Raw genomic sequence first — 85,655 nt, 5'->3', positions numbered from 1 at the left:
CGCCCCGCCCCCGCCCCCCCCCCGCCCCCCCCCCGCGCCCCCCCCCCCCCGGGGCCCGGGGGGGGGGGGGGGGGGGCCCCCCGGGGGGGGGGGGGGCCCCCCCCCCGGGCCCCCCCCCCCCCCGCGTCCGGGCCCGGCCGCTCCCGTAAGCTGGCCGGATGTTCAGCCCCGAAGGCCCGAGCCTCAGCGAGCTCGCCGTCCAGGCACTGACCTCGGTCGAGCGCGGCTACGACCTGCTGGCCCCGAAGTTCGACCACACCCCCTTCCGGACGCCCGGCTCGATCCTGGAAGCGGTCACGAAGGCGCTCACCCCGCTCGGCCCCTTCGAGGACGGACTCGACCTGTGCTGCGGGACGGGAGCCGGTCTGGACGTGCTGGCCCAGGTGTGCCGGACCAGCGTCACCGGCGTCGACTTCAGCGCCGGCATGCTCGATGTCGCCCGGCGCCTGCCGCCGCCCGACGGGCCGGACGTCCACTGGGTGCACGCCGACGCCCGGGCCCTGCCCTTCGGACCCGCCTTCGACCTGGTCGTCAGCTTCGGGGCGTTCGGCCACTTCCTGGCCCGGGAGCTGCCCGGCCTGTTCGGCCAGGTCCACTCGGTGCTGCGGCCGGGCGGCAGCTTCGCCTTCCCGGTGCTTGCCCCACCGCGCCCCACCGGCCTCGGATACTGGATGCTGCTCGGCTTCGACGCCGTGATGCGGGTGCGCAACGCCCTGTGGCGGCCGCCGTTCGTCATGTACTACCGGGCCTTCCGACTCGGCGAGGTGCTGGGGGAGTTGGCGCGGACGGGGTTCACCACGGACCTGTACGCGCTGCCCGATTTCGGCGAGCGCGCGGACGGCAGCCCGCGCGCCCGGCTGGTCGTGGCCCGGAAGGTCAGCCCGCGGCAGGGACCGTGAACTCGTAGATCAGCGCGTCCAGTTGGGCGTCCACCACCAGGTCGGTGATCTCCAGCGGACGGGCGTACTGGTCGTGCACCCGACGGGTCACCCGGACCGAGGACGCGTCCGCGACCTGGGTGATGGAGTCCCGGTGGTGCAGGGTCAGACCGGCCTTGCGCATCCAGTCGTAGGCCCGGCGCAGCTGCGCGGCGGCCGAGCCGTCGGCCCGGTCCCGGTAGCGGCCCAGCTCCTCGACCTCGGTCAGCGCCACCGCCGAGAAGGACGTCACGGCGGTCCGCAGGGCACGGCCGTCGGGAGAGGCGCATTCGTAGCGGTGCATCAGGGTCGGCCGGTGCGGAGCCAGGCCCAGCGCCGCCGCGTGCTCCGGCGGCGGCTCCTCCCAGGTCACCGTGGCCCGGTCGACCGCGCCGTGCTCGGCGGTGCCGACGCCCACCGGGAACGCCAGGGAGACCGGGTTCTCCACCGGGCGGCCGTGCAGCGTCGCATGGCTGCCCCGCCGGTCGGTGGCGACCAGGCCGCTGTGCCGCAGCACCTCCAGCGACTGCCGGACGGTCTCCCGGCTGACCCCGAAGTGCTGCGCCAACTGCCGTTCCCCCGGAAGCCGTTCGCCCGGCGGGATGGTGCCGTCGCGCAGTTCGCCGAGCAGTTGAGTCGCGATCCGCCAGTACAGGGGCTGCCCTTCGCTCTCGGAGTGGTCGTGCGGGGTGGTGCGGGCCATGCCGCGCCTCCTGTGGGTGACAAGGCTTGGTCACCGGGCCCGCCGGCGAGCATGCTGACGCTCACCGACGGGCCTCGATGACAAGACGTAGCCGTGCGGGTTCGTTCCGCGACCACATCTAGCATTGGTCTAAACCATCAGGGAAGAGCGGCCCATGGCATTCGGCCGAAACCGAACGGCCCTCACAGACTCGTGTAAAGGGCGCTGACCAGCGCCGTCTTCCGGGGATCGTCCGCGATCCGCGGCCCCATCCGGTTCATGACGTAGCCGAGCGAGACCCCCGCCTCCGGGTCGGCCAGCCCGCAGGAGCCGCCGAACCCGTCGTGCCCGAACGCGCGCGGGTTTGGACCGTACGAGCCGTTCGGCCCGCTCAGCCACAGCCCGAGCCCGATCTCGGTCTCGTGCTCGAAACCCGCCCCCAGGACCAGGTCGCGGCAGCTGCCCTGTCCCTCGCGCACCCGCTCCGCCGCCTCGGGCGACAGCAGCCGCAGGCCGCCGTAGTCGCCCCGGCCCGCGAACACGCCGTACAGCGCGGCGACCGCCCGGGCCGTGCCGTGCCCGTTGGCCGCCGGGATCTCGGCCGCCCGCCACCGCGGGGTGTTCGCCTCGGTCGCGCCCGCCGCCGGGTTGGCCAGGGCGGCGATCGCCACGGGCGCCAACTGGCTGAAGATCGCGGCCTGTTCGCTGTCCGACAGGACCCGTGGATGCTCCAGCTCCGCCGCTCGCCCGGACTCCTTCTCCGGCAGCCCCACGGTGAAGTCGATGCCCAGCGGCCCGGTCACCTCCCGCTCCAGGAACGCGCCCGGCAGCAGCCCCGACACCCGCCGTACCACCTCGCCGACCAGGAAGCCGTAGGTCAGCGCGTGATACCCGGACCGGGTCCCCGGATCCCACCAGGGCTCCGTCGCCGCCAGCCGGGAGGTGGTCAGCTCCCAGTCGTACAGATCCTCGATCGAGTGCGGCTCGCGCAGCCCGGACAGCCCGGCGCGATGCGACAGCAGATGCCGTACGAGGACGCCCGCCTTGCCGGCCGCCGCGAACTCCGGCCAGTAGTCGGCGACCGGCGCGTCGAGGTCGAGCAGCCCCCGGTCGGCCAGGATGTGCGCGCACAGGGCCACCGGGCCCTTGGTCGTCGACCAGACGTTGACCACGGTGTCCCGCTCCCACGGCCGGGTGCGCGCCGGGTCCGCCCAGCCGCCCCACAGATCCACCACCGTCTCGCCGCCGACCGTCACCGCGACGGCGGCGCCCAGCTCCCCGCGGTCCCGGAAGTTCTCCTCGAAGGCCTCCCGCACCGCCGCGAAACGCGGTGCGCAGTGACCCTGGACCTGTGGCTCGTGCTCGGACATGCGCCCTCCGTCGTACGCCGGAAACCCAGGCCGCGACGCTGCGACCCGGGCACCTCGAACGTACCGACTGGTCGGACTGGAGGGAAGGTCAGTGGAAGAAGAGGTTCCCGGACGGCTCCTGGTGGCCCTCGACGGTGTGCCAGTAGTCCCGGGTCTCCACCGCCAGTCCCCGCGCGTCGAAGCGCGCGAACACGCACCCCGCCAGCGTGACCGTGGTGCCGTCCTCCTCCGAGAACACCCGGAACTCCGCCACCGCGACCCCGCCGGGACCGACCAGCGGCGCCGAGAACCGGACGTCCGCCACCCGCTCCCCCTCGAAGGACCAGCGCAGATATGCGGCGAGTTCGTCCCGTCCGCGGTGCGGTGGGCGGAACGGCATCGAGCGGTGCACGCAGTCCTCGGCGTACAGGGCGAGCAGCGCGTCCACGTCGTGGGCGGCCCAGCCCCGCTCCCACACCCGGACGAACCGCTCGGCGGCCGCCTGCGGTTCCATGTCCCCGGTCACCTCAGGCGTACGACCCGAGCCAGCGCACCTTCGCCGCCTCGTGGTACGGACCGCCGCCCTCGTGGTCGTTGAAGTCGTACACCTCGATCGCCTTGTCCTCGTGCGCCCAGGAGTTGAAGGCCGCGAAGACCGTGGACGGCGGGCAGGTCTGGTCCTCCAGAGCCGCCGAGAACAGCGCCGGGGCCCGGCCGCGCGCCGCGAAGTGCACCCCGTCGAAGTACGAGAGCGTGCGCTGCACGTCCGCCGAACGGCCGCGGTGCGTCTTGAGGAACAGGCCGATCTCCCGGTACGGGTGACGGTCCGTCAGGGTGGTGGCGCGCGGGAAGTCGCAGAGGAACGGTACGTCCGGGGCGACCGCGACCAGGTCCGGGACCAGACCGCCGACCGCGATGGTGATCCCGCCGCCCTGGCTGGCGCCGAGCGCCACGGTCCGTGTCGCGTCGGTCAGCGGGTGCGAGCGCGCCGCCTCGACCGCGCGGACCGCGTCCGTGTACACCCGGCGGTAGTAGTAGTTCTCCGGCGCGTCGACGCCCCGCGTCATGAACCCGGGGTACGCCGGAGCGCCGCCCACCGGGTCCGCGGTGCCGCCGCCACCGCCCCACGCGCTGCCCTGGCCCCGGGTGTCCATCACGAAGTGCGCCCGGCCCGTCGACGCCCACAGCAGGTTCTCGTGCGGGAGCCCGCGCCCGCCGCCGTAACCGATGAACTCCACGACCAGCGGCAGCGGTTCGGCGGCACCGGCCGGCAGCCGCAGCCAGCCCTTGACCGGGTGCCCGCCGAACCCGGCGAACGTCACGTCGTACACCTCGACCGTGGACAGCCCGGTGTCGACCGGCTCGAAGCGGGCGTCGAGATCGTGCTCGCGGGCCTCCTGGAGCGTCTTGGACCAGAAGGCGTCGAAGTCCTCGGGCGCCACCGACGCGCTGCGGTGTTCGCGGAGCTCGTCGAGGGGAAGGTCGAACAGGGCCATCAACAGCCGCCTTTGTGAAGGGTAGGTGCGGATGATCACACCGTACGTCGGTGGTCCGACGACTCGCCAGGCCTGTGCGCCGCCCGCCCCCTACGATGAGCCCATGCCGACAGCTGTCGATCTGCTGGTCAAGGACGCCGGACTGCTCGTCGTCGACGCCGGGCGGGAGATCCCGGGCGGCTGGGTGGCCATAGCTGGTGGTCGGGTCACATCGGTCGGGGTGGCGGGCGAGGAGCCCGAGGCCGCCACGGTCCTCTCCGCGTCCGGACGGCTGGTCACCCCCGGGCTGATCAACACCCACCACCACATCTACCAGAACCTCACCCGCTCCTACGCGCCCGCCGTGAACGGCACCCTCTTCGACTGGCTGACCACCCTCTACCCGCTGTGGGCCCGCCTCGACGAGGAGGCCGCCCACATCTCCGCGTACGTCGGTATGGCGGAACTCCTCATGGGCGGCTGCACCACGTCCTCCGACCACCTCTATGTGCATCCGCGTCCCGGCCTGGTCGACGCGGAGATCCGCGCCGCCCGGGACATCGGCTTCCGCTTCCACGCCACCCGCGGTTCGATGACCCGCTCGGTCGAGGACGGCGGACTGCCGCCCCGGAGCGTCACCCAGACCACGGACGAGGTCCTCGCCGACAGCGAACGGCTGATCAGGACCCACCACAACCCCGACCCCGGCGCCCTGATCCGGGTCGCCCTCGCGCCCTGCTCACCCTTCTCGGTGACCAAGGAGGTGATGACGGCGAGCGCCGAACTCGCCGAGCGCTACGACGTCCGCCTGCACACCCACCTCGCCGAGGACCGCGACGAGGACGCCTACTGCCTGGAGACCTACGGCTGCCGGCCCGTCGAGTACTTCGAGGACTGCGGCTGGATGAGCGACCGCACCTGGGTCGCCCACTGCATCTACCCGGACGACGCCGAACTGCGGCGCCTCGCGGCCGCCGGTGTCGGCGTGGCGCACTGCCCCAGCTCCAACATGCTCATCGGCGGCGGCACCGCCCGGGTGCGGGAGATGCGCGAACTCGGCCTGCCCGTCGGCCTCGGCTGCGACGGCTCCGCCTCCACCGACCACGCCTCCCTCTGGATGGAGACGCGCAACGCCCTGCTGCTCGGCCGTTACCGGGGCGGACCCGGCGCGATGACCGCACGGGACGCCCTCGACATCGCCACCCGCGGCTCGGCCCGCTGCCTGGGCCGCGCCGACGAACTCGGCCACCTGCGCCCCGGCGCCTGCGCCGACCTGGTCGTCTGGGACCTCCACGAGGTGGCCCTGGCGGGTGCCCTCACCGACCCCGTGGAGGCCTGGCTGCGCTGCGGACCCGCCCGTGCCTGGACGACGGTGGTGGCGGGCCGGGTGCTGGTCGACCGGGGCGAGCCCGTCCTGCCCGGGCTGGCCGATGCCCTGCGCACCCACGCGCGCGTGGCCCGCGAACTGCAGTCAGCCGTCTGAGAGCACGTCAGGAAGCCGAGGAGTCTCAGGCGCGCCCGCGGGTCCAGTCCGGCCCGGTGCGCGCCCATTCCTGTTCCCACTCGGCCAGCCGGTGGCGCAGCGCGACCCGGCGGACGACACCGTGGCCGAGCAGCACCACGGCCGCCGCGCCGCCCGCCCCGCACACGCCCACGGTGACCGTGTGCTGCCAGACGGCGATCTCGTTGGGCGGCGGGGCGACGCCGTGCCCCTTCCGGTCGAACCACACGTCCACCGCGTCACCGGTCCGGGTCCCCGCCGGCACCCGGGCCAGGGCGGTCTTCGGGCCCTTGCCGGGTTCGGTCCAGCGGACGTTCGCCTGGTAGGCGTGCTCCCGGTCGCCGCCCTGCACGTACGGCAGCTGCTGCGGCGTGTTGCCGACCACCACGGCCCGGACCATGTGCCGCTGGGCCCGCTCCGCCGCGGCCACGGACCGCGCCTGGTCATGGGCCCACAGCCCCACCACCGCCCCCACGAGGGGCGCACCTATGCACAGCAGCACCGCGACGCCCAGGGCGATCCAGGCCTCCACCATGTCCGACCTGCGGCGCAGCGGGTTCTGCCGCCAGCGCCAGCCACACACCCGGGTACGCATGTCGACCTCCTCGCCGCCACAGAAGCCGAAGGGCCGGACAGTCGGTCCGCAGCTCCCAGCGTGCCCCCGCTGCACGCGAGCGTCCACACGGGTCTGGTACCCCGTACGGAGTACCCCGCTCACCCTGCGCAGCCACCCGGTGCGACAGTGGCCGAAGCACGCCGTCCGGCGCGCGCCGCACGCCCGCACCCCTGCGCCGTCATGTCGGCACTGGCTGGGTACCTGCGCTCAGCCGAACCGCTCGATACGGATCCGGTCCACCGGTTGCCCGGCCGCCACCAGCAGCCGCGAGGCATGCTCCGCGAACCCGTTGGAGCCGCACACATAGGCCTCCCACCCACCAGCGGGCGGCTCGGCCAGGAGCGGGGCCACATGTGCGGCGGCCATACGTCCCACCGGCACACCCGGGGGCGCGGAGCGGGTGAACACGGTCGTGGTCTCCGCGCCCAGCTCCCGCGCGTAGATCAGTTCCTCGGGGGAGCGGGCCGACACCACCATGCGCAGCGGCACGTCCAGCGCCCGGGCCCGGTGGTGCCGGATCATCGACATCAGCGGTACGACCCCGGAACCGGCGCCGACCAGCAGCGCGGGCCGGTCGCCGGGCCAGGCGAAGAAGCCGCTCAGCGGGCCGCGCACCTCCAGGGTGTCGCCGGGCCGGGCCACCGTGTGGAACCAGCCGGAGACCTCCCCGCCGTCGACATGGTCCAGCGTCAGCTCGATGTGGCCGGAGCCGTCGGGCGCGGAGGCGAGCGAGTAGTGGCGCTGGGCCGCGTAGCCGTCCCCGGCGGTCAGCCGCAGCATCAGGTGCTGCCCCGGCAGGTGCCCCGTCCAGCCCGGCACCGCCAGCCGGAACGTCGCCGTATGCGGGGTCTCCCGCCGTATCGCGGCGATCGTGGCTGTCTGCCACACCGACGCGGCCCGGTTGCTGACCGCGATGCGGCCGGGCACCGCGAAGCGGGTCGCGGGAGTGAACGTCCCGGCTGCCGTCGTTCCCGTCGCCTCAGTCACCGGAGTACCTCTGCTCCTCCCAGGGGTTGCCCCGCGCGTGGTACCCGTTCTGCTCCCAGAACCCGGGCTCGTCGTGGTCGAGCAGGGTGATGCCCGCGATCCACTTGGCGCTCTTCCAGAAGTACAGGTGCGGCACCAGCAGCCGGGCCGGCCCGCCGTGCTCGGCGGCCAGCGGCTCGCCCTCGTAGGCGAACGCGATCCAGGCCCGCCCGCCGGTGAGGTCCGCGAGCGGCAGGTTTGTGGTGTAACCGGTGTGGGAGTAGGCGAGGGCATGGGTGGCGGCCCCATGGGGGCGCACCACATCGAAGAACGCGTCCAGCGAGACGCCCTGGAACCGCACCCCGAACTTGGACCAGCTGGTCACACAGTGGATGTCACCCTCGTACGCCGACGACGGCAGTGCGTGCGCCGCGTCCCAGTCCCAGGTGCGCGGCTCGGCCACCAGCCCGTCGATCCGGAACGACCAGTCGGCCGGGGCCAGCTCCGGTGTCACCTCGGCGGACAGCACGGGCCAGTCGTCGCCCGCGTCGTACTGGCCGGGAGGCAGTCCGGCGTTGGCTGTGCGGGGGCGGCCGGTGAAGCCCCGGGTGATGTTCATGCTTCAACCGTACGACGTCCGATCGGGTGCTCCGACCCAGGTCAGGGCCCCGATCATTGCGGCCTTGTGAACGATCCGAGGGCGCGGGAATAGCGGTCGCGCGCCCGTCCTTGGCGCTGAGTGCGGCTGTCGGGACACCGGTGACAGCATCAGAGAGCGAGGAAGAACGATGCCCAAGGCGTACGTCTACACCAGGCACGGCGGGCCCGAGACCGAGGCCTTCGCCGAGGTGGACCGCCCGACTCCCGGCCCCGGTGAGCTGCTGATCGCGGTGCGCGCGGCGGGGGTGAACCCCGTGGACTGGAAACTGCGCAACGGCTTCCGCCGGCCCGGCGAGGGCGAGGCGCGCTTCCCCGTCGTCCTCGGCAGCGAGGCCGCGGGTGTCGTCGAGGCGACCGGAGAGGGCGTGACCGGGTTCACGGCCGGCGACGAGGTCTTCGGGAGCACGGCCGGCGGCGCGTTCGCCGAGTACGTCCTGCTGAAGGCGTCCGTGACCGCGCACAAGCCCGCCGCCCTGTCGTTCACCGATGCCGCCACCCTGCCGGTCGCCGCGGCAACCGCCTACGACGGCGTGCGCCAGCTCGACCTGCCCGAGGGCGCGACCCTGCTGGTCACCGGTGCCGGCGGCGGGGTCGGTGCGGCGACCGTGCAGATCGCCCGCGCCTGGGGCCTGCGGGTCCTGGGCGTCGCGAGCGAGGCCAAGAAGGACTTCGTCGAGTCCCTGGGCGCCGTGCACGTGGCCTCCGGCCCCGACCTGGCCGCACGGGTGCGGGCCGCCGCGCCCCAGGGCGTGGACGGGGTCTACGACCTGGTCGGCGGCGAGGTCCTCGCCGAGGCGGCCGGACTGCTCGCCGACCGCACCAAACTGATCACCGCGGGCGCCGCACCCGAGGAGGTCGCCGCGCTGGGCGGGGCCCGCGTCGAACGCGCCCGGACCGCCGCGGTCCTGGACGAGGTCGCCGAACTCGTCGTCGGCGGCGAACTCGACCCGCACATCTCGCAGACCTTCCCGCTGGACCGGGCCGACCAGGCGCTGCGCGCCGTCGAGGACGGACACGCCCGCGGCAAGATCGTGATCGAGGTCGCCGTATGAGCGTCCCGAGCCCCAGCCCGAGCCCCAGCTCCATCCCCGACGCCGCCGAGGCCCCGCACATCCTGGACAACCCCGCCCTCGCCTCGCTGACCGGCCCGCACGCCCACTTCGCCGAACGGCGCGGCCGCATCCTGCGCTACCCGGTCGACGTCTCCCCGTGGCTGGCCCTGCCCGACGAGCCGGACGCCCAGGACTGGGCCGACCTCGCCGCCCTGGCCGGACCCGGCGCGGAGATCGGGCTGCCCGGCTTCCGCGGGGAGCTCCCGGACGGCTGGGACCTCACGTTCAACGTCGAGGGCGTGCAACTGGTGGACGAGGGCATGGAGACCGCCCCGGAGCCGGCGGCGGTCCGCCTCGGCCCCTCCGACGTGCCCGAGATCCTCGACCTGGTCGAACGCACCCGGCCAGGCCCGTTCCTGCCCCGCACCGTCGAACTCGGCACCTACCTGGGCATCCGCCGTGACGGCAGGCTGATCGCGTTGGCGGGGGAGCGGCTGCACCCCCCGGGCTGGACCGAGATCAGCGCGGTCTGCACCGACCCGGCGTACCGCGGCGAGGGCCTCGCGACCCGGCTGATCCGCGCCATCGGGCACGGCATCCGGGAACGCGGCGAGACCCCGTTCCTGCACACCGGCGCCGGGAACACCAACGCGATCCGGCTGTACGAGTCCCTGGGCTTCCGCCTCCGCCGTCGTACCGCCTTCATCGCGGTCAGGGTGCCCGAGGCGCGCGGTCAGGCCTCGCCGGTGCCCGCCGACGTCCCGGCGTTGTAGCGCTCCAGATAGCCGGCGAACCTGACCAGGTCCTCCTCGGGCCAGTCCGCCAGCCGCTCCCGGAAGGCGGCCCGGCGGCTCCGGGTGACCTGGGCCAGGATCTCCTCCCCGGCCTCCGTCAGATGCAGCACCTGGACCCGGTGGTCCTCCGGGTCCAGGCGCCGCTCGATCAGCCCCGTCCGCTCCAGTGCCGCCACCTGCCGGCTGACCGTCGACTTGTCCAGCGCGTAGTGCGCGGCCAGGTCGGTCGCCCGGCAGCCGCCGCGCTCCTCCAGATGCCCGAGGAGCGTGTACGACACCAGCGACAGCTCGGGGTGCATACGCCCGGCCGACGCCCTGGCCCGGCGCGCGAAGACCGTCATCTCGCGCTGGATCGTCTCGACGGCCGTCTCCGCCGCTGTCACGGCAGGACCTTCGACTGCGGCACCGCTACCGGCAACACCCTCACGGGAATACCTCCTCCGACGTTCTAGTTGTATAGTACAACTTGAGTGTGAGTTGTATAAGCCAACCAATTGCTCTGAAGAGCTGAGAAGACTCGGAAGAGCTGAGAAGATCCGGAGGTCGTCCGCGATGAGGTCACCGGCACTGCGCCATGTGCTCACGCACCTGATCACCCCCCTGCTGATGTGCCTGGGCATGGGGCTGGCCTACATGGGGGCGTTCGTCCACCCGGAGCCGAACCACATGCCCGTGGCCGTGGTCGGCGCCGGACCGGAGGCGAAGGTGTTGGCGCAGACCGTCAAGGACACCGCGGGGGACCGGCTCGACGTCCGTACCGTCCCCACCCGTGCCGAGGCCGTCGACCTGCTGAAGTCCCGGACCGTGACCGGCGCCTACGTACCGAGCGCCAAGGCCCCGGAGCTGATCGTCGCCAGTGCCGCCTCCGACATGGGCGCCACCGCCGTGGAGAAGGTCTTCACCCCGGTCGCCGACCAGGAGGGCGTCCCGCTGAAGGTCACCGACGTGGCCAGGCCGGTCGCCGACGACCCCACGGGACAGGGCCTGTTCTTCCTGCTCATCGCCGTCAGTATCGGCTCCTACGCCTCGGTCGCCGCCCTCGGCGCGGCCGGCGCCGCACTCCCGATGCGGATCCGCGCGCTGCTCGCGCTCGGCGTCTCCGCCGTCGTCAGCGGCATCGGCGCACTGCTCGCCGGACCGGTGTTCCACCTCGCCCACCACGACCTCGCCGGCGTCTGGGGCCTGGCCTGGCTCTACTCGGCCGGCATCCTCCTCATCGGCGTCGGCCTGCACACCTTCCTCAAGCGGTGGACCACGCTGACCATGATGGTGCTGTTCGTGATGCTCAACTTCACCAGCTCCGGCGGGCTGTTCCGGCCCGAACTGCAGAACGGCTTCTTCGGCGCCCTGCACGCCTTCTGGAACGGCGCCGGCTTCGTCGAGGGCACCCGCAGCCTGCTGTACTTCGGCAGCGACGGCCTGGGCGGGAACGTCGCCACCCTGGCGGTCTGGCTGCTGGCCGGCCTCGCGGTCACCGCGATCGCCGCCCTGTACGAGCGGGCCAAGGCGACCCCGGCCGCAACCGTGGTCGTAGCGGCATCGCATGCGCAACCGGCGGCCCATGCCGCCGTGGCCGACGAGGAGGCCGAGCAGGAGGCCGAGGAGACGGTCGGCGTCTGAACCGCCGATCCGCAGCCCCGAAAACCCCCTGACCGCGGCCCCGCCGCCCGGATAGGCTCCCCGCGATGCTCTCACTTTCCGACACCACCGCCGTCGTCTCCGCGCTGCGCACCGCCGGATGCGTCTTCGCCGAGGACGAGGCGGAGCTGATCCTCGCCACCGCCCGCACCCCGGAGGAACTGGCCACGATGGTGGACCGGCGCGCCTCCGGACAGCCACTCGAACACGTTCTCGGCTGGGCGGAGTTCCACGGGCTGCGCGTGCTCGTGGAACCGGGCGTGTTCGTGCCCCGCCGCCGTACCGAGTTCCTGGTCGACCAGGCCCTCGCCCAGGTTCCCGGCGCGTCCGTCGTCGTGGACCTGTGCTGCGGCTCCGGCGCGGTCGGCGCGGCCCTCGCCGCCGCCCTCGGAGACATCGAGCTGCACGCCGCCGACATCGACCCGGCCGCCGTCGGCTGCGCCCGCCGCAACATCGCCCCCTACGGCGGCCACGCCCACGGCGGCGACCTCTTCGAGGCCCTGCCCGCCGCCCTGCGCGGCCGTGTCGGCATCCTCGCGGCCAACGTGCCCTACGTCCCCAGCGGCGAGGTGGGGCTGCTGCCCGCCGAGGCCCGCGAACACGAGCCACTGGTCGCCCTCGACGGCGGCGGCGACGGACTCGACGTGCTGCGCCGCGTCGCCGCCGAAGCACCCCGGTGGCTGGCCCCCGGCGGCTGCGTCCTCGTCGAGACCAGCGAACGCCAGGCCGAGGCGGCCGTCGAGACCTTCGCCCACGCCGGACTCAGGACGCGGCTCACGGTGTCGGAGGAGCTGTACGCGAACGTCGTGATCGGCCTACGCGACCAGGTCGTCTAGGTCGTCGCCCCGCTGCCCGAGGGACTCGGCGACGGGGAACGGTCACCGGGGCGCGTCCAGGGGCCGCCGCGGTCGTGCATGCCGCCCCGGCCCATGCCCGTGAAGTCGCCGGAGAGCGCGGCGGAGGCGGAGAGCTTGCCGTCGTCCCCACGGGTACCGACCAGGAAGACCTTGGCGTCCTTCTTCAGCGAGTCCGCGTCGCCGCGCACCTTGACGTCCGAGCCCACGGTCCACGTCCACGACGTACCGTCGTCGCTCTTCACGGTGACCTGGTCGCCGCCCGTCTTCGTGACCGTGCCCCGCTGCCAGACCTTGACCACGTACTTGCCGGTGTCCGGGTCCTTGACGGTCGCCTCGCCGTGCACACCCATGCCGCCCATGCCGAACCAGCCGCCGTGTCCGGGGCCGTGCCCGTCGGGGGAGGGAGCCGCCGAGGGCGCGCCGGAGGCGGCCGGCGGGCTGGCGGTGCCGCCCGTGCCGGAACCGGCGGCGAACGCCACCGTCCCGCCGAGAGCCAGCGCTCCGGCCACGAAGGCCACGGTCACCGCACGAGTACGGGTGGACTGCCGGCGCCAGCGGTCGCGCAGCGGCGCGCCCGGCTCGCGGTCCTTGCCCGGTCCCGCCAGCACCTCCCACTCCGGGGCGGCCTGCGGGGGATGGTCCGGCATCGGCGGAACGGACGGGCCTGCTCCGTCGCCGTCACGGCGGTTTTCCTGCTCCGGTTCGTGCGTCACGGCTCGCTCCCATCGGCGAACGGCACGCGGCATCGCGGTGCATGCCTCTCTGTGAAGTGTGGGTGTTCGCCGATAAGAACCTGATAACGAGTGCCTGTGAATTCCATGAACCCGGGACCGGGGTCCTGGACCCGCGGACCCGCGGACCCGCGGTCGCCGGGCGTTCGGCTACGGCAGTTCCTGCGCCCGCGCGATGAGCAGCGCCACGTCGTCGTGGTTGTCGGGGTGGTGCAGCTCCCGCAGCAGCATGTCGCAGACCTCCTCCAGCGGACGGGCGGGGTCGTCGAGGAGGGCCAGCAGCGCGTCCAGGCGTTCGTCCAGGGAGTGGCTGCGGGTCTCGACCAGGCCGTCGGTGTAGAACACCAGCTCGTCGCCCGGCTCGAAGTCCACGGTCGTCGTGGAGAAGGGGATCCCGCCCACGCCCAGCGGCACCCCGGTGGGCAGGTCGAGCAGTTCCGGCGGGCGGCCGGGGCGGAGCCGGACCGGCGGCAGATGGCCGGCGTTGGCGATCCGGCACTGGCGCAGATGCGGATCGTGCACGGCGTACACGCAGGTCGCGATGGAGTGGTCGAGGCCCGAGGTGGTCTTGTCCAGATGCTCCAGCAGGACCGCCGGATCCAGCCCCAGGGAGGTCAGGGTGGTGGTCGCGGTCCGCAGCCGGCCCATGGTCGCGGCCGCGTTGATACCACTGCCCATCACATCGCCCACCACGAGCGCCGTACGGCCGCCCTCCAGCGGGATCACGTCGAACCAGTCGCCGCCCACCTCGACGGTCTCGCCCGCCGGCTGATAGCGGGAGGCGACCTCCAGGCCGGTGGTGACCCGGGGATGGGTGGGCAGCAGGCTGCGCTGCAGGGTCAGCGCGGTGGTGCGGGCGTTCTGGTACCAGCGGGCGTTGTCGATCTGCACGGCCGCCCGCGCCGCCAGCTCCCGGGCCAGCAGCAGATCGTCGTCGTCGAAGGGCGCCGGATTGCGGGTGCGCTTGAGTTCGAGGGCGCCCAGCACCTCGCCGCGCGCGATCAGCGGCACCGCCAGATACGAGTGCACCCCGGCCCGGCCCAGCAGCACGGCGGCCTCGGGGGAGGCGGCGATCCTCGGCAGGTCCTCGTCCTTGACCCGCCGGACGACGACGGCCTCCCCGGTCCGTACGCACTCGGTGATCAGCCGGTCCGGCGCGTACCGCGCGACCGTGCCCGGCGCCTGGACCGCCTCCGCCTCCTGCTCCGCACGGACCGCGAGGGCGCGGAGCAGGGCCGGCTCGGCCGGGCCGAGCGTACTGCGGCGGCCCTCGACCACCGTGTCCAGCAGATCCACGGCGGCCACGTCGGCCAGCTCCGGGACGGCGACCTCGGTCAGCTCACGGGCGGTGCGGTCCAGGTCCAGGGTGGTGCCGATCCGGGCGGAGGCGTCGGCGATCAGCGCCAGGCGCCGGCGGGCGTTCTCGGCCTCGACACCGGCCTGGTACGGCTCGGTGATGTCCACCACCGAGGTGGCCACGCCCAGCACGTTGTCCAGCGCGTCGTCCAGCCGGTAGACCGACATCGACCAGATGTGCTCCTCGTCCGGATTGGCCGGCGTACGGCCCACCGCCGACTGGTCGATGATCGGCTCACCGGTCCGCAGCACCCGCAGATACGCCGACTCCAGTTCGTCGGCGTCCAGGAAGGGCAGTACCTCGCGGATCGTCCGCCCCACGTGCTCCTCGGCCGGGACGCCGTTGATCCGCTCCAGCGCCGGGTTGACCGACACGAACCGCAGCTCCGTGTCGAGGACGGCCAGCCCGATCGGCGACTGCTTCACGATCCGCTCGGACAGCGCCACGTCCTGCTCCAGCCGGCGCACCGTCGACTGGTCGGCGGCGAGACCCAGCGCGAACACGTCGCCGTTGTCGTCCATGAGCCGCATGTTGCGGAACTCGACCACCAGGCTGGTGCCGTCCTTGTGCCGGATCGGGAAACCGCCCGCCCAGCTCTGTCCGGTGATCATCACGTCCGCGAAGAGCTTGCCGACCAGTTCGATATGGCGCTCTTCCACCATCAGCCGGGCCGCGTACTGCCCCAGCGCCTCCTGCGCCGAATAGCCGAACAGCTCCTCCGCCTGCGGGCTCCACAGCACGATCCGCCCCTTGGCGTCCAGCACCACCGAGGCCACGCCCAGGACGTCCAGCAGCCCGCCCGGGCGCACGGGCCCGCGCACGGGATCCTCGCCCGCGGGCACCGAAGCCTCCGCTGGTCTCATCGCACGCACCGCCTTCGTACTTCTGCACGGCACGTCGTCCCCCGTGCCGACTCCCCTTGTTCTATCGCGCTCACACCCGACTCTCCGACGTCGCCGCCGACGTTTCCACCATCTCTCAACACGGCGGGATCTGTACGGCGAAGAGGCCAGAGAGACGGAAGAGGCGTGAGTTCACTTTCCCGTTCCGTCATTGGTCTGTACATGCCTGTCAGGTGCACGCCAGACTGGCCCGCGCACGCGCGTCCCACCCCCCCGATACCGAGGAGTAGGCTTCCATGCCCGCGTCCCCCCGGCAACGTTGTCGCGCAGGCCTGACCGCCCTGGTCGCCCTCGCCGCGACCTTCGTCCTTTCGGCCGGCCCGGCCTCCGCCGCCGACACCTGGACCGACACCGGCTCCGACCGCGCCGACCCGCTCACCGAGAGCCAGGGCCTGACCTCGGTCGAGGTCCCGGCCAACAGCGCCAACCGGTACACCGGCATCGGCACCATCCCCGTCAGCGTCTCCAGCCGCGGCTGGAACCACGTCGGCGACCCCGACGAGTCCTACGACGGCTACTACGTCGAGCCCTACCAGGCGGACTCCGGCACCGCCAAGATGTACCGGGTGCAGGCCCCCGACGGCACCTGGTCGGAGTACACCCACACGCTCGCCTCCGGCGAGGCCCTCAACAACTCCTGGGACGCGATCTCGCCCGACAGCCAGTACATGCTCTCCGGCGAGTACGGCACGATGACCCGCTTCCTGGTCTTCCCGACCCCGGGCGCCAACAAGAGCACCTCGCCGTCCGCGAACCTCCCGCTGGCCTCCGTCGTCAACCTGGACCACGCCATGCGCGACGTCCAGGGCTGCGACTTCTCCGGCGCCACCACGCTGCTGTGCTCCTCGGACGACCCGGACGGCAGCCTCTTCGGCTACACCAAGCCGCTGCTCCAGATCGACCTCTCCGCCCAGCCCGGCACCGGCAACGTCACCGGCCATGTCACCGCGCTGCGCCAGCTCCCGCTGCGCAGCTCCTGCTCCGGCACCTTCGAGGCCGAGGGCATCGACTACGACCGGCGCACCGGCACCCTGCGCGTCATCGTGATGTCGCCCGGGTTCTGCATCCTCGCCGACAGCAAGACGTACAAGTTCAGCCGGAGCTGAGCCGAGTCCGCTCCGTCCGCCCGGACGGGTGGTGCACCGCCCGGTAATCGGTGCTTATCTGTTGGCATGGCGCGGTGCGCGGGGGTACCCGGGCCACCGCGCCATCGCCATGAGAGGAGCGATCACCATGGACCGTGTGCGTATGCACGAGGAACCCGTCTCCCTCGAGATCAGCGGATGCAGCAAGGAAGACGCCCGGATCGTGTTCGACGCGCTGTGCCAGTGCTTCGAGTCCGACCGGGCCGTCGAGGACGTGCCGCAACAGCTCCACGAGACCCGCCCGATGGTGTGGCTCGGCACGTTCGAGGTCACCGACGCCCACGAGTGCACCCCGCCACCCCGGCTCTCGGCCACGGTCGAGGCCGACGCCCAGGGCGGCTACTGGGCGATCGACCGGCTCCGTGCGACCCTCGACTCCCTGTTCACGGTCCGCAACCTGTCCTCCGCCTCGGGGGACCAGGAGCGGGAGCTGCATGTGCTGCTCGAAGGGCGGTGAGCGAGTCGGCGGGAGGGCCGGTGATATGTCACACACCGCCACCCGAGCCCTTGTGCAACTAGTTGCATAAACCGTGCGCGGTCCTCTACAACTACGGTGACGACACCGCGCACGGAGGGCCCGATGAGCCGTTACCCGCACCTGCTGAAACCCCTCGACCTGGGCTTCACCACCCTGCCCAACCGCGTGCTCATGGGCTCCATGCACGTGGGCCTGGAGGAGGCCGAGCGCGGCTTCGAGCGGATGGCGGAGTTCTACGCCGCCCGGGCGCGCGGCGGCGTGGGCCTCATCGTCACCGGCGGCATCGCGCCCAACGACGAGGGCCGGCCCTACGAGGGCGGCGCCAAGCTCACCACCGAGGCGGAGGCCGACCGGCACCGCACGGTCACCGACGCCGTCCACCGCGAGGGCGGCCGGATCGCGATGCAGATCCTCCACTTCGGCCGCTACGCCTACCACCGGGACCTGGTCGCCCCCAGCCCGCTCCAGGCGCCCATCAGCCCCTTCCCGCCCCGCGAACTGACCGACGACGACGTCGAGCGCACCGTCGACGACTACGTCCGCGCCGCCCGCCTCGCCCGGCAGGCCGGCTACGACGGCGTCGAGATCATGGGCTCCGAGGGCTACCTCGTCAACGAGTTCGTCGCCGCCCCGACCAACCACCGCACCGACCGCTGGGGCGGCTCGTACGAGAACCGGATGCGGTTCCCCGTCGAGATCGTCCGCCGGGTGCGTGAGGCCGTCGGCGCGGACTTCGTCATCATCTACCGCCTCTCCATGCTCGACCTGGTCCCCGGCGGCTCGACCTTCGACGAGGTCGTCACGCTCGCCAAGGCCGTCGAGGCGGCCGGCGCGACCATCATCAACACCGGCATCGGCTGGCACGAGGCCCGCATCCCCACCATCGCCACCTCCGTGCCGCGCGGCGCCTACACCTGGGTCACCCGCAAGCTGATGGGCGAGGTGTCCGTCCCGCTGGTGACCACCAACCGCATCAACACCCCCGAAGTCGCCGAGGAGTTGCTCGCCGAGGGCTACGCGGACATGGTGTCGATGGCCCGCCCGATGCTCGCCGACCCCGACTTCGTCGCCAAGGCCGAGGCCGGCACGCCCGAGGCCATCAACACCTGCATCGGCTGCAACCAGGCCTGCCTCGACCACACCTTCAGCGGGAAGATCACCTCCTGCCTGGTCAACCCGCGCGCCTGCCACGAGACCGAGCTGATCCTCGCCCCGACCCGGCTGCGCAAGCGCGTCGCGGTCGTCGGCGCCGGTCCGGCCGGGCTCGCCTGCGCGGTCTCCGCCGCCGAACGCGGCCACGCCGTCACCCTGTTCGACGCGGCGGGCGAGATCGGCGGCCAGCTGAACGTGGCCCGCAAGGTCCCCGGCAAGCAGGAGTTCGACGAGACCCTGCGTTACTTCCGCCACCAGCTCGACGCCCACGGCGTGGACGTACGCCTGAACACGACCGTCGAGCCCGAGGACGTCACCGGCTTCGACGAGGTCGTCGTCGCCACCGGCGTCACCCCGCGCGTCCCCGACATCGCCGGCGTCGACCACCCCCGCGTCCTCGGCTACCTCGACGTGCTGCGCGACGGTGCCCCCGTCGGCGACCGCGTCGCGATCCTCGGCGCCGGCGGCATCGGCTTCGACGTCGCCGAGTACCTCACGGACGGCGGTGACAAGGCGAGCGAGGACCCGTCGACGTACTTCAGGCAGTGGGGCGTCGACATGGACTACCAGGGCCCCGGCGGCCTGGCCGCCCCCGAGCGCCCGGCGCCCCCGCGCACCGTGCACCTGCTCCAGCGCAAGGCGAGCAAGGTCGGCGCGGGCCTCGGCAAGACCACCGGCTGGATCCACCGCACCGAACTCAAGCACCGCGGCGTCACCATGGTCCCGGGCGTGCGCTACGACCTGATCGACGACGCCGGACTGCATGTCACCGTCGACGGCGAGAGCACCGTCCTGGAGGTCGACACCGTCGTCCTGTGCACCGGGCAGGACCCGCGCCGGGACCTGTACGACGAGCTGGTGGCCGCCGGGTGCAGCGCGCACCTCATCGGCGGCGCCGACATCGCCGCCGAACTGGACGCCAAGCGGGCCATCAAGCAGGGCACCGAGCTGGCCGCCGCCCTGTAGGGGGCGTCCCTAGGATGAGCCCATGTCACTCCCGCACGCGATCCTCACCGCCCTGCTCGAAAAGCCGTCGTCGGGGCTGGAGCTGACCCGCCGGTTCGACAAGTCGATCGCGTACTTCTGGTCGGCGACGCACCAGCAGATCTATCGCGAGCTGGGCAGGCTGGAGGCCGAGGGCTACATCCGCACCCTGCCGGCCGAACAGCCGGCCCGCGGGCAGAAGAAGAACTACGAGGTCCTGCCCGCGGGCCGCGCCGAGCTGGCCCGCTGGACCGCCGCCGCTCAGGACCCCAAGCCGCAGCGGGATGTGCTCCTGCTGCGGCTGCGGGCCGCCGCGGTCGTCGGCACCGCCGGACTGGAGGCCGATCTGCGCCGCCATCTGGAGCTGCATCAGCGGCAGTTGGCCGAGTACGAGGAGATCCAGCAGCGCGACTTCCCGCCGGGCAAGGACGCCCCCGAGGACCGGCTGCGGCACCTGGTGCTGCGGGCCGGCCTCGACCTGGAGACCTTCTGGACGCAGTGGCTCACCCACGCCCTGGAGGAACTCGGCGAACTCCCCGGCACGCCGTAGCCGCGGTCGCCCGCTCGCCTGCCCGCCGGCTCAGAGCCGGTACGGCTTAGAGCGCTTGCGCAGGTACCAGCCCGTGGCGATGACGCCCGAGCCGACCAGGGCCGCGCCGATGCCCAGGGTGAGCGGGCCGTAGTCCCGGGCGGCGCCGCCCAGACCGCCCATCACGCCCCGGGAGGGCGCGGCCGACCTGGTGGTGGAGGAGGTCGTCGGGGCGGCTGGGGCGGAGGAGACGATCACCGACTGGGTGCCCGCCGTGCCGCCGTTGGAGCAGACGACGACCACCGTGTAGGTGCCCGGCGACACGCCCGACCAGGCGGCGGACTGGCTCACTGTAGTGCCCGCAAGGGCCACCTGCCGCCCTTGGGCGAAGGCCGTCTGGCCGCTGTTGAGCAGCGAGGCGTTGCCCCAGCTGCCGCCGGCCTGGGTGCAGGCGCTGGTGACCACCGAGACCGTGGTGCCGATGGTGCTCACCGAGATGCCCGAGATCGCGCCGGACGGGCCGGCGAGCCAGGTCGGGAGCGCGGCGGCGGCCGCCAGGGTCAGGCCGGAGCGGAGGAGAAGTCGTGTAGTACGCATGGGCTGCCCTCCGGCGGCACGGTTGGCGGAACGTCCCTTGCGCCGCCGAGGGTCGGGAAACGCCCGTGCTGCCTCAGCTTCAGCGAAGACGGCCGCGGCCCGTGCCGCACGCGGAGGGCGACCGGCCAGGTGAACTATTCCTCCGTCCGGCCCAGGACCGGGTGCGCATCAGGCCCCGGTCGTCACCGTCCGCCGCGCCGACCATCCGCCCCAGGTCCCGTCCGGCAGCCGTGCCCGCAGCCGCACAGGGTGCGCGACCCCATGGTCCCGCCCCACATAGAAGCTATAGGTCGCACGGCCCTTCGGTGGTGTGCCGCCCCACACCAGCGAGGTGGTCGTACCGCCGTCGAGCTGGATCTGGTACTCGGTGATCACGCCGTCCGCGTGCGGCGGGTCCCAGGCCAGATCGAGGTAGTACGCCCCGTCCTTCTCATGGCTCCCCGCGGTGAACCCGGTGGGCGCGGTGTCCCGGCCGTCGTCGGTGCCCGGCGTGCTGAGGCGCACCGCCGCGCTCGCCGGCGAGAGGTTGTCGGCCGCGTCCCGGGCCCGGACGGTGAAGACATAGCGGGTCCCCGGCCGCAGCCCCGTCACCACGGTCGCGGTCTGGTTCCCGCCCACACTGTGGATCTGGGCACCGCCCTGGTAGATGTCGTACGACGCCACCGCGCGGTCGTCCGTCGAGGCGCTCCAGGACAGCTGCACCGCACGGCTGCCCGCGGCCCGGCCGGCCGGACGCGCCGGGCGGGTCGGTGCCGAGCGGTCCGCCGCTACCGCCTCCGGTGTCGTCGCCCGCACCTCGCGGCTGCGCGGCCCGAGGCTGCCGTCCCCGCCCCGGGCCCGCACGGTGAACGCGTACACCGTGGACGGCTTCAGCCTGGTGACATCCACCATGTGCTGCGACCCCGGTACTTCACCGACCTTCGTGGTGCCGCGATACACCTCGTAGGCGCGGATGCCGGCACCGTCCGGCAGCGCGTTCCACATGACGTGCACGGTGGTCGCGCTCCCCGCCGCCGCGGTGACCCCCGTAGGGGCGCCGGGTAGCCGGCCGCTGTCGCCGTCGGCGGCGCCGCCCCAGCCGCAGGACGTCACCAACAGCAGGGCACAGACCACGACGGCAACTCGGCGCACGGTTCCGCCTCCCCGGGGACGGCAGCACGGCAATGGTCCGGACCAATATGGCCTGCCCGGGATGCGGACATCAAGAGGGCCGTATTGGTGACGGCGGGCCGGAGTTACGTATGCTGAGGGTCCTGCGGCCGAACTTCCGGAGAGAACACGGGAGTTCGTGCCTGTGGCGCGGAACGCTGTCGTCGCTGATCCCGCGCCGACGCGGGCGGCCGGGGTGGCCTGGGCCGACATCGGCTCAGGGCTCCGGCCCCCCGGCGGATTCTCACAGGGTGTCAGATCGTTGCTCCGTACGGCCCTGTACGGCCCTTCGTTGCTTGGTCGGGCCGCCCCGACCCCACCAAATTGAGCCGGGTGACTTCTTGTCCCCCATCGAGAGGGTCCTTCATCGTGCGTGTCCAGTCGCTGACGCTGGCCGCGGCCGGCGCCGCCCTGCTCGCCCCGACCACCCTGCCCGTCCCCACCCCCGCGCTCGCGGCTTCCGGTGAACGGCACCGCATCACCGCCTCCGAACTGCTGGACCGGGTGGCGGACTGCGCTCAGGTCTCCAAGGGCCGCTACCGCACCGACGCCTACACCGCCGCCACCGTCCCCGTGTGCGGCACTGGGCAGGCCGTCTTCTGGAAGGCCGACCTCGACATCGACTGCGACGGCCGGGTCACCGCCCACTGCAACCTTGCCGCCGACCCCGCGTTCAGCGCCGCCACCGCCTACCAGCAGTCCAACGGCCGTCACCTCAACGCGGAGACGCTGCCCTACATCGTCGTACCGGCCCCCAGTGGCCGCTGGGACCACCGCGTGTCCGGCGTCCGGGGCGGTTCGGTCGCCGCGGTGATCTACAAGGACCGCGTGCAGTACGCCGTCGTCGGCGACACGGGCCCGCGCGACATCATCGGCGAGGCCTCCTACGCCACCGCCCGCGGCCTCGGCGTCAACCCCGACCCCCGCGTCGGCGGCGTGCCCTCCGGCGTCACGTACATCGTCTTCAAGGACTCGACGGTCAAGCCCATCGAGGACCGCGCGGCGGCGGAGGAGGAGGGGCAACGGCTGGCGGCCCAGTTCATCGGTGTCGGGGACGACGTCGGGGATGGGGGCGGGGATGAGGCCGGCGGCGGGGACGGGGACGGCTGATCACCGGTCGACTGCCCTGGACCGGGGCACCGGGTATTGGGCGGCTTCCTCGGCCGGAGTCGTCTGTGGGCGGGCGGCTTTCGGCTGGGGCCGCCCGCCCGGATGGCGTGTCGGTGACGGTCAGACGGCTGCCCAGCCGTTGTCGACGGGGAGGATCGCGCCGTTGATGTTGGCGGCGGCGTCGGAGGCCAGGAAGAGGATGGCGGCGGCCTGTTCCTCGGGCTGGGCCACGCGGCCGACGTTGCCGAAGTAGGGGCCGAGCGCCTTCGGGCCGTGCGCCTCGCCGTCGATGTCGGGGATCATGCCCGTCGCCGTACCGCCGGGGGCGATCGCGTTGGCCCGGATGCCCTGGTCGCGGTACATCACCGCGAGGTTCTTGGTCAGGCCGACGACGCCGTGCTTCGAGGCCGTGTAGGCCGCGCCCGCCGCGCTGCCGCGCAGGCCGGCCTCGGAGGCGGTGTTGACGATCGCACCCCGGCCGGCCGCCAGCATGTGCGGCAGCACCGCGCGGGTGAGCAGGAACGGCGCGGTGAGGTTGACCCGTATGACGCGCTCCCACTCGGCGTCGCTCACCTCGCCCAGCGCCGACATACGGTCCATGATCCCGGCGTTGTTCACCAGCACGTCCACCCCGCCGAACCGCTCCACGGCGGTCGCGACCACCTGGTCCACCACGGACTGCTCGCTGAGGTCGCCGGTGACGGCCACGGCCGTAGCGCCCGCCGCCTCGATCTCCTTGACCACCGCGCCCGCGCCCTCGGCATTCAGGTCGGCGATCAGGACCCGGGCGCCCTCCCTGGCGAAGGCCAGAGCGGTGGCCCGCCCGATCCCCGATCCCGCGCCGGTGACGATGACGCCGCGCCCGTCGAGTCCGCTGGCCATGTGGTGCTCCCATCCGGTGGTTCGTGGGCGCGCCGCGCCCGGTGACGGGCACACCATACGACTTAATGTCTGTGAGTGACATAAACTGGAGGGCGGAATTTTCGAGTCCAGCGGCACCTTGGGCAGAATGCCGATCATCAGGCACCGGCAACGGCACCGGAGGAGCAGATGACCGCAGCAGCGGGACGCACGGGACGGCCGCCCCTGACCGAGGAGCGCAAGGCCGAGATCAGACTGGAGATCGCCCGCGCCGCGGTGGACCTGTTCGTCACCCAGGGGGTGACCGCGACCACGGGCGAGCAGATCGGTCAGGCGGTCGGGGTCTCGGCGCGCACGGTCTGGCGCTATTTCCCGAGCAAGGAGGCCTGCGTACGGCCGCTGTTCACGGCCCGCATCGACGCGGTCGCCGACTGTCTGCGCGACTGGCGGCCCGGGCAGTCCCTGGAGCAGGCCTTCGAGAGTTCCGTACCGGCCGACAGCCGTCTCGTACAGGGCCCGGACAGCGCCACCATCGGCGCCCTGGTCCGGCTGACCCGCGTCGAGCCGGGGTTGCGCGCCGAGTGGCTCCAGACGTACGACGAGGCCGAACCGGCGTTCGCCCGCGCCCTCGCCGAGCGCGCCGGGCTGCCCGCCGACGATGTGCTGCCGAAGATCCAGGCGGCCATGTTCAACGCGGCGCTGCGCGCGGCCGTGGAGCACTACGCCTGGCACGTCGCCGACGAGGCGACGGACGCGGTCACGGCGGAGGCCGAGCTCACGGCGATCGTGCGCTCGGCCCTGACCGTGGTGGCGGCCGGTCTCGCCTAGCGAGCCGGCCTTGACGGCCCGGGCTCTGCGGGATTTCTCGCAGAGCCCGCGGGTGTTGTCGCAGAGCCCGCGGGGGTTCTCTCGGACCTCGCGGGTGGGTGTGCGCTCAGACCTTGCGGTAGGTGTACGCCTCGGCGGCGGCCGCCTCCACCGCGTCCAGGTCGGCCCCGGTGGTCGCCGTCACCACCGCGGCCACCGCGCCCTCGACGAACGGGGCGTCCACCAGCCGGGTGCCGTCGGGGAGTTCGTCGCCCTCGGCGAGCAGCGCCTTCACGGTGAGCACCGCACTGCCGAGGTCGGTGAGGACGGCGACCCCGGCGCCCCGGTCCACGGCCGCGGCCGCTGCGGCGATCAGCTCGGCGCTGGTGCCGAGCCCGCCGCCCTCGGTACCGCCCGCGGGCGCTACCGGCACCGCCGTGCCGCCTCCCGCCAGGCTCCTGGCCAGCTCCGCGACGGACGCGGCGACCTCCGCGCTGTGCGAGACCAGCACGATCCCGACCAGCCTGTCGTCACTCACCGGCGGCCTCCTCCAGTGCGGCGACGAGCAGCGCCGACGAGGTGGCGCCGGGGTCCTGGTGGCCGATGCTGCGTTCGCCCAGGTAGCTGGCCCGGCCCTTGCGGGCCTGCAGCGGGGTCGTGGCCTCGGCCCCCTGTTCGGCGGCGGCCCGCGCCGCGCCGAAGCCGTCACCGAGCGCGTCGACGGCCGGCACCAGAGCGTCGATCATCGTCTTGTCGCCGGGAGCCGCCCCGCCGAGCGCCATGACCTTGTCCACGCCCGCCCGCAGTGCCTCGGCGAGCTGCGCCTCGCTGACCTCGGCCGCGTCACCGAGCGCCTTGCCGGTGCTGCGCAGCAGCGTGCCGTAGAGCGGCCCGGACGCGCCGCCGACCGTGGAGATCAGCCGGCGCCCGGCGAGTGCCAGTACGGCTCCCGGGGTGTCGGGTGCGTCCTTCTCCAGCGCGGCCACCACCGCCTTGAACCCGCGCTGGAGGTTGCTGCCGTGGTCGGCGTCCCCGATGGGGGAGTCGAGGGCGGTGAGCCGCTCCGCCTCACGGTCGACGGAGGCGGCGGTCGCCGCCATCCAGCGGCGGAAGAAGTCGGCGTCGAGCACGGGATCTCCTTGCGTTGCGGTACGGGCGCGGGTCGGTGCTGTCTCGGTCGCTCACATCCCCCAGCGCAGGCCGGGTGTCTTCACCGGCGCGTCCCACAGCCGCAGCAGGTCCTCGTCGACCTGGCAGAGGGTGACCGAGGCGCCGGCCATGTCCAGGGAGGTGACGTAGTTGCCGACCAGGGTGCGGGCCACGGTCACCCCGCGCTCGGCGAGCACCCGCTGGACCTCGGCGTTGAACCCGTACAGCTCGAGGAGCGGGGTCGCGCCCATGCCGTTGACCAGGACGAGTACCGGGTTGCGCGGGGTCATGTCGTCCAGGATGGCGTGCACCGCGAAGTCGGCGATCTCGCCGGAGGTCATCATGGCCCGCCGCTCCCGGCCCGGCTCGCCGTGGATGCCGATGCCCAACTCCAGCTCCCCGGGCGGCAGATCGAAGGTCGGGGTGCCCTTGGCCGGGGTCGTACCGGCGCTGAGGGCGACACCGAAGCTGCGGGAGTTCTCGTTCACCTGGCGTCCGATGGCCTCCACCCGCTCCAGCGGCTGCCCCTCGGCGGCCGCGGCGCCCGCGATCTTCTCCACGAACAGGGTGGCGCCGGTGCCGCGCCGACCGGCGGTGTAGAGGCTGTCGGTGACGGCCACGTCGTCGTTGACCAGCACCTTCGCGACCTGGATGCCCTCGTCCTCGGCGAGTTCGGCGGCCATGTCGAAGTTGAGCACGTCACCGGTGTAGTTCTTCACGATGAACAGCACGCCGGCCCCGCTGTCCACGGCCGCGGCGGCCCTGGCCATCTGATCCGGGACGGGGGAGGTGAACACCTCGCCCGGACAGGCGGCCGACAGCATTCCGTGGCCCACGAATCCACCGTGCAACGGCTCGTGCCCCGAGCCACCGCCGGAGACCAGCGCGACCTGCCCGGCGACGGGGGCGTCCCGTCGTACGATCACCCGGTTCTCCACGTCCACCGTGAGGTCGGGATGAGCCGCCGCCATTCCCCGCAGCGCATCCGCCACCACGGTCTCCGGAACGTTGATCAACATCCTCATGCGAACCTCCTGATGACATGAACGGAATAGTCTTTGACCTGCGTCTTTGTGGGTTGTGGCGAGGCTGGTGCCGGTCCGATGCCGACTTGGGTGACGGTTCGTCAGGTGTGGGCGGCGGTGTGACCGCGAGCGGCGTGATTCTCCTGAACGCAGTATCGACCTTGGCGGCGCGAAGGTCACGTGGGCGGGTTCGCGCGGCGGGGTTGACGGCGTGCCCACGGCAGGCCGGGGCGATGTGCGTCGTGCTAACGTTGGCCGTTTGCAGCGTCACTGTGTGGGTGCCGGGCTCACGGTCCCTGGCCGGTGGCCGCGTCCCCGCCGCGCCTTCCTCGGTACGGTCCCTTCGGAGGAAGGCTTTCTGTGAGCGAATCAGTACGTGCCGATGCCCGGCAGCAGGGTGCGGTGTCCGAGGCGTCGGACACCGTCGCGGCGTTGCCCCCGGCGGCGTCCTTCGCGGAGCTGGGGCTGCAGGCAGCGGTGCTGCGGGTGCTCGGCGAGCAGGGGGTGACGGTGCCGTTCCCCATCCAGGCGGCGGCGCTGCCGAACGCGCTCGCGGGGCGGGACGTCCTGGGCCGGGGCCGTACCGGATCCGGCAAGACGCTCGCCTTCGGCCTGGGGATGCTGGCCCGGACGGCCGGGCGGCGCGCACAGCCCAAGGAGCCGCTGGCGCTCGTCCTGGTGCCCACCAGGGAGCTGGCGCAGCAGGTCGGCGAGGCGCTCACCCCGTACGCCGAGGCGCTGCGGCTGCGGCTCACGACCGTGGTGGGCGGAATGTCCCTCGGGCGGCAGGCCGCCGAGCTGCGGGACGGCGCCGAGATCGTCGTCGCCACGCCCGGTCGGCTGCACGACCTCGTCGAGCGCAAGGCCTGCCGACTGGGACGGGTGCGCATCACGGTCCTGGACGAGGCCGACCAGATGTGTGACATGGGGTTCCTGCCGCAGGTCACCGAGATCCTGGACCAGGTGCGGCCCGACGGGCAGCGGATGTTGTTCTCCGCCACCCTCGACCGCGACGTCGACCGGCTGGTGCGGGACTACCTGCGCGACCCCGCCGTCCACTCCGTGGACCCCTCGTCCGGCGCGGTCTCCGCGATCGAGCACCACGTCTTCGTCGTGCACGGCCCGGACCGCTATGCCGTGACCACGGAGATCGCCGCCCGGGACGGCCGCGTCCTGCTGTTCCTGGACACCAAGCACGGCGTCGACCTGCTCACCCGGCATCTGCGGGCCAGCGGTGTGGCCGCCGCCGCCCTGCACAGCGGCAAGGCCCAGCCGCAGCGCACCCGGACCCTGGCCCAGTTCAAGAACGGGCAGGTCACCGCGCTGGTGGCGACGAACGTCGCCGCACGCGGCCTGCACATCGACGACCTCGACCTCGTGGTCAACGTCGACCCGGCCACCGACCCCAAGGACTATCTGCACCGCGCGGGCCGCACGGCCCGGGCCGGCCGCTCCGGCACCGTCGTCACCCTCGTCCTGTCCGCGCAGCGCCGCGAGACGAGCCAGGTCATGGCCGACGCCGACGTCACCCCCAAGGTCACCAAAGTCCGCTCCGGCGAGGCCGAGCTGAGCCGCGTCACCGGCGCCAGGGCCCCCTCCGGAACGCCGCTCGACGGCGGACCGGCCGTACCGCGCCCCAAGAACCACAACACCCCCTTCCGCGGCCTCGGCAGCACGAAGGACGCCCGGGGCGGCTCCGGCGGCCGACCCTCCCGCAAGACCAGCGAGGCCCGCAAGCTCGCGGAGGCCCGCGAGGCGGCCCGGGTGCGGCGCGGCGGTTCATCCGGCGGGCGGTAGCCGACGCGGCCGCTGTCGAGCCGGGTGGGGAACGGTCAGAGGGCGCCGTAGCGGTCTGTGGTCATGGGCCGGCCGCCGTCGTGGAGCGCACGCCGGGCGTCGGGGAGGCGGACGGTGGGGGATAGCTCGGGTGCAGCGAGGGGGAGAGCGGCGCGAGCGACTCGCAGAGGGAGGACGGGAAGGCGGGCTCCTTGCGCTGCACGTCCCGGCAGCCTCCGGCCGAGGTCCGGATGATCGGCTGCCAGCCCGACTCCTCGGCCCGGAAGAACCAGCGGTCGCCCAGGTGGGAGGAGCAGGCGGGGTCCGTCGAGTCGCCGCAGGCCGGTCCCGTGCGCCAGGAGAAGTCCAGCACCAGCCACTTCCCGTCGCACCGTTCCGAGTCCCGGTACGTGTGCTCGGGCGCGCCGACCGCCATCAGCGCCTGGTCGTAGGAGGCGGGGGTGCAGCCGGTGGCCGGCGGCGTGCAGCCCAGCTTTCCGCACAACCGCAGCGCGGGCGGCTTGGCGCCGTCGGCGGTGAAGCGCGCGTAGAGGTCGACCATCACGTCCCGGTCGCCCAGCGGCTCGGGCAGCGTGACCTTCGCGGTGGCCGTGCTCTCCTCGGTGCACCCGGACGCCCTGTCCATGGACGGCGAGGTGAAGGTGACCTGCACCCACACGAGGTCCGTCATAGAGTCGGTGAGCACTGCCTTGAGCTTGCGCACGCACGCGTGAGCGCCACTGGGCACCTGCGTGTCGAGCAGCAGCGTGCGCCGATCCCCGCTGACACGGACCCCGTTGACCGCGGACGGCTGCATCGTGGCCCACGGGATCGGCTCGCCCGCCGCCGACGAGGGCGAACCGCCGTCCCCCTGACCGGCCACCCGGGTCCCGCACGCGCCGAGCAACAGCACGGCAAGGGCGCAGAGCAGGACGGCTGCCCGACGCGTTCCAGCTGATCGTCGCAAGAGCGCTCAATCCCCCCGGCACGCGCCTACGTTTCCCAGGCCAATAGTAGAAGTGGCGCTCGGAAGGCTCTCCGGCCGGGTGAGCCCCTCACCCGTCGATGTGCCGCTGCAACAGCTTGGCCGCCAGGTCATGGCTGTAGTGAAGGGCGAGGTCCATCGGCGTTTGCCCGTCCGGGTCCGGGAGTTGCGGGTCGGCTCCGAAGGCCAGGAGCACCGCGGTGGTGTGCACAGTGAGCGGGCTGCCGCTTTGCAGGGCGACATCTCCTTCCGTGTCGATGGCGTGTGTCAGGAGTGTCATGTTGTCGCACACCTCATCGGGGTCGACTCCCGTGGCCGGCAACTGGGCCAACGTCGCCGCGTCCTCGTCCTCCACCGCTTGATGGGCTGGTGTCCAGGTGTTCTCCACAGTGACATTCAATCGGTGCCACGCCCGTCGGATCGCTCCGATCGTCTGGTTGGCGGTGGCAAGGCCGAGCTGTTGGAGGCCATCGCCGACCGGATCGGTGAGCGGCTGCATCCGACTACCGGTGGTCAGGCGCCTGACCTCGATCGGCCGCCGCAGCAGCAGACCGTGGGCCTGCTGATCGGTCCACGCGGCCTTCGCCGTGGTCGACGACATCGCGCTGACGTCGGCCGGGACGGCGGGGCGGCCCGCGCGGTCCCGGTGCCGAAGGCGGTAAGGCGGGGTATGTCACACCGGCCTTGCCTTCTGGCATTTACTCGGACGTCCTACTATCTATTAGTAGGACGTCCTAGTATCCATCTCGTCAGCGTTCCTTCGTCCCGCCCGGGAAGGCCCATGACCGAGCTGCATCGCCCCACGCACCCCGTCCGTCTGGTCACCGCATCGGCGCTGTTCGACGGCCATGACGCGTCGATCAACATCATGCGGCGGATCTTCCAGTCCCAGGGCGCCGAGGTGATCCACCTCGGGCACAACCGGTCGGTCCAGGAGGTCGTGGACGCGGTGCTGGAGGAGGACGTCCACGGCGTGGCGGTCTCGTCGTACCAGGGCGGGCATGTCGAGTACTTCGAGTACCTGGTGGAGTCGCTGCGTGCCGGCGGCGCCGACCACGTGCGGGTGGTGGGCGGGGGCGGCGGGGTCATCGTGCCCGAGGAGATCGCCCGGCTGCGGGCGAGCGGGGTGACCATCTTCTCCCCGGAGGACGGGCAGCGGATGGGGCTCGCCGGGATGGTCAACTCGGTCGTGCGGGACTGCGACTTCGACCTGTGGGGCGCGAAGCAGGCCGACGCGGACGCCGTGCTGGCGGGCGACCGGTTCGCGGTGGCGCGTGCCGTCACCGGGGCCGAACTGGGCAGGCTGTCCGACGAGTTCCGCGAGCGGCTGCGTGCGGCGGCGGAACGGCGACCGGTGCCGGTCCTCGGGATCACCGGCACCGGCGGTTCGGGCAAGTCCTCGCTCACCGACGAGCTGGTCCGCCGGTTCCGGGTCGACCAGCAGGACAAGCTGCGGATCGCGGTGATCGCGGTCGACCCGACCCGCCGCAGGGGCGGCGGCGCCCTGCTCGGCGACCGGATCCGGATGAACTCCCTGGACGGGAACCGGGTGTTCTTCCGGAGCCTGGCCACGCGGGGCAGCCGCGAGCTGCCCGAGCATCTGTCCGACGTGATCGATGTCGTCAAGGCCGCCGGGTTCGACCTGGTGATCGTGGAGACGCCGGGCATCGGGCAGGGCGACGCGGCGATCGTGCCGTACGTCGACAGCTCGCTGTACGTGATGACGCCGGAGTTCGGCGCCGCCTCGCAGCTGGAGAAGATCGACATGCTCGACTTCGCCGACGTCGTCGCGATCAACAAGTTCGAGCGGCGTGGCGCCAAGGACGCGCTGCGCGACGTGGGCCGTCAACTGGTCCGCAACCGCGAGGCGTTCGGGATGCGGCCCGAGGACATGCCGGTCTTCGGCACCTCGGCGGCCACCTTCAACGACGACGGTGTCACCGCGCTCTACCAGCACGTGAAGGCCGGCCTGGCCGAGCGGGGGCTGCCGCTGCCCGAAGGCCTGCTGGCGCCGGTGACCGTACGCCACTCGTCCGGGATCCGCCAGGTGGTGCCGGCGGATCGGGTGCGCTACCTCGCCGAGGTCGGTGACACCGTCCGCGCCTATCACGCGGCCACCGAGCGGCTGGCCGAGGCGGCCCGGCGCGAGCAGCGCCTCGCGGAGGTGGAGCGCGAGCTGCTCGCGGCGGGCTCCGACGCCGCGAACGTACGGTCCCTGCTGGACGACGCCCGCGCGGGTCTCCCGCGCGACATCACCGAACAGCTCGCCGGCTGGCCGGCCGTCGTGGCCTCCTACTCGGGCGACGAGCAGGTCGTGAAGGTCCGCGACAAGGAGATCCGTACCAAACTGACCCGGGAGTCCCTCTCGGGCAACAAGATCCCCCGGGTCGCCCTGCCCCGCTTCACCGACCACGGCGAACTGGTGCGCTTCTGGCGCCGGGAGAACCTCCCCGGCCGCTTCCCCTTCACGGCCGGCGTGTTCCCCTTCAAGCGCGACGGCGAGGACCCGGCGCGCATGTTCGCCGGCGAGGGCGACCCGTTCCGCACCAACCGCCGCTTCAAGCTGCTCTCCGAGGGGCAGCCCGCCACCCGCCTGTCCACCGCCTTCGACTCGGTCACCCTCTACGGCCGCGACCCGGACGAACGCCCCGACGTCTACGGCAAGGTCGGCACCTCCGGGGTCTCCGTGGCCACGCTGGACGACATGAAGGCGCTCTACGACGGCTTCGACCTCGTCGCGCCCACCACCTCGGTCTCCATGACCATCAACGGACCGGCGCCGACGATCCTGGCGTTCTTCCTCAACACCGCCGTCGACCAGCGGATCGACGGCTTCCGGGCCGCCGAGGGGCGCGAGCCCACCGCCGAGCAGGCGGCCGAGCTGCGCGCGCACGCCCTGGCGAACGTCCGGGGCACCGTGCAGGCGGACATCCTCAAGGAGGACCAGGGCCAGAACACCTGCCTGTTCTCCACCGAGTTCTCGCTGCGGATGATGGCCGACATCCAGGAGTGGTTCATCGCCCACCAGGTCCGCAACTTCTACTCGGTGTCGATCTCCGGTTACCACATCGCCGAAGCCGGGGCGAACCCCATCAGCCAGCTCGCCTTCACCCTCGCCAACGGCTTCACCTACGTCGAGACCTACCTCGCCCGCGGCATGCACATCGACGACTTCGCGCCCAACCTGTCGTTCTTCTTCTCCAACGGCATGGACCCCGAGTACGCGGTCCTGGGCCGGGTCGCCCGCCGCATCTGGGCGGTCGCGATGAAGGAGAAGTACGGCGCGAACGAGCGCAGCCAGAAGCTGAAGTACCACGTCCAGACCTCCGGCCGCTCCCTGCACGCCCAGGAGATGGACTTCAACGACATCCGCACCACCCTGCAGGCGCTCATCGCGATCTACGACAACTGCAACAGCCTGCACACCAACGCCTACGACGAGGCGGTCACCACCCCCACCGAGGACTCCGTCCGCCGGGCCCTGGCCATCCAGCTGATCATCAACCGGGAGTGGGGCCTGGCCATGAACGAGAACCCGCTGCAGGGGTCGTTCATCATCGACGAACTCACCGACCTGGTGGAGGAGGCCGTTCTCCAGGAGTTCGAGCGGATCAGCGAGCGCGGCGGCGTGCTCGGCGCCATGGAGACCGGCTACCAGCGCGGCCGTATCCAGGACGAGTCGATGCTCTACGAGCAGCGCAAGCACGACGGCACCCTGCCGATCATCGGCGTCAACACCTTCCGCAACCCGCACGCCGACACCGCCGAACCCGGCGCCGTCGAACTGGCCCGCGCCACCGAGGAGGAGAAGGCGGCCCAGCTGCGGCGGGTACGCGGCTACCGGGCCGGGCACCAGGACGACGCCCATGCCGCCCTCGCGGCGCTGAAGGCGGCCGCGACGAGTGACGAGAACGTGTTCGGCGTCCTCATGGACGCCGCCCGGGTCTGCACCCTCCAGCAGATCACCGACGCCTTCTTCGAGGTCGGCGGGCAATACCGGCGCAACGTCTGACCATTCCCGGGTACCGCGACCATGTCGTCGCGGTACCCGGGAATACCCGCATTACTCAGCCGCGGAACACGGCCGAAGCCGTGGAATCACTTTCCGAATTCCTGGCTGAACTCCTTCCAGTCCTTGCCCGAGATCCAGTTCGCGCCGCACACACAGATTCCGGCTTCCGCGCTCCCTTGACGGCATCTGCGGCCCTGGTTGCCGTAGCGACCATTCCAACTGGAATGAACGCTACGGCAATGAGGGAGCCGGCGGGAAGGGCGGGTGCCCGGTTTGACCCGTTCCTCGACCACCGCCGACCGAGGAACGCCATGACCACACCGACCGGCCTGCCGGTGATGCAGGAGACGACGTACGACATCGGCGGGAAGAAGATCTTCGTCGCGGAGACGGGCGACGGCCCGCCGGTGCTGCTGCTGCACGGCGGCGGCCCCGGCGCCTCCGGCGTCTCCAACTACACCCGCAACATCGCCGGCCTGGCCGAGGAGTACCGGGTCATCGTCCCCGACCTGCCCGGCCACGGCCGCAGCAGCAAGGGCGTCGACCGTGCCGACCCCTTCGGCTACCTCGCCGACCACATCCGCGGTCTGCTCGACCGGCTCGGCCTGGACAAGGCCCACCTGGTCGGCAATTCCTACGGCGGCGCCTGCGCCCTGCGGCTGGCCCTGGACACGCCCGAACGGGTCGACCGCCTGGTCCTGATGGGCCCCGGCGGTGTCGGCACCACCCGCACCGTGCCCACCGCCGGCCTGAAGAGCCTGCTCGCCTACTACAACGGCGACGGACCGTCCCGGCCGAAGCTGGAGAAGTTCATCCGCAACTACCTGGTCTTCAACGCCGCAGGCGTCCCGGACTCCGCGATCGACGAGCGCTACCGGGCCAGCATCGATCCGGAGGTCGTCGCCTCTCCGCCGCTGAGGCGGCCCTCCGGCCGGGGCGCGCTGCGCACCCTGTGGAAGAGCGACTTCACCCGTGACCCGCGCCTGAACCGACTGCCCGTGCCCACCCTCGTGCTGTGGGGTGCCAAGGACCAGGTCAACCGCCCGTCCGGGGCGCGCATGCTGGCCGACCGGCTGCCCAACTGCGATCTCTACGTGGTGGCCAACACCGGGCACTGGGTGCAGTTCGAACAGGCCGGCCTGTTCAACCGCGTCTGCTCCGACTTCCTGGCGGCCAGCCGATGACCACGTACGACAGGTACGGCGCCCCGTCCGTGGAGACCATCAGCGGCGTCAAACTCAAGATCCGCTTCCTGCGGGTCAACGAACGCCACCACTCCGTCGCGGTGGCCAACACCGTCGGCCTGCCGATCGACCCGATCCGCACCCGCGTCCAGCACCTCAACATCCAGGCCGCGAGCCTCGACGACGTCGCCCACAGCTACCAGCGCGTCCACGAACTCGGCTTCGACATGGCCCTGTCCGTGGGCCAGCACACCAACGACCGCGAACTCTCCTACTACGCCCGCACCCCCTCCGGCTTCGAATGGGAACTCGGCTGGAACCCCGTCGTCATCGACGAGTCGACCTGGGAGCCCAGCCCACCAGGGCATCAGCGTCTGGGGACACCTTCCGGTCGGCCAGACCATCGTCGACAAGCTCGCCCAGTTCCGGGCCGGCACCCGCTCCCTGGCCCGCCCGGAGAACACCGTGCCCGCCCTCAGCGGTTCCGGCATCGCCGACGACTGACCGGCTCACCTCACACGACGATGGACGTCAGGGCCGCCCACAGCAGGGGCGCGTGTTCGATGCGGCCCCCCGCCCGCCACAGGTCGAGCTGTTCGCGCTGCCAGCGGCCGAGCCGGGCCACGGGGTCGGGGTCCTCATGGGCGGCGTCGTGATGTGCCTGTGCGGACCGGTGATGCCGGGCGCGGTCCTCCTCGCCTGCGCGGACCTGACGGTCATGGGCATCGTCTTCACGGTGGTCTTCCTTCCCCTGGGCCTCGGGCTCTGGGCGCACACCGGCGTCGAGCGGGAGCACAACCGGCGGCTCGACGCCGCCGGGCTCCCGGCGACCGCGGAGGTCACCGACCTGACCCCATGGGAGGACGCCGACGACGCCGGCCTCGCGGTCGGGCTGCGGGTCAGCGGGCCGGGGTTCCGGACCTTCGAGGTGACCTGGCGGCGCTCCCACCATGACGCCCTGCGCGTGGGCCTGCGGCTCACGGCGGTCGTCGACCCGTCCGGCGGTCTGTTCCGCGTGGACCTCTGACGAACCACCCCGACCACCCGCCAGCCGCGAGGAGAGACGATGCGCAGCCGTACCGGTGTGTTCCTCGGGCAGTTCCTGTTCGCCGCGCTCTGCTGTTCGGTGCGGCCGCTCTTCCTCGCCGTGGGGTGGACCGCCTGGCGCGACGGCGAGCGCTGGGGCCTCGCGGTGGGCGCGGGCGGCGCGGCCGTCACCGCCGTGATCCCGGTCGTGGCCGCCGTCGCCACGCGGCAGATGTTCCCCCGGATCACCCGCCGGGACCGGGTGCGGAACGGCGCGTACGGCGCGTACGGGGACGACACCTTCGTGATGTGGGCGCCGAGTTCCGCGCCGGGCCCGGCGGGAGCCCACCTGGTGCGGGCGGACGTCCTGGAGGCCTCGCTCGCGCGGTACAGCCCCGAAGGGGAGGCGACGTTCACGACGCACTACGGCGAGTACGCCCCCGACGAGTTCACACCGGTGGTCAGGATGAGGCTGCGGGTGCACACGGCGCAGGACGCCCGGTCCGAGGTGACGGGCGAGTGGCGGGTGCCGTCCCTGTGCCTGTCGGCGGTCACGGCGGGCCGCCTGGCCGTCCGCGTCGACCCGGCCGGTCCCGGGACCCCCGGGCGGGTCGACGTGCTCTGGCCGCGCAGCGCCCTGCTGGCGGGCACGAGAACCTGCCGGGTGATCGACCTCGAGGGCCGGACAGCCGACGTGACCCGGCGGACCGGCCGCCAGCTGGCACAGATGCGGATCTCACGGGAGGTCGGAGGCGTCAGGATGGTGGGGGACACGATCGACCTCCGGCGCCTGGACGCGCCGACGGCGGCACGCTACGGCGCCCTGGCCGACCGCGACCGCGCCCGCCCCGAGGACCGTGCACCGGTGTCCGAGCCGGGCGAGGAGGCCCGGCTGCTGGTGGACGAACTCCCGGGCGAGCAGGGCGGGTTCGGCCATGCCGGCCGGGGGTGGTCGCGCCGCGGCGGGCATCTGGTGCGGGCCCGGTTCCTGGAGATGCGCGGCAGGACGACCTTTCAGGACCGGGGCCCGGTGCTGGACACGGTGCTGCGCATCCGGCCGGCGGACGGCACCCGCCCGTTCGACGCGGCCCGGCGGCTCACCGTGCCGCTGAACTACCTGGCGGTCCTGCACCACACCAGGGACGTGGTGCTCGGCGTCGGCCCGAACGGCCGCGCCTACGACATCGACTGGAGCCGCACCAACCTCCTCGCGGGTGTCACCACCGCCACGGTCATCACCCCCGACGGCCGTCGGATCCCCCTGCCGCGACGCTCCGCCGCCCTCTGGCCCCTGATGAACCTGCTGGCCTCCCACGCCGTTTCGAACCCCGCTCCCGTCCTCGACCTCCGCATCCGCCGGACGGCCCGGGTGGCGGGGGCCGTGATGGACGTGCTGTCGGACCCGGGTCTGACACCCGCCGATCACCGGGCAGGGCATCGCCCCGAGCAGTACTAGGACGAGAGCGGCACCAGGGCCTGGAGCGCGGACAGCGCGCCGCCGGTGACCGGGGACGGCGGCGCCGACTCGGGCGGGACCCCGCGGAAGGCGCTCGGGGACATGCCGTAGACGGCGCGGAAGCGGCGGGAGAAGTGGTAGGCGTCGGCGAAGCCGCACTGGAGGGCTATGGCGCGCAGCGAGAGGTTGCTCAGCCAGAGCAGCGGTTCGGCCCGTGCCAGGCGGAGCAGTTCGAGGCCCGCCACGGGACTCACCCCGAGGTGGCGACGGCAGAGGCGGGACAGGGTGCTCGGGGAGACTCCCGCCGCCTCCGCCAGCCGCTCCAGGGCGAGCGGGCGGGCGACGCCGTCCGACCAGCGGGCGCGGACCGCGGCCATCATGGCGACCAGTGGCTCCGGGAGCGCCTGGGAGCCGGTTCCCGGGGCGGTGCCGTGCACGAAGGTGAAGAGCAGCAGCCGCAGGGTCTCCTCGGCGTGCCGCTCCCAGGCCGGCGGGCGGGTCGCGCCGAGCCTCAGGAGGTGCCGGCAGAGCGCGGCCATCGGGTCGCCCCGGCCGGTGAGGTCCCGGACGACCGGCCAGCCGGTGTCGGCGGGGGCGGGGCGGAGCCGGAAGTGCGTGTAGGCGTGCCGGGTGGGCCGGCGGGTGTCCCAGTGGAAGGTGTCGCGCATTCCCGGGCGTACCAGCAGCAGTTCGCCGGGCGTCAGCGGCAGGCTCAGGTCACCGCAGACCCAGCGGGCGCTGCCCCGCAGCAGCCAGACGAACTCGTACGACCCCGCGTCCCTGGGACCGAAGACCGACCCCGGCGGATAGTCGGCGACCGCCGGACCGAGCCGGGCCAGGAGCGTGGGCGCGAACGGCGGGACGGGCGGGACGGGTGCGGTGCCGTCCGTCACGGCCTCACCGGTCGCAGCCCCCGGACCGGTCGCGCCGCACCCGGGGCGTACGGATGTCGGTGGTGCCCTTGTAGGCGTACGGGTCCCGGCCCGCCACCAGCACGATGTCCCGGAAGTCGGCCTGCGCCATGGGCACGTGGGCCTCGGGCGGAGCCCAGGGGAGCAGGGACGAGGCGCTCATGTAGTGCTGGACCAGTGCCCGACGGAAGCCGCGCCGACCGGAGTTGGGCAACGACTTGTGCAGCAGGTAGCCGTTGAAGAGCAGCACCGATCCGGCCGCGATCTCGACGGGCACGGCGTCGGTCTCGTCGTACGGGAAGGCGTAGGACTCGACCGTGCAGTCGTAACGGGCGTCGTCGTGCTCCCGGTTGGGGTAGATGACGCCGGGCCGGTGCGAACCCGGCAGGACCCACAGGCAGCCGTTGTCGACGGTGGCGTCGTCCAGGGCGATCCAGGCGGCGGTCAGGGACCGGTCGCGGGTGGGGATGAACATCTCGTCCTGATGCCAGGCCTGGCCCGGCCTGCCCTCGGACTTGACGAACAGCATGGACTGCATCGACTTGACGTCCGGACCGATCACCTCCGTCAGCGGTCCGACGACCGCGGGATGGCGCATGGTGTCGAGCATGAGCGCCGACAGCTTGTGCGGGTAGTGCACGCACAGGAACCGTCGTACGGCCTCGTCGTCGCTCTCGCCCGCGACCCGCGCCGGCGCGCCCTCCACGAAGCCCCGCTCGCCCCGGCAGATCCGCACGGTCTCCGCGCGCAACTCCGCCACCTCGGCCGCGGTCAGGGCGTCCGGCAGCACGGCGTAGCCGTCCCGGCCGAAGCGGGACGCGAGGTCGTCGGCGGCTGCGGTGTGCTCCGGAACGGTGCGGACGGTCATCGGGTTCCCCCATCTCGCCGGGCTGCGGTCGTGTCTCCGATGTTCCTGAACATCCCGTTCCCGTGCCATGGCTCGGGCGGGCACCCGGATGGCGAATCCGGTCACTCCCCAAGATCCGATCATCTGTCAGAAACAAGACGGACAAAGGCCGTTCACGCGCCTTGACGCGTTTCTCCGGGTCCGAGTAGCGTCATTCGGCACTGCTTAATACGTATTAGGGAGTGCTCATGGTCCCTCCCGAACGGCGTAGACGCTCCACCCAGCGGGACATCGCCCGGCGCGCCGGCGTCTCCCAGGCGACGGTGTCGCTGGTGATCAGCGGGGGCGCGGCGAGTGCCCAGATCGCGGAGTCGACCCGCCGGGCCGTGCTGGCGGCGGCCGAGGAGCTGGGCTACGCGGCCAATGTCGCCGCGCGCAGCCTCAAAGGCGGCCGGAACCGGCTGCTCGGCCTCTACACCTTCGAGTCGGTGTTCCCGACCGACCAGCGGGACTTCTACTACCCGTTCCTGCTCGGCGTGGAGGAGGAGACCGCACGGCAGGGCTACGACCTGCTGCTGTTCTGTTCCGGCGGGGCCGCGTCCGGGGCGCCGGGGGCCGAGCGGTCGATCTACGTCGGCGGCACCAACCGGCTGAAGATCGCGGACGGTTGTGTCCTGCTCGGCAGGAACGTCCGCCGCGAGGAGCTGTCGGCGCTGGTCCGGGAGGACTTCCCCATCGTGTTCGTCGGACGCCGCGAGGTGGACGACGGCGAACTCTCCTACGTGGCGGCCGACTACGTCTCGGCGACCGCGGCGCTCGTCGCGGAGCTGGCGCGGCTCGGCCACCGGCGGATCCTGTATCTGCGCGCCCGGGAGGACAGCGAGCCCACCAGGGACCGCGAGGAGGGCTACCGGCGGGGACTGGCCGAGGCCGGTATCGCCCTGGACGAGGCGCTGATCCGGAGCCTGACCGATCCGGCGGAGCTGACGGCCGCGCGGCTGGCCGGGTGGATGGGCGAACTGGGGATCACCGCGCTGCTGGTCGAGCCGACCGAGGACAACCGGCTCACCGAGGCGCTGGCGACGATGGCCGGCACCCGGCGGGTCCGGTTCCCCGAGGACTGCTCGCTGGCCCTGCTCGGCGACCCGCCGTCCTGGACACCGGAGTCGCGCAACTGGACGCGGTTCTCGCTGCCCCGCGCCCAGATGGCGGGGGAGGCCGTGCGGGTGCTGGTCGAACTGCTCGACCAGGAGACCCCCGGACCGCGCCGGCTGACGGTGCCCTGCGCCTTCGTCCCGGGTGACTCGATCGGACCGGTGCCCACCGGCGGCGGGAGGCCACGGTCATGATCCGGATGATCGCGCACCGGCTGCTCATCGGGGTCTTCGTGATGTGGGGCGCCGCCTCGCTGATCTTCCTCATCGTCCGGGCCGCGCCCGGCGACCCCGCGACGGTGCTGCTCGGCCCGGACGCCACCCGGAGCCAGATCGACCAGCTGCGCTCCTCGCTCGGCCTGGACCGGCCGCTCGGCACGCAGTACCTCAGCTACCTCGGCGACGTCTGCCGGCTCGACTTCGGCCAGTCGCACTGGCTCGGCAGGTCCGCGATGGGCGCGGTCCTCGACCGGCTGCCCGCCACGATCGACCTCACCGTGACGGCCACCGTGCTCGCGGTGGTCGTGGGACTGACGCTCGGCGTGCTGGCCGGGGCGCGGCCGGGCAGCCTGGTGGACCGGGTGGTCTCGGCCTGCACGATCGCCCTCCAGTCGTTCCCGACGTTCTGGATCGGCATCATGCTGGTGCTGGTCTTCGCCCTGACCCTGCGGCTCCTGCCCAGTTCCGGGGTCGGCACCCCCCAGCACCTGGTGCTGCCCGCCGTCACCCTCTCCTTCCCGTTCGTCGCGATCATCGCCCGGCTGACCCGGACCAGCGTCGCGGAGACGATGGGCGAGAGCTACATCCAGACCGCGCGCTCCAAGGGGCTGACCGAGCGCCAGGTGCTGTTCGGCCACGCCCTGCGCAACTCGCTGATCCCGGTGGTGACCGTGGTGGGCGTCCAGGTCGGGGCCCTGGTCGGCGGCGCCGTGATCGTCGAGAACGTGTTCGCCTGGCCCGGTCTCGGATCGCTCGTGGTGGAGGCGGTGGCCAACCGCGACTACTCGGTGGTCCAGGGCGCCACCCTGCTCATCGCGGGCATCGTCGTCGTACTGAACCTGATGGCCGATCTGCTCATCGCCCAGCTGGATCCGCGGATCCGGACGGGAGCCGTCTGATGGCCGACCTCACCGTCGCCGTCGAGAAGCCGACGACGGCCCCGCGACGGGCACCGCGCTCGCTCCTGTCCCGTCTCCCCGCCGTGGTCGTGGGCTGCTACCTGCTGGTGGCCGTCGTCGGGCCCCTGCTCATCCACTACGACCCGGTGCACACCTCCCTGGACGACCGGCTGCTCGCCCCCGGCGCCAAGATGTCCACCGGGGGCACGGCCTGGCTCGGCACCGACGGACTCGGCCGCGACCTGTTCGCCCAGATCGTCTACGGGGCCCGGACGGCGGTGCTCATCGGCGTGTCCACGGTGGCGCTGTCCTGTCTCGTCGGGGTCCTCCTCGGTGCCGTCGCCGGTTACTTCCGAGGCATCGCCGACGCCGTCCTCGCCCGGATCTTCGACGTCCTGCTGGCCTTCCCCGCCATCCTGCTGGCGATCGTGATCGCGGGCGCGTTCGAGCGCAGCGTCCTGCTGGTCGTGGTCGCGCTCTCGGCGACCGGCTGGATCGGCTTCGCCCGGGTCACCCGGGGCATCGCGCTCTCGCTCAGGGAGCGGCCCTGGGTCGACGCCGCCCGGGTGCTGGGCGTGCCCGGCCGGACCGTCCTCGTCCGGCACGTGCTCCCGTTCACGGCGGGCCCGATCGTCGCCCTCGCCACGCTCGAGTTCGCGTTGGTGGTGCTGGCGGAGGCCGGGCTCAGCTTCCTCGGAATCGGGCTGCCCCCGTCGACCGTGTCGTGGGGGCAGACCATCGCCAACGGCAAGGAGTACCTGGAGACCCAATGGTGGATCTCCACCCTTCCCGGCATCGCCCTGTCCCTCCTGATCGTCAACGTGGGCATCCTCGGCGACCAGCTCACCGCCCGCTACGGGCGTGGCCGCCCCGGCTGAACCACACCAGGTACAGCGCCTCACCCACCAGCTGACTCCGAACCCACCGGCTGACTCCGACCGACCCTCGATCGAGAGGAGCACCATCATGACCAGGACGCGTGAGCACGGGCGGAGCCGGCTGATCCGGCTCGCCACCACCGCCACGGCGGGCGCGGCGCTCCTCGCCGCCTGCTCGACGACCACCGGCGGCGACGACAACGGGGGCGGTTCCGCCTCGGGAGACGTGACGGTCGCCGGCACCTATCCGATCGAGAGCCTGGACCCGCACGGAGCCCAAGGTGCTTCCACGGGCACCCAGCTGGCCGCCCAGGAGATCTTCAGCAGACTCGTGAAACCCACCGCGGACGGCACCCTCGAAGGCGACCTCGCCGCGTCCTGGAAGCCCAACAAGGACGTCACCGCCTGGACGTTCACGCTGCGCTCCGGCGTCACCTTCTCCGACGGCTCCGCCCTCGACGCCGACGACGTGGTCGCCTCCTTCCAGCGCATGATCAGCCTGAACGGACCCAACGCGGGCAACTTCCCCGGCGACACGATGACCAAGGTCTCCGCCACCGAGGTGGTCCTGCACAGCCCGGCGCCCGACGCGTCCGTCCCCGGCAAGCTCGGCACCTTCTACGTCCTCCCGTCGGGCATCGGCAAGGACGACACCGCCTTCTTCAACCACCCCGTCGGCTCGGGGCCGTTCAGCGTCGACGCGTTCACCCCGAGCGGGTCGCTGGTCCTGGTGCCCAACAAGAAGTACCGGGGCACGAAGCCCACGCTCGGCAAGGTCACCATCCGGAACATCCCCGAACTCGCGGCCCGCATGACCGCGCTGCGCACCGGAGAGGTGGACGTCGTCTGGGGCATCCCCGACGACCAACTCGCCTCCCTGAAGGGCCAGAAGAGCCTCACCGTGCAGACCGTGCCGAGCAGCGCCGAGTTCACCATGTGGTTCAACTCCTCGATCCCCGCCCTCAAGGACGCGAAGGTCCGCCGGGCCATCTGGCAGGCCGTCGACTTCAAGACCATCATCGACAAGCTCTACCCGGACACCGGCAAGGCCGCCGACGCGCCCGTGACCAGCGTCGTCCTCGGCCACGTGGCGCAGCCCGCCGTCGCCTACGACCCGGCGGCCGCCAAGGCCGCCCTCACCGCCGCCGGGTTCGACTTCTCGAAGAAGCTCCGGCTCCAGTTCGCCAACGACGAGTTCAAGCCCTTCATCGAGGCCGTCGTCTCGGACCTGCAGAAGGTCGGCGTACAGGTGGAGCCGCTGGAGAAGGAGCAGGCGGTCTTCACGGAGGACCTGCTCGCGCTCAAGTGGGACATCAACTTCCAGCAACTGGCCACCCCCAGCTACGACGCGGCCAGCAACCTCGGCCGTCTCTACACCTGCGCGGCCAAGCGCATGGGCTACTGCAACAAGAAGCTGGACGGTCTGCTGGCGTCCGCCGGTGCCACGGCCGACAAGGCCAAGCGCACCGACCTCTACGGCCGGGCCGGCCGCATCATCTGGCAGGACGCGGTCGGCATGTACCCGATGTCCGTGAGCATCGCCTACGCCTGGAACAGCGACCTCAAGGGCTTCGTCCCGGACGCCAGCGGACTGCCGGACTTCGCCGGCGTGCGGGCCGGCGGCTCGTGACCCCCGCCGGAACCGCACGCGACCACGGGGCCGGGAAAGCGGTGGCCGCGACGGACGGGCCGGTCCTGCGGATCGAGGACCTGGTGGTGGAACTCCCCGGCCCGCGCGGCACCCGCACCCGGGTGCTGGACGGCGTCTCCTTCGACGTGCCACGCGCCACCACCGTGGGACTGATCGGTGAGTCCGGCAGCGGGAAGACCATGACCGCCCAGGCGATCCTGGGCCTGCCGCCCGAGGGCGCCACCCTGGCCGGCCGGCTGCTGTGGCACGGCGAGGACCTGCTCGCCGCCGACCCGGCACGGCGCCGCGCGGTACGCGGCCGGGAGATCGCGATGATCTTCCAGGACCCGCTCGCCGCCCTCAACCCGACCCAGCGCATCGGCCGTCAGGTCGGCGAGATACCGCGCCGCGACAGGCTGCCGCGGGCCGAGGTGAACCGCCGGGTCGTCGAACTCCTCGACCGGGTCGGCGTACCGGAGCCGGAACGGCGGACGCGGGCCTACCCGCACGAACTCTCCGGAGGCCTGCGCCAGCGCGCCGTGATCGCGATGGCGCTGGCCGGAAACCCCGCGCTGCTCCTCGCCGACGAGCCCACGACGGCGCTCGACGTCACCGTGCAGTCCCGGATCCTGCGGCTCCTTGCCGACATCCAGGCGGCGGACGGCCTGGCGATGCTGCTGGTCAGCCATGATCTGCGGGTCGTGTCGCACGTCGGCGAACAGGTGGTGGTGATGTACGCCGGACGGGTCTGCGAGCACGGGCCCGCCCGTGACGTCCTGCGGCGACCCGCCCACCCGTACACCGCGGCCCTGGTGCGCAGCGTGCCCGCCGTCCGTACCCGTACCGCCCTGGCCGACCCGCTGCCCGGGGCCCCGGCGACCCCCGCGAACCGGCCCGCCGGATGCGCCTTCCACCCGCGCTGTCCGCTGGCCCGCGCCCGGTGCCGCGCCGAGCGGCCGGAGGTACGGGAGGTGGTGCCGGGCCGCTGGAGCGCCTGCCACTTCGCCGAGGAGGTGCCGCAGCCGTGAGCACGAGCGAGCGCACCCTCCTCGACGTGCGTGACCTGCGCGTCCGTTACGGAGGACGTCGGGGCGGCCAGGTCGCCGTGGACGGCGTGAGCCTGTCGGTGGCGCCCGAGGAGACGCTCGGTCTGGTCGGCGAGTCGGGCTCCGGCAAGACGACCGTGGCCCGGTGCGTGGCCGGACTGCTGCGACCAGGCACCGGGACCGTCACCTTCGAGGGGCGCCCGCTCGGCCGCGCGGGGCGCCGGCCACCCGAACTGCAGCGGGCGGTGCAGATGGTGTTCCAGGACCCGCGGTCCTCGCTGAACCCGCGGATGACGGTCGCCGCCGTCATCGGCGAGGTCTGGCGCACCCACCCGGTCACCGTGCCCGAGGGCGACCGCACCGAGGCGCTGCACCGGCTCCTCGCCGACATGGGGCTCGACCCCGAGGTGGCGGCGCGGCGCGCAGGAGATCTGTCGGGCGGCCAGTGCCAGCGGGTCAGCATCGCCAGAGCGCTGGCGGTACGGCCCCGGCTGCTGGTCTGCGACGAGGCGGTGTCGGCGCTCGACGTGTCCGTCCAGGCCCAGATCCTGCGGCTGCTCGTCGACCTGCGCGCCCGGCACCGGCTCGCGATGCTGTTCATCTCGCACGACCTGGGCGTGGTGCACCAGATCGCCGACCGGGTGGCGGTGATGCGCCGGGGCGTGATCGTGGAGGAGGGCCGGACCGGAGAGGTGCTCACCGCCCCGCGACACGCGTACACGCAGGCGCTGCTCGACGCGGCCCTGGACCTGGACGACGCGGTGCCGGGCGACGGCGCCGCCGACGGCAAGGCGGTCGTATGAACGAGCACGGGACGGGAGAGCCGCGCACCGCCGCGACTCCGGCGCCGACCGGCTGGAACACCTGGGACGTCCGCACGCACACCGGCATGAGCCGGCTGCCGTCCGGACCACGGGTGCGGTTCGGCGTCCTCGGCCCCGACGGCCCGGTTCTCGACGGGTTCACCTGGCGCGACGGACTCGAACGGCTCGGACCGCACACCGTGGACGGCGGATACGCCGAGGTGACGGTACGCGCGGCGGGCCACCGGCTGCGGCTGGCCTTCGCCGGAGGACCCGGCGACACCCTGCACGTCCGCGCCGAGAGCACGGGCAGGGTCGTGCTCTCGGTGGAGGGCGCGGAGGGAACGGAGGACCCGGTCGGCACCGTCCTCGCGGGCGGGATCCGCTGGACGGTCACCGCCTCCTCGCCCGCCCACAGGCTGGAGAGCCCGCCGGTCCTGGCCTACGACAGGCCCGGCACCGTGTACCTGCGCATCGCACCGGCCGACACACCCGGCACGGTGGACGGGACCCCCGCCGTACTCGCGGCCCGCCGCGCCGCCACCGACCGCACCCGGCTCCGTTCCGGCGGCTGGCTCGGCGCCGCCGCCGACGCCCTGACCAGGGCCGTCACCTGGAACACCATCTACGCCCCGGACATCGGCCGGGTCCTCACCCCGACCTCCAGGGACTTCGTCTGCGCCGAGCGCAAGGGCTTCTACGGCACCTGGGCCCTGCATGCCTGGGACACCTTCTTCACCGGTCTCGCCGCCTCGGCCGTCGACCGGGACTACGCGCGCGGCATCTTCGGCCAGATCCTGCCGTACGCGGACGCGGCCGGCATGATCCCGAACCGGATCTCGGACGAGCGGGGCCGCACCGACGACCGTTCGCAGCCGCCGGTAGGCGCGCTGACGGTGTACCAGGCCTACCTGGCGGGCGGCCTGTCGTCCGAGACCCGCGACAGGGCGCTGCTCGACGACACCTTCCCGGCACTGCTGGCCTGGCACGACTGGTGGCCCCGGGCCCGCCGTGGCCCGCACGGGCTGCTCGCCTGGGGTTCCGACCCGATCGCCGACGACCCCGCGTCGGCGACCCTGGACCGCGCCAAACGGGAGTCGGGCCTGGACGACTCCCCGATGTACGACGAGGCCCGGTACGACCCGGTGACCCACACCATGGACCTCGCCGACGTCGGCCTCAACGCGCTGCACATCGCCGACGCCGAGGCCCTGGCCGAGATCGCCGCCCTCCTGGGCGAGCCCGCGACGGCCGACCGGCTGCGCGCCGAGGCCGCCACCGCGAAGGCGGTCGCCGGCCGGCTGCTCTGGGACAGCGACCGCAAGGGCTACCGCAACCTCACCTCCACGGGCACGCACGACCCGCACGTCTCACCGACGATGCTGTACGCACTGCTCGGCGGCCTGCCGGACGCCGACCGCGCGGCGGCCGTGGCCGCCGATCTGCTGCAGCCCGAAGTGCTGGGAGGCGCACGCCCCTTGCCGAGCGTGGCCCGCAACGACCCGGGCTTCGCGGCGACTTACTGGCGCGGCCGGATCTGGGCGCCGATGGCGTATCTCGCCGTACGCGGGCTGCGGCGGTACGGGCTGGCCGAGGTGAGCCGACCGGTGGTGGGCGCCCTGCTGCGGCTGTTTCTCGACGAGTGGCGTGTGCACGGCCATGTGCGGGAGAACTATCCGGCCGTCGAGGGGGAGAACGTGACGGGCTTTCAGAAACGCTCGGACGGGCTGATGGCCTGGGGCGGTCTGCTGGCGTATCTCGCCTTCGGCGAACTCGCCGACGCACGCCCCGACGGCTGGCGGTTCGCCCACCCGGGCGAACCGGCCGAGCTGTGCAACCTGCCGCTCGGCGAGGGCCGCCTCGATGTCCGGGCGGCCGCCCGGCTCACCGTCCACCTCGACGGACGGGTCCTGCTGGACACGGCGCCCGGCGTCGTCGTACGGGGCTACCGGCGCACCGGCGACCGGGTCACCGGGATCGCCGAGGGCGACGGCGACCTGCTCGTCACCCCGCCGGACGGGGGCCCGCCCGTGCCGATGGAGGTACACGGCGGGACCCGACGATTCACGGTCGGCCCGGAGGGGAGCGGCGCATGAGCGCACGGACGGCGGCGGCCACGGACGTCCTTGTCATCGGCGGAGGCCTCGGCGGTGTGGCCGCGGCGCTGGCCGCCCTCGACCGGGGGCGGTCGGTCCTGCTCACCGAGGAGACCGACTGGATCGGCGGTCAGCTCACCAGCCAGGGCGTGCCGCCCGACGAGCACGCCTGGATCGAGCAGTTCGGCGCCACCCGGACCTACCGCGCCCTGCGCGAGGCGATCCGCGCGCACTACCGGACCTGGTACCCGCTCACCGACGAGGCGCGCCGGCGCCCGTACCTCAACCCGGGCGAGGGGCGGGTGAGCGCGCTCTGCCACGAGCCGAGGGTGGGCGCCGCCGTCCTGGAGGCCATGGTCGCGCCCTATGTGGCCGCCGGCCGGCTGCGGATCCTGTGCCGGCACCGTCCGGTGGCCGCTTCCGTGGACGGCGACCGGGTACGGTCCGTGGCCGTCGAGGGCCCCGACGGGACGCGGGTCGAGGTGTCGGCACCGTACGTCCTGGACGCCACGGAACTCGGCGACCTGCTGCCCCTGACCGGCACCGAGCACGTGACGGGATTCGAGTCCCGGCGGGACACGGGCGAGCCGAGCGCGCCCGACGATGCCCAGCCCTCCAACATGCAGGCGTTCTCCTGGGTGTTCGCCGTCGACCATGTGCCCGGGGAGGACCACACCCTCGACCGGCCGGCCGGTTACGACACCTGGGCCGCCTACCACCCCCCGCAGTGGCCGAACCGGCTGCTGAGCCTGAGCGCGCCCGACCCGCGGACGCTGGAGACCGTACCGCGCGGCTTCACCCCCAACGGCGACTCCGGACCGGTCGTCGCCGACCAGAGCAGGGACGCGGGCGACAAGGAGCTGTGGGAGTTCCGCCGGGTGGTCTCCCGGAAGCTGTACCGGCCGGGTTTCGCCGCGAGCGACGTGACCATCGTCAACTGGCCCATGATCGACTATCTGCCCGGACCGCTGATCGGGGTCGACGACAATGAGCGGGACCGGCACTTGGCGGGCGCCCGCGAGCTGAGCATGAGCATGCTCTACTGGCTGCAGACCGAGGCCCCCCGTCCCGACGGCGGCACCGGCTGGCCCGGACTGCGGCTGCGCGGCGACGTGCTGGGCACAGCCGACGGGCTGGCCAAGGCGCCGTACATCCGTGAGTCGCGCCGGATCGTCGCCCGCCGCCGCGTCGTCGAACAGGACCTGTCCCTCGCCGTGCGCGGCGAGCACGGCGCGATGCCGTACCCGGACTCCGTCGGCATCGGGATGTACCGCATCGACCTCCACCCCTCCACCGGCGGCGACACCTACATCGACGTGGCCAGCAGCCCCTTCCGGATCCCCCTGGGCGCCCTGCTCCCCGTACGCATGCGGAACCTGCTGCCCGTGTGCAAGAACATCGGCACCACCCACATCACCAACGGCTGCTACCGGCTGCATCCCGTCGAGTGGAACATCGGCGAGGCGGCCGGATCACTGGCGGCGTACTGCCTGGACCACCGTCTGGAGCCCGGGCAGGTCTACGAGGACAGCGCACGGCTGAGCAGCTTCCAGGACGAACTCACCCGCGCCGGAGTCGAACTGGCCTGGCCCGAGATCAGAGGCTACTGATGGACGGTAGAGCAGCGCCCCGTAGGGGCGCGGGGCTGTGTCAATGTGCGGCTCCGCCGCGGGGCGCGACCAGCCACAACGGCGCCGCAGCCGAACCACGACACATCGACGGCCGCACCCTACTCTCCGGAATCATCGTCCCGTTGGTCACCCCCATGGCCCACCCGGGCCAGCCCTCGGCTCCGGCCGCCGCCCCCCTCCTCGCCGCGCTGGCCGCCGCAGGCGCCCGCGGTCTCATGCTCTTCGGCAGCAACGGCGAGGGCCCACTCCTCCCCACCGCACAACTGACCGACTTCGCCGCCGAGGTGGCCACCCGCTGGCGCGAACTGACCGACAAAGGGCCGGTGTTGATCAACGTCACCGCACCCGGCACCGCCGAGGCGCTGGAGCGGGCGGAGGCCGTCCGGCCCGCCGCGCCGGACGCGCTGGTGCTCAGCCCGCCGATCTACTTCCACCACCGGCACGACGAGATCGTCGCCCACTACGCCGCCCTGGCCCACCTCGGCATCCCCGTCGTCGCCTACCACGCCCCCCGCTACGGCAACCCGCTCACCCCGGCCCTGCTCGACGAACTGACCGGCCTCGCCCACCTGGTGGGCATCAAGGACAGCTCGGGCGACCTCGCCCTGTTCGGTCACGCTCTCGCGGCGGCCCGTCGGCGCAAGGACTTCGGCGTCAGCCAGGGCGCGGAGCGGCAGGCACTGGACGCGCTCCGGCTCGGCGCCGACGGCGTGGTACTCGGGGTGGCCAACCTGGCCCCCGGGGCGGCCGTCGAGCTGTTCCGCGCCCACCGCGAGGCCCGCGACGAGGACGCGCGGCGCGCACAACGGGTGCTCGACGCGGTGCTGGCGCTGCACACCGTACGACCCGGGGTGCCCGCGGTGAAGGCCGTGCTCGCCGAACGAGGGCTGTGCCCGCCCCATGTCGCGCCGCCCTTCACGCCGTGCTCCGACGGGGAGCGCAAGGCGCTGCTCGACCTGCTCGCTCCTCTCGACGCGCATCTCGTACGAGCCTGACCCCGCGCGTGCCGTCCCGCGCCGGTTCCCTCACCTCCGTACCGCCCGAAAGGGGTGGCCCACCATGTCCGACAGCGGACCGCACCGCACCGCCATGAACCGCAGATCCTTCGCTCTCGGGGTCGTCGGCGCCTCGGCGACCGCCGCGTTCGGCTCCGTGGCCCTCGGGTCGGCGGCCCACGCCGCCGACCGGCACGGCACCTTCTTCGAGGAGCAGACCCTCTGGGACTCCGGAGAGGGCCCGCTGGTCAGCTACCACGTCCACGCGCTCGCCGTACTGCCCGACGACACCGTCCTGGCCGTCACCGAAGGCCGCCACGAGGTGTGCGACGCCGGACCGCGCGACCTGCTGCTGCGCCGCAGCACCGACGGCGGCCGGAGCTGGGAGGAGAGCCGCACCCTGGTCACCTCCGTCGACGGCGAGTCCTGGGGCAACCCGGCGCTGGTCGTGGACCGCCGCACGCGGGAGGTCTTCCTCTTCTACATGCTCTCGCTCCGGCTGCCCGAGAACACCTCCTGCTCGGGCGACTCGGGCGACCTCTATGTGATCTCCAGCCGGGACAGCGGCCGGACCTGGAGCGAAGTCCGCAACCTGGCGGGCCTGTTCGACGGCTTTCCCTACAACTGGGCGCTGCACGGCCCGGGTCCGGGCCACGGCATCCAGCTGAGATCCGGCCGGCTGCTGCTCAACTGCGCGCACCGCAGGGTGATCGTCGGCAACACCGTGGCCCAGCGGTTCTACGGCGTCGCACCGATCTACAGCGACGACCACGGCGCCACCTGGCAGGCGACCGGCGCAGTGCCCGTGCAGGTCGCGTACCCCATCAACGAGGCGCGGCTGGTGCAGCGCGCCGACGGCAGCGTGTTCGTCAACGGCCGCGCCGCGGCGGGCGGTGAGGGACAGCGCATCGTCTCCGTCAGCACGGACGACGGCCTCACCTGGTCGCAGCCGGCGTTCGACGGCGCCACCGGCTCCTTCAACGCGGTCGACGCCGGCCTGCTGCGCTACACCGGCGGCCACGACACCGGGCGGGTGCTGTTCAGCCGCCCCGACTCACCCGTCCGACGCAACATGACGGTGGCGGTCAGCTACGACGACGGCTACTCGTACCGCTACCAGCGGGTCGTCAACGAGAACCGCTCCTTCTACTCGGATCTCGCCCGGCTCTCCGACGGCACCATCGTGCTGCTCTACGGCTGCGACGGCGACATGGCCAGTGTCCCGCTGCGGGTGAACGTCTGCCGCTTCTCCCTGGACTGGCTGACCGGGGGCCGTGACAGCCTGCGCCGCGGTCCCCACTACCGGGAGACCGTCGTCACCCTCGCCGAGTCGGACCCCGAGGTCACCGGGGGTGCCGTGCAGACCGTCGGCGATCCGCTGGCGCGCCGCGCCGAGCGCCTGGACTTCACCCCCGAACAGCTGGGAGACGCGGTGGAGTTCACCTTCCGGGTGCCGCACACCGGAGAGTACGAACTGCTCCTGCGCTACCACCGCACCGCGGACGGCGCCCTGGCCACCGTCACCGTGGACGGCTCCGGCCTGCCCGCCTACGCGATCGACGCCACCGCGCAGTCGGCGGACGGCTTCGACCTGGCCCGCCTCGGCACCACCCGGCTGCGCGCCGGCCGGCACACCCTGCGGTGCGCGGTGACCGGGACCGGCAGGGGCGGCGGCACCCGCCTGGGCCTCGACTCGCTCAGCCTGGTCGAGGCGCCCGGCTCCGCCGACGTACGCGCCGAGGTGGTCGTGGACAACGACCGGCTGGGCTTCGAGATCGTCGGCGGCAGCTGGCCGACGGCGACGGCGGACCCCGGCTACTGGTCGGGCAACTACCGTACGGCGCCCGCCGGTTCGGGCCAGCGGAAGGTGCGCTGGCGCCCGGTCGTGCCCCAGGACGGCGTGTACGAGATCCAGGCGTCCTACCCCCCGGCCGCGAGCCGCGCGAGCAACGCCCCGTACACCGTCGTCCAGCCGGACACCACCACGACCGTACGCATCGACCAGCGGGCCGCCGGAGCCACCGATCCGCGCGGCGGAACGTGGGTCTCGCTCGGCGAGTTCAGCCTGCCGGCCGGTCTCGGCACGTCGGTCGAGCTGACCAACGACGCCGACGGCCCGGTGGCCGCCGACGCGATCCGGCTGCTGGGCCCGCGGACCTGAGACCCGGCCGGCACGGGCTTCCCTCACTTGCCCATGCGCTCCCCGGAACCCGGCTGTTCCAGGTGGGAGGCGAGGACCGCGGCCTGCACCCGGCGCTGGACGCCCAGCTTGGCCAGCAGCCGGGAGATGTGGTTCTTGACGGTCTTCTCGGAGAGGTAGAGCTTCTTGCCGATCTCGCGGTTGGTGAGGCCGTCGCCGATCAACGCGAGGATGTCCCGTTCGCGGGGCGACAGGTTCGCCAGTTCGGCGGGCACCGAGGGTGTCTCGACGGGGTCGGCGCGCAGCGACCGCATCAGGCGGGCCGTGGTCGCGGGGTCCAGCATCGACTGGCCCGAGGCGACGGTGCGCACCGCGGAGACCAGGTCGGAGCCCTTGATCTGCTTGAGGACATAGCCGGACGCCCCGGCCATGATCGCGTCGAGCAGGGCCTCCTCGTCGTCGAAGGACGTCAGCATCAGGCAGGCCAGCTCCGGCATCTGGTCGCGCAGTTCCCGGCAGACGGTGATGCCGTCGCCGTCGGGCAGCCGGACGTCGAGGACGGCGACGTGCGGCCGCAGGGCCGGACCGCGGGCGAGCGCGTGCTGGACGGTGCCGGCGTCGCCGACGACGGAGATGTCCGGTTCCGCCTCGAGCAGGTCGGTGATGCCACGCCTGACCACCTCGTGGTCGTCCAGCAGGAAGACCCTGATCGGGTCCTGTTCCGTGAACGTGCGCGACTGCGTCATGACGGCCCCTCGTCCTCACCGGATGCGCGGGCAGACCGCGGGCTGCCCCCAAAGATCATCGCTCCGCCGGGGCGGGCCGCACTAGGGCCGTCCGGCCCCACTTGTGCGCTCCGGGCCCGCCGCCGCGGCGGGTGCCGGGCGCGGGGACAGGTCGAAGTCCACGTCCACCACGCCCTCGACGGCTCTGGCCAGCCGTGCCGCCACCGGGACCAGGGACGTGTCGCGGATCCGGCCGGCGAGCGTCACGACCCCGTCGCGGACGACCACCCGCAGCAGGGACGCGGGGGCGGGGAAGAGGTACGACACCACCTCGCGCCGGACCTCCTCCGCGATCTCCTCGTCGTCACGAAGGAAGACCTTGAGCAGGTCGGCGCGGCTCACCACGCCCTGGAGGACGCCCACCTCGTCGACCACGGGCAGGCGCTTCACCCCGGCCCGTGCCATGATCCGCGCCGCCCGGGCGAGCGTGGCGCCGGGACGGACGGTGAGCGCGGGGGCGGTCATCAGCCCGCCCGCCGTCAGGGCACCGGCCTCGGCCTCCGCGGCCCGTACCTCCTCCGCGTCCCGGACCTCCTCCGCGTCCCGGACCTCCTCCGCGTCCCGGACCTCCTCCGCGTCCCGGACCTCCTCCGCGTCGCGGAACTTCTCCTCGCGCAGCAGGTCCGCCTCGGAGACGACGCCGACGACCCGGCCCTCGCCCTCGACCACGGGCAGGGCGCTGACCCGCCAGTCCCGCATCAGCCGCACGATCTCCTTGAACGGGGCCCCGCGTCCGACGCTCACGACGGTCGTGGTCATGACGTCGCTGACGATGTGCGGCGTGCCGTGCATGGGGGTCACTCCTCGGTCACTCCCCGGTCAGACGCTCGCCCCGGCGCCGTACGGGGCGTACAGGTCGAGCAGTCGGGTGCGGGCGGCGCGCAGGCGGTGGGCCAGCACCTCGCCCACCCACTGGCCGACGGCGTTCCCCAGCCCGGGGTCCTGCCGGCACAGCGACCTGACGGTCTCGGCGTCGAACTCCCAGGCGCGTACCGGGGTCGTCGCCGCGGCGCCCATGTGCCACACGCGCGGGCCGAACAGCCAGGACCAGCCGACCAGTTCGTTGTGGCCGACGTTCTCGATGACGGCCGCCCGGCGGCCGGGCACATGCATGTCGAGCTCGATCCTGCCGGTCCGGACGATCCAGAACCGGTCGGCGCGGCCGCCTTCGTCGAAGAGCCGGGTCCCGGCGGCGAACGAGACCTCCCGCGCGGCCGGCATCAGACGGTCCCGGTACTCGGCGGGCAGCGCGCGCAGCACGCTGGGGGACGGGGGTGCGTTCATGGCGGGCCTCCCGGTGCGGGTGTACGTGGTCCTGCCGCCAGCGTGTGCCACGGGGTGCGCTCCCGCCATGGGCCGAGCGGACCCGCCACCCCGGGACCATCAGCCCACCCGCGGGCCGTACGGCCGTCCCCGCGGGCCGTGCGGGCTACTGCGGGGGCTGCTTCGCGAGCCACTCGCGGTAGGCCGCCACCGCCGTCGGCAGCGTCGGAAAGATGCGGTCCGGGCCGACCGAGCCGGCCAGGCCGTACGCCCGGAGGTCGTCCAGGAGATCCTGTTTGACGCGGGCGAGGGCGAACACGACACCGCGCGCGGTCAGTTCGCGGCGGAGGTCGTCGACCGCGTCGAGGGCGGTGATGTCGACCTCCACATTGGCCTCGGTGTTGAGGACGAACCAGCGGACGGGCTCCGTCTGGTCGGACACGGCGGCCAGGGCCCGGCGCCGGAAGTTCTCCGCGTTGGCGAAGAACAACGGCGAGTCGTAACGGTAGACGAGCAGACCGGGGACGGTCCGGGCGGCCGGGTAGTCGTCGATGTCGTGCATGCCCGCCAGTCCGGGGACCAGTCCCTCGACCGCGTCGTGCGGGCGGGCCACCCGCGTCAGCAGCTCCGCGATCGACAGGCCCACGGCCACCAGCACGCCGTACAGGATGTCCAGGGCGAGCACCCCGGCCAGGCAGCCGAGGGCCAGCAGCAGCTCGCGGCGGCGGAAGGCGGCCAGCCGGCGGAAACCGCCGAGGTCGACCATGCGGGTCGCCGCGTAGACGACGAGGGCGCCGAGCACCGCCGAGGGCGTGCGGGTCAGCAGGGGGCTGAGGAAGAGCAGCACGGCGAGGACGAGGGCTCCGGCCACCAGGGAGTACGCCTGGCTGCGGGCGCCGGCCGAGGTGGCCAGCGCGGTGCGGCTGGCGCTGCTGCTCACCGGGAAGCCGTGCACGGCGCCGGCGCCGAGGTTGGCCGCGCCCAGGGCCAGGAACTCCTGGTTGGCGTCGAGCTCCGGCTCCTCGTCCGGCCCGCGGCCGGTGAAGGCGCGCGCGGTGAGGATGAAGTCCGTGTAGGCGACGAGGAGGACGCCCAGCGCCGGCAGGACCAGCCGGGGCAGCTCGCCCAGGTCCGGGGCGCCGAGGCCGGGAAGGCCCGAGGGTACCGTGCCGATCACCTTGATGCCGAAGCGGTCGTCGAGGTCGAACACCGTGACGGCCGCCGTGCCCAGGACCACCGCCAGCAGGGGAGCGGGGACGGCGGGCACGTACCGGGCCAGGAGGAGGACCATGGCCAGCACGACCGCCGAGAGCACGAGGGTGGGTGCGTGCGCCTCTCCCAAGTGGGACAGGAACGACCACAGTTGGGGGAAGAACTCGGTGCCCGTCGTCGGTACCCCGGTGAGTTTCGGCAGCTGGTCCACCGTCATGATCAGAGCCACGCCGGTCAGGTAGCCGGTGAGGACGGGGCGGGAGAGCAGGTCGGCGAGGAAGCCGAGGCGTGCCGCCCACGCGACCAGGCAGAGCAGGCCCACCGCGGCGGCCAGGGTGGCGGCCAGCACGGCGTACCGGGCGGAGTCACCGGCGGCGAGCGGACCCACCACGGTGGCCGTCATCAGGGCCGTCGTCGACTCCGGGCCGACCGACAGCAGCCGTGAGGAGCCGAACACGGCGTACAGGGCCAGTGCGGGCAGGATCGCCCACAGCCCGGCGACCGGGGGCAGCCCGGCCACCCCGGCGTACGCCATGACCTGCGGCACCAGGTACGCGGCGACGGTCACACCGGCCAGCGTGTCGCCCTTCAGCCAGGCGCGCCGGTAGCCGAGCAGCGAGCCGAGCCCGGGCGCGACCGCGCGCCACCTCACCTGTCCGCCGCCGCCCTCGGTCATGGAACCCCTTTCGCCGGGGCCCCAGCATCCACCGGGCCCGGACCGGCCGCGAGACGGACGCGCCGTGCCGGTCCAACAGGCCTTTCGACCGGGGCCGTTCGGCCCCACCGCCACCGACCTTCGGCATCCGGCGCACCCGCCCGTCCCGGGCCAGAGTGGCCTTTGCCGAGGCCGACATCCCGCACCCGACCCGAGGGTTCCGCTCCGCAGGAGGAGGATCCCGCTCCGCAGGAGGTGGAGAGCATGCTCCGTACCGTCACCGCAGGCTCCGACCGCTCGCCGACCCGCGCCGGCTCCACCGCCCACCGGTCCGGCCGGACCCGGGGCGGCCACGCGGCCCGCCAGCCGGTCGGCGCCGATGCGGCCCGCCCGCGGGTCAGCACCGACAAGGCCCACCCGTCGGCCGCCACCGACGAGTCCGTCCACAGGGTCCCGCGCGGCCGGGCCCGTGCCCGGAGCGCGGGCGACCTCGGTACGGGGCGGTGACCGTCGTGGAGGAACTGCCCCTCGTCGTCGGTGTGGACGGCTCGGAGCCGAGCCTGCGGGCGGTGGACTGGGCGGCCGACGAGGCCGCCCTGCGTCGGACACCGCTGCGGCTGGTCCACGCCTCCCTCTGGGAGCGCTACGAGGGCATCTCGCCCGCGGACGCCCGCACCGAGCCGTCCGAGCAGGTGATGGCCGAGGACATCGTCGAGGCCGCGGCCCGGCGGGCCCGGTACCGGCAGCCCGATGTGAAGGTGTCCACCGAGGTGCTGCCGGAGGAGCCCGAGTACGCGCTGGTGCGGGAGAGCCGCGACGCCGGTCTGCTGGTGCTGGGCAACCGTGGCCGTGGCGGCCTCGCCGAGGCCCTGCTCGGCTCCGTGAGCCTCGCCGTCGCCGCCCACGCGCACTGCCCGGTGATCGTGCTCCGCGGCGACCAGGACACCCGGGGCGGCGCGGGCAGGCACGGCCGGATCCTGCTGGGCGTCGGGGACCGGCGGGAAGCGGTGCGCTTCGCCCTGCGCGAGGCCGAGCTGCGGGGCGCCGAGCTGGCGGCCCTACGGGCCTGGTGGTGCCCGGCGCACGAGACCACGGACCACCCTCTCCTGGCCGGGGCACCGGCCCGGGCGCACGAGCAGGCGGCCGCCGAGCGGCTGGAAGAGGCCCTGAACGAGGCCCCCGAGGGCCTGACACTGCGCCGGCGGACCGTGGAGGGCCACGCCCGCCAGGTGCTGTCGGCGGCCTCCCGCGACGCCGATCTGCTGGTCGTGGGCGCCCGCCGCAAGTCCGGGCACCGCGGCCTGCCGCTCGGCAGGACCGCCCACGACGCCCTGCACCACTCCGCCTGCCCGGTCGCCGTCGTACCCGAGTGGGTGTGAGCGGGGTGGCCGGCTGCCGCTGCTGCTCAGAGGCTCGCCGCGTGATCGGGGACGTAGGTCTGCAGATCCCGCGGCGGACGCTCGTAGCCGGTCGACGGCGGCCGTTCCGGCAGCTCCAGGACCTGCGGCGGCAGCTCCTGGTAGGGCACCGAGGACAGCAGGTGGGCCATCATGTTCAGCCGGGCCCGCCGCTTGTCGTCGCTCTCCACGATGTTCCAGGGCGCCTCGGTGAGGTCGGTGTGCACCAGCATCTCGTCCTTGGCCCGGGAGTACGCCTCCCAGCGGGTGATCGACTCAAGGTCCATCGGCGACAGCTTCCAGCGCCGCAGCGGGTCCTGCAGGCGCTTGCGGAACCGCTCCTGCTGTTCGACGTCGCTCACCGAGAACCAGTACTTGCGCAGCAGGATCCCGGACTCGACCAGCATCCGCTCGAAGATCGGGCAGTGCCGCAGGAAGAGCTGGTACTCCTCCTTCGAGCAGAAGCCCATCACATGCTCGACCCCGGCCCGGTTGTACCAGGACCGGTCGAACAGCACGATCTCCCCGGCGGCCGGCAGATGCGCCGCGTACCGCTGGAAGTACCACTGGGTGCGCTCGCGCTCGGTCGGCTTCGGCAGCGCCGCGATCCGCGCGAAACGCGGATTGAGGTGCTCGGTCACCCGTTTGATCGTGCCCCCTTTGCCGGCCGCGTCCCGCCCCTCGAAGATCACCACGAGGCGGGCGCCCGTCGCCCGCACCCACTCCTGCAGCTTCACCAGTTCGGTCTGGAGGCGGAGCAGTTCCTTCTCGTACGTCTTGCGCGGCAGCTCTGCCGCGTTCTTGCCGGCCATGCCGCCTCCACCACCCGACGACCCCTGCACCGACGACTTCCGGAGCGTCATCCATGTCCACGGTCGAAAACCAGGACGCCACCGTACTGTCCGACGACGAACTGCGCACTCTGGACGCGCACTGGCGGGCCGCCAACTACCTGGCCGCCGGCCAGATCTACCTGATGTCCAACCCGCTGCTCACCGAACCGCTCACCCCCGAGCACATCAAACCCCGGCTGCTCGGCCACTGGGGTACCTCGCCCGGCCTGAACCTCGTGTACACCCACCTCAACCGGGTGATCAGGGCACGCGGCCTCGATGCGCTCTGCGTCTGGGGACCGGGCCACGGCGGCCCCTCCGTGCTGGCCAACTCCTGGCTGGAGGGCAGCTACAGCCAGACCTACCCGGACGTGTCCCGGGACGTGCGGGGCATGGAGCGGCTCTTCCGCCAGTTCTCCTTCCCGGGCGGGGTGCCCAGCCATGTGGCCCCCGAGACGCCCGGCTCCATCCACGAGGGCGGCGAGCTCGGCTACTCCCTGTCGCACGCCTACGGCGCCGCCCTCGACCACCCGGACCTGCTGGTCGCGTGCGTCGTCGGCGACGGCGAGGCGGAGACCGGACCGCTGGCCACCTCCTGGCACTCGAACAAGTTCCTCGACCCGGTGCACGACGGCGCCGTCCTGCCGATCCTGCACCTCAACGGCTACAAGATCGCCAACCCGACCGTGCTGGCCCGGCTCCCCGAGGCCGAACTCGACGCCCTGCTGCGCGGCTACGGCCACGCCCCGATCCACGTCACGGGCGACGACCCGCACCAGGTGCACCGGGCCATGGCCGCGGCGATGGACGAGGCGCTGGACCGCATCGCCGCGCTGCAGCGCGCGGCCCGCGAGGACGGGGTCACCGAGCGCGCGCACTGGCCCGTCATCGTGCTGCGCACCCCGAAGGGCTGGACCGGCCCGGCCGAGGTGGACGGCGAACCGGTCGAGGGCACCTGGCGGGCCCACCAGGTGCCGCTGGCCGGCGTCCGCGAGAACCCGGAGCACCTGCGGCAGCTGGAGGCCTGGCTGCGCTCGTACCGGCCCGGGGAGCTCTTCGGCGCCGACGGCCGGCCCACCGCCGACGTACTCGCCTGCGTCCCCGACGGTGCGAAGCGGCTCGGCGCGACCCCGTACGCCAACGGCGGCCTGCTCCTGCGCGACCTGCCCATCGCCGACCTCGACGAGTTCGCGGTCCCCGTCGACAAGCCGGGCAGCACCCTGCACGAACCCACCCGCGTCCTCGGCGACCTGCTGGAACAGGTCATGCGGGACACCAGCGTCCGGCGCAACTTCCGGCTGGTCGGCCCCGACGAGACCGCCTCCAACCGGCTCCAGGCCGTCTACGGAGCCAGCGGCAAGGCCTGGCAGGCCGAGGTGCTCCCGGTCGACGAACACCTCGACCGGCACGGCCGGGTGATGGAGATCCTCTCCGAACACACCTGCCAGGGCTGGCTGGAGGGCTACCTCCTCACCGGCCGGCACGGACTGTTCTCCTGCTACGAGGCGTTCGTGCACATCGTCGACTCGATGGTCAACCAGCACATCAAGTGGCTGAAGACGGCCAGGCAGCTGCCCTGGCGGGCGCCCGTCGCCTCCCTCAACTACCTGCTCACGTCACATGTCTGGCGCCAGGACCACAACGGCTTCTCCCACCAGGACCCCGGCTTCGTCGACCACGTCCTCAACAAGAGCCCCGAGGTCGTCCGCGTCTACCTGCCCCCGGACGCCAACACCCTCCTCTCGGTCGCCGACCACGCGCTGCGCAGCCGGGACTACGTGAATGTCATCGTGGCCGGCAAGCAGCCCTGCTTCGACTGGCTCTCCATGGACCAGGCCCGCGTGCACTGCGCGCGCGGCGCCGGGATCTGGGAGTGGGCCGGCACCGAGACCGGCTCCCGCGAGCCCGACGTCGTCCTCGCCTGCGCCGGCGACGTGCCCACCCAGGAGATCCTCGCCGCCGCCCAGCTGCTCCGCCGCAACCTGCCCCAGCTGGCCGTGCGCGTGGTCAACGTCGTCGACATGACCCGGCTGCTCCCGAAGGACGAACACCCGCACGGGATGACGGACTTCGAGTACGACGGCCTGTTCACCACCGACAAGCCGGTGATCTTCGCCTACCACGGCTACCCCTGGCTGGTCCACCGCCTGGCCTACCGCCGCACCGGCCACGAGCACCTGCACGTGCGCGGCTACAAGGAGTCCGGCACCACGACCACCCCGTTCGACATGGTCGTCCGCAACGACCTGGACCGCTACCGCCTGGTCATGGACGTCATCGACCGCGTCCCCGGCCTCGCCGTCCGCGCCGCCGCCCTGCGCCAGCAGATGGCCGACACCCGCACCCGCCACCACGCCTGGATCCGCGAACACGGCACCGACCTCCCCGAGGTCGCCGACTGGACCTGGACGGACTGACGACGCCCGGCCGCTCAGCCCGTCCGGTGCCCCCACTTCGGTCCCACGAGATCCCACTCCCGCCCCCACCGGGCGATCCGCCGCCGGTCCAGCCGCCACCGGGCGACGGCTCCCGCACCGAGCACGACCCCGGCGGTGGCGCCGGCGGCAGCGGCACCGAGGACCCCGGCCTCCAGGCCCGCCTCCGCGGCGTCCGGTGGTTCGGCGACCAGGCGGCCCCGGCCGTCCTGCCAGACCACGACCCGGGTGCCGGACGGCAGGCCCGCGGCGACCGGAGTCAGGCCGGTGCGGGCCGAGCCGTCGGGCGCCGTCCACCGCACCGAGCCCATCACGTCGGGTGCGGTGCTCTTCGGCGCGTCGGTGACGAGCACGGCCGGCACGGCCCGGCGTTCGGCCCGCTGCTGTGCGAACACCTGGTCGGCGGCCTGGGCGGTCACGGTGCCGGCGACGGTGCCGCCGACCGCCATGACCGCGTACACGGCCAGGACGATCCAGGCCTCGACGATGTCGTCGTGCCGCCGCAACGGGTTGTTCCGCCACCGCCACAGCCGTTTCCGCACCCTGGTCCCGCGCATCGGACCGTACCTCCTCGTCGTCGTGGTGACGTCTGCGAAGGCGGCGGACGGGACGGTCGAGCCGTCAGCGGGCGTCGGACACCGCTCGGGGGAGCAGCGGCCCGGATAACCCGGGGGCCAGCTCGAAGGTGTCGTCCAGCCCCGTGCGGCGCAGCAGCCGCAGGAAGCCGTCGTCCGGGGCGATCAGGCGCAGCCGGCCCTGCCGCGACCGGATCCGGTTCCGGGCCCGGCACAGCACGCCGAGCCCGGAGCAGTCGATGAAGGAGACGGCACGCAGATCCACCACCAGGTCGGGTTCCGGGCCGGACGTCAGGGCGTCCAGGGCCGTGCGCAGCGCCAGCACCGCGAGGACGTCTATGTCGCCGTGCAGGGTCACCACCGTCGTCCCGTCGGCGCTCTGCGTCGTGTGGTACGCCGTGGACCTGGTGTGGTTGTCCGCCATAGGCCCAGACAAGCCGAGGCGGCGGGCCTCCGGAAGGGCCGTTCGGCCCCTTCGGTCCGGTATCGGCGGGTCCGAACGTCCTCCGCCCGCTCCGGTGGGGCCCGTCCGGCGGGCACCGGGGGCCGGACGGCCCAAGCGCGGCCCACCGGGCGGGGACACGATGGGACGCACGGGACGACCGAGGAGGGTGAGCGCGTCATGAAGGCCTTCGTCTTCCACGGCCCCGGGCAGTCCGCCTGGGAGGAAGTCTCCGATCCCGCGATCAAGGAGCCCACCGACGCCGTGGTGCGCGTGGCCGCCGTCACCATCTGCGGGACGGACCTGCACATCCTCAGGGGCGACGTCCCCGAGGTGCCGCCCGGCACGGTCCTCGGGCACGAGGCCGTCGGCGAGATCGTGGAGATCGGCAGCGATGTACGGAGCGTCCGGCCGGGCGACCGGGTGCTGGTCTCCTGCATCATCTCCTGCGGCCGCTGCCGCTTCTGCCGGGAGCAGCGGTACGGCCAGTGCCGGGGCGGCGGGGGCTGGATCCTCGGCCACCTGATCGACGGCACCCAGGCCGAGTACGTCCGGGTCCCGCACGCCGACCTGTCCGTGCACCCGCTGCCCGGCACGCTCGCGGACCGGGACGCCGTACTGCTCGCGGACATCTTCCCGACCGCCTACGAGGTGGGCGTGCTCAACGGGCGGGTGCGCCCGGGCGACACCGTGGCCGTCGTGGGCGCCGGTCCGGTCGGGCTCGCGGCCGTCGCCACGGCCCGGCTGTTCTCGCCCGAACGGATCATCGCGGTGGACCTGGTCCCGGCCCGGCTGGAGGCCGCCCGCCGGTTCGGCGCGGACGCCGTGGCCGACGTCCACGAGGCCCCCGCCCAGCTGGTGGCCGACCTGACCGACGGACTCGGCGCGGACGTGGTGATCGAGGCCGTCGGCGTACCCGAGAGCTTCGAGCTGTGCACCCGCATGGTGCGGCCCGGCGGCCGGGTCGCAGGCGTCGGCGTGCACGGCAGGCCGGTCACGCTGCACCTGGAAGACCTGTGGAGCAAGGACGTCACCCTCACGACCGGCCTGGTCGACACCCACTCGACACCGGCCCTGCTGCGGATGGCCGCCGCCGGCCGGCTCCCGACCGCGCAGCTGGTCACCCACACCTTCCCGCTGAGCCGGATGGAGGAGGCGTACGACGTCTTCGGCCGGGCCGGCGAGAGCGCCGCGCTCAAGGTCGTGCTCGGCGGGAAACAGCACGAGGTCGCCGTTGCCGCGGCCTGACGAGAGGACGTGACCGGTCATGGCCGAACAGGTACGGCCGCACACGGTGGAGAAGCCGCCGCTGGGGGACCTGGGCCGCCGGCTGGCCGCGCGCCGGACGGAACTCGGCCTCACCCGGAAGGAGACGGCCGTCCGGGCCGGCATCGCCCCCGGCTATCTGGAGTACCTGGAGGAGAACCCGCTCGCCGCACCGGGCACGGGCGCCCTGCTCCGGCTGGCCGAGGTGCTGCACACCACGCTGTCCCATCTCACCGGCGGCGACACCGAGTCCCCGCCGGGGACCGCACGGGCCAAGTTCCATCCGGAGTTCGTGGAACTGGACCCCGTCCGGTGCACGGCGCTGCTCGGCACACACGGGGTGGGCCGGCTCGGGGTGGCCACGGCCACCGGACCGGTGATCGTGCCGGTCAACTACAGCGTCGTCGACGGCGCGATCGTCTTCCGCACCGCTCCCGGCACGACCCCGGCGCGGGCCGCGGGCAGCCGGGTGGCCTTCGAGACCGACCGTATCGACGACGCGTTCAGCGAGGGATGGAGCGTCCTGGTCCGTGGCCGCGCCCACCTCGTGACCGACCCGGACGACATCCGCAGGCTCTCGGCACGGACGTACAGCACCCCCTGGGCAGGGGGCCGGCGCGAGCTGTGGATGCGCGTCGTCCCCGGCGTCGTCACCGGGCGCCGGATCAGGACCTGACCCGGGCCCCACCGCAGGACGGAACGCACCCGATACCGCTACCGCAGCAGGAGGCTGCCCCATGTACGCCAATGACGGATTCCGCGAACTCGACCGGCGGGAGTGCCTGAGCCTGCTCGCCACGGTGCCCGTCGGCCGGATCGTCTTCACCCGTCAGGCGCTGCCCGCCGTACTGCCGGTCAACTTCGGCCTGGACGGCGACGGCGCGGTACTGCTGCGGACGTCGGCGGCCTCGGAGCTGGTGCGCGCCGTCGACGGCTCGGTGGTCGCCTTCGAGGGCGACGCGGTCGACGCCGACGCGCGGTCCGGCTGGAGCGTCGTCGTCACCGGCCCCGCGACCGTGGTGAGCGACCTCGCCGAGCACCGCCGGCTGGTCCGCACCGGCCCGCGTTCCTGGGTGCCCGCGCGCCACGAGGTCTTCGTGCGCATCCGGCCCGAACTGGTCACCGGACGCGAACTGGTCGGCGGGCGCACCCTGTACGGGGTGGACCTGACGGCCCTGACCCCCGGTGGGACCCGGTCGGCGTGACCGCTCAGCCGTCGTCGGCGACGAGGGCGATCCCGGACACCAGGTCGGGGTGGATGCGGACCGCGAGTTCCATGGTCCGGTCCAGCCACGGCCGCAACAGCGTCTCGTAGCGGGCGAGTTCGCGCGGGTCGGTCACCAGACGGGCGTAACCGGTGACCACCACGCTCCAGCCCAGGTGGGTGTCCGGGTCGATGGCGTCCGCCTCATAGGCGACCACGACCCCGGCGCCGTCCGCCTGCCGGGCGCGGGAGGTCAGGGCGGCACCCTCGTGGGTGCGGATGACGATGTCGCCGTCGACCAGCACATGGTTGACCGGGCGGACGGCGGGCAGGGCCTGCCGGGTGAACACGATCCGCCCCAGGGACACCGAACCCAGCAGCCGCAGCGCCTCCGCGCCGTCGAGCTCGACGCTCCGGCGCACACCCGGCGAGGGGGCGGGCGCGCTGTCGTCGTGGGCCATGGCGGGCTTCCGTCGGTAAGTCGCGCCGGGAGGCGCGGGCGGGGTGTGTCGGGGTGCGTCGCAGTGGCGGGGATCCGGTGCCACAGGGGGTGGTACGGGCGGAGCGACACCGTGGGGGATCGGTGCCGCTCCTGGATCGACTCTCTCCCGGACGGCGCCCCGGCGCAGGTGCCGTTGGTCCCGCGTCCGGAGCCGACCGGCCCTACGCGCCGACCGGTCCGCCGCCGTCCGAACGGCCACCCCCCTGCCACCCCCCCCCGAGGTGCCCGGTTGGCCGATCCGGGTGCCTGCCCCCGCTGCCGCCCACTACCGTGTCTGGTGACCGGACCTGCCGGTACGCGCGGGTCGACAGGATCTGGAGGACAGGACCGGTGGAAAGCTCCGAGGAAGCCCGTATACGGCTGCCTCAGCTCAGGCTCGACGAACTGCTGGACGAGCTGCAGGCCCGGCTGGACGCGGCCCGCGGCACCCGCGACCGGGTGCACAGCCTGCTGGAGGCGGTCCTCTCCGTCGGCCGGGAGCTGGACCTGGAGCAGGCGCTGCACAGCATCGTGGAAGCGGCGGCGGTGCTCGTCGACGCCGAGTACGCCGCCCTGGGGGTCATCGGGCCCGACGGCAAGCGGCTGTCCGCCTTCCACACGGTCGGCGTCACCGAGGAGCAGATCGCCCGCATCGGCCCCTACCCGGAGGGCCACGGCATCCTCGGCGAACTGATCCGCCACCCCGAGCCGCTGCGCATCGCGAAGATCTCCGAGCACCGGGCCTCGTACGGCTTCCCGCCGAACCACCCGCCGATGAACACCTTCCTCGGCGTCCCCATCCGGGTCCGCGACCAGGTCTTCGGCAACCTGTACCTGACCGAGAAGCGGGGCGGGGCCCAGTTCGACGAGGAGGACGCGTCGGTGACGTCGACGCTGGCCGTGGCGGCCGGCGTGGCCATCGACAACGCCCGGCTGTACGAGGAGTCACGGCTGCGCGAGCGCTGGCTGCGGGCCAACGCGGAGATCACCCACAGCCTCATGTCCGGCAGCGACCCCGGCGAGGCCCTGGCCCTGATCGCCGAGCAGGCGCGGGGCATCACGGGCTCGGCGCTCGCCGCCGTGGCCATCCCCGTGGAGGGGGCCGATTCGCTCAGCGTGGAGATCGCCGTCGGCATGCACGCGGAGGACCACCGGGGACTGGTGCTGCCCCTGGACAAGACCCTCATGGGCCTCGCCTTCGCCGACGGCGCACCGGTCACCAGCGAGGACGTCGGCCACGACGACCGGGTCACCCCCGAGCCGCCCCGGTTCCAGGGGCTCGGCCCCGCCGTGGCCATTCCCATCGGCACCGGCGACAGCGGCGTACGAGGTGTGCTGCTGCTGGCGCGCGAGTGCGGCGGCCGGGTCTTCACCGCCGCCGAGACGGAGACGATGCGGGGCTTCGCGGCACAGGCCGCGATCGCCCTGGAGCTGGCCCAGCGCCGCCGCGACGCCGAGGAGATCGCGGTGCTCCAGGACCGCGACCGGATCGCCCGGGACCTGCACGACCTGGCCATCCAGCGGCTCTTCGCCACCGGGATGACCCTGCAGAGCGCCGGCCGCTTCATCGAGCACACCGAGGCGTCCGAGCGGGTGCTGCGGGCCGTGGACGACCTCGACGAGACCATCAAGATCATCAGGTCGACGATCTTCGGGCTGCGCACCCGCGACGACGGAGCCGGGACCGGTCTGCGGGCCCGCGCGGTCCGGGTCGCCGGGCAGGCGGCGCCGGTACTCGGCTTCGCCCCGAGCGTCCGCATGGAGGGACTGCTCGACACCGACGTGCCCAAGGCGGTCGCCGACCATGTCGTCGCCGTCCTCGCCGAGGCCCTCACCAACATCGCCCGGCACGCCCGCGCCCACCGCGCCGAGGTCGTCCTGTCGACCGACGGCTGCGACCTGCTGCTGACGGTCCGGGACGACGGTGTGGGCATCCCGCCCGACGGCCGCCGCAGCGGTCTGCGCAACATGGCGGAGCGGGCGGCGGAACTTGGTGGCAGCCTGGAATGGGACTGCCCCGACGGCGGCGGTACGACGCTGGTGTGGCGGGTGCCGGTCACGAACCCGTAGGCGTCCCCGCGGACGCGGGAACGACCGACGCGGGGACGAGCGGACCGCCCCCGGGGGCCGCTCGGCCCATGCCCCGGCACCGTCGGCCGGCCGAGTCCGAAGGCGTCACCGCACGGCACCGACCCCTGGAGGCCGCCATGACCGGCACCCCGTCCGTGGTGGGCGACGTGATGACCCGCACGGTCGTCGCCCTGCAGCGAGGAGCGGCGTTCAAGGACATCGTGAAGGCGATGCGGGGCCGCGGGGTGGGCGCCCTGCCCGTCCTGGACGACGACGGACACGTCATGGGCGTCGTCTCGGAGGCGGACCTGCTGCGCAAGGAGGAGCTCCGGGACGGCGCCTCCGGCGAGTACACCCGGCTGCTGCGGTCCGGCGACCTCACCAGGGCGGCCGCGGCGACCGCCGGGGAGCTGATGAACACCCCCGCCGTCACCGTCCGGGCCGACGCCACGCTCCCGCAGGCCGCGCGCACGATGGCGCAGCACGGGGTCAAGCGGCTGCCCGTGGTCGACGCCCAGGGCGTGCTCGTCGGCATCGTGAGCCGTTCCGACCTGCTCAAGGTGTTCCTGCGGGACGACGAGCAGATCGCCGAGGAGATCCGCCGCGACGTCCTCCCGCACCTCTTCGCCGCCGAGGCCGAACCGGTCGATGTGCGGGTCCGCGACGGCGTCGTGACCCTGACCGGCCGGGTCACGGACACCGCGCTGGTGCCGGTCGCCGCCGGCTGGGTGCGGGGCGTCGAAGGCGTCGTCGACGTGGACTGCGCACTGGCCGGACCCCGCCGCCGACCCGACCTCGACCCGGACCTCCCGGACACCGAGGGGAGTCCGAGCCCGCCGACCGAGCAGGCAGGCACCGGACCATGAGGCGCGACGACCGGCGCAGGCCGACCGTGCGGTACGTGCGGTGGTGGCGCTGGCGGCACAATCCGCTGCGACGGCACAGCGACGTCGTGGAGGGCTGGGTCGTGCTCGCGCTGTGGGTGCTCACCCTGGTCGGCGGTGCGCTCGCCGGCTGGGCCGCCGCCGCGGGCGTGGACCGGACGATCGCCGACCGGCGGGCCGGCGTCCACACCGTCTCCGCCGAGCTGACCGAGAGCGCCGCGCACGGCACGCCCGTCACGGCGGGCTACGACATCGGCAGGACCTGGGTCACGGTCCGCTGGACGGCCGCCGACGGCTCCGTGCACACCGGCCGGGCCAAGGTCCTCCCCACGGCGGCCGCGGGCAGCCATGTCCGGGTCTGGGCGAACCGGAACGAGGCGCTGATCACCGAACCACCGGGCAAGGCGGAATCGACCTTCGAGGCGGTCGTGGCCGGCACCCTCGCGGCCCAGCTCACCGTGACCACGGGCTACGGCACCGGCTGGCTGATCCGCCGCCGACTGCTCAACCGACGCCTCGCCGAATGGGACGCCGAGTGGCGCCACATCGGCCCCCAGTGGCGCAACCTCAGCGGCGGCAGAGGCTGACCGACAACGGCGGCAGAGGCTGACCCACCGGGGCCGGTCGGGACCCGGAGGGGGCCGGTCGGCCCCATGTCCGACCGACCGGCGGGCGGGAAGGTGGAGTCGACCGGGAGTGGGCGGGTGGACCAGCACGGTTCCGGTCCCTCAGGAGAAGGCGGGGACCAGGACCGTCCCGGAGCGGACGGGCCGCCGCAGGGGGGAGGCCCGACCGCACCAGGTGTGCGCGGCCGACGGACAGCGGCCGCGCACACCGCCGTGTCCGCCGGATGCCGGGGTCAGTTCGTGTCGCTGCGCACGGAGACCGGGGCGAGGTGGCAGCGGACGTCGACCACGCCCTCCACGGCGCGTGCCAGGCGTGCGGCGACCGGGGCCAGATCGGTGCTGTCGATCCAGCCGGCCAGGGTGACGACCCCCTCGTCGACGTCCACTCTGATGTGGTCGGCGGAGAGCGGGAACAGCCGGTCGACGACCTCCCGGCGTACCTCCTCGGTCAGTTCCGCGTCCTCGCGCAGGAACACCTTCAGGAGGTCCGCGCGGCTGACGATGCCCTGGAGCAGGCCCACGCCGTCCACGACGGGCAGCCGCTTGACCCGGCACCGGGCCATGATGCGCGCGGCCTCGGCCAGGGTGGCGTCCGCGTGCACGGTCACCGCGGGCGCGCTCATCAGCTCCCCGGCGGTCACCCCGCCGGCCTTGGCCAGATCGGCCAGCCGCTCCCGTTGCACGAACCGGTCCGGGTCGCTGTCGCGGAACTCCTCCTTCGGCAGCAGATCGGCCTCGGACACGACACCGATCACCCTGCCCTCACCCTCCAGCACGGGCAGGGCGCTCACCTTCCACCGGTCCAGCAGCGTGACGACGTCCTTGAACGGGGCGTCGCGGCCGACGGCGACGGGGCTGTGGGTCATCACATCGCTGACGGTGTGCGGGCTGCCGCGCATGGCCGCCTCCTCGGATCTCCCCGTCTCCCAGCGTGGGACCGCTGCGGACCGGACACCAGGGCCGCCCGGACCCCCTGAGAGGCTCTTCGGCCCGCGCACCGGCGAGGCCGCGGCGCGCGAGGGCGGGAAGGACGCCATCCACTTCTCGCGGATCCTGATTGCGCGGTGCGCGACCGCCGCCGGCCGCTTCCCCGCGTCCTGTGCGGGTCCTTCCCGTCCCCTTCAGCACACCACGGGACGGCCCGCACCACCAGTGCCGGGGCTCCCGGACGGAGCCTCCCGGTCCGGGCATCCGCCCGGTGTCCGTCATGCCGCCGGCCGTACTCCTCTGGCGGAGCGGCCGACCGTCGCGCAGCGTGGAGGTGGGGGCTGGCCGAACGCCGGAGGAGAGGTGGCAGGCATGGACAGTGAGGTCCCCGAGGCGCGTGTCGTGGTCGGCGTCGACGGATCGCCGTCCTCGTACGCGGCCCTGCGCTGGGCCCTGCGGTACGCCGGTCTGGTCGGCGGTGCCGTGGAGGCGATCGCGGTGTGGGAGCTGCCGGGCCTGTACGGCTGGTCGGGGCCCGCCGTGGACATGGACGTCGATGCGGAGGAGGCCCGCGACCGGATGCGCCAGGAACTGACCGACGTGCTCGGCCCGGACGAGGCCGCCTCGGTCCGCTCCCACCTGGTGCACGGCAACGCCTCCGACGTCCTGCTGAGGGCCGCCGAGGGCGCCGAGGCCCTGGTCGTCGGCAGCCGGGGCCGGGGCGGGTTCGCCCGCGCCCTGCTCGGTTCGGTCAGCCAGCATGTCTCCCAGCACGCCACCTGCCCGGTCGTGATCGTGCGCGCGGACCAGAAGCGATCGGACCAGAAGCGATCGGACCAGAAGTGAGACGGGGCGGCCACCGGCAGGGGGCCGCCCACCGTCGCGGTAGGCTGCGCCACCCGTACGAGGGTGGGGTGGCATGGACGTCCTGGGCATCGACGCCTGTGGCAAGCTCGGCTGGGTCGGGATCGGGCTCACGGACGGGGCGTACGCGGGCAGCCTGGTCGACGTCCGGCTCGACGCGCTGATCGCACGCGCCGCGACGGCACGGGTCGTCGCGGTGGACATGCCGCTCGGCCTCGTCGAGAACGGCTGGCGCGCCGCCGACCTCGCCGCCAAGGCCCTGCTCGGCAGGCGCCGCAACAGCGTCTTCCTCATCGCCCCCGAACCGGCGTGGCGGGAGCGGGACTTCACGGCGGCCGCCGACCGCTGCCAGGAGCTGACCGGCAACCGGCTCACCCAGCAGGCCTGGGCGCTGGCCCCCAGGCTGCTGGAGGCCCGCGCGTGCTGGGCGGCCGACGACCGCGTCCACGAGGTCCACCCCGAGGTGTCCTTCCACGCCCTGGCCGGCGGGGTGCCACTGACCCACGCCAAGAAGACCTGGCGCGGCCAGCAGCTGCGCCGCTCGCTGCTGGCCGAGGCCGGCATCGTCCTCCCGGACGCGCTCGGCGAGGCGGACCGGGTGCCCGCGGACGACGTGCTCGACGCGGCCGTCGCGGCCTGGTCGGCCCACCGGATCGCGCGGGGGACCGCACGGCGCATTCCCGAGGCGCCCCAACTCGACCGGGAAGGCCGCGCGGTCGAGATCCGGTTCTGACCGGCCCCGGGCGGCGCCGGGTGGCGGTGGCCCACCGGCGGACTCCGCACCCCAGCGGCTCGTCGCGTGGTGGAGCGGGCTACACCACGGGTCCGGGAGCGCGCTCCCTCGTGGCCGAGCAGGGACGAGGGGATCGTGGACGGCAGAGATCCCCGGGGCGGACCAGCCCCTCGTCCCTCGCCCCACGTCCTAAGGAATGCCCGATGGCCGCCAAGTCGCCGCTCGCCACCGTCACGTCGTTCTTCGCCGACCTGCTGCTCTGGTCCCTCTTCGTCGCGGGCCTGGCCGCCGCCGTGGGCGGGGCCGGTGCCGTGCTCGACGGGACGGCGAAGACCGCGGCGACCTTCGCCGGGATCGCCGTCTCGCTGCTGACCGGCACCCGCATCGCGAAGAAGCCGAAGATCAAGGCGTTCCTGTCGACCCGGCCGGTGCTGTGGTTCCTGTTCCTCTTCAACGGCGGTGTGGCCGCGGTCGCCTACTTCACCATGGACGGCGCGAAGGGCATCGCCACCGCCGCCGGGATGGGCCTGGTCGCCCTGGGCGCGGCGGGCGGCCTGGTGTCGGGCCGCCGCAGGTCGGGCGGCGACCGTGCCCAGGAGGACCCGGCCGGTACCTCCGCCACCGGCTGGTAGGCGACGACCCCGGCGTACCGGGGCAGCCCCGCTCGTCCCGCTCCCGGGCCCGGATCCGTCCCTGGATCCGGGCCCTTGCCGTACCGGTCTCGCCCCCGCGGTGGTGGAGCGGGCTGCACCACGCGTTCGGGAGAGTGCTCCCTCGTCGCCCGCGCCGCCCCGCGAAAGGGTGGAACACGGAGCGCCGGACGGCCCCCGCCCCGGTATCCGCTCCCTTCGCCCGTCCCGAATTCCCGTTGTGGAGGCTCCTCCGTCATGGCAACTGTCCTTTATCACCTGGGCCGTGCGGCCCCTGCCGAAGTGGCTGCCCCGGCTGCTGCCGGACATCGACGTCGAGGGCGAGAAGCTGAGCCGCAAGGTGCCCGCGCCGACCGCCTCGACCGCTTCGGCGTCCGAGGCGCCGCGGACGGCGGAGCCCGCCGCGACGCACTGAGACGCAGGGAGGGGCCGCCCCGGCCGGGGCGGCCCCTCCCTGCGTCCTGCGTCCCGCTCACGCCTGCGGCGCGTGCGCCAGATAGGCGAGGACTGCCAGCACCCGGCGGTGGCCGCTGTCGCGCGGCGGCAGGTTGAGCTTGAGGAACACGTTGCCGATGTGCTTGTGGACCGCGCGCTCGGTGACGACGAGGGTCCTGGCGATGGTCGCGTTGTCGTGGCCCTCGGCCATCAGCCCCAGCACCTCGCGCTCGCGGCGCGTGAGCGAGTCGAGCGGGGAGTCCTTGCGGCGGGTGAGGAGTTCGGTGACCACCTCGGGGTCCAGCGCGGTACCGCCGGCGGCCACCCGCTCCAGCGCGTCGAGGAACTCGTCGACCCGGCCGACCCGGTCCTTGAGCAGGTACCCGATCCCGCTGGTCCCGCCGCCCAGCAGCTCACTGGCGTACGACTCCTCGACGTACTGCGAGAGCACCAGCACCGGCAGCCCGGGGATCCGCTCCCGGGCCTCCAGCGCCGCCCGCAGCCCCTCGTCGCGGAAGCCCGGGGGCATCCGCACGTCGAGCACGGCCACGTCCGGGCGGTGCTCCAGGAGCGCGGGCATGATCTCGGGCCCGCTGCCCGCGACGGCCACGACGTCGTGCCCGGACGAGGTCAGCAGCAGGACCAGCCCCTCCCGCAGGAGGGCGTTGTCCTCGGCGATCACCACACGCACGGCAACTCCACTTCGATCACGGTCGGCCCCCCGACCGGGCTGGACACTTCCATCGTTCCGTCGAGCGCGGCGACCCGCCGCCGCATCCCCAGCAGCCCGGAGCCGCCGGTCTCGTCCGCACCGCCGCGGCCCTCGTCCCGGACCCGCACCCGCAGGCCGCGGCGCACCCGCACGAGCCGGACCTCGGCCCGTGACACCCCGCTGTACTTGACGACGTTGGTGAGCGACTCGGCCACCGCGAAGTAGGCGGCCGCCTCCACCGCCGCGGGCGCCCGCACCCCCTCGTCGAGACCGCCGTCGTCCACGGCGACCTCGAGGCCGCTGCCCGCCGCCAGCGCCCGGACCGCGCCGGCGAGGCCGCGGTCGCTCAGGATCGGCGGATGGATGCCGCGCACCACCTGCCGCAGCTCCGTCAGCGCCTTCTCGGCCTGTTCCTGGGCCTCGTCGAGGAGCCGGAGCCCGGTCTCGCGATCCCCGCCGTAGGCGCGCCGGGCGAGTCCGATGCGCATGGACAGCGCCACCAGCTGCGCCTGCGCCCCGTCGTGCAGGTCCCGTTCGATCCGGCGCAGTTCGGCCTCGTGCGCGGCGATCGCGTCGGCGCGGGTCGCGGCCAGTTCCTGGACCCGGGCCGCCAGCTGTGCCTGCGGGGACGGCTTGAGCAGGGCGGTGGACCAGTCGGCCTCCAGGTCCGCGAGCCGCACGATCAGCGGCAGGACGACGGCCTCGCGGCGCAGCAGCCCGCACCACACGCCGTCGACGACCAGCGCCACCGGCCACAGCGGCACGGCGAGGGCGAGCAGCGCGCCGTAGAACCAGTACGCGACCATCCACCGCGCGTCCGTCCGGGTGCCGGGGTCGCGTACGGCTGTCACCACCCGCTCGCGCACCGTCCCGGTCAGCGGCCGGTACACCTCGGGGATCTTCACCCCGGTCCAGGCGGCGGTCAGGCTCCGCTTGGCTCCCGCGATCCGCCGGATCAGCAGCACCGTCTCGGGCAGCAGCCAGACACCGACGACGGCCAGGGTGCCGATCGCGGTGATCAGCAGCACGGTGACGAAGATCCACATTCCGAATGCCATCGCGGCGGCCAGAAAGAGATGGACCGTGGCCCACCCGGCACGCCGCACCGATTTCCACATGAAAGGAAGCTAAAGGTTTTGCTTGAGTCACGCAAGTTTCGTTCGTCGCGCACCGGTGGCCGGGACATCCTGATCGTCGGACACGACCGCGCCGAGACCGACCTGCCGACCACCACACTGGAACTCGCCGGCTACCGCGTCGCGGGCACGGCGGGGACCGGCGCCGAGGGGACGCCCGGGTCGCGCGCGGCCGGTTCGGCCTGGTGACGTGGGACGCCACCCTGCCGGACCTGGGGGACGTCGCCCGAGGCCGCCGGATCTCGCCCACCATGGCCGACTGGCGCCGTGTCTTCGAGGTCGACCTCATCGGCACCGCCCTGGCGGCCGAGGCCCTGCGCCCGCCGGCCGGTGACGGCACCGCACACGTCTACTTCTCCTCGATGTCCCCGCTGCTCGCGGGCGTAGACAACCCCGACCCGGCCGTCGGCGCGATCCTGGACGACCCGCTGCACGAGGACTTCCTGACCGGATCCGCGAGGCCGTCGGACCCGGCATCGAGCGGTCCACGCTCGCCTACCCCTGGGCCAAGCGCGGCGTGGCCCGCTTCGCCCGGAAGGAGGCGGTGCGACTCGGGGCCGTCGGAGCCCGCGTGTGCTCGCTCGCGCCGGGCATCATCGACACCCCGCAGGGCCGGCAGGAGGCAGCCTGGCAGACCTCCATGAAGCAACTCGTGGACGCCACACCGCTCGGCCGGACCGGCAGGCCCGAAGAGGTCGCGGACGTCGTCGCGTTCATGCTGTCGGACGAGGCGAGTTTCCTGAACGGCGTCGACATCCTGGTCGACGGCGGCGTCTACGCGGCCGTCCGGGACCGGTGACGCGACCGGCTCCGTGCTCCCGCGCGTCCCGCGCGATGCGAGGATGGGCGCGACGGTGCGTGGGCCGCGGGGCCAGCGCGCCGCGGCAGCGGCCGGGTCGGAGGAGGGAACGCGGATGGAGCCGCCACGGGGCGACACGGTGGTCTGCGCGGCACCCGCCCGGATCGGCAGGCCGCGCGCGACCTCACGGGCCGCGCTCGAACGGCTCGGCTTCGAACTCTTCGCGCAACGCGGTTTCGACGACACGACGGTCGACGACATCGCCGCCGCGGCGGGCATCGGCCGGCGTACCTTCTTCCGCTACTTCGCCTCCAAGAACGACCTCGTGTGGGGCGACTTCGAGGAGCAACTGGCGCGGCTCGACGCCCTGCTGACGGCGGCCGACCCGGGGACCCCGATGATGGACGCGGTGCGCGAGGCGGTCGTCGAGTTCAACCGGTTCGACCCCGCGATGGTGCCCTGGCACCGGCAGCGCATGACGCTCATCCTGCGTGTGCCGACGCTCCAGGCGGACTCGGCCGTGCGGTACGCGTCGTGGCGGGCCCTGATCACCGGGTTCGCCGCCCGGCGCCTGGGCCGTCCCGCCTCCGACATGCTGCCCCGGCTGATCGGCAGCACCGTCCTGGCCGCCTGCGTCACCGCCTACGAGCAGTGGCTGGCCGACGAGAACGCCGACCTGGGCGGACTGCTGGACCTGGCCGTCCGGCAACTCGCGGACGGATACCGCGACCTGGGCCCTCGCCGCTAGCCGCGCCCGCTGCACGGCGCCGCGTCAGGCCGGACCGCGCCGCAGCTCGTCGGTGACGACCTCGCCGATGAGCACGGCCGTGGCCGCCGTACCCCGCAGCGGGGGCGTCGGCAGGATGGACGTGTCCGCGACCCGCAGTCCGCCGACCCCGTACACCCTGCCGTAGGCGTCGACGGCGGCCCGGGGATCGCCGGCGGGGCCCATCGGAACCGTGCCGCAGGTGTGGTGCGCCGTGCCGAGGTGCCCGAGGATCCACTCGTCGAGCAGCCGGTCGTCACCGAGCACGCCAGGGACCGGCCCGACGAGTCCTCGGGAGACCTCCGAGAAGTCGGCCGTGGCGGTCAACTCCGCGGTGGCGCGGACCGCTTCGCGCAGCCGCCGCCGGTCCGCCGCGGTCGCCAGACAGCCGTAGTCGAGCAGCGGGGGCGTCCCGGGATCGGCGGAACGGGTGCGCATCCGGCCGGTCGGCCGCGGGGTCTGGACCGAGACGAGAAAGGGCAGCGGCGCGCCGGGCACGGACACCGTCCCGCCCGTCAGCCCGGCCATCGGGACCAGGGACCCCAGCGCGTCCGCGACCAGCCGCAGCGACGGGCCGAAGCTGGTGCGGGCCCCGGACAGCCGCCGCTCGTCGAACGCCGCCGGTGCGACGCCGAAGCCCGTCACCCCGAACAGCAGCTCGGGGGAGGGGCGTCGGGACAGGTCGGCTGACTCGTCGATGGTCAGGCCGTCGAGGCGCCGCGCCAGGGACGTCAGCACGAGCGGCACCGCCTCGGTGATGAACCCGGGACTGCTGCCCGTGCTGTGGATCGAGCTGCCACCCCGCGCGCACGCCTCCTCGACCCGCTCGCGTACGACGGGATCCATGCTCCCCGGATGACGGAACTCGCCCCGCGTGGTCACCACGTTCGCACCCGACGCCGGCAGTCGGCACACCTCGTCGACATCGCAGGTGAGCGGCGCGTAGAGCACGCAGTCGGCATCCAGGGAGAGGACGTTGTCGACGTCGTGGGTCGCGGTGACTCCGGTCGGGCCGGTCCCGCACAACTCGCCCGCGTCGCGGCCCGCCTTGGCCGGTGTGTGGACGTACACGCCGGCCAGGGTGAGGCCGGGGTGCTCGATGATCCCGCGCAGCGAGCGGGCGCCTATGGTGCCGGTGGCCCACTGGACGACCCGGTACGGCCTCACGCCGACTTCCGGGTGAGGCGCAGCAGGGCCTCCTGGGCGTAGGACGCGACGAGGGAGCCGTCCTCGGTGAGGACGTCGCCCCGGCCGAAGCAGCGGCCGTGCGCCAGGACCGGGCTGTGCTGGCGCAGCAGTAGCCAGCCGTCCGCACCGAACGGACGGTGGAACCAGACCGTGTGCGAGGTGACGGCGGAGGTGAACGCCGTGCCGGAGTCGTGCTGGGTGACCCCGGCCAGGGGGCGCAGGGCGGTGCCGATGAGCGTCAGGTCGGTGGCGTACGCGGTGAGTGCCGGGGCCAGTTCCGCCGTCCCGGTGGCCGGGAGGTGCGTCCACACGTCGAACTCGGGCGGTGCGGCGACCGGGGTGTCCAGGTCGGTGGCGGCCCGCGTCTCCCAGGGGATCGGGTGGAGATCCGTGCGGTGTTCGGGGCCGGGCGGGGCGGGCACGGCCGGGACCGTCTGCCGGGCCGGGCCGTCCTCCGGGCTGTGCAGGGACACCGAGGCGGTGGCCACCACGCCCCGCGGCTGCCGGGCGACGATCGTCAGCGCGGCGAAGGAACCGCCGTCGTGGTGGCGCGCCACCTCGTAGCGGACGGGTTCCTCCGGCCGGCCCGCCCGCGCGAACAGGGCGTGGAGGGACTTGACTCCCTTGCCCGGGCAGCTCAGTTGAGCCGCCCGGACGAACTGGGCCAGCAACTGCCCGCCGAACAGGCGGTGGTAGCCGAGTCGTTGGTTGCCCGCCTCGTAGACGGGGCCCGTCTCCTCGTCGTGCCCCCGGAGGTCGAGGCAGTGCAGAAGATCGGCCCAGAGTTCACTCGCGGCAAGTGGCATGCCAGCGAGGGTAGTCTCACTATCCAGATATGAGAATGGCGCTCTCGCCCTACTCGCTCGACTCGGTCTACTCGCCGGTGATCCCGTTCGCGCAGTAGTCCCAGATCTCGTCGGCGGTCAGCGGGTGGGCCGTGTCCTGGCCGCTCGACTGGGCGTTGAACATGACGGTCTGCATGGTGAGCGCCGCCACCCGCTTGGGCTTGAAGTCCTCGCGGAGCAGGTGGGCGTCCTCCAGCTCCTGCATCAGCTCGGTGAACAGCGTCAGCAGGGGTGCGTTCGCCACCCGCATCTCGGCCGGGTGCGAGACCAGCAGGCGCAGCGCGAAGTCGCTGAACAGCGGACGCTGCTGGCCGGTCGGGTCGGGGCGTGAGCTCTCGAACAGCTCCTGGACGACCACCCTGAGCCGGTCCAGCGGATCGGACTGTTCGGCCGCGATCGCCCGCAACTGGTCGGCGGACTTGCTCATCGCGTCCTCGAACAGGGCGAGCAGCAACTCGTGTTTGCCGTCGAAGTGCTGGTAGAAGCTGCGCAGCGACTGCTTGGACCGGTCGACGACCTCCTGCACGGTGAAGTCGGTCGTGCCCTTCTCCGCCACGATCGCCTGGGCCGCGTCGAGGAACCGCTCCACCCTCTGCTCCGCCCGGCGTTTCGCCGCCTGGGTGGAACGCTCGACCGCGCGCCGCTTCCAGGCCGGTTCCTCGGTCGGTGTGCTCACGGGCTGCTCCGCCTTCTGTGCCATGAGGAGAACATTACTGCAGCACACCGACAAGCATCTGTATCCAGTCTGGACACCGTCGGAGATCTGGAGGAGACTTCGAATTCCATTTGAGGAGAATTACGTTCTCGTCGCCGGGGAGGCCGTTCGGATGCTGTTCGAGTTCGACGCCGAGCAACGGCTGTGGCAGGACACCGTGCACAAGGCCGTCCTCAAGGAGTGCCCGCCCGCGTTGGTGCGTGCCGTCGTGGACGACGGCGCCGACCCGGCCCCGCTGTGGCGCGCGTACCCGGACCTCGGCTGGACCGAGCTGACCGACCCGGCCGACGCGGTCGAACCGGCGATCGTCCTGGAGGAGCTGGGCCGGGCCACCGACCCCACGCCCTACCTGGCGACGCTCACCCAATTCGCCCCGCTCGCCCCCGGGTTCGGCGACCCCGGACAGTCCGGCACCGCCGTCTACGAGGGCATCACCGCACGGCCCGCCGACGGCGGCTGGATCCTCGACGGCACCGCCCGCCACGTACTGGACGGCGACCGGGCCGACCGCTTCGCCGTGGTCACCGACGCGGGCGTCTTCGTCCTACCCGCCGCCGCGGCGAGCGCCGTACGCACCCCGGTCCTCGACCCCGTCCTGCACCTCGCCGACGTCACCTTCGAGCAGGTCGGGGTGAGCGGAAGCGACCGTGGCGGGGCGGATCCGGACAGCGCCCGGGACATCGCGCTCACCGGCATGGCCCTGGTCATGGTCGGCGCCTGCCGCCGCGCCCTCGACCTGGTGCTCGACCACGTCCGCGGCCGCCGGCAGTTCGACGCCCCCATCGGATCCTTCCAGGCCGTCCAGCGCAAGGCGGCCGACATGCACGTGGCCGTCGAACGGGCCCGCGCCCTCGCCTACTTCGCCGCCCTCACCATCGCCGAGGACGACCCGCGCCGCCGCCTGGCCGCCTCGATGGCCAAGGCGTCGGCGGGGGAGTGCCAGGCCCTGGTGTTCCGCAACGCCGTGCAGCTGTTCGGGAGATCCTGTTCACCGGCCGCCCCCTGACCGCCGAGGAGGCGGAGCGGGTCGGCATGGTCAACCAGGTCGTCCCGCGCGAGGAGTTGGACACGGCCACCCGGGAACTCGCCGAGCGGATCGCCGCGATGCCCGCCTTCGGGCTGCGCCAGGCCAAACGCGCCGTCAACCAGACCCAGGACGTACAGGGCTTCTACGCCGCCATCCAGTCCGTCTTCGACATCCACCAGACCGGACACGGCAACGCGCTGAGCGTCAGCGGCTATCCGATCCTGGCGAAGCTGGACGAGATGAAGGAGAAGCTGCGGCAGACGTCGTCAGCTTCTGCGACAGTTCGATCATGTTGCCCCACGGGTCACGGAAGAACGCCAGCCGACGGCTGATGTCCTCGATCTCGAAAGGCTCACCGACAAGGTCGACACCACGACGGGCGAGCTCCGCACGTGCCGCGTCGACATCGTCGACATGGACGCAGATGTGCTGGTAGCCGCCGTGCCGCAGGCTGACTCCGAGGTCGTCGAGGACCTCGTTCGGGAAGGGCACCGGTCCGGCCAGCAGTTCCACGTGGAAGGTGTCGTCGTTCGGCGGACAGAGGTACGCGAGCTTCAGCTCGCCGTAGGGCCACTCGTGGAGCACCCGGAAGTCCAGCTTCTCCGTGTACCAGGCCTTCGCGGCGTCGTAGTCGGGAACGCGGATACCGACATGGTGGCCGCTGAAGGACGAAAAGGGGCTCGACGGGTTCTTCGGCGGGTGGGGAGGCATGGGCATCGCAATCACTCCTGTTCTGCTGAACCGTCAGGGGCCGGCCGCCAGGCTCTGCGTGCCGAGCACCGAGATCAGCGCCAGTTTCTCGGCGTCCTCGGTGCCGGGCTCGGCCGAGTACACGAGGATGTGCAGGTCGTGCTCCTCCACCCGGAGCTGGTCGCAGTCCAGGGTGAGCAGTCCCACCTGCGGGTGCTCGATCGTCTTCCGGGAGGCCTCGAGGCGGCCGACGCCCCCCGCGTCCCACAGCTCGGCGAACCGCTCGCTCCCGGCGCGCACCTCGGCGATCAGCCGCCGCAGTTGGCGGTCGCCGGGATAGCGGGCCGCCGTGGAGCGCAGCTCGGCGACCATGCCGGTCTCGAAGGCACGCCGTTCCTCCGGGGTGTGCCGCACCCGGGTCGGCCAGCCCAGGAAGTTCCGCCACACGCCGTTGCGCTGGAAGCCGCGCAGCTGGGACGGGTCGCCCATCAGCGCCGCGTACAGCGGGTTGGCCACCAGCAGCGTCATGGCCGCGTCGGACACCGCCACCGGGGTGCCGGCCAGCCGGTCCAGCAGCCGCTGCACGCTGGGCGTGATGTACCCGGGCACCATGTCAGGACCCGGCGGCACCAGCCCCGCCACCCCGAAGAGGTAGGTGCGCTCGTCGGCCGAGAGCCGTAGTGCCCGGGCGAGCGCCTCGACGACCTGCACGGACGGATTGGCGGCCCGGCCCTGTTCGAGACGCGTCACGTAGTCGACCGAGATCCCGGCCAGCAGCGCCAGCTCCTCGCGCCGCAGCCCGGCCGCCCGCCGCTGGCCACCGGTCGGCAGCCCCGCCGCGTCCGGGGCGACGCGGTCCCGCCAGCGCCGCAGCGCCTGCCCCAGTTCCGTCGCCGTCATGCCCCCAGTCAACACCGTCGGCCGTCGCCGTGCCTGGTACCGGCAGTCCCAGGAAGAAGGGTCTGCTGGCTGACCCGGCGGGCCGGGCGCAAGGTGGAGACATGACGACAACACTGATCACCGGAGCCAACAAGGGCATCGGTTACGAAACCGCCCGCCAGCTCATCGCCGCAGGTCACACCGTGTACGTGGGGGCCCGGGACGCCGAGCGCGGACGCCGGGCCGCGGAGGAACTGGGCGCCCGGTTCGTCCTGCTCGACGTCACCGACGACGCCTCCGTCGAGGCCGCGGCCAAGACCGTCGCGGCCGACGGCGGACTCGACGTCCTGATCAACAACGCCGGGATCGAGAGCAGGACCCCGGACAACAGCGTGCCCACGGCCGAGACGGTCACCGCCGACCAGATGCGCAACACCTTCGAGACCAACGTCTTCGGTGTGGTCCGCGTCCTGCGCGCCTTCCTGCCCCTGCTGCAGCGCTCGGCCGCCCCGGTCGTGGTCAACGTCAGCAGCGGTCTGGCCTCGCTGACGGCCCTCTCCGACCCCGACCACCCCGCGCACTTCTACCCGGGCATCGCCTACCCGACGTCCAAGACGGCCGTCAACATGCTCACCGTGCAGTTCGCGAAGGCGTTCCCGGCCCTGCGGATCAACTCCGTCGAGCCCGGCTTCACCAAGACGGACCTGAACGGCAACACGGGCACCCAGACCGTCGAACAGGGCGCCGAGATCATCGTCCGGATGGCACAGATCGGCCCGGACGGCCCGACCGGCGGCTACTTCGACGTCAACGGACGGCTGCCCTGGTGAACCGTGACCGACCGGGGCGGGCGCTCTGGTGAATCACGATTGACCGGGGCGGGCGTCCCGGTGAGTCACAGCTGAACCAGCCGGGGCGCGGTGCCGCGCGAGCGCACCAGCGCCCCGGCCTCACGCGTCAACTCCCGGGCGCTGCCCAGGAGTCCGTCCAGGACGACGGCCCGGCGGACATGCCGGTGCAGCGGGTGCTCGGCGGTGAACCCGATCCCGCCCAGTACCTGCTGGCAGTGCCGGGCCGCGGTCAGCGCCGCCTGCCCGGCCGCCGACTTGGCCAGCAGCGCGCCCAGGTCGTCCTCGGCCGCCGCGAGGACGGCCTCGGCGCCCTCCAGTGCCACCAGGGTCTCCGCGAGCCGGTGCCGTACCGCCTGGAACGCGGCGAGCGGGCGGCCGAACTGGACCCGGTCCAGGGCGTGCCCCCGGGCGAGCGCCAGCATGGCGTGGCCGGTGCCGAGCAGCCACCAGCCGACCGCCCGCCGGCCGGCGGCGAGCGGGACGGGATCGCCGGCGGGTACCGTGACCGGCCGCAGGGGCAGCTCCTCGTCCAGCCCGGCGCCCGGCGCAGCGGCTCCGTACTCCCACACCACCCACCGGCCGCCCGCATACGGCAGGGTCGCCGAGCCCACGACGTCCGTGAGCGCCGAGGCGTGCGCCCCCGTCTCGCCCAGCAGCCGGAACACCGTCGCGACGGCCGGCCTCGGGAACTCGGCCAGCAGCTCGCGCCAGCCCAGTCCGGCCAGCGCCGTGTCCAGGGCGGGACCCGGGGCGGTGGTCGTCATCGTCTTGCGGAGCGTCTGCGTCAGCAGCTCCCGTTCGGCGGGGTCCACGGTCACTCCCTCCCCAGGTCGAGCAGTCGGCGGGCGATGATGTTGCGCTGGATCTCGGCGGTGCCGCCGTAGAGGGTGGCGGCCTTCGCGTAGAGGTACTCCGACCGCCAGGGCGAGTCGGTCAGTTCCAGCACCCCGGGCAGCAAGTCCCGTACCGTCTCGAAGAGTTGTTGCTCGGCGGTGGCCAGCAGCACCTTGTCGACCGAGGTCTCCGGGCCGAGCCGGGCGCCTGCGGCGAGCCGGTGCCGGGTGGCGTGGGAGCGGCAGCGGACGGTGTGCAGGGCGAGGTAGGCGGCGCCCAGGGCCGCGTCGTCCGCGGCGTCCGTGGCGTCGGTCTCGTCCAGGAGGCGGTCGAGGCGGGCGTAGAGGTGGGCGACTCGGTGCCAGAAGCAGGTGGAGCGTTCGTGCGGGAGCAGGTCCATGGCGAGCCGCCAGCCGTCGCCGGGGCGGCCCAGCATCCGGTCGGCGGGCACGACCACCTCGTCGAAGAAGACCTTGCCCGACGGGGCCGCGTCCGAGCAGGTGGCCCACGAGGTCCTGGCGGCGTCCGGCCGTCGTGTCCGGTACGTCGTCGACACCTGGTCTCGGTCAGTCCGTAGGCGTTGGTGAAACCCGTGCCGGGGAAGGCCCGCAGCGCCGCCTCCAGCACCGTGTGCGGCAGGCGGGCACCGCCGTAGGCCAGCGCGCGCAGCGTCGGCACCTCGGCCGGACGGCCGTCCAGATGCTCGACGACCCTGGCCAGCATGGTCGGCACCACCATCGCGGAGGTGACGCCCTCGGAACGGACCAGCTCCAGCCAGGCGCCCGGCTCGAAGGCGCCGAGGTGCACCATGCGGCGCCCGGAGTACAGGCTGCTCAACACGGAGCCGACGCCCGCGACATGGTAGGGCGGGACCGAGGCCAGGACGGTGTCGTCCGGGGCGGCGGAGGCGAACTCCACGGTCTGCAGGACGTAACTGGTCAGATGCCGGTGACGGAGCACGGCCGCCTTGGGCGCGGCGGTGGTTCCGCTGGTGAACAGCAGCACGGCCGGGTCGTCCGCCGCGCCCTCCAGACCCTCGACCGGCTCGGCGGCCCGCCCCTCCGCCAGCAGGTCCTCGGGGGTGCGCACCGTCAGCCCGGCCCCGGCGAACACGCCGGCGAGGGACTGCTCCGCCACCACCAGCGGACGGTCGGTGTGATCGAGCAGACCGGTCAACGCGTCAGCGGAGAGTCGGTAGTTGACGGGCACCAGCGGCACACCCGCCAGCGCGGCACCGAACAAGAGCACGGGAAAGGACGGTCCGTTGACCCCGGCGAACACCAACTCCCGTGCCCCCGAACGATGGACGACAGCCGCCACTCCGCCGGCCGCGCGCCGAAGCTCCGCACAGGTCATTCCCGAGCCGCGCGGCCCGACCGCCACCCGGTCCGGATCGCCCGCCACGGCCATGTCGAGCAGCATCGCGATGTTCACGGCCCACCCTTTCTTCCGCTCCCCGACTGCGAACGATATTCTACGTATAGGGAAACCTCATTCTCCAGAGTTGTGCAGGGTTGCGCTCCAGGGGGCCGCGTGGATTTCGAGCTGACCGAGCAGCAGGAGGACATCCGTACGGGCGTCCGCGAGCTGGCCGCCTCCTTCGGCCCCGGGTACTGGGCCCGGCAGGACGAACGGGCCGAGTTCCCCTGGAGCTTCTACGACGCCTTCGCCAAGGCCGGCTGGCTCGGGATCGCCGTCCCCGAGGAGTACGGCGGCGGCGGACTCGGCGTACTGGAGGCCTCACTGCTGCTGGAGGAGGTGGCCGCCTCAGGGGCCGGCATGAACGGCTGCAGCACCATGCACCTGACCATCTTCGGCCTCAACGTCCTGGCCCGGCACGGCAGCGAGCGGCTACGCCGCGAGGTCCTCCCGCACGCCGCGGCCGGAGACCTGCACGTCTGCTTCGGCGTCACCGAACCCGACGCCGGCACCGACACCGACACCGACACCACCAGCATCTCCACCTTCGCCCGCCGCGACGGCGACCACTACGTCATCGACGGCCGCAAGATCTGGATCACCAAGGCGGGCGACAGCCAGAAGATGGTTCTCCTCGCCCGTACGACCCCGCGCGACCAGGTCGACAAGCCCACGAAGGGTGTCTCGGTCTTCCTGGTGGACGTCGACCGCACGGCCATGGACATCCGGCCGATCCCCAAGATGGGCCGGAACGCCGTCGCCTCCAACGAGATCTTCATCGACGGGCTGCGGGTCCCGGATAGCGCTCGCATCGGCGCGGAGGGCGAGGGCTTCCGCTACCTCCTCGACGGCCTCAACCCCGAGCGCATCCTGCTCGCCCACGAGGCCCTGGGCCTCGGCCGGGCGGCCCTGGATGCGGCCACCCGGTACGCGAAGGACCGGATCGTCTTCGGCCGTCCCATCGGCCAGAACCAGGGCATCGCCTTCCCGCTCGCGGAAGCCCTGACCCGCCTCGACGCCGCCCGCCTGATGGCCCGCAACGCCGCCTGGCGCTACGCCCGGGGGCTGGAGTGCGGCCGTGAGGCCAACATGGCCAAGTTCCTGTGCGCCGACGCCGGATTCCAGGCCGCCGACCGGGCGGTACAGACGCTGGGCGGTATGGGGTACGCCCGCGAGTACCACGTCGAGCGGTACTTCCGTGAGTCACGGCTGCTGCGGCTCGCGCCGATCAGCCAGGAGATGGTGCTCAACTACGTCTCCCAGCACGTGCTGGGACTGCCCAGGTCGTACTGACCCGCGCAGTCCCGGACCGGTGAACCGCCTCAGCCCTTGCGGGCCTTGACCTCGTCGGTGAGCTGGGGGACGACGTCGAAGAGGTCGCCGACGACACCGAAGTCGACCAGCTCGAAGATCGGGGCCTCGGCGTCCTTGTTGACGGCGACGATCGTCTTGGAGGTCTGCATGCCGGCGCGGTGCTGGATGGCGCCGGAGATGCCGTTGGCGATGTACAGCTGCGGGGAGACGGACTTGCCGGTCTGGCCGACCTGGTTGGTGTGCGGGTACCAGCCCGCGTCCACCGCGGCACGCGAGGCGCCCACGGCCGCGCCGAGGGAGTCGGCGAGGGCCTCGATGACCGCGAAGTTCTCGGCACCGTTGACGCCTCGGCCGCCGGAGACCACGATCGCGGCCTCGGTCAGCTCGGGGCGCCCGGTCGACTCGCGCGGGGTACGGCCGGTGACCTTGGTACCGGTCGCGGCGGCCGAGAAGGTCACGGCCAGGGCCTCGACCGCGCCGGCGGCCGGGGCGGCCTCCACGGCAGCGCTGTTGGGCTTGACCGTGATGACCGGGGTGCCCTTGGAGACACGGGACCTGGTGGTGAACGAGGC

General features: G+C 73.0%; 85 protein-coding genes and 3 pseudogenes. 48 read left to right on the top strand and 40 right to left on the bottom strand.

Annotated elements, in window-relative coordinates; genetic code table 11:
• The first annotated feature begins 158 nt into the window (after positions 1 to 158).
• Positions 159 to 899 (top strand): methyltransferase domain-containing protein, encoded by a 741-nt coding sequence (locus ACFZDK_RS44865; protein ID WP_390981944.1) that lies wholly within the window; start codon positions 159 to 161, stop codon positions 897 to 899.
• On the opposite strand, the gene ACFZDK_RS44860 is transcribed toward ACFZDK_RS44865, so the two are convergent.
• The 4 genes from ACFZDK_RS44860 to ACFZDK_RS44845 all read right to left on the bottom strand — a co-directional run bounded on the left by ACFZDK_RS44860 (position 877) and on the right by ACFZDK_RS44845 (position 4,444).
• Positions 877 to 1,620, bottom strand: a complete 744-nt coding sequence (locus tag ACFZDK_RS44860; protein WP_390981941.1) for a GntR family transcriptional regulator — start codon at positions 1,618 to 1,620, stop codon at positions 877 to 879. The genes ACFZDK_RS44865 and ACFZDK_RS44860 overlap by 23 nt on opposite strands.
• 182 nt (positions 1,621 to 1,802) lie before the next feature.
• Positions 1,803 to 2,969: a serine hydrolase gene (locus ACFZDK_RS44855; RefSeq protein WP_390981938.1), complete on the bottom strand. Its 1,167-nt coding sequence runs from the start codon at positions 2,967 to 2,969 to the stop codon at positions 1,803 to 1,805.
• Between the two features lie 88 nt (positions 2,970 to 3,057).
• A complete protein-coding gene (locus tag ACFZDK_RS44850; RefSeq protein ID WP_390981935.1) occupies positions 3,058 to 3,462 on the bottom strand; it encodes a nuclear transport factor 2 family protein in 405 nt (134 codons plus the stop codon).
• Between the two features lie 13 nt (positions 3,463 to 3,475).
• Positions 3,476 to 4,444, bottom strand: coding sequence for an acetylxylan esterase (locus tag ACFZDK_RS44845; protein WP_365688966.1), 969 nt, complete (start codon positions 4,442 to 4,444; stop codon positions 3,476 to 3,478).
• Between the two features lie 103 nt (positions 4,445 to 4,547).
• On the opposite strand from ACFZDK_RS44845, the gene ACFZDK_RS44840 reads away from it, so the two are divergent.
• Entirely contained in the window at positions 4,548 to 5,906 is a 1,359-nt protein-coding gene (locus ACFZDK_RS44840; RefSeq protein WP_390981932.1) for an 8-oxoguanine deaminase, read from the top strand.
• 25 nt (positions 5,907 to 5,931) lie between these two features.
• Here the strand turns inward: ACFZDK_RS44840 and ACFZDK_RS44835 are convergent, their stop codons facing one another.
• The 3 genes from ACFZDK_RS44835 to ACFZDK_RS44825 all read right to left on the bottom strand — a co-directional run bounded on the left by ACFZDK_RS44835 (position 5,932) and on the right by ACFZDK_RS44825 (position 8,125).
• Positions 5,932 to 6,519 (bottom strand): hypothetical protein, encoded by a 588-nt coding sequence (locus ACFZDK_RS44835; protein ID WP_390981929.1) that lies wholly within the window; start codon positions 6,517 to 6,519, stop codon positions 5,932 to 5,934.
• 228 nt (positions 6,520 to 6,747) lie between these two features.
• Positions 6,748 to 7,527 carry an FAD-binding oxidoreductase gene (locus ACFZDK_RS44830; protein ID WP_390981926.1) on the bottom strand — a complete coding sequence of 260 codons (780 nt, stop codon included), beginning with the start codon at positions 7,525 to 7,527 and terminating at the stop codon, positions 6,748 to 6,750.
• Positions 7,520 to 8,125: a molybdopterin-dependent oxidoreductase gene (locus ACFZDK_RS44825; protein WP_390981924.1), complete on the bottom strand. Its 606-nt coding sequence runs from the start codon at positions 8,123 to 8,125 to the stop codon at positions 7,520 to 7,522. Before ACFZDK_RS44825 ends, ACFZDK_RS44830 begins: the two co-directional genes overlap by 8 nt.
• 169 nt (positions 8,126 to 8,294) lie before the next feature.
• On the opposite strand from ACFZDK_RS44825, the gene ACFZDK_RS44820 reads away from it, so the two are divergent.
• Positions 8,295 to 9,218, top strand: coding sequence for a zinc-binding dehydrogenase (locus tag ACFZDK_RS44820; protein ID WP_390981921.1), 924 nt, complete (start codon positions 8,295 to 8,297; stop codon positions 9,216 to 9,218).
• Positions 9,215 to 9,991: a GNAT family N-acetyltransferase gene (locus ACFZDK_RS44815; RefSeq protein WP_390981918.1), complete on the top strand. Its 777-nt coding sequence runs from the start codon at positions 9,215 to 9,217 to the stop codon at positions 9,989 to 9,991. Before ACFZDK_RS44820 ends, ACFZDK_RS44815 begins: the two co-directional genes overlap by 4 nt.
• Here the strand turns inward: ACFZDK_RS44815 and ACFZDK_RS44810 are convergent.
• Positions 9,952 to 10,353: a MarR family transcriptional regulator gene (locus ACFZDK_RS44810; protein WP_390982208.1), complete on the bottom strand. Its 402-nt coding sequence runs from the start codon at positions 10,351 to 10,353 to the stop codon at positions 9,952 to 9,954. The genes ACFZDK_RS44815 and ACFZDK_RS44810 overlap by 40 nt on opposite strands.
• A 211-nt stretch (positions 10,354 to 10,564) precedes the next feature.
• Between ACFZDK_RS44810 and ACFZDK_RS44805 the strand changes: the two genes are divergently transcribed.
• On the top strand, positions 10,565 to 11,632 hold the full coding sequence (locus tag ACFZDK_RS44805; RefSeq protein WP_390981916.1) for a hypothetical protein: 1,068 nt from the start codon (positions 10,565 to 10,567) through the stop codon (positions 11,630 to 11,632).
• Positions 11,633 to 11,697: 65 nt separating this feature from the next.
• Complete coding sequence (locus ACFZDK_RS44800; RefSeq protein WP_390981914.1) at positions 11,698 to 12,486, top strand: putative protein N(5)-glutamine methyltransferase; 789 nt, start codon at positions 11,698 to 11,700, stop codon at positions 12,484 to 12,486.
• On the opposite strand, the gene ACFZDK_RS44795 is transcribed toward ACFZDK_RS44800, so the two are convergent.
• Together ACFZDK_RS44795 and ACFZDK_RS44790 are read right to left on the bottom strand one after the other, a co-directional pair.
• On the bottom strand, positions 12,483 to 13,220 hold the full coding sequence (locus tag ACFZDK_RS44795) for a hypothetical protein (RefSeq protein WP_390981911.1): 738 nt from the start codon (positions 13,218 to 13,220) through the stop codon (positions 12,483 to 12,485). The genes ACFZDK_RS44800 and ACFZDK_RS44795 overlap by 4 nt on opposite strands.
• A gap of 168 nt (positions 13,221 to 13,388) precedes the next feature.
• Positions 13,389 to 15,458, bottom strand: a complete 2,070-nt coding sequence (locus tag ACFZDK_RS44790) for a SpoIIE family protein phosphatase (protein WP_390981909.1) — start codon at positions 15,456 to 15,458, stop codon at positions 13,389 to 13,391.
• 275 nt (positions 15,459 to 15,733) lie between these two features.
• On the opposite strand from ACFZDK_RS44790, the gene ACFZDK_RS44785 reads away from it, so the two are divergent.
• From ACFZDK_RS44785 to ACFZDK_RS44770, 4 genes are all read left to right on the top strand, one after another.
• On the top strand, positions 15,734 to 16,603 hold the full coding sequence (locus ACFZDK_RS44785; protein WP_390981906.1) for a hypothetical protein: 870 nt from the start codon (positions 15,734 to 15,736) through the stop codon (positions 16,601 to 16,603).
• A gap of 127 nt (positions 16,604 to 16,730) precedes the next feature.
• On the top strand, positions 16,731 to 17,099 hold the full coding sequence (locus ACFZDK_RS44780; protein ID WP_390981904.1) for a hypothetical protein: 369 nt from the start codon (positions 16,731 to 16,733) through the stop codon (positions 17,097 to 17,099).
• A 123-nt stretch (positions 17,100 to 17,222) separates the two neighbouring features.
• A complete protein-coding gene (locus ACFZDK_RS44775; RefSeq protein WP_390981901.1) occupies positions 17,223 to 19,238 on the top strand; it encodes an FAD-dependent oxidoreductase in 2,016 nt (671 codons plus the stop codon).
• Between the two features lie 22 nt (positions 19,239 to 19,260).
• Positions 19,261 to 19,806, top strand: coding sequence for a helix-turn-helix transcriptional regulator (locus tag ACFZDK_RS44770; protein WP_390981898.1), 546 nt, complete (start codon positions 19,261 to 19,263; stop codon positions 19,804 to 19,806).
• A gap of 30 nt (positions 19,807 to 19,836) precedes the next feature.
• Here the strand turns inward: ACFZDK_RS44770 and ACFZDK_RS44765 are convergent, their stop codons facing one another.
• Positions 19,837 to 20,382 carry a hypothetical protein gene (locus ACFZDK_RS44765; protein ID WP_390981895.1) on the bottom strand — a complete coding sequence of 182 codons (546 nt, stop codon included), beginning with the start codon at positions 20,380 to 20,382 and terminating at the stop codon, positions 19,837 to 19,839.
• 168 nt (positions 20,383 to 20,550) lie between these two features.
• Positions 20,551 to 21,513, bottom strand: coding sequence for a fibronectin type III domain-containing protein (locus ACFZDK_RS44760; protein WP_390981893.1), 963 nt, complete (start codon positions 21,511 to 21,513; stop codon positions 20,551 to 20,553).
• A 387-nt stretch (positions 21,514 to 21,900) separates the two neighbouring features.
• Between ACFZDK_RS44760 and ACFZDK_RS44755 the strand changes: the two genes are divergently transcribed.
• Positions 21,901 to 22,641, top strand: a complete 741-nt coding sequence (locus ACFZDK_RS44755; RefSeq protein ID WP_390981890.1) for a glycoside hydrolase family 75 protein — start codon at positions 21,901 to 21,903, stop codon at positions 22,639 to 22,641.
• Between the two features lie 120 nt (positions 22,642 to 22,761).
• Here ACFZDK_RS44755 and ACFZDK_RS44750 read toward each other — a convergent pair whose 3' ends face one another.
• A complete protein-coding gene (locus ACFZDK_RS44750) occupies positions 22,762 to 23,523 on the bottom strand; it encodes a glucose 1-dehydrogenase (protein ID WP_390981888.1) in 762 nt (253 codons plus the stop codon).
• 168 nt (positions 23,524 to 23,691) lie between these two features.
• Between ACFZDK_RS44750 and ACFZDK_RS44745 the strand changes: the two genes are divergently transcribed.
• The gene (locus ACFZDK_RS44745) at positions 23,692 to 24,330 is read left to right on the top strand and encodes a TetR family transcriptional regulator (RefSeq protein ID WP_390981885.1); all 639 of its coding nucleotides are present in this window, start codon (positions 23,692 to 23,694) and stop codon (positions 24,328 to 24,330) included.
• A 106-nt stretch (positions 24,331 to 24,436) separates the two neighbouring features.
• Here the strand turns inward: ACFZDK_RS44745 and ACFZDK_RS44740 are convergent, their stop codons facing one another.
• The 3 genes from ACFZDK_RS44740 to dhaK are packed head-to-tail and all read right to left on the bottom strand — an operon-like array spanning position 24,437 to position 26,483.
• Positions 24,437 to 24,847: a PTS-dependent dihydroxyacetone kinase phosphotransferase subunit DhaM gene (locus ACFZDK_RS44740; RefSeq protein WP_390981883.1), complete on the bottom strand. Its 411-nt coding sequence runs from the start codon at positions 24,845 to 24,847 to the stop codon at positions 24,437 to 24,439.
• Positions 24,840 to 25,439, bottom strand: coding sequence for a dihydroxyacetone kinase subunit DhaL (dhaL, locus tag ACFZDK_RS44735; RefSeq protein WP_390981880.1), 600 nt, complete (start codon positions 25,437 to 25,439; stop codon positions 24,840 to 24,842). Before dhaL ends, ACFZDK_RS44740 begins: the two co-directional genes overlap by 8 nt.
• Before the next feature lie 51 nt (positions 25,440 to 25,490).
• On the bottom strand, positions 25,491 to 26,483 hold the full coding sequence (gene dhaK / locus ACFZDK_RS44730; RefSeq protein ID WP_390981877.1) for a dihydroxyacetone kinase subunit DhaK: 993 nt from the start codon (positions 26,481 to 26,483) through the stop codon (positions 25,491 to 25,493).
• A gap of 402 nt (positions 26,484 to 26,885) precedes the next feature.
• Between dhaK and ACFZDK_RS44725 the strand changes: the two genes are divergently transcribed.
• Positions 26,886 to 28,280, top strand: coding sequence for a DEAD/DEAH box helicase (locus tag ACFZDK_RS44725; protein ID WP_390982205.1), 1,395 nt, complete (start codon positions 26,886 to 26,888; stop codon positions 28,278 to 28,280).
• Between the two features lie 61 nt (positions 28,281 to 28,341).
• Here the strand turns inward: ACFZDK_RS44725 and ACFZDK_RS44720 are convergent, their stop codons facing one another.
• Positions 28,342 to 29,226: a hypothetical protein gene (locus ACFZDK_RS44720; RefSeq protein ID WP_390981874.1), complete on the bottom strand. Its 885-nt coding sequence runs from the start codon at positions 29,224 to 29,226 to the stop codon at positions 28,342 to 28,344.
• A gap of 88 nt (positions 29,227 to 29,314) precedes the next feature.
• Complete coding sequence (locus ACFZDK_RS44715; RefSeq protein ID WP_390982203.1) at positions 29,315 to 29,632, bottom strand: ankyrin repeat domain-containing protein; 318 nt, start codon at positions 29,630 to 29,632, stop codon at positions 29,315 to 29,317.
• A gap of 393 nt (positions 29,633 to 30,025) precedes the next feature.
• On the opposite strand from ACFZDK_RS44715, the gene icmF reads away from it, so the two are divergent.
• The 5 genes and pseudogenes from icmF (at position 30,026) to ACFZDK_RS44690 (ending at position 36,922) form a co-directional block, all read left to right on the top strand.
• Complete coding sequence (icmF, locus tag ACFZDK_RS44710) at positions 30,026 to 33,256, top strand: fused isobutyryl-CoA mutase/GTPase IcmF (RefSeq protein ID WP_390981872.1); 3,231 nt, start codon at positions 30,026 to 30,028, stop codon at positions 33,254 to 33,256.
• Between the two features lie 311 nt (positions 33,257 to 33,567).
• Positions 33,568 to 34,440, top strand: a complete 873-nt coding sequence (locus ACFZDK_RS44705; protein ID WP_390981870.1) for an alpha/beta fold hydrolase — start codon at positions 33,568 to 33,570, stop codon at positions 34,438 to 34,440.
• Between the two features lie 32 nt (positions 34,441 to 34,472).
• A pseudogene (locus tag ACFZDK_RS44700) lies at positions 34,473 to 34,944 on the top strand (VOC family protein); the annotation flags it as partial.
• 136 nt (positions 34,945 to 35,080) lie between these two features.
• The gene (locus ACFZDK_RS44695; protein ID WP_390981867.1) at positions 35,081 to 35,467 is read left to right on the top strand and encodes a hypothetical protein; all 387 of its coding nucleotides are present in this window, start codon (positions 35,081 to 35,083) and stop codon (positions 35,465 to 35,467) included.
• A 39-nt stretch (positions 35,468 to 35,506) separates the two neighbouring features.
• On the top strand, positions 35,507 to 36,922 hold the full coding sequence (locus tag ACFZDK_RS44690) for a hypothetical protein (RefSeq protein WP_390981864.1): 1,416 nt from the start codon (positions 35,507 to 35,509) through the stop codon (positions 36,920 to 36,922).
• On the opposite strand, the gene ACFZDK_RS44685 is transcribed toward ACFZDK_RS44690, so the two are convergent.
• Together ACFZDK_RS44685 and ACFZDK_RS44680 are read right to left on the bottom strand one after the other, a co-directional pair.
• Positions 36,919 to 37,815, bottom strand: a complete 897-nt coding sequence (locus tag ACFZDK_RS44685; RefSeq protein WP_390981862.1) for a helix-turn-helix domain-containing protein — start codon at positions 37,813 to 37,815, stop codon at positions 36,919 to 36,921. The genes ACFZDK_RS44690 and ACFZDK_RS44685 overlap by 4 nt on opposite strands.
• A gap of 4 nt (positions 37,816 to 37,819) precedes the next feature.
• The gene (locus ACFZDK_RS44680) at positions 37,820 to 38,701 is read right to left on the bottom strand and encodes a phytanoyl-CoA dioxygenase family protein (protein WP_390981859.1); all 882 of its coding nucleotides are present in this window, start codon (positions 38,699 to 38,701) and stop codon (positions 37,820 to 37,822) included.
• A gap of 227 nt (positions 38,702 to 38,928) precedes the next feature.
• On the opposite strand from ACFZDK_RS44680, the gene ACFZDK_RS44675 reads away from it, so the two are divergent.
• The 10 genes from ACFZDK_RS44675 to ACFZDK_RS44630 all read left to right on the top strand — a co-directional run bounded on the left by ACFZDK_RS44675 (position 38,929) and on the right by ACFZDK_RS44630 (position 52,192).
• Positions 38,929 to 40,029 (top strand): substrate-binding domain-containing protein, encoded by a 1,101-nt coding sequence (locus tag ACFZDK_RS44675; RefSeq protein ID WP_390981856.1) that lies wholly within the window; start codon positions 38,929 to 38,931, stop codon positions 40,027 to 40,029.
• Positions 40,026 to 40,952, top strand: a complete 927-nt coding sequence (locus tag ACFZDK_RS44670; RefSeq protein ID WP_390981854.1) for an ABC transporter permease subunit — start codon at positions 40,026 to 40,028, stop codon at positions 40,950 to 40,952. Before ACFZDK_RS44675 ends, ACFZDK_RS44670 begins: the two co-directional genes overlap by 4 nt.
• Complete coding sequence (locus ACFZDK_RS44665; protein ID WP_390981851.1) at positions 40,952 to 41,830, top strand: ABC transporter permease subunit; 879 nt, start codon at positions 40,952 to 40,954, stop codon at positions 41,828 to 41,830. Before ACFZDK_RS44670 ends, ACFZDK_RS44665 begins: the two co-directional genes overlap by 1 nt.
• An 88-nt stretch (positions 41,831 to 41,918) precedes the next feature.
• A complete protein-coding gene (locus ACFZDK_RS44660) occupies positions 41,919 to 43,460 on the top strand; it encodes an ABC transporter substrate-binding protein (RefSeq protein ID WP_390981849.1) in 1,542 nt (513 codons plus the stop codon).
• 41 nt (positions 43,461 to 43,501) lie between these two features.
• On the top strand, positions 43,502 to 44,488 hold the full coding sequence (locus ACFZDK_RS44655; RefSeq protein ID WP_390981846.1) for an oligopeptide/dipeptide ABC transporter ATP-binding protein: 987 nt from the start codon (positions 43,502 to 43,504) through the stop codon (positions 44,486 to 44,488).
• Entirely contained in the window at positions 44,485 to 45,309 is an 825-nt protein-coding gene (locus ACFZDK_RS44650) for an ATP-binding cassette domain-containing protein (protein ID WP_390981843.1), read from the top strand. Before ACFZDK_RS44655 ends, ACFZDK_RS44650 begins: the two co-directional genes overlap by 4 nt.
• A complete protein-coding gene (locus tag ACFZDK_RS44645) occupies positions 45,306 to 47,405 on the top strand; it encodes a trehalase family glycosidase (RefSeq protein WP_390981840.1) in 2,100 nt (699 codons plus the stop codon). The genes ACFZDK_RS44650 and ACFZDK_RS44645 overlap by 4 nt, the downstream gene beginning before the upstream one ends.
• Complete coding sequence (locus tag ACFZDK_RS44640; protein WP_390981837.1) at positions 47,402 to 49,015, top strand: FAD-dependent oxidoreductase; 1,614 nt, start codon at positions 47,402 to 47,404, stop codon at positions 49,013 to 49,015. The genes ACFZDK_RS44645 and ACFZDK_RS44640 overlap by 4 nt, the downstream gene beginning before the upstream one ends.
• Complete coding sequence (locus ACFZDK_RS44635; RefSeq protein WP_390981834.1) at positions 49,015 to 50,031, top strand: dihydrodipicolinate synthase family protein; 1,017 nt, start codon at positions 49,015 to 49,017, stop codon at positions 50,029 to 50,031. Before ACFZDK_RS44640 ends, ACFZDK_RS44635 begins: the two co-directional genes overlap by 1 nt.
• Positions 50,032 to 50,095: 64 nt before the next feature.
• On the top strand, positions 50,096 to 52,192 hold the full coding sequence (locus tag ACFZDK_RS44630; RefSeq protein WP_390981832.1) for an exo-alpha-sialidase: 2,097 nt from the start codon (positions 50,096 to 50,098) through the stop codon (positions 52,190 to 52,192).
• Between the two features lie 23 nt (positions 52,193 to 52,215).
• Here the strand turns inward: ACFZDK_RS44630 and ACFZDK_RS44625 are convergent, their stop codons facing one another.
• The 4 genes from ACFZDK_RS44625 to ACFZDK_RS44610 all read right to left on the bottom strand — a co-directional run bounded on the left by ACFZDK_RS44625 (position 52,216) and on the right by ACFZDK_RS44610 (position 56,107).
• Positions 52,216 to 52,917, bottom strand: a complete 702-nt coding sequence (locus ACFZDK_RS44625; RefSeq protein ID WP_390981829.1) for a response regulator — start codon at positions 52,915 to 52,917, stop codon at positions 52,216 to 52,218.
• Between the two features lie 81 nt (positions 52,918 to 52,998).
• Positions 52,999 to 53,748 carry a CBS domain-containing protein gene (locus ACFZDK_RS44620; RefSeq protein WP_390981826.1) on the bottom strand — a complete coding sequence of 250 codons (750 nt, stop codon included), beginning with the start codon at positions 53,746 to 53,748 and terminating at the stop codon, positions 52,999 to 53,001.
• Positions 53,749 to 53,775: 27 nt separating this feature from the next.
• The gene (locus ACFZDK_RS44615; RefSeq protein WP_390981823.1) at positions 53,776 to 54,240 is read right to left on the bottom strand and encodes a cyclic nucleotide-binding domain-containing protein; all 465 of its coding nucleotides are present in this window, start codon (positions 54,238 to 54,240) and stop codon (positions 53,776 to 53,778) included.
• Between the two features lie 145 nt (positions 54,241 to 54,385).
• Positions 54,386 to 56,107: a sulfate permease gene (locus ACFZDK_RS44610; protein ID WP_390981821.1), complete on the bottom strand. Its 1,722-nt coding sequence runs from the start codon at positions 56,105 to 56,107 to the stop codon at positions 54,386 to 54,388.
• A gap of 243 nt (positions 56,108 to 56,350) precedes the next feature.
• Here ACFZDK_RS44610 and ACFZDK_RS44605 point away from each other — a divergent pair, with 243 nt between their 5' ends.
• Together ACFZDK_RS44605 and ACFZDK_RS44600 are read left to right on the top strand one after the other, a co-directional pair.
• The gene (locus ACFZDK_RS44605) at positions 56,351 to 56,593 is read left to right on the top strand and encodes a hypothetical protein (RefSeq protein ID WP_390981818.1); all 243 of its coding nucleotides are present in this window, start codon (positions 56,351 to 56,353) and stop codon (positions 56,591 to 56,593) included.
• Positions 56,590 to 57,465 carry a universal stress protein gene (locus ACFZDK_RS44600; RefSeq protein ID WP_390981815.1) on the top strand — a complete coding sequence of 292 codons (876 nt, stop codon included), beginning with the start codon at positions 56,590 to 56,592 and terminating at the stop codon, positions 57,463 to 57,465. Before ACFZDK_RS44605 ends, ACFZDK_RS44600 begins: the two co-directional genes overlap by 4 nt.
• A 26-nt stretch (positions 57,466 to 57,491) precedes the next feature.
• Here ACFZDK_RS44600 and ppk2 read toward each other — a convergent pair whose 3' ends face one another.
• The gene (gene ppk2, locus ACFZDK_RS44595; RefSeq protein ID WP_390981812.1) at positions 57,492 to 58,295 is read right to left on the bottom strand and encodes a polyphosphate kinase 2; all 804 of its coding nucleotides are present in this window, start codon (positions 58,293 to 58,295) and stop codon (positions 57,492 to 57,494) included.
• A gap of 53 nt (positions 58,296 to 58,348) precedes the next feature.
• Between ppk2 and ACFZDK_RS44590 the strand changes: the two genes are divergently transcribed.
• The gene (locus ACFZDK_RS44590) at positions 58,349 to 60,733 is read left to right on the top strand and encodes a phosphoketolase (protein WP_390981810.1); all 2,385 of its coding nucleotides are present in this window, start codon (positions 58,349 to 58,351) and stop codon (positions 60,731 to 60,733) included.
• Positions 60,734 to 60,747: 14 nt separating this feature from the next.
• Here ACFZDK_RS44590 and ACFZDK_RS44585 read toward each other — a convergent pair whose 3' ends face one another.
• Both ACFZDK_RS44585 and ACFZDK_RS44580 read right to left on the bottom strand, forming a co-directional pair.
• Positions 60,748 to 61,308: a hypothetical protein gene (locus tag ACFZDK_RS44585; protein WP_390981807.1), complete on the bottom strand. Its 561-nt coding sequence runs from the start codon at positions 61,306 to 61,308 to the stop codon at positions 60,748 to 60,750.
• A 64-nt stretch (positions 61,309 to 61,372) separates the two neighbouring features.
• A complete protein-coding gene (locus tag ACFZDK_RS44580; protein ID WP_390981804.1) occupies positions 61,373 to 61,750 on the bottom strand; it encodes an anti-sigma factor antagonist in 378 nt (125 codons plus the stop codon).
• 198 nt (positions 61,751 to 61,948) lie between these two features.
• On the opposite strand from ACFZDK_RS44580, the gene ACFZDK_RS44575 reads away from it, so the two are divergent.
• The 3 genes from ACFZDK_RS44575 (at position 61,949) to ACFZDK_RS44565 (ending at position 64,239) form a co-directional block, all read left to right on the top strand.
• Entirely contained in the window at positions 61,949 to 63,016 is a 1,068-nt protein-coding gene (locus ACFZDK_RS44575; protein ID WP_390981800.1) for an alcohol dehydrogenase catalytic domain-containing protein, read from the top strand.
• A gap of 19 nt (positions 63,017 to 63,035) precedes the next feature.
• Positions 63,036 to 63,710: a pyridoxamine 5'-phosphate oxidase family protein gene (locus ACFZDK_RS44570; protein ID WP_390981797.1), complete on the top strand. Its 675-nt coding sequence runs from the start codon at positions 63,036 to 63,038 to the stop codon at positions 63,708 to 63,710.
• Positions 63,711 to 63,771: 61 nt separating this feature from the next.
• A complete protein-coding gene (locus ACFZDK_RS44565) occupies positions 63,772 to 64,239 on the top strand; it encodes a pyridoxamine 5'-phosphate oxidase family protein (RefSeq protein ID WP_390981794.1) in 468 nt (155 codons plus the stop codon).
• 4 nt (positions 64,240 to 64,243) lie between these two features.
• Here the strand turns inward: ACFZDK_RS44565 and ACFZDK_RS44560 are convergent, their stop codons facing one another.
• Positions 64,244 to 64,699: a pyridoxamine 5'-phosphate oxidase family protein gene (locus ACFZDK_RS44560; RefSeq protein ID WP_390981791.1), complete on the bottom strand. Its 456-nt coding sequence runs from the start codon at positions 64,697 to 64,699 to the stop codon at positions 64,244 to 64,246.
• 371 nt (positions 64,700 to 65,070) lie between these two features.
• On the opposite strand from ACFZDK_RS44560, the gene ACFZDK_RS44555 reads away from it, so the two are divergent.
• The 3 genes from ACFZDK_RS44555 (at position 65,071) to ACFZDK_RS44545 (ending at position 68,260) form a co-directional block, all read left to right on the top strand.
• Positions 65,071 to 66,789 carry a GAF domain-containing protein gene (locus ACFZDK_RS44555; protein ID WP_390981789.1) on the top strand — a complete coding sequence of 573 codons (1,719 nt, stop codon included), beginning with the start codon at positions 65,071 to 65,073 and terminating at the stop codon, positions 66,787 to 66,789.
• Between the two features lie 137 nt (positions 66,790 to 66,926).
• The gene (locus tag ACFZDK_RS44550) at positions 66,927 to 67,655 is read left to right on the top strand and encodes a CBS domain-containing protein (RefSeq protein WP_390981787.1); all 729 of its coding nucleotides are present in this window, start codon (positions 66,927 to 66,929) and stop codon (positions 67,653 to 67,655) included.
• On the top strand, positions 67,652 to 68,260 hold the full coding sequence (locus ACFZDK_RS44545; protein ID WP_390981785.1) for a hypothetical protein: 609 nt from the start codon (positions 67,652 to 67,654) through the stop codon (positions 68,258 to 68,260). The genes ACFZDK_RS44550 and ACFZDK_RS44545 overlap by 4 nt, the downstream gene beginning before the upstream one ends.
• Positions 68,261 to 68,532: 272 nt before the next feature.
• Here ACFZDK_RS44545 and ACFZDK_RS44540 read toward each other — a convergent pair whose 3' ends face one another.
• On the bottom strand, positions 68,533 to 69,198 hold the full coding sequence (locus ACFZDK_RS44540; RefSeq protein WP_390981783.1) for a CBS domain-containing protein: 666 nt from the start codon (positions 69,196 to 69,198) through the stop codon (positions 68,533 to 68,535).
• A 400-nt stretch (positions 69,199 to 69,598) separates the two neighbouring features.
• Between ACFZDK_RS44540 and ACFZDK_RS44535 the strand changes: the two genes are divergently transcribed.
• The 4 genes from ACFZDK_RS44535 to ACFZDK_RS44520 all read left to right on the top strand — a co-directional run bounded on the left by ACFZDK_RS44535 (position 69,599) and on the right by ACFZDK_RS44520 (position 71,888).
• On the top strand, positions 69,599 to 70,072 hold the full coding sequence (locus ACFZDK_RS44535; protein ID WP_390981780.1) for a universal stress protein: 474 nt from the start codon (positions 69,599 to 69,601) through the stop codon (positions 70,070 to 70,072).
• A 73-nt stretch (positions 70,073 to 70,145) separates the two neighbouring features.
• Complete coding sequence (locus ACFZDK_RS44530) at positions 70,146 to 70,823, top strand: DUF429 domain-containing protein (protein ID WP_390981777.1); 678 nt, start codon at positions 70,146 to 70,148, stop codon at positions 70,821 to 70,823.
• Positions 70,824 to 71,026: 203 nt separating this feature from the next.
• On the top strand, positions 71,027 to 71,455 hold the full coding sequence (locus ACFZDK_RS44525) for a hypothetical protein (RefSeq protein WP_390981775.1): 429 nt from the start codon (positions 71,027 to 71,029) through the stop codon (positions 71,453 to 71,455).
• Between the two features lie 283 nt (positions 71,456 to 71,738).
• Complete coding sequence (locus ACFZDK_RS44520; protein WP_390981772.1) at positions 71,739 to 71,888, top strand: hypothetical protein; 150 nt, start codon at positions 71,739 to 71,741, stop codon at positions 71,886 to 71,888.
• Positions 71,889 to 71,945: 57 nt separating this feature from the next.
• Here the strand turns inward: ACFZDK_RS44520 and ACFZDK_RS44515 are convergent, their stop codons facing one another.
• Entirely contained in the window at positions 71,946 to 72,599 is a 654-nt protein-coding gene (locus ACFZDK_RS44515; RefSeq protein WP_390981769.1) for a response regulator, read from the bottom strand.
• The gene (locus ACFZDK_RS44510; protein ID WP_390981766.1) at positions 72,587 to 73,738 is read right to left on the bottom strand and encodes a histidine kinase; all 1,152 of its coding nucleotides are present in this window, start codon (positions 73,736 to 73,738) and stop codon (positions 72,587 to 72,589) included. The genes ACFZDK_RS44515 and ACFZDK_RS44510 overlap by 13 nt, the downstream gene beginning before the upstream one ends.
• 18 nt (positions 73,739 to 73,756) lie before the next feature.
• Here ACFZDK_RS44510 and ACFZDK_RS44505 point away from each other — a divergent pair, with 18 nt between their 5' ends.
• The 3 genes from ACFZDK_RS44505 (at position 73,757) to mftR (ending at position 75,303) form a co-directional block, all read left to right on the top strand.
• Positions 73,757 to 73,945 (top strand): hypothetical protein, encoded by a 189-nt coding sequence (locus ACFZDK_RS44505; RefSeq protein WP_390981763.1) that lies wholly within the window; start codon positions 73,757 to 73,759, stop codon positions 73,943 to 73,945.
• 355 nt (positions 73,946 to 74,300) lie between these two features.
• Positions 74,301 to 74,555, top strand: a complete 255-nt coding sequence (locus tag ACFZDK_RS44500; RefSeq protein WP_390981761.1) for an SDR family oxidoreductase — start codon at positions 74,301 to 74,303, stop codon at positions 74,553 to 74,555.
• A 115-nt stretch (positions 74,556 to 74,670) separates the two neighbouring features.
• Positions 74,671 to 75,303 (top strand): mycofactocin system transcriptional regulator, encoded by a 633-nt coding sequence (gene mftR / locus ACFZDK_RS44495; protein WP_390981759.1) that lies wholly within the window; start codon positions 74,671 to 74,673, stop codon positions 75,301 to 75,303.
• 24 nt (positions 75,304 to 75,327) lie between these two features.
• Here mftR and ACFZDK_RS44490 read toward each other — a convergent pair whose 3' ends face one another.
• The 3 genes from ACFZDK_RS44490 to ACFZDK_RS44480 all read right to left on the bottom strand — a co-directional run bounded on the left by ACFZDK_RS44490 (position 75,328) and on the right by ACFZDK_RS44480 (position 78,054).
• Positions 75,328 to 76,488 (bottom strand): GMC oxidoreductase, encoded by a 1,161-nt coding sequence (locus ACFZDK_RS44490; protein ID WP_390981756.1) that lies wholly within the window; start codon positions 76,486 to 76,488, stop codon positions 75,328 to 75,330.
• Positions 76,485 to 77,315 (bottom strand): acyl-CoA thioesterase domain-containing protein, encoded by an 831-nt coding sequence (locus ACFZDK_RS44485; RefSeq protein ID WP_390981754.1) that lies wholly within the window; start codon positions 77,313 to 77,315, stop codon positions 76,485 to 76,487. Before ACFZDK_RS44485 ends, ACFZDK_RS44490 begins: the two co-directional genes overlap by 4 nt.
• Positions 77,316 to 77,382: 67 nt before the next feature.
• Positions 77,383 to 78,054: a TetR family transcriptional regulator gene (locus ACFZDK_RS44480; RefSeq protein WP_390981751.1), complete on the bottom strand. Its 672-nt coding sequence runs from the start codon at positions 78,052 to 78,054 to the stop codon at positions 77,383 to 77,385.
• Between the two features lie 127 nt (positions 78,055 to 78,181).
• Between ACFZDK_RS44480 and ACFZDK_RS44475 the strand changes: the two genes are divergently transcribed.
• Together ACFZDK_RS44475 and ACFZDK_RS44470 are read left to right on the top strand one after the other, a co-directional pair.
• Positions 78,182 to 79,075: an acyl-CoA dehydrogenase family protein gene (locus tag ACFZDK_RS44475; protein ID WP_390981748.1), complete on the top strand. Its 894-nt coding sequence runs from the start codon at positions 78,182 to 78,184 to the stop codon at positions 79,073 to 79,075.
• A pseudogene (locus ACFZDK_RS44470) lies at positions 79,006 to 79,167 on the top strand (enoyl-CoA hydratase-related protein); the annotation flags it as partial. The gene ACFZDK_RS44475 and the pseudogene ACFZDK_RS44470, both read left to right, overlap by 70 nt.
• 133 nt (positions 79,168 to 79,300) lie before the next feature.
• On the opposite strand, the gene ACFZDK_RS44465 reads toward ACFZDK_RS44470, so the two are convergent.
• Together ACFZDK_RS44465 and ACFZDK_RS44460 are read right to left on the bottom strand one after the other, a co-directional pair.
• Complete coding sequence (locus ACFZDK_RS44465) at positions 79,301 to 79,813, bottom strand: VOC family protein (protein ID WP_390981745.1); 513 nt, start codon at positions 79,811 to 79,813, stop codon at positions 79,301 to 79,303.
• 27 nt (positions 79,814 to 79,840) lie between these two features.
• Positions 79,841 to 80,686, bottom strand: a complete 846-nt coding sequence (locus tag ACFZDK_RS44460; RefSeq protein WP_390981742.1) for a helix-turn-helix domain-containing protein — start codon at positions 80,684 to 80,686, stop codon at positions 79,841 to 79,843.
• Positions 80,687 to 80,787: 101 nt separating this feature from the next.
• On the opposite strand from ACFZDK_RS44460, the gene ACFZDK_RS44455 reads away from it, so the two are divergent.
• Complete coding sequence (locus ACFZDK_RS44455; protein ID WP_390981739.1) at positions 80,788 to 81,495, top strand: SDR family NAD(P)-dependent oxidoreductase; 708 nt, start codon at positions 80,788 to 80,790, stop codon at positions 81,493 to 81,495.
• Positions 81,496 to 81,560: 65 nt separating this feature from the next.
• On the opposite strand, the gene ACFZDK_RS44450 is transcribed toward ACFZDK_RS44455, so the two are convergent.
• The 3 genes and pseudogenes from ACFZDK_RS44450 to ACFZDK_RS44440 form a co-directional block, all read right to left on the bottom strand.
• A complete protein-coding gene (locus ACFZDK_RS44450) occupies positions 81,561 to 82,328 on the bottom strand; it encodes an acyl-CoA dehydrogenase family protein (protein WP_390981737.1) in 768 nt (255 codons plus the stop codon).
• A 2-nt stretch (positions 82,329 to 82,330) separates the two neighbouring features.
• Positions 82,331 to 82,906, bottom strand: a complete 576-nt coding sequence (locus ACFZDK_RS44445; RefSeq protein ID WP_390981734.1) for an acyl-CoA dehydrogenase family protein — start codon at positions 82,904 to 82,906, stop codon at positions 82,331 to 82,333.
• A 56-nt stretch (positions 82,907 to 82,962) separates the two neighbouring features.
• A pseudogene (locus tag ACFZDK_RS44440) lies at positions 82,963 to 83,706 on the bottom strand (AMP-binding protein); the annotation flags it as partial.
• A 177-nt stretch (positions 83,707 to 83,883) separates the two neighbouring features.
• Between ACFZDK_RS44440 and ACFZDK_RS44435 the strand changes: the two are divergent.
• Entirely contained in the window at positions 83,884 to 85,062 is a 1,179-nt protein-coding gene (locus tag ACFZDK_RS44435; RefSeq protein WP_390981732.1) for an acyl-CoA dehydrogenase family protein, read from the top strand.
• A 29-nt stretch (positions 85,063 to 85,091) separates the two neighbouring features.
• Here the strand turns inward: ACFZDK_RS44435 and ACFZDK_RS44430 are convergent.
• Positions 85,092 to 85,655: FAD-binding protein (locus ACFZDK_RS44430; RefSeq protein WP_390981730.1), on the bottom strand; the 564-nt coding region annotated here is incomplete at its 5' end.

The sequence above is a fragment of the Streptomyces sp. NPDC007901 genome, assembly GCF_042959465.1.
GTDB lineage: Bacteria > Actinomycetota > Actinomycetes > Streptomycetales > Streptomycetaceae > Streptomyces.
This window is presented reverse-complemented; position numbering and strand designations above follow the sequence as displayed.

Coding starts and splice junctions, on each gene's coding strand:
- ACFZDK_RS44850 (WP_390981935.1), bottom strand. CDS start 3,462: ATGGAACCGCAGGCGGCCGCCGAGCGGTTCGTCCGGGTGTGGGAGCGG.
- ACFZDK_RS44545 (WP_390981785.1), top strand. CDS start 67,652: ATGAGGCGCGACGACCGGCGCAGGCCGACCGTGCGGTACGTGCGGTGG.
- ACFZDK_RS44825 (WP_390981924.1), bottom strand. CDS start 8,125: ATGAACATCACCCGGGGCTTCACCGGCCGCCCCCGCACAGCCAACGCC.
- ACFZDK_RS44690 (WP_390981864.1), top strand. CDS start 35,507: ATGCGCAGCCGTACCGGTGTGTTCCTCGGGCAGTTCCTGTTCGCCGCG.
- ACFZDK_RS44630 (WP_390981832.1), top strand. CDS start 50,096: ATGTCCGACAGCGGACCGCACCGCACCGCCATGAACCGCAGATCCTTC.
- ACFZDK_RS44565 (WP_390981794.1), top strand. CDS start 63,772: ATGTACGCCAATGACGGATTCCGCGAACTCGACCGGCGGGAGTGCCTG.
- ACFZDK_RS44570 (WP_390981797.1), top strand. CDS start 63,036: ATGGCCGAACAGGTACGGCCGCACACGGTGGAGAAGCCGCCGCTGGGG.
- ACFZDK_RS44475 (WP_390981748.1), top strand. CDS start 78,182: ATGCTGTTCGAGTTCGACGCCGAGCAACGGCTGTGGCAGGACACCGTG.
- ACFZDK_RS44785 (WP_390981906.1), top strand. CDS start 15,734: ATGCCCGCGTCCCCCCGGCAACGTTGTCGCGCAGGCCTGACCGCCCTG.
- ACFZDK_RS44840 (WP_390981932.1), top strand. CDS start 4,548: ATGCCGACAGCTGTCGATCTGCTGGTCAAGGACGCCGGACTGCTCGTC.
- ACFZDK_RS44845 (WP_365688966.1), bottom strand. CDS start 4,444: ATGGCCCTGTTCGACCTTCCCCTCGACGAGCTCCGCGAACACCGCAGC.
- ACFZDK_RS44780 (WP_390981904.1), top strand. CDS start 16,731: ATGGACCGTGTGCGTATGCACGAGGAACCCGTCTCCCTCGAGATCAGC.
- ACFZDK_RS44815 (WP_390981918.1), top strand. CDS start 9,215: ATGAGCGTCCCGAGCCCCAGCCCGAGCCCCAGCTCCATCCCCGACGCC.
- ACFZDK_RS44560 (WP_390981791.1), bottom strand. CDS start 64,699: ATGGCCCACGACGACAGCGCGCCCGCCCCCTCGCCGGGTGTGCGCCGG.
- ACFZDK_RS44695 (WP_390981867.1), top strand. CDS start 35,081: ATGGGCGGCGTCGTGATGTGCCTGTGCGGACCGGTGATGCCGGGCGCG.
- ACFZDK_RS44535 (WP_390981780.1), top strand. CDS start 69,599: ATGGACAGTGAGGTCCCCGAGGCGCGTGTCGTGGTCGGCGTCGACGGA.
- ACFZDK_RS44465 (WP_390981745.1), bottom strand. CDS start 79,813: ATGCCCATGCCTCCCCACCCGCCGAAGAACCCGTCGAGCCCCTTTTCG.
- ACFZDK_RS44575 (WP_390981800.1), top strand. CDS start 61,949: ATGAAGGCCTTCGTCTTCCACGGCCCCGGGCAGTCCGCCTGGGAGGAA.
- ACFZDK_RS44705 (WP_390981870.1), top strand. CDS start 33,568: ATGACCACACCGACCGGCCTGCCGGTGATGCAGGAGACGACGTACGAC.
- ACFZDK_RS44485 (WP_390981754.1), bottom strand. CDS start 77,315: ATGCCACTTGCCGCGAGTGAACTCTGGGCCGATCTTCTGCACTGCCTC.
- ACFZDK_RS44745 (WP_390981885.1), top strand. CDS start 23,692: ATGACCGCAGCAGCGGGACGCACGGGACGGCCGCCCCTGACCGAGGAG.
- ACFZDK_RS44530 (WP_390981777.1), top strand. CDS start 70,146: ATGGACGTCCTGGGCATCGACGCCTGTGGCAAGCTCGGCTGGGTCGGG.
- ACFZDK_RS44620 (WP_390981826.1), bottom strand. CDS start 53,748: ATGCACGGCACGCCGCACATCGTCAGCGACGTCATGACCACGACCGTC.
- ACFZDK_RS44800 (WP_390981914.1), top strand. CDS start 11,698: ATGCTCTCACTTTCCGACACCACCGCCGTCGTCTCCGCGCTGCGCACC.
- ACFZDK_RS44860 (WP_390981941.1), bottom strand. CDS start 1,620: ATGGCCCGCACCACCCCGCACGACCACTCCGAGAGCGAAGGGCAGCCC.
- dhaK (WP_390981877.1), bottom strand. CDS start 26,483: ATGAGGATGTTGATCAACGTTCCGGAGACCGTGGTGGCGGATGCGCTG.
- ACFZDK_RS44820 (WP_390981921.1), top strand. CDS start 8,295: ATGCCCAAGGCGTACGTCTACACCAGGCACGGCGGGCCCGAGACCGAG.
- ACFZDK_RS44625 (WP_390981829.1), bottom strand. CDS start 52,917: ATGACGCAGTCGCGCACGTTCACGGAACAGGACCCGATCAGGGTCTTC.
- ACFZDK_RS44615 (WP_390981823.1), bottom strand. CDS start 54,240: ATGAACGCACCCCCGTCCCCCAGCGTGCTGCGCGCGCTGCCCGCCGAG.
- mftR (WP_390981759.1), top strand. CDS start 74,671: ATGGAGCCGCCACGGGGCGACACGGTGGTCTGCGCGGCACCCGCCCGG.
- ACFZDK_RS44770 (WP_390981898.1), top strand. CDS start 19,261: ATGTCACTCCCGCACGCGATCCTCACCGCCCTGCTCGAAAAGCCGTCG.
- ACFZDK_RS44480 (WP_390981751.1), bottom strand. CDS start 78,054: ATGGCACAGAAGGCGGAGCAGCCCGTGAGCACACCGACCGAGGAACCG.
- ACFZDK_RS44765 (WP_390981895.1), bottom strand. CDS start 20,382: ATGCGTACTACACGACTTCTCCTCCGCTCCGGCCTGACCCTGGCGGCC.
- ACFZDK_RS44645 (WP_390981840.1), top strand. CDS start 45,306: ATGAACGAGCACGGGACGGGAGAGCCGCGCACCGCCGCGACTCCGGCG.
- ACFZDK_RS44640 (WP_390981837.1), top strand. CDS start 47,402: ATGAGCGCACGGACGGCGGCGGCCACGGACGTCCTTGTCATCGGCGGA.
- ACFZDK_RS44660 (WP_390981849.1), top strand. CDS start 41,919: ATGACCAGGACGCGTGAGCACGGGCGGAGCCGGCTGATCCGGCTCGCC.
- ACFZDK_RS44580 (WP_390981804.1), bottom strand. CDS start 61,750: ATGGCGGACAACCACACCAGGTCCACGGCGTACCACACGACGCAGAGC.
- ACFZDK_RS44540 (WP_390981783.1), bottom strand. CDS start 69,198: ATGCGCGGCAGCCCGCACACCGTCAGCGATGTGATGACCCACAGCCCC.
- ACFZDK_RS44590 (WP_390981810.1), top strand. CDS start 58,349: ATGTCCACGGTCGAAAACCAGGACGCCACCGTACTGTCCGACGACGAA.
- ACFZDK_RS44855 (WP_390981938.1), bottom strand. CDS start 2,969: ATGTCCGAGCACGAGCCACAGGTCCAGGGTCACTGCGCACCGCGTTTC.
- ACFZDK_RS44665 (WP_390981851.1), top strand. CDS start 40,952: ATGGCCGACCTCACCGTCGCCGTCGAGAAGCCGACGACGGCCCCGCGA.
- ACFZDK_RS44525 (WP_390981775.1), top strand. CDS start 71,027: ATGGCCGCCAAGTCGCCGCTCGCCACCGTCACGTCGTTCTTCGCCGAC.
- ACFZDK_RS44680 (WP_390981859.1), bottom strand. CDS start 38,701: ATGACCGTCCGCACCGTTCCGGAGCACACCGCAGCCGCCGACGACCTC.
- ACFZDK_RS44460 (WP_390981742.1), bottom strand. CDS start 80,686: ATGACGGCGACGGAACTGGGGCAGGCGCTGCGGCGCTGGCGGGACCGC.
- ACFZDK_RS44775 (WP_390981901.1), top strand. CDS start 17,223: ATGAGCCGTTACCCGCACCTGCTGAAACCCCTCGACCTGGGCTTCACC.
- ACFZDK_RS44550 (WP_390981787.1), top strand. CDS start 66,927: ATGACCGGCACCCCGTCCGTGGTGGGCGACGTGATGACCCGCACGGTC.
- ACFZDK_RS44810 (WP_390982208.1), bottom strand. CDS start 10,353: ATGACGGTCTTCGCGCGCCGGGCCAGGGCGTCGGCCGGGCGTATGCAC.
- ppk2 (WP_390981812.1), bottom strand. CDS start 58,295: ATGGCCGGCAAGAACGCGGCAGAGCTGCCGCGCAAGACGTACGAGAAG.
- ACFZDK_RS44635 (WP_390981834.1), top strand. CDS start 49,015: ATGGACGGTAGAGCAGCGCCCCGTAGGGGCGCGGGGCTGTGTCAATGT.
- ACFZDK_RS44835 (WP_390981929.1), bottom strand. CDS start 6,519: ATGCGTACCCGGGTGTGTGGCTGGCGCTGGCGGCAGAACCCGCTGCGC.
- ACFZDK_RS44605 (WP_390981818.1), top strand. CDS start 56,351: ATGCTCCGTACCGTCACCGCAGGCTCCGACCGCTCGCCGACCCGCGCC.
- ACFZDK_RS44750 (WP_390981888.1), bottom strand. CDS start 23,523: ATGGCCAGCGGACTCGACGGGCGCGGCGTCATCGTCACCGGCGCGGGA.
- ACFZDK_RS44585 (WP_390981807.1), bottom strand. CDS start 61,308: ATGCGCGGGACCAGGGTGCGGAAACGGCTGTGGCGGTGGCGGAACAAC.
- ACFZDK_RS44805 (WP_390981916.1), top strand. CDS start 10,565: ATGAGGTCACCGGCACTGCGCCATGTGCTCACGCACCTGATCACCCCC.
- ACFZDK_RS44790 (WP_390981909.1), bottom strand. CDS start 15,458: ATGAGACCAGCGGAGGCTTCGGTGCCCGCGGGCGAGGATCCCGTGCGC.
- ACFZDK_RS44675 (WP_390981856.1), top strand. CDS start 38,929: ATGGTCCCTCCCGAACGGCGTAGACGCTCCACCCAGCGGGACATCGCC.
- icmF (WP_390981872.1), top strand. CDS start 30,026: ATGACCGAGCTGCATCGCCCCACGCACCCCGTCCGTCTGGTCACCGCA.
- ACFZDK_RS44510 (WP_390981766.1), bottom strand. CDS start 73,738: ATGTGGAAATCGGTGCGGCGTGCCGGGTGGGCCACGGTCCATCTCTTT.
- ACFZDK_RS44670 (WP_390981854.1), top strand. CDS start 40,026: ATGATCCGGATGATCGCGCACCGGCTGCTCATCGGGGTCTTCGTGATG.
- ACFZDK_RS44610 (WP_390981821.1), bottom strand. CDS start 56,107: ATGACCGAGGGCGGCGGCGGACAGGTGAGGTGGCGCGCGGTCGCGCCC.
- ACFZDK_RS44455 (WP_390981739.1), top strand. CDS start 80,788: ATGACGACAACACTGATCACCGGAGCCAACAAGGGCATCGGTTACGAA.
- ACFZDK_RS44865 (WP_390981944.1), top strand. CDS start 159: ATGTTCAGCCCCGAAGGCCCGAGCCTCAGCGAGCTCGCCGTCCAGGCA.